Raw genomic sequence first — 88232 nt, 5'->3', positions numbered from 1 at the left:
CGACTTGCATGTATTAGGCACGCCGCCAGCGTTCGTCCTGAGCCAGGATCAAACTCTCCAATAAAGTTGAGTTGAATCATTAGCTTCAAGAAAAAGAATTGCTAGGCTCGTTCAACGCTTTCGCTGTTCAGTTTTCAAGGAGCATTTCAGATTGGTCAGCCGCCCGGAGGCGACTTTTTTAATTTACCACATCGTTTACTCGAAAATCAAGTGGTATTTTTTTCAGCGTCGCCGTTTTGCTTGGTTCAGCAGCGACGATTGTTAATATAGCACAAACAAAACAAACAAGTCAATAGCATTTAAAAAAATTTACTTCAATGAAAGATAGCCGATTTCACTGCCCAAACCGTCCTTGCTGCCGCAAGGGACTTCCAGCACGAGCGAACGCTGGACCAGCTTCTCCAGCAGGATCTCCAGCTCCATCCCGCTGTTGGCGATCAGCGGATGTTCCAGCAGCTCCGCCAACGTCCACGCCCCCTGCTTGCTCCCCATGATCTCCAGGAGAAAGCGAACCGATTCCCTCAATTTCGAGGAAAGGAAAAACTCGATCGGCAAGAGCAGCAGCTCCATGCGCTTGTCCAGCGCTTCATCATTGACCACCAGCTCTTCGTACAGCTTGCAGACAGCGGGGTCCAACCGTTTGACCTGCGTCCAGAGCTCCGGAGCCGGCTGTTCGCCCTCCGCGAACGCAATCCATCTCGCCCAGGCGTGCAGCGTCTTGATCAACGCCAGATAGGCGTCCAGCGGCATGCCCAACTGGAGAAAGTCTTTGGTTTCCTGAAAATGGCGGAGCATGCGCGAGTATTCCCTGCACAGCATCCGCTTTTGCAGCGAGTCGGACAACCGCCTCAACCGCTGAATCAACTGTTTCGTACGGTCGTCCTTGGCCCAGACCAATTCCGCCCGCTCCATCCAGGCGGCCATCTGCTCACCCAGACCGTGAACCGCGCTCTTTTCCAGCTCCCAGGCGCTGATGTGCCGCTCAACCACCATCCGGTCAGACAGCCGGTACTGTTTGACGCTCCCGTTTCCTGCAGCCTGCGTGATCACGAGGAGGTACAGGGGCTCCGCCTGAAACGGGGGGATTTTCAAATGGTCCGGCATCACCAGCACCGCTTGAACGTCCCGCCGCCGTTGCAGCAGTTTCAGATGAGCCTGGCAGTCTTCAGCCGGCGACCTCTCATTCACTTTTTTCCCCTCCTCTCCCGCAGTTTGAACTTATGGATTCTACAAGGCTTGTCCGTTTCCTGCTTGTCAACAGACAAAACCTTTCTATGCTATACTGGGAACAGGAGGAATGATAATGAAGAAAACTGACCGCCTGAGCAAGATCAAGCGCATGCGTACCTGGGGCAACTGGAGCATGGGGATCGGCATCCTGCTGATGTATTCCGGGTATGCGTTTTTTGCCGGTTACCTGGACTTTATTCCGTTCCTTGGCACATGGTTGAAGGGTTCCTACGCCTTTATGACGCTCCTGTTGACCATCGGCTTTTTGCTGACGATGGGCAGCACCGTCCTGTTCATGATTTCCGGCATGGTGTCCATGTCCGCTCCTCAAGTGGAATGCCCCTCGTGCAAAAAAGTGACGAAAATGCTGGGAAAAGAAGACGCCTGTATGTTTTGCGGGCAGCCTCTCCGGCTGGAGGACGAACAGCCGCAGCAAAACCAGACCTGACGGGAAACGACAAAAAATCCACCTGCGGCCGATTGGCGCAAGGTGGATTTTTTTCTCCGGTCAAACGTCGTCGCGGCCGGAAAGTCGCGGCCGGAAAAAACGGCGTTTACTTTCGATTCAGCCCGTCATCGATCGCCTTCCAGATCTCGGGCTGTTCGAAGCCGCGCCGCCATGAGGCTACGCCGGCCAGATTGTACTTGTGCACGAGTGCGACCCGCTTTTGCATGGACGTGACGTCTTCCAGCCACATCTTGTAGACGGCTCCGTCGGCAGGGTCCTCATAGCGGACAAACAATTGTCCCGCGTCTTCGTCAAGCGCGGGAGTCAGCTTGCGCTCCCGCATCCATTCCGCGGCCCCGGCCATCGACAGCGCTTTGGATGTGACCTTGACGCTGCCGTCCGGCTGCTTCACTTCTTTCCACAACCGGGTGTAAAACGGCACACCCAGCAGCAGCTTCTCGGCCGGCACCTCTTCCAGAACGCCCTGCAGCCCTCTCTCCGTCCACGGCAGGGAAGCGACGGAGCCCGCTTTCGGACTGGACGCCCAGTGCTCGTCATAAGTCATCACCGCGATGTAGTCCACGACCTCGGCCAGTGCCGCCCGGTCGTAAAAACGGGACCATCTGTCGCTGTCCGATTTGATCGTGACGTCCATGGACACGGTCAGTCCCAGCTCGTGCAGGTACGGAGTCATCTCGCGGACGAATTGGACGAGCCGCTCCTTGTCCTCCACATAGACGTTTTCGAAATCGATGTTGATGCCGTCCAGATCGTACAGATGAGCGTAGTGCACGATCTGCGCAATCAGGTTTTCCCGGTTGTCGTAGCTGCCCAACACGGCCTGGGTCCAGTCGGGGTTGAACCCGTTCGTCACCACTCCCCAGACCTGGTATCCGCGCTTGTGGGCCCACTGCACGTAACCGGGATCCGCCTTGTTGAGCAGCGTGCCTTTGCCGTCCTTCAGCTCAAACCAGGTGGGGGAGACGACGTTCACGCCCGGCATGGGGCCAATTTTCGCGACGTCGGGATTGCGGTTGACCACGTGTTCCCAGGTCATGCTGATCTTTTTCCCCAACGGCTTCCACACGGTCGGCTGCTCCCGGACCGGCTGGTCGAGACTGACCTTGCGCACCTCGGTCAGCGATACCGCCTCTCTCGGCAGGTAGCCGGCGATCCCCTTGGAGGACAGAACGCGGTACCACTTATCCGTTTCGCCCAAAATATCGACGGCCTCGCCATTGGGCAGCTCGGCCACATAGGGGGAACGGTGCGTCGCCTCCAGGCGCAGGCGCACCGGATCGTCCCCGCTGACGACGCTCCCCTGCTGCACGGCGTATCCTTCCTTTTCCACCCGCAGCACCCCGGTGTCGGGATTGCGGCTGAACGAGTAGCGGTACAGTTTTTCCAGAGGCTCGAGCGGAATGTAGCGGGTGCCGTTCACTTCCTTGACGGGCACCTGCAGGGAAACCGGCCGTTTGTTCAGGTGCGCGACCAGTTCCCCGCTCTGCATGCGCAGCACCTTGTCCCTGGTGGTCACGATCACTGATCGGGTCGGCTCGTCCCAATAGATCGTGGGATCAAGATGTTCCTTGAGAAATTCAAACGGCAGCAGCACCTGCTCCGCTTCCAGCAGATACGGCTTGTCGTACAGGCTGCCCTGCCAAACGATCGCCTGCCGGCTGCCTCCGTACGGCTCGACGTGTTCATTGGACGGTTTGACCATCAAATACCAGTACGCCGCGGCGGCGATTGCCACCAGCAGCAGAAGCATCGGGGTCACGCGCTTTCGCTGGCGCTTGAATCGAGGGCGAGGGGCCATTCCCACTTCCAGACTCACAGATTCGCTCTCCTTGCACACGGTCCGCCGGCCCAAAAGAGACCGGCAACCCGGTAGTTTCCACTTTTTTGATCATATGGCATTGTCGGTCGATTCACAACCTTTCGTCTGCAGGAACATGTTGGGAAACCGTTCCCTTCCAGAAAGACGAAGCAGACGAAAAAAGGTTACACCGGCAGAAAAAAACACCTTCTCTCCAACAGGAACAGCCGGTTGAAGCAGAAGGTGTTGATCCGGGGCGCACGCCGCTCAATGGGTTTTCTTTTGGCACTCTTCGCAAACGCCGTAGATCTCCATGCGGTGCCCGGTCACGCGGAACCCGACCGACTCGGCCGCCGATTCCTCCACGTCCCGCAGGTACGGGAAGTGGAAATCGCGGATGGCTCCGCACTCCGTACAGATGGCGTGGTAATGGTCTTCCTCCACGTTGGCGTCAAAGCGGCTGGACGCGTCCCCGTAGGTCAGCTCGCGAACCAGGCCCGCCTCCTTGAACACGCGCAGATTGTTGTAAACCGTCGCCACGCTCATGTTGGGAAACTTGCCCTCCAGAGCCTTGTATATCTCGTCAGCCGTCGGATGCGTCATACTGTCCAACAGATAGGAGAGGATGGCATGACGCTGAGGTGTCATACGTACCCCGGTATTTTTCAGGATTTCAACAGCTTTTTCCACTCGCTGTGACATTGTGTTACACCCCACAGTCTTTCGCAAGACAAACGAACAAGCGTTTCTTGTTTGTGATTGATTAGAATTACTTTAAATAAGTGTACGTCTAGTCGGCGAAAGCTGTCAATATCCATTCCGCTGAAAAAGGGAATGTGAGGGGCCTCCGTCCATCATTTGGCCGCGGTCCGCTTTTCCGTTTTCTTTTTCGCTGCCGTGGATGTTGACCGCGATTTCTTCGCCTCTGTCTGGGCATACCTGCACATCTCCCGCAGCGGACAGGAGCCGCACTGAGGATTGCGCGCGGCGCACACCCGACGTCCGTGCCAGATCAGCCAGTGATGGGCGTCGGACCACTTCTCCCGCGGAATCCGCTTCATCAACTGCCGCTCCACTTCGTCCACGTTGTCGCTTTTCGCCAGACCCAGCCGGTTGGCCACGCGGAAGACGTGCGTATCGACTGCGATGGCCGGCACGCCAAACGCGTTGGAGAGGACGACGTTGGCCGTCTTGCGCCCGACGCCCGGCAGCGCCTCCAGCTCCGCATGGGTTTGCGGCACTTCGCCGTTGTACTTCTCGTAGAGGATGCGGCAGGTCTCCAGGATGTTTTTGCTCTTATTTTTATACAAACCCAGCCCTTTTATATGCTCTTCCAGCTCTTCCTGCGTCAAATGGATGAAATGCTCCGGCTTGTTGAACTTTTGGAACAGGGGGCCGGTGATTTCGTTTACCCGTTTGTCCGTGCACTGCGCCGAGAGAATCGTGGCGATCAAGAGTTCGAACGGCGTTGTGTAGTTCAGCTCGCAGTGAGCGTCCGGGTACATCTGATAGAGGGTATCGAGAATTTGGTCGACAGGTACTTTTCGTTGCGCCATTGGTATGTCCCCCTTTCCTCTTCATTATACGTCCGCCGTCAACCCGTCATCCTGTCCTTAGAAAAACGCGGCAGTCGATGGCAGGGCCGGACCAACCCGGTGTAGAATACCATTGGAAGAATGTTACACGGGGAAGGTGATGCGGGTGAAGGTATTTCTCACGGGTGCCACCGGTTTTGTGGGAAAAGGCGTGCTGTCCAGGCTGACGGCAGCCGGCCACGAGGTCACCTGTCAGGTCCGTCCCGGTTCGGAGGCGAAGCTCGCGCGGGCCGAGTTGCACACAGCGCAGGTCACTCCGGCGCCGGGAGACTTGTTCGACCTGGATTCGCTTCGGCGGGCGATGGAAGGCTCTGAAGCGGTGATCCATCTGGTCGGCATTATCCGGGAACAGCCGCAAAAGGGCGTGACGTTTTCCCGCATCCACGTCGAGGGTACGCGAAATGTGCTGCAGGCGGCCGCACAGGCCGGCGTCCGCCGCTTCGTCCAGATGAGTGCGCTGGGAGCGCGAGCCGGTGCCGCCAGCGCCTATCACCGGACCAAGCACGAAGCCGAAGAACTGGTCAAAGCGAGCGGCATCCCGTACGTGATCTTTCGCCCGTCGGTCATCTTCGGGCCGGGAGACGAGTTTGTGAACATGCTGGCCCATTTGGTCAGGCTTCCCGTCACCCCCGTCATCGGCGACGGTTCCTACCCGCTGCAGCCCGTCGCCCGCGAGACGGTATCCGACGTCTTTGAACAGGCGCTGACGCGGGAGAGCGTCACTGGCCAAACGTTTGAAGTGGGAGGTCCCGCGCCTCTCAGCTACGGCGAGATTTTGGACGCCATCGGAGAGGTGATCGGCAAGCGGCACGTCCGCAAGCTGCACATCCCGGTGGGGCTGATGAAGCCGGTTGTCACGCTGATGGAAGGCTTCTCCTTTTTCCCGATTACCCATACGCAGCTCACCATGCTTCTCGAGGGCAACGCCTGCTCCGACACGGAAGCCCTGTACAGCGCGTTTGACACGCCCAAGATCCCGTTTCGCCAAGGAATTGCCCAGTATGTCCGATGACCAGAACAACCCCCGATCACGCATCAGGGGTTGTTCTGTTTTTCAGCGAATCTCCCGGATGCCTTTGCCGCCGCGGTACGCGTGCAGGGTCCGAACCTCGCCAACGGCAGCGAAGCCGTACCGGCGGTAAACGCGCTCCACGCGCTCATTGATCGGGAAGACCAAAAGCCGGGCACCGCCCGTCTCCAAAAACCGTTCCTGGGCATGGCGCAGCAGATGGCCGATCAAGCCGCGGCCGCGGAATGCAGGCAGGGTAGCCACGTTTTCCACCCGCATGTACTCCCCGGCGCGAAGCAGGCACAGCGAGCTGGCCGGTTCGCCGTCGACACGCAGCAGGTAATGCGCAAAATCGGGATGGGCAAACTCCATGGCAAACGCCTTCTCCCTGACGTCGCGGCCGCCCAGCTCCGGAATCGACTCGACTATGAGGCAGTCGTCGTAATTGGCCGCCGTCACCGGTTCGATCGCAATCCCTTCCATCGGCCGCACGTCAGCCAAGACCCCCTGCCACAACTGCATGGGCGCAGGCAGCGATTCCGTCTGAAAGCCGTGCCGCTCCAACACCGAAATCAGCGGCTGCTTGTCCTCCGGCGCGTACACGTACAAGCGGGGAACGATGCCGCGCTGCGAAAAAAACGCGGTGGTCTCGTGGACAATCGCTTCCGCTTCGGCTTCCCCGGCGACCGGTCGGGACACATGGGCGTGATTGGCATCGTAGTGCATGGGATTTTCTTCGTTGACAAACAGCAGCCCCCAGGAACGGGCCTCCATTCGGGAGAACGCCCGCTTGTACGCGATGTCCGTGTGTTCCGCAATCGACAGGATTTCAGCCTGAGAGAGGACAGCCACTCTGGGTCACCTTCCTTCTTTCATGATGGGAAAACGGCGGACACGGCGCAGTAGATGGCCGATTGGCTGCGACGCGCTCCGTCTCCAGGTTGTGCTCAGCGTAAGCAGCGAGACTACCGTCAAGGGTTCGGTCGTCTAAACGTCCGCCGGTTCGACGGCATATTCCTCGCGAGTAGATAAAAATTTTAAAAAATTAAGATTTTTTTGCTCGGCAAGTTGGAACCTCGTGATCCTGCCTTTGCCCGGATTGCTCCCTATCTGTTCAGGGGCATGGCCGGACCGGCCGCTCCTGTTCAACCAGCGGCCGGCGACCGGGCCTTGGCACTCACGGCAAACAAGCTGCTCGGGTGCTGACTGGCCTCCTGCCTCCTACCTTCTGCTGATGCCCTTGCTACGCGGTCAGTCCGTTCCCTGTTCGTGCAGATGCTGCTCCGCCCGGCCCGTTTCCCGGTTGACCCAGCGGGCGACGACAAACAGGTAATCGGAGAGACGGTTCAAATACTTGACCACCGCGCCGTTCACCTGCTCCTGACGGCTGACCAGCACCGCCTTGCGCTCCGCTCTCCTCACCACCGTCCGCGCCACGTGAAAAGCGGCCGCAGCGGGGTGGCCGCCGGGCAGGATAAAGTTGGAGAGCGGCGGCAGGGTCGCGTCCAGTTTGTCGATCTCTTCTTCCAAAAACTGAACATCCTCGTCGCGGATCGGCCAGCCCACCGGTTTTCCTTCCGGCGTCGCCAGCTCCGCTCCGATGTGAAAGAGCTTGGTCTGCACGACGTGAAAAACGCCCCGCAATTCGTTCCAGGCTTCCCCGTCAGGCAGCAGCGACAGAGCCAGCCCGATGGCGGAGTTGGCCTCGTCGCACGTGCCGTACGCCTCCACCCGGTCGGCGTGCTTGGGAACGCGCACGCCGGATACCAGGGACGTTTCCCCTTTGTCGCCCGATTTGGTATAGATTTTCACAAACAGCCCCCCCATTCCCGTTATTTCCCTGGAAATCGACAACACGCTGCTTCTCGACGCGCCGCCGGTTTACATGGCTTCGGCCACCACAATCAGCTCGGTGCTGGCGGCGTCAAACGGCGCCTTGGCAAACGAGCCGAACCGCTGCGTCACTTTCAACCCGTTGAGCCGCAGCAGGTGGTGCAGCTCCGCCGGAAAGATGTAGCGCAGCGTAAAGCGGCCCGTCACCCGCTCCGTCACCACTCCTTCCGGGGAGATCCGCTCGTAGGTCCGGGTCACCTCGGCCAACTGCTGAAAGTGGTCGTAGCGGGTGTAATCCCACATCGCGATCTCTTCGCCCGAATCCAGCCGGTAGGTTCCGCGCAGGGACATTTTTTCGCTCTCCTCGTAGAGATGGGCGATTTTCGGGACGAACACGTTCATCACGAACTTCCCGCCCGGCGCCAGGTGACGGCGGATGCAGGAGAGGGCCTTCATCTGCTCGTGGATGTGCAGCAGGTGCAAAAACGAGCGAAATGGAATCATCACCAGCGAAAAGGTTTTGCCCAGATCAAACGCCCGCATGTCTCCCTGCACAAACGAAAGCTGTCCCGACACTCCGCGCTCGTCCGCCTTTTTCCGGGCCCGCTCCAGCATCTCGGCCGACAGGTCCAGCCCGGTGACGCTCACCCCCGCCTCTGCCAGCGGAATGGCGATGCGTCCGGTACCGCAGGCGAGATCCAGTACCTCACCTCCGGCAGCGCGGGCCATCTCCAGGTAAAATTCGACGTCTCCCGGCAGGCCGCGCTGCGTCACATCGTAATACTCCGCCCAACGATACATGTCGCTCATGATCTCTTCACCTACGCCTGCATGACTTCCGAATGGAGGTAGGCCAGCACCAGCTTGGCCGTGTTTTCCAGGGCCTCCTTGTGCGTCCGCTCGTGGGAGTGGGACGCGTCCACGCCGGGCCCGATCAATCCGTGCACGATGTCGTATCCGGCCCGGAGCGCGGCGCTGGCGTCGGAGCCGTAGTACGGGTAAATGTCCACCTGGTAGTTCAACCCATGCTCCTCGGCCAGCTTCACCAGGTGTTTGCGCAGTCCGTAGTGGTACGGGCCGGACGAGTCTTTGGCGCAGATGGAGACGCAGTATTCGTCCGTGGTCTGGCCGTCGCCGATCGCACCCATGTCCACCGCCAGATACTCCACCACCCGTTCCGGCACGCTGGCGTTGCCGCCGTAGCCGATCTCCTCGTTGTTGCTGATGAGGAAATGGGTCGTGTACGGCAGCGTGGCTCCGCTCTCCCGCAGGTGTTTCAGCACGCCGAACAGAATGGCCACGCTGGCCTTGTCGTCGATGTGGCGGGATTTGATAAACCCGCTCTCGGTAACGGTCACCCGCGGGTCAAACGAAACGAAGTCGCCGACGCGAATGCCCAGCGCCAGCACGTCTTCCCTGCTGTTTACCTTTTCGTCCAGCCGCACTTCCATGTTATGCTCGGTGCGCTCCATTTTGCCCGCTTCCCGGCCGTAGACATGGACCGACGCCTTTGTCGAGAGGATCGTGCCGGTAATGATCCGGCCGCTGTCCGTCTCGACCATGCAGTGCTCGCCCTCCACCGCGTTCCACTCGAAACCGCCGATCAGGGCCAGTTTCAGCCGGCCGTTCTCCTTGATCTCCTTCACCATCGCGCCCAGCGTGTCCACGTGGGCCGTCAGCAGCCGCTGCTTGTCGTCGTTGCTGCCGGGCAGGGTAGCCAGCACCGCTCCCTTGTTGGTGCGCACATAGCCGATGCCCAATCGGGTCAGTTCTTCTTCGACCAGGGCCATCACTTTGGCGGTATTGCCGGAAGGACTGGGCGTGTTGGCCAGACGGCAAAACATCTCCACCATGTAGTCGGTCGATACGGTCATTGTGTTTCCCCCAATCGCTTGCGTCATTTGCTGCAGCATCCTCGTAAAAGAACCTTCCTCGCCGAGTGAGCCCGACAGAAGGCTGTTCCTATTGCTGCTGCAGTTCCCTGATCGTTTGCAGCACTTCCTCGACGTGCCCCTTCACCTTTACCTTGGGCCACGCCTTGACGATCGTGCCTTCCGGGTCGATGAGAAACGTGGAGCGTTCAATGCCCATGTATTCCCGTCCGTACATCTTTTTCAGCACCCAGACGCCGTACGCCTCCGCCACCTGATGATCCGGGTCGGCCAGCAGCGGAAACGGCAGCTCGTGCTTGGCGGCAAACTTGTCATGCGATTTGACATCGTCGGGGCTGATGCCGAGCACGACCGTGTTCAGCTTGGCAAACTCCGGGTGATAGTCGCGAAAATCGCACGCTTCCGTCGTGCAGCCTGGGGTCATGTCCTTGGGATAAAAGTACAGCACCACGTATTGGCCGCGAAAATCCTGGAGAGAAATCGTCCGGTTGCTGTTCGCCTGCAGGGTAAAATCAGGCGCCGCTTGTCCCACTGCTACCATCGTTGGATCCCTACTTTCCGCTTCGATTTTCTGCTTGACGTACCTGTCTCATTTTACCACAAAGCGGCAGACCACTTCATCCGCTTACACGTTGCGCTTTTGGAGAGAAAACGATAGAATGAATGGATAGTAAATTCGTAAAGAATAAAGAATTATAAAAAATTTGGCGTAGTTGCTGGATGGTGAATCGATCATGAAAGAGTTTTTTCAGGTAACCGAACCGGAAGCCCTTAAATCTCTTGCCATACCGGAGCGTGTAAAAATTTTGGAACTGTTTGAAGACCTGGAGCCGCGCACGGCGAAGCAGATCGCGACCGAGCTGGGCGAAAACGCCGCCCGCCTGCATTACCACGTGAAGGAGCTGGTCCGCGTCGGTCTCTTGGAACAGGTGGACACCCGGGTCAAAGGCTCGATTGTGGAGAAGTACTATCAGCCGGTGGCCAAGGTGATCCAGGTCAAGCTGCAGTTGATGATCGAAGAAAACGCGCAGCAGTTGAGCGACATCATGTTTACGCCGTTCCGCACCACGGAGCGGGATTTGATGCGGACGCTCAACCGGTTTGTGGCGAGCGATGTGGACGTGCGCAAAGAGTACAAGGACACGTTCGCATTTAATTTAACTGAATTTTATTTAAATCAAGAAGAACGGAATCAACTGGTGGACGAGATCAGCGAACTGCTGCAAAAGTACAAGGGGCTGAAAAACGAAAACGGCCGCCGCAAGTTCAAGTTCTTTGACGTGCTGTTTCCGCTGACGCCCCCCGATCCGGCCGAAGACGAGGGCGACGCGTTTGAGGACAGCGACGAATAACGGCTCCGCCTGACGCATAGGAATGACTGACACACGAAAACCATCCCGCGCGATGGTTTTCGCCATGTTTCGTGCAAGGGAGGCTTGCGATGCGCACCATCCTGTTTGATTTTGACGGCACCGTCGCGGATACGCTGCCGCTGATTTTCACAGCGTTTCGCTCGACGTTTCAGCAGTTTCTCCACCGCCGCTACGCGGACGAGGAGATCGTCGCCATGTTCGGACCGACGGAGACCGGCATCCTGCAGGCGATGATCCCGCCAGACCAGGTGGAACAGGCTCTCGACCACTTTTTTCGGGTCTACGCGGAAGGGCACCGGCACGTGCACAATCCGGCGGAGATCGCGCTGATGCTGGACCGACTGCGCGAGGCCGGCATCGTCATGGGCATTGTCACCGGAAAAGGGCGGCGCAGCGCCGACATTTCCCTTCAGGCGTGGGGGCTGGCCCGCTACTTTGACGTGGTGATCACCGGAGACGACGTGTCCAGGCCAAAACCCGACCCCGAAGGCATTCTGGCCGCGATGGAACGGCTGGGAGCACGCGCCGAACAGACGCTGTACGTGGGGGACAGCGACGCTGACGTTCTTGCGGGTCGGGCCGCCGCCCTGGTCACGGTCGGCGTCGACTGGCTGCCTGTCACACAAAAAGCGGGCCGTTTCCAGCCCGAACCGGATTACTTGTTTACCGACCCCGGGGCCTTTGCCGATTGGGTCCTGGGGTAGCGAAAGCCGCAGTAACGAAAAGCGGGCACCCGATATGCGCGGGTGCCCCTTTTGTTTTCGCCCCGCCAGCCGAAGCGCGGTTTAATAGGCGCGGGCGAACCAGACGGTATGCTTGGCTTCCCCGCCGCAGGCGATGCAGGTATGCTTGACTGTCGGCGGCTCAAACGGAATGTTGCGGGAGGTGAACTTGGTCTCCTCCTTCACTTTCGCTTCGCAGGCGTCGTCGCCGCACCAGCCGGCCAGCACCCAGCCGGCGATGCTTTTTTCGCTTTCCGCCTTGGCGATGTGCGCCTTCAGCGCATCGAGGGTGTCGATGTCCAGATGGGAGTGGGCGGTTCGGAACGCCAGCGCCTTTTCAAACATGTTCCGCTGAATCTCTTCCAGCAGGTCGGCGACCGCTTCCACCGCCCGGTCCAGGGAGACCGTCACCTTCTCGCCGGTATCGCGACGGGCCAGGACCACCTGTCCGTTGTCCACATCGCGCGGACCGATCTCCAGGCGAATCGGCACGCCGCGCATTTCCCACTCGTTGAACTTCCAGCCCGGCGTCTCTTCGCGCAGGTCCGCCTTCACCCTCACGCCCGCCGCTTTCAGGGCGTCGAACAGCGGATCGAACTTCTCCATCACCTTTTCCCGCAGCTTGACCGGACCGACCGGGATCATCACGACCTGGGTCGGAGCCACGCGCGGCGGCAGCGCCAGCCCGCGGTCGTCGCCGTGGACCATGATCATCGAACCGATCAGGCGGGTGGACGTCCCCCACGAGGTGGTATGAACGTACTTGAACTGATTGTCCCTGTCGAGAAACTTGATGTCAAAGCCTCTGGCAAAGTTCTCGCCCAGGTAGTGCGAGGTGCCGGCCTGAACGGCTTTGCCGTCCTTCATCATCGCTTCGATGGAATACGTGTCGACCGCGCCGGCAAAGCGTTCGGTCGGCGTCTTCTGCCCTTTCCAGACGGGAATGGCCAGCTCCTGTTCGACCACCTCGCTGTAGATGTCCAGCATCTGCATCGTTTCCTGCCGCGCTTCCTCCTCGGTGGCGTGGGCGGTATGCCCCTCCTGCCAGAGAAATTCGGACGTGCGCAGGAACGGCATTGTCCGCTTTTCCCAGCGGAAGACGTTGGCCCACTGGTTGATCAGCACCGGCAGGTCGCGATAGCTCTGAATCCACTGGCTGTACATGTGGCCGATGATCGTCTCGGACGTCGGCCGCAGCGCGAGCCGCTCTTCCAGCTTTTCGCCGCCCGCTTCGGTCACCCAGGGCAGCTCCGGATTAAAGCCTTCCACGTGCTCCTTCTCTTTTTGGAAAAACGACTCGGGAATCAGCATCGGAAAATAGGCGTTGCGGTGGCCGGTCTCCTTGAACCGCTTGTCCATCGCCGCCTGGATCCGCTCCCACAGTTCGAAGCCGTCCGGCTTGAACACGATGCAGCCGCGGACCGGGGTGTAATCCATCAGATCCGCCTTGGTAATCGTGTCGATGTACCAGCGCGAAAAGTCCTCCGACTGCGGGGTAATCTCCTTTACAAACGCTTTTTCGTCTGCCATGTGACACACTCCTCGTAAAAAAATAAACCCCCATCCCAATAGGGACGGGGGAATTACCCGCGGTACCACCCTGATTGACCGCAACGGCGTGCTGCGGCCCACTCAACGCCCGATAACGGCAGGGCATCCGGCATGGCTCATCGCCAGCGGCTCCAGGATGGGGAGCAGATACGCCTGTGCATCGGCCTTCCAGACAAGGGCCGACTCTCTGGAACACGGCCAGTACCTGCGGGTCCTTTCATTGCCTTTGGTTAGGCACTATCATAGCAAGCCAAGAAATCATTGTCAATTTGCCGCGCGGAGGTTGAGCCGGCCGGACAGCTTGACGTACAGCGGATACGCTGCCAGCGAGAGCACAACCCCTTTGAGTATGTTAAACGGCACGATGCTGTACAGGACAAACGACCAGACGCTGTCCGCCTGGAACTGGGCCAGGAGCTGCTCCAGCGGCACCTGGTAGAGAGCCGCGTAGGCCGGCAGCAGGAAATAGGCGTTGGCGACCGCCATGACCGCCGTCATCAGCACCGTTCCCAGCACAAGGCCGGCGGCAAAGCCCTTTTTCCCCATGCCCCGGCGCTGCAAATAGATGGCCGCCAGGATAAAGCTGGCGCCCGCGACCACGTTGGCCACCTCGCCGATCAGCAGGCCGTCCGTATTTTTCAACAGCATGTGCAGCGCGTTTTTCAGCACTTCCACCAGCACCCCGGCGACCGGTCCGTAGAGCAGGCCCCCGATCAACGCGGGCAGCGTGCTGAAATCCAGCTTCAGGAACGGCGGCAGCATCGGTACCGGAAACTCGAGATACTGCAGAACAAACGCGACCGCCGCCAGCATGGGAATCGCCACCAGCCGCTGGGTCGCTTGCGATGAGCGCATCGCTGTTACTTTCATCTGTACCATCTCCTCACGTGTTTCTTCCTTCTGATGAGGAATGGCAACGAGTACGTCCCCACCTGCCCGGCCGTCCATCCGAACCAATCGTAAAACAAAAGCCCTGAGGATTCGTTTCTCCTCAGGGCTTGCGTACGCGGACAGCGACCCATGACTGCGCCAAACAGGTATGCGAAATCGAAGGGGGCCCGATCGGGCATGCACCCCCCGCATCCCGCACCCGCGCACAGGCAAACAAGCACGTGCGGTGTACGTACTGTCGTCATCCTTCTCCCATCCAGACTGTACTGTCGGCTCCGGATTCGCACCGGATCCTGCACTCCCAAGCGTTTCCGCCAGGGAGGCTCGCGGGCTTACGCGCCTTGCGCGATCACCGCCGGTCGGGAATTTCACCCTGCCCCGAAGGAATTGTGGTATTGGTTGTCACCAGCTTATTATACGGCGTCGCCGATTCATTTGACAATGCCAGAAGTGTCTCTGTGCATTTGCCGGACGAACGACCGGGGGCTCCGCTGTTCCCTGCCTGAAGCCAAACGTTACCACATTGATACAGGCGCGTGACGAGTGACGAGCGCAATCCGCCCCCAGCCACCAAAAAACTGCCGTCCCCTATTTTGAGGCTGGCAGTTCATCCGTTCATTTTAACAATTGAGCAAATCATACCAATTATCTGGAAATCCGATTAATAGCGATTTCGTTTTGGTCTTCGTTTTTCATATTTCCAAACAGTTTGGATAGGGTTCCGAATGACATATTCAACGGCAGCCCAGATAGGAAATTGACCATCGTATTTTTTTCGGTGGTGTTGGGCGAAAATCTCCTTTGATCGATCTATTTCTCGATCTAGCTCTTCTAAAAACTTCGAGTGAAATACTTCATTTACGAAGTAATTTTTTTCTCTATAGCTTAGAGGGTCTCCATACTTATTGGCGAGCAAATAAGCAACATGTGTTCTGAAAGCTATCTCAATTCGTTCAAGTACCGGTGAAAGTATACTTCTAAAGTTGGCATCAAAATCGTACAAACGGATAATTTGCTCAAAAGTGGTACCAGGTAAAAATACGTCATCTTTTTTCAAGTGGAGAGTGTATGCACTAATTCTGTAGTAATTATTCGTCTTTAACTTTTCAATCGCAAACGTCCCCAATAATCAGATTTCTGCTTTTCATTTTTTCTACTTGTTGTTCGTATGTAAGTGGTGGTTTTAATTCTCGCCTATACGCCGATTCGTTCACGAAAATCTCCCCTGAGAAACAAAAAGACTCACCCTGGTCCGCTTTGTGTAAACACAAGTCGCGTGGTGAGTACTGTTACAATAAATTGTAAACGACAAAAGATTGCCTGTCAAGGGAAGAGCGGGTCACGACCCCGCTCCTCTGTATTTGCGCACGCCCCAGTTCCAGACGGCGAGCCCGATGCCGAAAAAGATCACGCCCATGACCGGCGTGAACGCCGCGTAGGTGTACCACGTCTCCTTGCGCAAAAAGTAGGCGGCCGGGTAGACGCCGACGAAGGCGAACGGCAGGATGTACGTCAGCACGAAGCGAATCACCTTGTTGTACACGTCCACGGGATAGCGGCCGTACTGCTGGATGTTCCAGATCATCGGCGCGATGCCCGTGCGCGAGTCGGAGAAAAAGCTGATGGCGGCAATCGCCGTGTACACCCCGGCGTAGATCAGCGCCCCGCCGATCACCAGCACGACAAACACCAGCGGATCGTACCAGTGGAAGGACAGATCCAGCTTGAAAGCGGCGTAGCCCATGATGATCAGCCCGGAGATGACGCCGAAGATGCGGTCCGGCGCCATCGATTCCAGGCACACCTGGGCCAGGTTGTGCAGCGGCCGGGTCAGGATGCGGTCCATCTCGCCGCGGATGATGTAGCGCTCGTTGAAGTCCCAGAAGCTGAAAAACATCGAAAACAGCGCGTACGGAATCAGGAAGAAACCGTAGATAAAGATGATTTCGTCCCGCGTCCAGTCTTTCAGCAGCGGCACGTGCTGAAAGACGACGATGATGAAGACGAGATTGATCAGCTCGTAGATCAGATTGGAGACCAGGTCGCCGAAAAAGTCGGCCCGGTACGCCAGCCTGGTCTTGAAATACTGTCCGAGGTAATCGGCAAAGACGCCGATGATGTGTCGCGCGTTTTGCATCGGCTACCCTCCCTGCACGACCAGTTTGTGACGGGCCCGCCGCCACAGGATCAGGATCGGCATGAAAATCACCGCGATCCAGGCGGCCTGCAGCCCGATCAGCTCCCACGCCCGCTCCGGCGAAATCGCGCCGGTGAAGATCAGGCTGGGATAGTAGTTGATCGCCTGAAACGGCAGCCAGCCCATCAGCGTCTGGGCCCAGCCGGGGAAAAAGCTGATCGGCAGCACCAGGCCGGACATCAGATCGACGATCACCCGCTTGGCCCGCATCATCCCGTCGTTGCGGAACAGGAAAAAGGTAAACAGGCCGGTCAGCAGGTTCAGCTCCGTGTTGATGACAAACGCGAGCATGAGGCTGACCAGGTACAGGCCCCAGGCTTCCGGCGTTCCGGGGAAGCGGAACGGGATCAACAGGCTGACCAGAAAGATGCCGGGCGCCGCGAAAAAGAGCAGGCGAAAGACGCCCTCGCCGAACGCCTGCGCCGTTTTCACGGACAGGTAATTGTAGGGCCGGATCATCTCGATGGCCACCTTGCCTTCCCGCACGTCCTGAGCGATCTCCATGTCGATGTTGTTGAAGTAGAACGCCCGGGACATCCAGGCGATGGCGACGTATGCGGTCATCTGCTCCACGGTGAGGCCGCCGAGCTGTTGCTGGCCGCCGTAGATCGCTCCCCAGAGGAAGTAATAGGCGCCGATGTTGATCGCGTAGATGATGATGCCGCTGTAGTAGTTCACCCGGTAGGCGAGCATGGTCAGAAACCGGATGCGGATCAGTTCCAGATAGAGTTTACCCATGGCTGACGACCTCGCCGTCGGCCGAGTAGATGTTGCGCACGATGTCTTCCGTGCTGGCCTCCTTGATCTTCACGTCGCTCACCTCAAACGAGCCCATCACCACGGACAGGACGAACGGCAGCATGTCCTGGCTGCGCACCACCTTTACCCGCAGCGAGAACTCGTTGTCCCGCAGGATTTCACAGGGCAGCTCGCCGAGCGCTGCCCGCAGCTCTTCCGGCGCGGTCCGCTTCTTGAACTGGAATGCCACCTCGGTGCCGTTGCCCCACTTCTCTTTCAGTTCAGCCAATTGGCCGTCAAAGATCAGCCGGCCTTTGTCCATCACCAGCACCCGCTTGCAGAGCGCCTCGATGTCGGACACGTCGTGCGTGGTCAAGAGGATCGTCGTCTGTTCCGTTTCGTTCAGGTTGCGCAGAAATTCCCGGATTTTCTGCTTGACCAGCACGTCCAGCCCGACCGTCGGCTCGTCGAGAAAGAGCAGCTTCGGCTTGTGAATCAAGGCGGCGGCCACTTCGCAGCGCATGCGCTGGCCGAGGCTCAGCTTGCGCACCGGCTGGCTGACGAACGAAGCGATGTCCAGCTCCTCGATCAGGCGCTCCAGCCAGCGCTCTCCCGCTGCGTCGTCCACCTTGTAGACGTTTTTCAGCAGGCGGAACGATTCCAGCGGCGAGAGGTCCCACCAAAGCTGGGAGCGCTGTCCGAAGACGACGCCGATGGAGCGGACGTACTGCTCCCGCTGCCGGTACGGCACGTAGCCGTTGATGACGATCTCGCCGCCGCTCGGGGTGAGAATCCCCGTCAGCATTTTGATCGTGGTTGATTTGCCGGCCCCGTTTTCCCCGATCAGGGCGAACATCTCCCCTTCCTCGACGGTAAAGGAAATGTCGTCAACCGCCTTGACCGTCTTGTACTCCCGGCTGAACAAGTCGCGAAACGCACCCGCCAGGCCGGCACGGGCCTGATGGATGTGAAACTCCTTTTGTAGATGACTGACACGAATCATGACAACCCGTCCTTTGCTTGGCCTCTACGTAATCCATAGCTAAGTTTAGCGAAGGCCACTCATTTCTGCAAAATCAATTGTGCTGGAAAACGCTGTGCGCCTTTTTTTCGCTCTGCGGCTTCGTCTTTCCGAAACAAACCCCCACCTCCCTCGTCATACCGTATAAAGGATCGACTTTCCCCTGAAAGGAGTCAACCCGCATGCGTCACTCCCTGCTTCGTCTTCTGCTGTCCAGCATGATCCTGACAGGCTGTTGGGCAAACGTGCCGCCTTCCGACAAGCCGGAACCCACAACCGCCCCCGCTGCCTCTCCCGACTCTTCCCGCCAGACCTCTCCGGACGAATCGGTGTCCATTGTGATCACGCCCGCTTCGCCCAAAGTTGACGGAACCATCACCCTGCACGAGTTTCCCGAAGCCATTTCGCTCTCCCGGCAGGTCCCGGGTGCAGCGGTCGCGTTTACGGCCCGGCTGGCACGGGATGAAACGGTCACATGGCGGTTGGGAACGGATGAAGACGCCGCGGACGGCTGGTCGGTTTTACGCCCGCATTTTCCCCTCAACGAAGCGTACGTCATTACCGCAGAGGTACTGGGAGACAGCGGTGAGGTGCTGCAAACGGTCACGCTTGATTCGGTGGTGGCGCTGGACAGAAACGCGCCCCATCTCTTCGACGAACGTTCGGCCAAAGCCGGCGACGTGGTTGCCGGAATGACCATCACGTCCTTTTCCATGACACCGTTCCCCGACATGCCTCTCTCGTACGCGGGAATCGTGGAATTCGCCGGCGAAACGACGGTGAAAGCGACGTACCAGCACTTTGGAGCGGAGACGGAATTTTTGGCCAATGCCATTTGCTTTCACGTGGACCCGGAATACGAGACGCGACTCCCGCGCAGCCTGGGAGATGAGCGGGCGACGTTTTTTTGCGCCAAAAACGCGGACGCGATCCGCGCGCATGTCGGTCCCGCAGGAAGCACCGGACACGCCACGGTGATCCTTGACCACTACACCTTTGACTACCGCCCCACGGAGACCTGGAACCGGGCCACCGTCGTCAAGATCGACGCCGAACCGGACCCCAATCTGTTCGACGAGACCGCCGTCAAAACGAGCGATGTGGTCGCGGAGTGGACAGTCACGGCCATCGAGAAGACGGGAAATACCTACCATGACTTTGGCATCATTCGCTTTTCCGGCGAAGCCCGGGGCACCGGTACTTTTTATCAGGAAAATGCCGAAACGGTCTGTTTTGAGCCGGATCGTTCATTTGCAGTAAAAATCCCCCGCAGCCTGCAGGAGCCGCGGGGGACGGGGGTGTGCGCCGCAAACAGCCGGGACGTGCTGGCCAAACTGGGGAACGTGACGAACCGCCGTGGAGAACTCGTGATCAGCGACTACCGGTACGACAAGCGCGACTCGATCGATTCCTTCAACCTGGCGGTGTTTGTGGACTATCGGCTGCTGGACAGGTAGATCACCATCCCGGTTTTATCGTCCGACTTTTTGAAGCGGGGATAGGCGATGCACTCGGGGTCGCCGTTTTCCAGGGCGAGCAGGTCATCGGCATAGGCCTGCAGCCCTTTTTTCACGATCGGCAGAACCGTCGCCTCCCAGCCGGTCCACGCTTCTCCCCGGGCGGTCGGCCACAGCAATCCGTCTGTCACGAGCACGACGGCCTTCACGCCGGTCCGGTTGATCTTCCCGTACTCCAGAAAGTCGCGGCAGGCCGGATCGCCGTTCAGCACGCCGTAGCCGCCGTCCGTATTGGCCTGATACCGGTTGTCGATCAGAATATCGCGGACGTACTCGATCAGTTCCGCCCTCGTCCGCATGCCTGCCTGGATGCCTTCCTCCCATTTGCGAAAGGCTCTCTCCTCCAGATGTTTGACCTGCGGATGGGTCAGGGCCCGCACCGTATCGTCCGCGTACACGGCAAACAGCATGCAATCCCCGGTCTGCGCGTAGCGAATCTCCTTCTCGCCGATCCGCACCGCCGCCACAGCCGCACCCCACAGCGCTTCTTTCCGGGACAGGTCCACCTGTTCGCTTTGCATCCGCTCCCGCAGACATGCATTGGCCGCGAGCAGGGCATCGAGCAGATCGCTGTCCGCAGGCAGACGCTGCAAATGCTCTTTCACTACCCGGGCGGCGATCGCCCCACCCGTCATCCCCGCTTCGTCCGTATACGGGATCAGTGACGACACGCCGTCAATCACGGCGTACACGCACTGGGACTCGTTGACGGCATAGGCGTCCTCGTTGGGTCTGCCGCCGCTTCCGGCAATCGACAGGCATTCGATTCGCATGATGGTTCAACCGCCTCCTTGCGCTCTGGAAACCACCGCAAAATTGTATCATTTTTCCAACCCCCCCGCCAGATGCACCTTTCCCGATTACGCCCCGGAGCCGGCTGTGGTAAGATGATGAAGGACTTTGTGGACAGAAAAGAGGGAGTACATATGAAACGAGATCGATCCGCGCAACTGCACGAAGAGGCGATGGAGGTCATCCTGGGAGGGGTGAACAGCCCGTCCCGCTCGTTCAAGGCGGTCGGCGGCGGCGCCCCCGTCACGATGGAACGGGCGCAGGGCGCCTATTTCTGGGACGTCGACGGCAACCGGTACATCGACTATCTGGCGGCGTACGGCCCGATCATCACCGGCCACGCCCACCCGCACATTACCAAGGCGATCGCTGAAGCGGCGGCCAACGGCACGCTGTACGGCACGCCGACGCCGTGGGAAATCCAGTTTGCCCGCATGATCCGCGAGGCGATTCCGTCGATGGAGCGCATCCGCTTCAACAACTCCGGAACGGAAGCGGTGATGACCTGCATCCGCGTCGCCCGCGCGTACACGGGACGCGTCAAGATCATCAAATTCGCCGGCTGCTACCACGGCCACTCCGACCTGGTGCTGGTGGCGGCGGGGTCGGGGCCGTCCACGCTGGGCATTCCGGACAGCGCCGGCATCCCGCAGAGCATCGCCAACGAAGTGATCACCGTCCCCTACAACGACATTGACGCGTTTGCGGAAGCGATCCGCGTCTGGGGACATGAGACCGCGTGCGTCCTGGTGGAGCCGATCGTCGGCAACTTCGGAATCGTGCCGCCCAAGCCCGGTTTCCTGGAAGCGGTGAACCGGATCGCCCACGAGGCGGGTGCGCTGGTCGTCTACGACGAAGTGATCACCGGCTTCCGCTTCTGCTACGGCGGGGCACAAAACCTGCTGGGCGTGGAGCCGGACCTGACCGCGCTGGGCAAAATCATCGGCGGCGGGCTGCCGATCGGAGCGTACGGCGGCCGGCGCGAGATCATGGAGCAGGTGGCGCCGCTCGGCCCTGCCTACCAGGCGGGCACGATGGCGGGCAATCCGGCGTCGATCCGGGCCGGCATCGCCTGCCTGGAGGTGCTCCGGCAGCCGGGCGTCTACGAGGAGTTTGAACGGTTGGGGGCGCTCCTGGAAGAGGGTATTCGCCGCGCCGCCGATACACACGGAATCACCGTTCAGGTGAACCGCGTCAAAGGAGCGCTGGCCGTCTACTTCACGGACCGGCCGGTCACCGACTACGCCTCCGCCCAGGCGGCGGACGGGGAATTGTTTGCCCGCTTCTTCCGGCTGATGCTGGACGAGGGCATCTGCCTCGCGCCGTCCAAATACGAAGCCTGGTTCATCACCACCGCTCACACGGAAGACGACATTCGCGCCACCGTGGCGGCCGTGGACCGCGCATTTGCCGCGCTCGCGAAGTAACCGGGCAGAAATTGCCTGCGGGAGCCGCCAGCCGTCCCGGGCATACTAGCCTGTGACAGCACACAAACAGGAGGGAACCCCGTGTCCAAAGGCGAACACACTTACCCGCAGGCGCCGGAAAAGACAATGGACCCGAAGATGAGCTCCAAGATGATGGAGGTCGTGGGCTTCCAAAACCCGCGAAAAACCGAACATCACAAAACCCAACAGCACGACCGATAACCGGTGGACGAAAAAGCGCATTCCTCTATTTACCAAAGGGGAATGCGCTTTTTTTAAAGCCCGTGGGACAGCCGTTTTTATCGAACAAAAACATTTTATTTGCATAAAAACGCTTTCAAACGCATAAAAAGCCAGACGATTCCTTGTGTCCCCCTTTTATTCGTGGTATTCTAGACATTACAATTTTGAACTTTCCGAATTGTCTACAGGGGAGGTGGAGGGTCAGGCCATCTGACCGAGACCATGCTACACAACAGACAGAGAAAAACGATTGAGCAGTTTCAAGGCTACCATGCAATCGAACACGACAGCTGCGGCATCATCTGTATCATCGAGAAGTCGGGAACGCCGACGCGGACCAACGTTCAGGAAACGATCCGCTCGCTGATCCAGATGGAACACCGCTCCGGCTTTATCGACGGGGAAGGGGACGGCTGTGGCATTCTGACGGACATCCCCCGTGCGCTCTGGTCCGCCTATCTGCACCAGGCCGGGCTGGACGGCGACGTGGCCCGTGATCCGCGCTTTGCCGTCGCCCACATCTTCGTGCCGCGCACGGGCCACGACCCGCAGGCCGTCCAGGAAGCGATTCGCGGGCTGTTCGCCGCGCACGGCGTGGAGATCCTGCTGGAGCGGGAAAACGCCGTCAACCCGGCGGTGCTCGGCAAAAACGGCAGGCGGGACGAACCTGTCTTCTGGCAGTTGGCCGTCTTCGCGCCGGAAGGCTTGAGCCAAGCCGCGTATGCCAGCCGCCTGTTCGAGCTGCACATCGCCATCGAATCGGCCCACAACGTGCACGTCGCTTCGCTCAGCCCGGTTACCAGCGCGTACAAGGTAATGGGCGCCGCCAACATTCTGCCTCAGTACTTTCACGACCTGGCTGACGAACGCTTTGTCTCGTCCGTCACCATCGGTCACAACCGCTATTCCACCAATACCTTGTCCAACTTCTTCCGCGTTCAGCCGTTTTCCCTCTTGGGCCACAACGGCGAGATCAACACGATCAGCAAGCTGGAAGAAGAAGCGCAGATGCTCGGCGTACCTTTGGTCGACGGCGGCAGCGACTCGCAAAACGTCAACCGCACGATCGAGACCTTCATCCACCGGTACGGCCTGAGCCTGTTCGAGGCGATGGAAGTGGTGTTCCCGCCGATCCATCACGAGATGAAAAACCTGCCGTATGACCTGCAGGACTTGTACACGTACCTGCGCCAGGCCTGGGGCCACTTTGCCCAGGGACCGGCCGGGATCGTTTCGCGGTACGGCAGCGAGTGCGTGTTCAGCGTCGACGCCCTGGGGCTGAGACCGCTGTGGATGGTGGAAAGCGCCACGTCCTATTATTTCTCCTCCGAGCAGGGGATCATTCCGGTTCATCAAATGGCAAGCGAACCGAAACCGCTCGCGCCCGGGGAGAAGGTGGGCGTCATCCTGCACGAGGGGCGCGAGGTGGAAGTGATCCCGCACCACAAGCTGCAGGAGATCGTCCGCGACCGCTTCGCGGAAAAGGTGGAGGCGGCCGGTGCCCGTCAGCACCTGCACTTTGCCTATGAGACCAACGCGCTCGTCGCCGAACCGGACACGCCGGCTCCGACCTCTTCCGTCTACAGCGCGTTCGGCTGGGACCGCGAGCAGATTCAGCTCGTGGAGCAGATGTCCGCCAACGGCGCCGAACCGATCCGTTCGCTCGGCCACGACGGGCCGCTGGCGGCACTGTCCAAGGAGCGGCAAAACCTGGCCGACTACATCAAGGAAAGCGTGGCCGTCGTCACCAACCCGGCGATTGACCGCGACCGGGAGATGGAGCATTTCTCCACGCGCGTCGTGATCGGGACCCGCGTACCCCTGTCCGGCAAATCCTCGGACGGCCTGCGCCTGGAGCTGCCCTCGCCGCTGCTCTTCGAAGGGCAGTCGCTCCAGGAAACGGCGCAGCAGCAGGGCACGCTGTCGCTGGAACAGGTGATTCACTACTTCAACAACCATCCGTCCAGCATCGCGATCCTCTCGACCCACTTCGAGCGGGAAAGCGGACTCGCAAGCGGGCTGAAACGGCTGCAGGAATCGGCCGTGCAGGCGGTGCAAAACGGAGCCGTGCTGCTCGTGCTGGACGACACGGAGACGCATCAGAACGGCCGGTACTGGATCGATCCGCTGCTCGCCGTGACCGCTGTCGACCAAGGCTTGAAAGCGGCGTTTGACGCCGACGGCACCAGCCTGCGCCGCCGGGCCGGCATCATCCTCCGCTCCGGCGCCGTCCGTTCGCTGCACGACCTGGCCTTGTCGCTCGGTTCCGGAGCGGACGCGGTCTCGCCGTACCTGATGTTTGCCACCGCCTTTGCCAAAGAGGGAGCGGCATCGGCCGCCAATCTCTACGTCGCGCTGAACAAGGGGCTGGAGAAAGTGATCTCCACCATCGGCATCCACGAACTGCGCGGCTACGGCCGGCTGTTCTCCTCCATCGGGCTGCACAAGGACGTGGCGGAGGCGCTCTCCATCGTCAACTTCTGCGGTTCCGATCGGGCCGGCCTCTCCTTTGCCGATCTGGAGGCGGACAGCGTCAAACGGCACGAGGATTACGCCAGTGCGACGGCGCGGGAAGCCAAGACGTTCCACATTTTCCCCCGCCTGTGGAAGCTGATCGGGCAGGTGGCCGCCGGCGAGATTCCGTACGCCGACTACGCGTTGAAGCTGGAAGAAAACGAACGGGACAACCCGATTGCGATTCGTCACGTGGCCGACTTTGCCTATGACCGGACCGAGCGGCAGGTGGATCCGGCACAGGTGGACATCAGCGTAGGCGAGCACTCGCTGCCGTTTTTGATCTCCTCCATGTCGTTCGGCTCGCAGAACGAAACGGCCTTCCGCGCCTACGCCGAAGCCGCCGACCAGCTCAACATGATCTGCATGAACGGCGAAGGCGGCGAAATCAAAGACATGCTCGGCCGCTACCGCAAAACGCGCGGCATCCAGGTGGCGTCGGGACGCTTCGGCATCAACGTGGAACTGGCCAACGCGGCGAATATCCTGGAAATCAAGATCGGCCAGGGGGCGAAACCGGGCGAAGGGGGACACCTGCCCGGCTCCAAGGTAACGGCGAAAATCGCCGCCGCCCGGAACGCCACGATCGGCTCCGACCTGATCTCGCCGTCCAACAACCACGACATCTACTCCATCGAAGATCTGGCGCAGATGATCACGGAGCTGAAGACGGCCAACCACGAAGCCAAGGTGTGCGTCAAGGTGCCGGTCGTGCCCAACATCGGGACCATCGCCGTCGGCATCGCCAAGGCAGGCGCCGACTTCATCACCCTCTCCGGCTTTGACGGAGGAACGGGGGCGGCCCGCGTCCACGCCCTGCAGCACGTGGGGCTGCCGGCCGAGATCGGCGTCAAAGCCGCCCACAATGCCTTGCTCGAAGCAGGGCTTCGCCACAAGGTGGAACTGTGGGCCGACGGCGGCGTGAAAAGCGCAGCGGACGTCGTCAAGCTGATGCTGCTCGGCGCCAATCGCGTCGGCTTCGGCACCCTGGCCATGATCGCCGTCGGCTGCACCACCTGCCGCGGCTGTCACCTGGACACCTGCCACGTGGGCATCGCCACCCAGATCGACTCGCTGGAAGAGGCCCACGAAAAAGGGCTGCGCCGCTTTGTGCCACGCCAGTTCGACCTGGCCGTCAACGGGCTGAAAACCTTCTTTACCCTGTTTGGCGAGGAAGTGCGCCGCATCACCGCTGCTCTCGGCTTCAGCCGCACGCAGGATCTGGTCGGCCGCTCCGACCTCCTGGTCCAAACCCGCCTGCTGGAGCGAATCGACCTGTCGGCGCTGCTGGCTGTCCATCCGCTGTACACGCCGGAGACAGCCGCCGTACAGGCGAAAGAAGCGGAGGAGCGCGTGCTGGTCACCGCCGGCGCTGCCGCCGCATCGGAGAACCGCTACTTCAGCCCGGATCGTCCCATCCGGGAGACGTTTGCCGGCATTCTGTCCAGTGAACGCGTGCTGGGCAGCCGCTGGTCCGGCGCCCGGGTGAAAGATTACCTGGACGGCAGCTACGCTTCTCTGCCGGAAGTGTCGCTCCACTTCACCGGCGGCAGCGTGCCGGGCAACGGTCTGGCCGCCTACAACGCACAGGGCGTTACCATTCGCGTGGAAGGCGGCGCCCAGGACGGCGTCGGCAAAACCAGCTTTGGCGGCCGTGTCTCCATCCTCAAGCACAAGGGGCTGAACGGCGCGTACATCAACGGCTCCGTCGGCAAGAGCTTCTGCTACGGGGCGCAAAAAGGCTTGTTCATCGTGCAGGGCAACGCCGATTCCCGCGCCTGCATCCGCCTCTCCGGGGCAGACGTCGTGTTCGGCGGCGAAATTACCGAGCCGATTCGTGACGAGCTGGGCGGCATCGGGGCACGGGCCAACCTGAAAGGCTTTGCCTTTGAGTACATGACCAACGGGCGCGCCGTCGTGCTGGGCGATCCCGGTCCGTGGATCTGCGCGGGCATGACCGGCGGTGTCGTCTACGTCCGCCTCCAGCCGGAGATGGGCTTTGACCGGGCAGCCCTGGAGCGCCGGATCGCCAAGGGGGCGAAGGTGTTCCTCTACCATCTGGACGAAAAAGGCGTAAGCGACGTGCGCGAGCTGCTCTCCGCCTACAAGGAAGAACTGCTTGCCACCGAGCAGTACGAGACGGCGGGCCGCATCCAGAAGCTGATCGACGATCCGGCCGCCCACTTCCTGATGATTTCTCCGAAAAAAGAACAGGCCGATCCGTCTGTCTCCACCGAGTGACACCCCCCCGCCGGCGGCTGTACCGCCTGCCGGACGGGACCACCGGCCTGCAACCACTCGCACTCTTCCCTTTCCCGGGAAGAGTGCTTTTTTTGCCACATATAAGCATTCGCTGATATTGTCAATGTTGGTCAAAGACTGTACAATAAATAGTGAAACCGTCACCTGTGATGATCGTACAAATACGTGTAGGGCAAACTAGGTTGTGTTGTTCCAAACAGGCATGATTATAGATGAGGAGTGAGAGCGAATGATTTTGTTTCACCCCATGGATTTTCTGATTTTCATCGCGTTCGGCCTGTCGCTGTGGGCCCAGTTTCGCGTCAAGGGAACGTTTAACCGCTACGCCGATGTTCCCGCGTCTTCCGGCCTGACCGGTGCGGAGGCAGCCCGCCGCATGCTGGACGCCAACGGCCTGACGCACGTTCCGGTTGAACACATCCCCGGTACGCTGACCGACCACTACGATCCGATTTCCCGCACGGTCCGTCTGTCCGATCCGGTCTACTTCGGCAATTCCATCTCGGCTATTTCCGTCGCCTGCCACGAGGTAGGGCACGCCGTGCAGCACAAGGTCTCCTACCCGATGCTGGTGGCCCGCCACCGCATCTTCCCGGTCGTCAACTTCGCGTCGGGGATCGCACCGCTGCTGCTGCTGGCCGGCTTCTTCTTCCATGCGGCCAATCTGCTGTTTTTGGGGATCGTCTTCTTCTCCGCAGCGGTCGCCTTCCAACTGATCACGCTGCCGGTCGAGTTCAACGCAAGCAGCCGCGCCAAAGACATGATGGTCAAAATGGGCTTCATCCGCAACACGGAAGAACGGGGCGTCAACAAGGTGCTGGGTGCCGCCGCGCTCACCTATGTGGCCGCCGCGCTGATCTCCGTGCTCGAACTGGCAAAGTACGTGATGATCTTCAACAGCTCCAACGAAGACTGATGAGAATTGCAGCGCATGCACTGACAGGTACAGCCTCCCGGTTTCGGGAGACTGTACCTTTTTCATTAAATCCGCTACGATAGGAGAGAAGGCATGTATGTACATAGGAATAATCGGGTTGGGCAGCATGGGGCAGATGTTGGTGAAAGGCTTTTGCAAAAGCGGCGTCGTCACCCCCGGCGAGCTCGTCGTCTTCAACCGGACGCGGGAAAAAGCGGAGCGTCTGCGGCGGGAATACCCGTTTGCGATTGCCTCGACCGCTCAAGAGGTGTGCCAACGGGCGGACATCGTGTTCATCTGCACGAAACCGCTTGATGTGCTGCCGCTGCTGCGAACGCTCGACCTCCCTGCTAAGACGCACCTCGTCTCCGTCGCGGCCGGTGTCACCTTGGCCGACCTGGAGGCGGTCCACGCGGGGCCCGTCAGCAAAGTGATTCCAACGGTAACCTCGCAGGAACTGCGCGGCGTCTCCCTGTACGCCTGCGGACGCCGCGTGACGCCTGCGCTGCGGGCGGATCTGCTCCGTTTGCTGACCGCGCTGGGGAATGCGGAGGAGGTCTCAGAGGAGAGCATCGAGACGGCCACCATTCTGACCAGCAGCGCTCCCGGTCTCTTTGCCGGCATCCTCGACGCGTTTGCCCGGGCTGCGGTGCGGCAGTCCCCGGAACTGGAACTGGATACGGCACGCCGGATGCTGGCGGAGACGCTCATGGGCACTGCGCTGCTGCTGGAAAACGAGCGGCTCGATTTTCACCGGTTGATCGAACGGGTCGCCACCAAAGGGGGCATCACCGAAGAAGGGCTGCGCGTGCTGGACCGCACGCTCCCGGCCGCGTTTGACGACCTGTTTGCTGTGACGAAAGCCAAACACGCCCTGCTGAAAGAACGGCTGCAGCAGTTTTCCCGCAACGAGAAAGGAGACAGATGAGATGAAAATCGGATGGATCGGGCTGGGCAACATGGGCATTCCGATGGCCGGCAATCTGTTGGCCGCCGGATATGAGGTGAAGGTGTGGAACCGCACGCCAAACAAGGCGGAGCCGCTGCTCGCGCGGGGAGCCGCCCTGGCCGGCTCGTTGGCCGAACTGGCGGCGGAATGCGATATCGTGTTTACGATGGTAAGCGATGACGAGGCGGTCAAGGCGGTCTACACCGGACCGGAGGGTCTGCTCGCTTCCGGTGCGCGCGGCACACTGGCCGTGGACATGAGCACGGTCTCTCCGGAGACGTCCCGCTTTGTGGCGGAACAGTGCCGGCAGGCGGGCTTCCGCTTCCTGGACGCGCCGGTCTCCGGCAGTGTCGGCCCGGCCAAAGAAGGCAAGCTGGTGATCATGGTCGGCGGCGAACCGAGCGACTTTGCCCAAGTCAAACCGCTGCTGGACAAGCTGGGCAAGCTGGCGCTTCACCTCGGCCCCAACGGCGCCGGCACGTCGGCCAAGCTGGCCATCAACCTGCTGTTGGGCATCACCGTGCAGGGAGCGGCTGAAACCCTGCTGTTCGCCCGCAGCATGGGCATCCCGACCGAGCAGATGCTGACCATCATCGCGGAGAGCGCGGTCGGCACGCCGCTGATCCGCGGCAAGGAAGCGTCCATTCTCGCCGACGACTACCCGGCCGCGTTTGCCCTCAAGCACATGGCCAAAGACCTGCGCCTCGCCCGGGAAGAAGGCGTCTCCACGCCGCTGGCCGAATCGGTGGCCGCCTGCTACCGCGCCGCGCTGGAGGACGGCCTGGGCGATCTGGACGTGATGGCGATTCTGCGTTTTCTGGACCGGAAGTAGAGCCGATCCATTTTTCATGTGGCACAGGCAGAGACAGCCGCGGGTGGAGAACAGAACGTGCTGTTTGCTACAATCATGGTAGGATGGTATCACGAGAAAGGAGGAGTGGGACGCTGTGAGATTCCCTTCAAGAGTAGATCGTTGGCTGGCCGTTGTGATCTGGGGGACCATGCTGCTGGTGATTCTGGAAGGGGTCCAATCCTTGTTTACAGGAACCTTGGGAACAAACGAAAGAATCGCCCTGTTTTTCGTTCACTTCGTTTTGCCTTGTTTCCTCCTCTGGCTGGTTACGTCGGTCTGCTACATCATCGAAAACGATGCCTTGATCATCCAATACGGACCGTTCAAGAAAATCATCCCGCTCGACAGCATCAACAGGGTGAGAAAAACCTCAAACCCGCTTGCCAGTCCGGCCTTGTCGCTGAAAAGGCTTGAAATTGTATACAATCATCAAAAAACGGTGCTGATTTCACCAAAAGACCGGGAAGCGTTTATGCGTTTGCTGCAAACGCGCTGTCCGCATGCGGTCATGGAATGGTAAACAAACGGGACAGGGAAATGAAACCGCCCCTTCCACGCAGCAGCCCCCTTCGGTACACCCGGAGGGGGCTTTTTCTGTGCCTTCCTTACACTCTCCGCAAACGCAATGCCAGCAGCGCGGCGATTCCGGTCAGCGCGGCGGCGAGGAAATAAGCCCAGCGCGGCCCCAGCCATTCGGCTGCCGCTCCCATTGCCAGCACCGAGCAGCCGAAGACCAGCGCATCCATGGTTCCCTTGGCGGACAGCACGACGGGCAGGTCCGCCTCGCCGGCCGCCTGCTGCAGCAAGGTTTGTTTGGCGATCGCCTGGAGCTGAAACACCGGCCCCAGCGCAAACGAGAAAACGAGAGCGGCAACCGGACTGCCGCTTGCACCAAACAGCAGGGTGACGAGACCGCTGGCCGACGTTCCGACCGTCACCCAGCGCGGCAGGTTGTCCTGCAGGCGGGAGGCGAGTGCCAGCATGACGGCGCCGCCCGCAATCGAGCCGAGCATGTAGGCCGCGTTGAGATAGCCCCACCACGCTTCCCCTTTCTTCAGAACTTGGGTCACAAACGGCAGCATGATAGCGGCAACCCAGACCGCTCCCGCCCATCCTTCCAGCACGTCGATCGCCACGAGCAAACGGAGCCGCCTGTTTCGGCCGATGGCCCGCCAGCCGGCCAGCAAGCCCTTGTCATCCTCGCGCCGTTCCGTCCCGGAGACGGGATGGACGAAAATCAGCGCCACAGTGGCCAACAGATACGCGGCCGACGTTCCCCAGAGTACGGCAGCGTGCCCCAGCCAGGCAACCAGCAGGCCCCCCGCCGCCCATCCGGCAAACTGGACGGACTGGTCCGTCGCGGCCAACAAGCCGTTGGCCCGAAGCAGGCGCTCCCGCTCCACCAGTCGGGGCACCAGGGCGTTGCGCGCCGGAGCGGCCCAGCCATCCAGAAACGCGATGGCAAACACCAGGACGAGTACGGACAGGACCGCCTGCGCGTGCGCTCCGCTGCCGGCCACGAGCCATGCGGCCAGGAACAGCAGGAGCGTCTTTGCGCCCTGCGACATGATCAGGACGGCCAGCAGCGGCATGCGCTGAAACACCAGCGGGGCCAGAAAACCGCTCACCGCCTGGGCGGCGACAAACAGCACCGGCACCATCGCGGTGAAGACGGCGGAATCCGTCGCGGCATACACGGCGGAGATCACCGCCACGACATAAAAAACATCCCCCAGATTGGCCAGCGACTGTCCCATCCAGAGGAAGCAAAAACGCTTGTTCAGCATGATACGATCCTCCTGTCGGCTTCAGGGCCAACCGTGTCCCTGAAGATGCGTTATTCGGTTGTACACGTGCAAACCGACAAAAGGATCACAAGGGAGGAACGCTCCTTTCCATGGAAGTGGTTACGAATTTCTTATGTCTCCGTTTCCCGCAAGGGCTTTTTTCGGAAGAAGCTGAAGAACACCCAGCCGGCATTGATGAACAGCAGAGCGCTGGTCATCAGGAACACCCCGTTGATGCTGACGAAACCGGCCAGGAAGCCGCCGATCATCGGCCCCAACATGCTGCCCATGCTGACAAAGCTGTTGTTGTACCCGTACACGCGGCTGATCATGTGACTGGGCGTGAGACGGCGCAGCAGGGCGTTGACAGAGGGGAGCAGGCCGCCGAGCGACAAACCGAGCAAAAACCGAAGCACCGCCAACTGGGTAACATTTGCCGCCAGGGCCTGCGGAACGAACAATGTGGCCGCGAACAGCAGGCTGCCGAACAAGACCCGGTGGGAGCCGTAACGGTCTCCCAACCGTCCCAAGAGCGGCGCCGCCAGCACGTTGGCGATGCCGGTGGACGCCTGGACCACGCCCGCCCAGAAGGCGACGTTTCCCTGCTGATGCAAAAGCTGCGAAATGTAAATCGGCAGCACCGGCACGATGCTGAACAGGGCAAACTGGATCATCACCGTCACGAAGAAGACCGCCGGCAGCTCCCTGGAGGTGAAAATCTTGCGAAAATCATCCGACAGACTGGAGCGTTCCCTGGCCTTCGGGGGCACAAACGCTTCCTTTACGGTAAACGTAATCACCAGCGTCGCCAACAGGACTAGGCTGCCGGTCACGACAAAGATCATGCGGAACCCGATCCGATCGGCCAACACCCCGCCGATCAGCGGTCCCATAATGGAGCCCGCAGTCACGAACGACTGCAGCAGCCCCAATGCCCACCCCGCTTTTTCCCTGGGCGCGTTGGAGGCGACCAGGGCCGTGCTGGCCGGGATGATGCCTCCCACCGTTCCGTTCAAGAGGCGCAGGGCCAAAAGCTGCCACAAGCTCCCGGCAAAACCGGTCGCCGCGATGATGACGGACATGAAGTAACCGGAGCGCAAGATCATGATTTTGCGGCCGTACTTGTCAGCCAGATTGCCCCAGATCGGGGACACCAGACTGGCGGTCAAAAAGTTGGCGCCAAAAATGACTCCTGCCCATGCGGTCACTTCATGCGGGTCTTCCACCCCAAAATCCTGCTGGATATACAGAGGCAAAAACGGCATGACCATGCTCATCGCCATCATGACGACAAACAGCGCCCCGCACAGTACATACAAGTTGCGTCTCCACGTTTCCACGGGAGCCCTCCTCCTTTCCGGTGCGAGGAAACGCGTCGGCCTCGTCGTCTCCTCCACGGCCCCACGCGTATTCGTTGACAGGCTGGGTTCCCTACGACACCGGTTGCTGTTCCGTGGGAGCGCCCAGATCCTGCACGCTCCACAGATTATGATACACACCTTTTTGCGCCAGCAATTCTTCGTGTCTTCCCTGTTCGACAATCCGCCCCTCTTTCATCACCACGATCTTGTCCGCGTGGGTGATGGTGGAGAGACGGTGAGCCACGATGATCGTGGTGCGCCCTTTGGTCAGGCGGGCCAGCGACTCCTGAATCATGTGCTCCGACTCCAGGTCGAGCGCCGACGTGGCCTCGTCCAGAATCAGGATGCCCGGATCGCGCAGGAAGACGCGGGCGATGGCAATCCGCTGTTTTTGCCCGCCGGACAGCTTGACTCCCCGCTCGCCCAGCTCGGTGTCGTATCCATCGGGCAGTTCCATGATGAACTCGTGGGCGTTGGCCGCCTTGGCCGCTTCGATCACGGCCGCTTCATCCGCTTCAGGATTGCCCATCAGGATGTTCACCCGCGCCGATTCGCTGAACAGGATGTTGTCCTGCAGCACCATGCCGATGTGGCTGCGCAGATTCTGCTGCTGCACGTCGCGGATGTCGACCCCGTCGATGGTGATCCGTCCTTCCGTCACATCCCAGAAGCGGGGCAGCAGGCTGATCAGCGAGGTCTTGCCTCCGCCCGACATGCCGACGATGGCGACCGTCTCGCCCGGATTGATCGTCAAATTGACGTGATCCAGCACCAGCGGCCCTTCCTCCCGATAGCGAAACGAGACGTTTTCAAACCGGATTTCGCCGCGAATCCGCCCCGTCTGCGGATCGACCGGCAGCCGGCCGGCGCCGGGCTTGTCGACGATGTCATACGATTCGTCGATAAATTCAAACATCCGATCCATCGAAGCCACGGCCTGCGTCAGCGTGGTGGACGAGTTGACCAGCCGGCGCAGCGGCGTGTAGAGGCGTTCCAGATACGCGTAAAACGCCACCAGCGTACCGGTGGTGAGCGTTCCCCCGATCACCTGGTAACCGGCGTAGGCGATCACCATGAGCGGCGCGATGTCCGTGACCGTGTTGACCACGGCAAAGGTGTTGGCGTTCCAGCGCGTATGGTCCAGCGCCTTTTGCAGAAAGCGGTTGTTTTCCTTGGCGAACGCCCGGGTTTCGTGCTCCTCCAGGGCAAAGCTGCGGATCAGCGACATGCCGTTTACGCGCTCGTGCAGGTGACCCTGCAGGTGGGCCAGGGCGGCCGAGCGCTCCCGCGTAAGCTGCCGCAGCCGCTTGTAGAAGTATTTGACGGACACCGCGTACAGCGGAAAGACCAGAATCGCGACCAGCGTGAGCTTCACGTCCATGTACAGCATCACGCTGAGGGTCAGGCCGATCGTAATCAGGTCCAGCCAGATGTTCATCAGGCCCGTTTCGATAAAGCTCTTGGTCGACTCCACGTCGTTGATGACCCGGGAGACCACTTCCCCCGTCTTGTGGTTGTTGTAGTAGCGCATGGAGAGCCGCTGCAGATGGGCGAACAGTTGGTTGCGGATGTCAAACAAGATGCGGCTGGACACCCACTGGGCGTAGTACTGCCGCAGGTACTCCACGGGCGCCCGCACGACGGTAAAGACCACAAAGGCCACCGCCATCAGCCAGAACAGTTGAGTCAGCTTCTCCTCCCGGGGCATGGGGCTGGGCAGCAGGTCATCAATCACGTACTTGATCATCAGCGGCAGAAGCAGCGGTATCGAAAACTTGATGATGCCGATAAAAATAGTCCCCAGGATCTGTTTCCAATAGGGCATGACGTAGGCCATGTAACGCCGGATGCTGCTCACGGTCATCCCTCCTTTTGCCAGTTCCCGCTTTCCCTCCTACATCTATTCTTCCCGGGGCAGATGATGACCGGCCAAACAAGGAAATCCCTCTCCCGGCCGTTCGGGAAAGGGATCATTCCTCGTCTTCGCGCACCAACAGGTAACGCTCGTACCAGCGTTGGACAAATCCGTTTTGAAAAGGGCCCCGCCGCAAGCGGACCCAATCCAGCACTTCCCGGAGAGCGGTCTGCACGCGTTCGACGACGAACGGAGGGTAGTTCATCTGCTTGCTGTGCAGCAGAAACTCCTCTTCGTCGAGAATGGTGTAAGTCATGTCGGGAAACACTTTGACGTCCAGATCGTAATCGATGTAGCTCAACAGATTTCCTTTCAGGCTAAAAGGCGAACCGATGTTGCAGTAGTAATAAATGCCGTCGTCGCGAATCATCGCGATGGTATTGAACCACTGTCCGCGGCCAAACGTGCAGATGGCAGGCTCTCTCGTCCGCCATTCCCGGCCGTCTGCCTCTGTTACCTTGACCCGGTCGTTGCCCCCAATCACGACCGCATCGCTGGAATGAATCAGCGTCGTCTTGTCCCAGATGCGGTGCAGTGAATGGTCGTGCTTAAAGCTTTCAATGCGGATGATGGAGCCTGGAGCTGGCGACATGACTCTCCCCTTTCTTCTCTTCTCTATATGAATGGGGATAAGCCTCCCTTAAGAAGAGAGCTTTTTGGAAAGTGTAACATATTTTTGCATCTCGTAGCCAAGTGAATAGTAAAAAGGGAGAACCTCCGGGTTGTCCTGATTCACCATGATCAAAACGCGATGGACACCCCGTTGCTGGAAGCGTTTTTCGATCGCCTCCACCAGCTTCCGTCCGATGCCGGTCCCCTGCAGGCGGGGAGTAACGGCCAACCGGTAAAAGTAGGCGCGTGATCCGTCGATCGTGCCGACGACCACCCCCACCACTTCTCCATCCTTTTCCGCAACCATGACCAAATCGCTGTCCCAGGCCAACTGTTTGGCCAGGTCGTTCAATGACTCCGTTTCCGATTCTTCCAAACCGGTTTCTTGCCAGATACGCGTTATCGCCGAATAGTCACCGAGCCGAAACGGACGAATCAGCATACGTTGCCTCCTTCGATGCCTTCTTCTCCTATTGTACACCACTTGGACAACTTTGTCTCCGTATGAACGCGAGAAACAGGTCGCGATCGGGGATACAGCCCGTCCGGCCCGGTCCAGACGGACTTAGGTCAACAGCGACAGGCCGCCGTCCACGATAATGGTCTGGCCGCGGATCATCCAGGCCTGATCGGACAGCAGGAACATGACCGCATTGGCCAGATCGTCCGGCTCCACGATGCGGCCGGCCGGTGTCCGCGCCGCCGAGTGGGCCAGGAGCTCCTCGCGGTTGGGGAAGTGACGGAGCGCGTCGGTGTCCACGGCTCCCCCGGAAACCGCGTTGACGACGATGTTGTACGGCGCCAGTTCGACGGCCAGGTAGCGTGTGAGGGCTTCCAGTGCCGCTTTGGAAACGCCGACAGCGGTGTAGTTGTCCAGCACGCGAATCGAGCCGAGGCTGGAGATGCTGACGATTTTCCCGCCCTCGCCGTTCTTCATCATTAGTTTGGCCGCTTCCTGTCCGCAGAACAACAGGGCCTTGCTGTTAATCTCCATCGTCCAGTCCCAGTGGCTCTCTTCCAGTTCCATCAACGGGCGCAGCACACCGGACGCGGCGTTGTTCACCAGTACGTCCAGGCGGCCGAACTCCCGGTCGATTTCGGCAAACAGCTCCTTGATTTTGGCCACGTCGCCCACGTTTGCCTTCACCAGGTGAACGCGGACTCCCAGGGCTTCCAGCTCCGCCGCCGTTTCGCGGGCGGCCGTGCGGTTGCGCAGGTAGTTGAGCACCAGGTCATATCCCTGTTCCGCCAGCCGGCGCGCGATCGCCTTGCCGATCCCCCGGGTTCCGCCCGTAACGAGCGCCACTTTTCGGTTTGTATGCATGAGGGTTCCTCCTATCACACCAACTATTAATATCAGGTACCAAAAAAGAACATTCTCATTATACACCGGGACTGTCTGATTTGCCACCGGACCACTTGCTCCCGGCGGCGGGACGGCAGGGATGGAAGCGGCGGCGGACAGCCATACTAAACGAAACAACTTGTGCCGGAAGGCGGGGAAGGAGTGTTTTCATGTTCATAGGCCGCGAACTGTCCGAGCTGACGATGACACCGCTCTCCCGTTGGGAATTGAACGAACTGCTCTACTACCATCACGCCATGTCCCAACTGGCTGCCTATCTCAATGCCGAAGGGAGTTCGCTCCACGCCCGCATCGTCCGCGAGCTGGAATCCCGCGGACCGGTCGGAGGAGACGGCGGCGGCTGGGATCACGCGTCCGCGCCGATTTACGATTGAACAAAAGGAGGGAATGCCGATGAAAACCGCAACCCGCCAATGGGGCATCATCATCGGGATCGTGGCGCAGTCTTGCGGCCATGATCGGACTGCTGTACATGTTTTGGTAACCCCGCCAAAAGGCTGTCCGGCTCCCGCGTCCAGGCCGGAGCTGTCCATTGTTGTCAGAAAATACTTTCTTCTTGCAATTGGGCAAAAAATGCTTTACACCAAGAAAAAATTGCCATATTCTAAGAATACGATTCATCACTTGAATGGAAAGGAGGCTGTGCCGCTATGATGATCAAAGGAAATCCCAATGGAACCGATTTGCTCGTGGTTGCTCCAACTTCATACGGCAGTGCCTCCCGGACGGACGAATCGTAGCAGGACTCGTGTCTTTGCCATGCCCCTTTCGTCGCATACCCGACCGCAGGCGCTGTCGCTTGCGGTCTTTCTGTTTCTTTGCTGCTGGAAACAAGACCGCAGGCTTTGGCCCGCGGTTTTTTTGTCACTTTTTCCTTGGAAGGAGGTGAGACGGATGGTATTCCACTTCTTGTTTTTCACGGTGAAGATCGAGCGCAAAAAGCCCAGCGCCAAACAACGCGCCGCCGAGTACCAGCGCGCCCGCTATTTGCAGGAACGCGCCGAGGCCCAGGCGCTCGAAGCCGCCCGGTATCCGGAATTTCTCACTCGCGTGTAACGCGAAACAGAACCCCGTTGAGGAGGGATGTTGTATGAGCAGCAGGCAAAAACGTCAAAGGATGCGGTTCACGGGAGTCAAATCGATAGACGGCGGCTGACTGAACCAGACAGTTTGCACAGGAGGGGTATGGTCATGTACATTCCGATGATTTTCTTTACCATCATCATCGAAAGACGCGTGATCTCCGCGGAAGAGCGCGAAGCCCGCTGCCGGCAGCAGCAGGCGATCGCGGAGTGGGAAGAGCAGCGCATGCGGCAGGCGTCCCAGTTTCCCGAGTACTGTACGCGGCTGTAAGCGCGGAGAGACATCCACCTGCGACAAAAGCGACCGGTCACCGGTCGCTTTTGACTGAGACAAACCTATTGCAGCGGTGGAGAAGCATGTTTCCAGGCGGAGCGACTTGTGAGCCCTACCAAGCGGAGCAGCGATTTGCGGGAAAAAAGGAGCGCCACCTCTGAATGGGCTGCGCAGCGATGCGGCTTTGGCGATCCCCCGCAAATCGGTGCGGAGCGTGCAGCCTGTGCTTCTCTGCTGGGCGAGCACGGAGCGGATGCCGGAAACGTGCTTCTCCCTCCAGCAGTTACTTTGTCTGCACACTGAAGCGACCGGTCACCGGTCGCTTTTGATCGTTTCCAGGATTTTTTGATGAGCCACGGGAAACGCGAGCCCGGCCAGTTCATCCGCTGTCGCAAAACGGACGTTCGGCGGCAGGTCGTCTCCCTCGATCCAGTCGCACCGCCACACTTCCATGTGCCACTGCAGGTGAGAAAACGTATGCGTCAGCTCCATCAGCGGCTCGGTCACCTCCACGTCCATCCCGAACCGCTGCCTCAGCCCCTGCAAAAGCGCCTCCTGCTTCAGGGAACGCGTGTCGGCGTCCGTCTCCACCATGGGAAACTCCCACATGCCGGCCAAAAGCCCCTGCTCCGGCCGCTTGTTGATTAAGACGGCGTCCCCGCGCATGACCACCGCCACCTGCAGCCGGACGACACGAGGCGGTTTGGCCTTGCCTTTGACCGGCAGTTCGTCCTGTACCCCTTCCTTCCGGGCGAGACAGTAGTCAAACACGGGACAGGTGAGACACTGCGGCGTCCGCGGCAGACAGACGAGAGCGCCCAGCTCCATCAGCGCCTGGTTGAAATCGCCCGCCCGGCCATGCGGAATCACCTGCCGCACGAGGTGTTCCACCTTGACCCGGGTCGCCGGCTTGGCGATGTCGTCCGTCAGGTAGAGCAGCCGGGAAAAGACGCGCATCACGTTGCCGTCCACGGCCGGTTCCGGCTTTTCGTAGGCGATGCTCAGAATGGCGCCGGCGGTGTACGGCCCGATGCCTTTCAGCGTGGCGATCTCTTCCGGCGTGTCGGGAATGACGCCGCCGTAGCGTTCCTGCACCTCCCGCGCGGCCGCCTGCAGATTGCGGGCGCGCGAGTAGTAGCCAAGCCCTTCCCACGCCTTCAGCACTTCCTCCTCCGGCGCTTCGGCCAGCGCGGCCACGGTGGGGAACTTGGCCATGAAGTTCTGGTAGTACGGCTTGACCGTTTCCACGCGCGTCTGCTGCAGCATGATCTCCGACACCCAGACGCGGTACGGATCGCGGTTGATCCGCCAGGGCAAATCCCGTTTCTGGGAATCGTACCAGGCCAGCAGATCGCGGGAAAAGCCAAACACGTGAAACTCTTCCGGCAACGTATACGTCAATGCCTTGCGTTTTTTACCTGCCATCGTATTCCTGCTTGCTCCTTTTGTCAGCCAAATCGATCGGGCGAAACGCCCAGATGTTCAGCTTGGCGGCCCCTCCCGCGACGCACTCGCAAAACGCCTGATCGGCGCGCCGCCACTGTTTGATGCGCTCATACTGCTCCACCGTTTCCACGTCAAACGCTTCGACGAACAGGCCCGGCTGGTCCAGGCCTTCCCAAAACCGGTACTGACGGGCTCCCATCGCTTCCATCCTCCCGGCCATGGCAGCCAGCAGCTCCAGGCACCGGTCCCGCTTCGACTCGTCCGTCTTGTATTCGATAAACACGGTAAGCACAGCCTCTTCTCTCCTTTCGATCCCTTTCATCATACCCGTCTGTGCGGCAGGGAACAAGCGCGCAATTTTTTCAGATCCGAAGGGAAATCTCCCGCCCAAGTCGCTATAATAAGGAATAGAAACGGCAGGAACAAAGGAGGGAGAACACGTAATTCATGGACACCGCCACACACTTTGTCATGGGCTTCGGACTGGCCGGCCTGGCCCACCTCGATCCCGTCGTGGCCGCGACGCCGGGGCTGGCGGAGGCGGTGGCGATCGGCACCGTCATCGGCTCCCAGGCTCCCGATCTGGACGGTTTCACCCGCGTCCGGGGGAGCGCCGCCTACATCCGCCATCACCGGGGAATCTCCCACTCCATTCCCGCCCTGTTTGTCTGGACGGCAGCGGTGTTTGCCCTGGTGCAGGCGGTAACGCCGCAGACGCACTGGCTTCACCTGTTGGGCTGGATTTTTGCGGCGGTCTGCCTGCACGTATTTGTCGACCTGTTCAACGCGTACGGAACCAAAGGCCTTTACCCTTTTCGCGACAAGTGGATCGCCTGGAACGCCATCTTCATCTTCGACCCGTTTATTTTTGCCGTCCATGTGGCCGGTCTGATGCTGTGGGGCGCGGGCGCGGAGCCGGGGCCTCTGTTTTTCTGGATCTATCTGCTGATCGCCTGCTATTACGTCTGGCGCTGCCAGGCGCAAAAGCGGACGACGGCGTTGGTCCGGGAAAGCGTCGGCAAGGAAGGCACGTACACCATCATTCCCACGCTCTCCTGGAACCAGTGGACGTTTGTGATCAGGACGGAGCAGCACTGGTACGTCGGGGAAGTGCACGGCGGGGAGGTCACGATCCTGGACGTGTTTGCCATCAAACCGGAAAGCGAACTGGTGGCGGCGGCCAAACAAAGTCCCAAGGTACAGGCGTTTTTGTCGTTTACCCGCTACGCCCACGTGGAGACGAAGGAACAGCCCTTCGGCTACGAAGTCAGGTGGTTTGACCTGCGCTACCGCGCCCGCTATCAGGGCAAGAGCCACTACATGTTTGTCGCCGTCGTCTATCTGGACAAGGAACTGCACATCCGCGACTCGTTTGTCGGCTGGATTCACCGCGGCGAGGAGCAGTTGGCCAAAAAGCTGGACCCCGAAAAAGAGATCCAGCTCAACTAGCGTCCGTTTGATCCGTGAAAAAAGCGCGTGCCCTGTGGGCAGGCGCTTTTTTGCGATGCTCCGGCGCGTCCCGGATTGCGCCCGTTTTTCCGCTTTGGCGGCCGATCCGGAGCGAAGACACCATCTGTCCCGCATCCCGTTTCGAAAACTGCCCCTTTTGCCGTGCACAGTCCCTCTCTATGATGAACGTATCCGCATCAGCAGTCCACCATGAAACGGAGGAGTTCTCATGAATCCCATTCGCTACGCCAAACGAACCTGCACGGACCAGGAGCACATCAACGCCTTCCTGGCCGCCGCCAGAGTCGGACACCTGGGCCTGACCGACGGGTTGGAGCCGTACGTCGTCCCGCTCAACTTCTGCTGGCTGAACGGCAGCGTCTATTTTCACGGCGCGGAAGCCGGGCGCAAGACGGACATCATGCAAAAAAACAACCGCGTCTGTTTTACGGTCTGCGAAGAATACGGCACGATCGCCGATCCGGTACCGGCCCTGACCGATACTGCCTACATGAGCGTCATCCTGTTCGGCAGCATCGAGCGGGTGGAGGACCCCGAAGAGATGAGAGACGCCCTGCAAGCGATGCTGGACAAGTACGTTCCGAGCTATTACGACCGGCCGCTGCCGGTTTCCCATGTGGTCAAATACCGCTCCTCGATGGGGAGCGCCGCCGCCGTCTTCCGGATCAGGCCGGATCGGCTTACGGCAAAGGCAAACCCGCTGTCGGAAGCGAAGCGTTTCTCTCCCGGGCGCACGCACAAGATGGACGTGTGAACGCCGGGAACGGATTGCGATGCCAGGCGAACCGGCCGTCATGAGGACTGGACGGCTGCACCCCGGCCGTTATGCCGCCCGAACCGGGGACCGGACGGCGGTTACACCGGCCGGGCCGCCTCGGCAGCCCTCGCCTCTGCGAGCGGCATACGGGTTATCCGGTCACTCCAGCGAAAACGGGGCGATCTGCCCGGTGGCGATGGCCAGCCGGTTCCAGCCGTTGATCGTGACAATCGCCATCAAGAGAGCCGTCAGCTCCGCTTCGTCAAAATGAGCGCGCGCCTGTTGGTACACCTCGTCCGGGACTCCCCGTTCGGCAATCAGGGTGACGGCCTCCGTCAGCGCCAGGGCAGCCCGCTCGGCATCCGTGTAGACGGCGGACTCCCTCCAGGCGTTCAGCAGGTACAGCCGCTGTTCCGTTTCCCCTTTGCTTCTCGCCTCTTTGGTGTGCATGTCGAGGCAAAACGCGCAGCCGTTCAACTGGGAAGCGCGAATTTTCACCAGTTCCAGCAGCGTCTCGTCCAGCCCCGATTCCCTGACGTACTTCTCCAGTTGAAACATGGCCTGGAATGCCTGCGGGTTGGCCGCGCGGTAGTTCATTCGTGCTTTCATGTACATCGTCCTTTCCTCATCGCATTGGTCTTTCACTCTCTGAGACGACCAAGGCGACGAGGTTGTGACAAAATCAGGCCGGCCCCGCGCCAAATTGCCAGATCGCGTGGCTCAGGCTGCCCAACTGGAAGCTGAGATGCAGCCGTTCGGCACGGCGTTCATCGTCGGCGGCTCCCATGGCGTAGAGGAGCGGGACAAAGTGTTCGCTGCCGTGCCGGGGGACCGCCCATTCCGCATAAGGAGCCAGCTCCCGGTAGCGGTACAAGGCAGGAAGATCCCAGGCGGTCAGTTTTTCCCGGAGCCATTCTTCAAACAGGACCGCCCACTCGTCCGCCCGCCCCGGCTCTGCCCGCATGTTCATTTTGGCAAAGTTGTGCACCGTACCGCCGCTGCCGATGACCAGAATGTCACGCCGGCGCAGCGGGCTCAGCGCCCTGCCGATGGCGTACTGTTCTTCCGGAGCGAGAGCAGGGTTGACGGAAAGGGGCACCACGGGAATGTCGGCATCCGGGTACATCAGCCGCAGCACCACCCAGGCGCCGTGATCCAAGCCACGCGCCGGATGGAAGCGGACCGGGACGCCCGCCGACCGCAGCAGGGCCGCCGTCTCTTCCGCCAGCAGCCGATCGCCGGGAGCGGGATACTGGATCTCATACAGTTCGCGGGGGAAGCCGCCGAAGTCGTGAATGGTGCCGTACACGTCGGCTGAACCGATTTCCTGAACCGGACTCTCCCAGTGAGCGGACAGAATCACGACGGCCCGGGGACGTTTCAATCGGCCGGCCAAATCCTGCAGCGCGTCCGTGTACTCGTTTTTCTCAATCGCCAGCGTGGGCGCTCCGTGGGCGATAAACAGGGAAGGCATCATGTTTTTTCACTCCGATTTATTTTTGTCAGTAGGTTACTTTTTGTAACTATTATAACAGATCCGGACGTTTTTTGCTATCCCCCGTGTTTCTCCCGTTTCTTCCGCGATGAGAACGGTGCCTGCCGCGCCCTGCACCGGGCAGGATTCGGCCGCAGGGGCCGTCATGAGAAACTGCCGCGTGCAACTGCGGTCAAATCCGCCGGCGTGGCGGCCGCCGTCATCCGTCAGACGCACTTCGCTCGCAACGCAAAAAGGCATGCCGCACAAAAAGCGGCATGCCTTTTTCATTCACGGACAGTCGCTGTGATTACTTCGCTGCTTCAAAGCGCTTGCTTACTTCGTCCCAGTTGACGACGTTCCAGAAAGCGTTGATGTAGTCCGGGCGCTTGTTTTGATACTTCAGGTAGTACGCGTGCTCCCACACGTCCAGACCCAGGATCGGCGTTTTGCCTTCCATGATCGGGCTGTCTTGGTTCGGCGTAGACGTGATGGCCAGCTTGCCGCCGTCCACTACCAGCCAAGCCCAACCGGAACCGAAACGGGTGGTTGCCGCTTTGGTGAACTCGGCCTTGAAGTTGTCAAAGCTGCCGAAAGCCGCGTTGATGGCGTCAGCCAGCGCGCCGGACGGAGCGCCGCCGCCGTTCGGGCTCATGATTTGCCAGAACAGGGTATGGTTGGCATGGCCGCCGCCGTTGTTGCGAACCGCAGTACGGATGGACTCCGGCAGCGCGTCCAGATTGCTGATCAGTTCTTCCACGCTCTTGGATTGCAGGTCGGCGTGACCTTCCAGGGCAGCGTTCAGGTTGTTCACATAGGTAGCATGGTGACGTCCGTGGTGGATCTCCATGGTCTGCGCGTCGATGTGAGGCTCCAGCGCGTTGTACGCGTAAGGCAGTTCAGGAAGTTGGTGTGCCATTCTTCATTCCTCCTCGTAATATGTATGGCTCAAGCTACCACTTATTATAATGCAAGCAGGGCACTTTTACAACAAATCGGTATGCTAAGTATCGTAATCTTGCAGCATATATCATTCATTACTATCTTGCAATGCGGAACCGCCATGCTAGACTTGGAGTATTCCCATATTTCCGACAAGCAGGGTGATTATACGTGGACCTGGACGTAACTACCATATTGTTTCTCGCATTCTTCGGATTCGTGGCCGCCTTCATCGACAGTACGGTGGGGGGCGGAGGGCTGATCTCCCTGCCGGCGCTGCTCGGCCTTGGCATTCCCCCGTATCTGGCGCTGGGGACCAACAAGCTGGCGGGAACCATTTCATCGGCGACCAGCTCCGTGACCTTTATCCGGATGGGCAAATACGACAAAAAGCTGATGGCCCTGCTGTTTCCCGTCTCGCTGGTCGGCGCCTACCTGGGGGCCAAAACGGTCCTGTTTGTCCCGCAGGAAGTGCTGAAAGTGCTGGTCATCGTGATGATGGCCGCCATTTTTGTCTACACGCTCATCAACAAGCGGTTTGGCGAAACGTCCAGCTTTAAAGGACTGACCAAATTTTCGCTGGGGTTGGGGATTCCCCTGACGTTTCTGATCGGCTTTTATGACGGCTTCTTTGGGCCGGGGACCGGTTCGTTTTTCGTCTTCCTGATGGTGCTCTTGTTCGGCTACGACTTTGTGATCGCCGCCGGAAACGGACGCATTCTCAACCTGGCCAGCAACATCGCCGCGCTGTTCGTCTTTATCGTCGAAGGCAAGGTGATTTTCCTCACCGGCCTGACGATGGGGATCGCGATGCTCTTGGGAGCTACCCTGGGCGCGCGGCTGGCGATCAAGACGGGCGTCCGCTACGTCCGCCCGCTGTTTTTGCTGGTGTCCATTAGCCTGATTACCAAAATGATTTACGAGCTGATTTTCACGTAAACACGGGAAGCGGCGTGCCGGCAGAAAACTGGGCCGGGCCCATACAAAAAGCTTGGCGATTCCGCCAAGCTTCTTTCATTTTTGATTCCCTTTTCGCTGCTTCAGGCGCACGATGATGCCGTCGATCAACAGGCCGATCCCCGCGCCGTAAAAAGGGGAAGCGAAGCGAACCCCTTCGCTTACCGGCAGTGCTTTCACATAGACGATGATCACGCCGAGAATAAAACCGATCATCGTGTAGCGCAGACGGGTCGGACCCATTCGCATCCCCACCGCCTTACTTGCCGAATTTGTTGGGCATCTTCATGTTTTTCATGGTGCGGCTCATTTGCTTCAACTGCTTTTGATTCAGATTGACGCCCATCGAGCGGGCCATCGCCTGCAGCTGCTTTTCATCCATCTGCATGTTCTGCAATTGCTTCTTCAGGTAATAAGTGCCGCCGGCGAATCCGCCCACAAGGCCGATAATCAGCGTAACGATCGGGATTACCCAGTTGTACCAAGCCATCTATTCATTACCATCCTCTTTTGGAATTACAGTCGTTCCTATTGTACCACAACTGCCGCCTCTGTACATCGCGGACACGAGGAATTTAGGGAGGTCGCCCTCGGCATGCCGGCGCCGCCCGGCATACGATGATTGCAGGAGGTGACGATCACATGACTCCCATCCTGATCCTGGACCCGGGCCACGGCGGTGTCGATCCCGGCGGCGGCACCAACAAACTGTTTGTCGAGAAGGAGATGACGCTTGCCATCTCCCTGTATCAATACCGCCGGTTCCAGGAGCTGCAGATACCGGTCGCCATCACCCGCACGGACAACGATACCACCCTGTCGAGCGAAGCGCGGACGGCGCTGGTCCGCAACAGCGGCGCCCGCTGCTGCATCTCCAACCACATCAACGCGGGCGGCGGAAGAGGGTCGGAGGTCATATACTCCATCCACGCTTCGGCCTCCCTGCCGCGCCTGATCAAGGACGAACTGGAGGCGGCCGGCATGCCCAACCGGCGAATCTTTACCCGGACGCTGCCCAATAACCCGAACCTCGATTACTACTACATGCACCGGGAGACCGGCAGCGTCGAAACCGTCATCGTGGAGTACGGCTTTGCCGACAATCCGCTGGACGCGGAGAAAATCCAGCTCGACTGGCGCAAGCTGGCGGAAGCGGTCGTCCGTGCCTTTTGCGAATACGCCCAATTGGCGTACCGACCGCCGGCGCCGTCCGCCCCCGGCAGCGGCGAAAACGGCGACATGCCCGAATGGAAGCGGGACGCGATCGACTGGATGTACGAGCAGGGACTGCTTACCACCGAGGACTGGCGGCGTCAGCCGGACCAGCCGCTTCCGCTGTGGGCCGAAGCGGTCGTGCTCAAACGTCTGTACGAAAAATTGCGAACCCCCGGTTGAGGCGGCTTTCCTTGACGGGAAGCGGTCACGAACGGAGGGGATAACGGCCGGTTTTGCCGCCGTGGACATGCGCGTCACCGCGAAGAACGCCATGCAGAAGCGGACCGGTTCCCGCCGGCGCGGACGGCAGGCGCACCGGCTTCACTCCGAAGCGTAACGCGTCAGAGGGGTGTCGCTCAGACCCGAATAATTCTCTCTGGCCGGCACGCTCATCAGGTCGTCTTCGGGAAAGCGGTAGGCGGTCAGCATCCCGCCGAACACGCATCCCTGGTCGATGTTGAGCGTGCCGTTTTTTTGTTCCGGTTGGGGACGGGGGTCGTGCCCCCAGACGATCAGCGGATGGGTCGCTTTTCGTTCCGCCGCCCAATCCCGGCGGATCGGCCGGCCGTCCGCTCCCATGCCGGCCACGTCTCCGTACCGGCAAAAGGTCTGCACGGATGGAGACTCCATCCCGATGTAATCGTCGCGGATGCCGGCGTGAACCGCCACCGCCGCCAGTTTTCCGCCGTATTTGATCATCATGTGCGACGGGGAGGAAAACAGCAGCCGTCTGCTCTGCTCTTTCAGGAGCAGTGTTTGTTTCGCTCCGTGCTCCTGCTCAAAGCGGCGGAACTCCTCCTCCACTTTTTCATCGCCATGCGCCAGCGTAACCAATCGTCCATCCAGCCAGCGGGCAATCTTCCACCCGTGGTTGCTGTCCACCATCTCCGCCACCCCGACTTCGACGTGGCGGATGAAAAACTGCAGCATCTTGATCGAATCCGGCCCGCGACTGGTAATGTCTCCGAGGGAAAGGAGCGTGCGGCCGCGGGGATGGCGGTACGTCCCGTCGTGACTGCGCTCATAGCCGAGCCGCCGCAGCAGCTCCATAAATTCGTCGTAACAGCCGTGCACGTCGCCGATGATGTCGACGCCCCTGTCCGCCGCCAGCATTTTGGAGCGCGCCCGCGGTTTGTGCTTCATGCCCATCCCCTCCTTTCCAAATATCTATTACTTTCTATTGTTTACCATAAAAAAGAAAAAAACTCACCCCTTTTTCCAGGGTGAGCACTGCACGGTCACACGAGGTTGTGTTTATGCACGTAGATGGCGGCTTGCGTCCGGTCCTCCACATCCAGCTTGGCCAAAATGTTGCTGACGTGCGTTTTGACGGTCTTGATGCCGATGATCAGTTCATCGGCGATCTCCTGGTTGGATTTTCCCTGGCCGATCAGCTTCAGCACTTCCAGCTCGCGCGGGGTGAGCTGCTCATGGGGCAGCGGCTCCTGACCGTGGCGAAAGCGGGCCATGATCTTGCCGGCCACGCGGGATTCCAGCACCGGTTCTCCGGCCACGGCGGCACGGATGGCGCGGGCGATTTCGGCGGCGCGCGAGGTCTTCAGCAGGTAGCTGAACGCTCCCGCTTCAATCACCGGGTACACCTTTTCGTCGTCGATAAAGCTGGTCAGCACGATCACCTTGCAGGAGGGGCAATGCTCCCGGATGCGGCGGGTGGCTTCCACGCCGCCGATGCCATCCATGACCAGATCCATCAGGACGACTTCCGGTTTCAGCTCCACCGCCAGCCGTACGCCTTCCTCTCCGCTCGCCGCTTCGGCCACCACCTCAATGTCTTCTTCCGTGGACAGATAGGCGGCCAGGCCCATCCGCACCATCTCGTGATCATCCACCAACAATACGCGAATCACGGATGCTCTCTCCCTTCCCGTTCCGTTTGCGGCATCACCGGGATGCGCACCTCGATTTGCGTCCCTTTTCCCACCGCAGAATAAATGTCAAGCGATCCGCCCAGTTCCGCCACGCGCTCGCGCATGCTCCGAAGACCGTAGGAGGTCAGTTTTTCGCCTTCCGGATCAAACCCGACCCCGTCGTCCGTCACCCGCAGCCGGACCTGTCCCTGCAGCGTAAACAGCTTCACCGCAATCTGGCTGGCGCGGGCGTGGCGCAGCGTGTTGGAAAGGGACTCCTGCAGGATGCGGAACAGGTGATCCTCAATGCCGCTGGGCAGGCCCTCCACGTCTTCGATTTCCCAGGAGATCGCGAGCGCGTTTTTCCGCGCCAGTTCTTCCAGCAGATCGACAATCGCTTCCTTCAGCGTCTTGTTCTGCAGCGTGGCCGGACGGAGATGCAGCAGGAGTGCCCTCATCTCCGCCTGGGCCGCCGCCGCCATCTCCTCCACCAGTTCGATCTGCTGGGCGGCGCGCTGCGGATTTTTCTCCACCAGCCGCTTCAAGGCGGCTGTGGTCATCGCGATGGCAAACAACTGCTGGCTGACGGCATCGTGCAGTTCGCGGGCGAGCCGCTGCCGCTCTTCCGTGACGGCCGCCTGTTTCAACTGCTCCGCCAGCGCGGCGTTGTGATTGGACAGCCGCTGCAGCGACGCCACCTGATCTTCCCACTGCGACGCCAGGCGGTTGAACTGCCAGCCCAGCTCGCCGATCTCGTCCGCGCCCAGATCGGGAACGCGGTAGGACAAGAGGCCGCGGCTCAGATTCATGGTCGCTTCGCCCAGCACGTACAGCCGCTTTTTCAACAGGTTGCCGAAAATGTAGCCGCCGATCACGCCCATGACCGTCCCCACCGCAAGCGAAACGGCGAAGGCGGCCAGCATGATCATCCAATCCGGCTCGGCCGGCAGTTGAATCTGCAGATTGGTGTCAAGCCACCGGCTCAGTTCCGGGTCATCCGCCAGCGTCGAGTAGAGGCGGCGGATCTCCGGATCGTTGGCCCAGGCGATGTGCAGCAAAAGGAAACAGAGGAACGTGGCGGTTACCGTGCCGATGGCCAGCATCAGGCCGAACCGCACGTACTGCCATTGTACGCTCGCTAATCGCTGTCGACGCATCGGTCAGTACCCCCTAGATGTACTTGACTTTTATATCGCCGACAAGCAGCGAGATTTGCAAATGCACTTTTTGAGCGGCCTGCTCGTACTGCTCGGAGCGGACCATCACGCTGCGGCTGATGCCGCCTTGCCGGTGTCCAAACACTTCCAGGTCGCCAATGCTCACCTCGGCGGTAACGGCAACCGGCATGTCGACCGGCACGTATATGGTGACGTCCCCCACCCAGCCGTCGACAGTCAGGAACGCTTCCTCCTGCATCACCATCGCCCGCGACAGGTCGATCACCACATCCCCGATGCCGTGCCAAATGTGCAGTTGATCCAGTTCAAACCTTCCGGACGTGAGATGAAAATCGCCGATCAGCGAACTGCGGGTATCCTTGGGCCGCAGAATGCAGCCGGGGTGAAACGGCGTCTCCACCCGGTCCTCGAAGACAGGCCCGTATCCTTTTTGCTTGGCCCAGCGAGCCGCCTTTTGGTAAAACGGCGCATCGTCCGGCGTGTCCCACTCCGGGGAGAAACCGCCCGAGTCACCGACCGTGTCCGCTCGTCCGTCGCGCGACCGCGAGCGCCCCCGGATCAGGCGGAAGCCAAAATAGATCAACGCCAGAGGGACGACGAAATGGAACAGGTCATGGAATCCCACGCCAAACCACATGTCCAGCGCGATGAGGACGCCAAACCCGGCCAAAAGGCCGCCTCTGATGCGTTTTTGCTTCTCCCACATGCGCACGCCGACGTACACCAACACCATCGGCCACAGGCTGAACAAACTGAACGAAATGATATGCAAGGTGTCGAGCAACAGGCCAATGCCCGTCAAAATGATCAGAACACCAGCCGTCATTTTGTGCAAGCGGGACAGTTTCACAGGAGTCTCCTCTCTTACGCCCCATGCCGCTCATTTTCCTTCCAACCGTTACGGCATGTATAGATAAACGCAGGCGGAATGTTCAACGGCGTGAAACCCGTCTCCACCCGTTGAAACCGCGCCTGCAGCTCCGATTGCAGTTGCAGCGAGTATTGAAACGTGATGAACAGCCCGCCGGGGGCCAGCACGGATTGAATTTGGTCCAGAATGCCGGTGCGCAGCGTTTCCGGAAAGATGGCAAAAGGAAGGCCCGAGATGATTACGTCGGCTTTGCCCAACCTCATTTCCTCCATATACTGGCCAAGCTTCATGGCCTCTTCCCGAATCGGCACCTCGGGAAACCGGTCGCGCAGCACGGCCCGAAACTGGGGATCACGCTCAACCAGAAGATAACGGGCGTCCGGCCGCTTTTTCTGGAGAATGGCCTGGGTAAACACACCCGTGCCCGGCCCCAGTTCAACGATGACGCCAGCGTTTGCCCAATCCACGCGGCTCAGCATGCGCGCGCAGAGAAACCGGGAGCTGGGGATGATGCTGCCGACACGTCCGGGTTCGGCGATAAACCGTCGCAAAAACACCAAGAAGTCTGCCAAAAAAAGAACCTCCTCTAGGGGAAAAGCAGCCTGTTTCCCAGGCTGCCTTTGGTTCTATTCTACATCAAACGCCGCCGTTCCTCTCGCTTACGCCTGTTCCGTTTGCTGCGGCGTTTCCTTCTGTTCAAGCAGGGAGGCTTTGATCTTCGCCAGTTCGGCGTCCAGGTCGTCCTTCTCCCATTTGCTCAGGGAGTGGTCCAAGCCTGCGCTGGTATTGCGCCACTGGCCGCTTAAATCCGCTTCCGCCTCCATGCGCATCACTTTTTCTTCCATCCGGGCAAATCCGCGGCTCGCCGTTTCGCTGCCCATCCCGACGATGGCCTGATTCACCTGCTTCTGCGTCTTGGCTACTTGGGCGCGGGCCATCAGGGTGTATTTTTTCGCCCGCATCTTGTAAAACTCTTCTTTCAGCTCAGCCAGCTTTTCGCGCATCTTTTGCGCCGCTTCCGAAGCGGACTGGTAGAGCGCCTCGTACTCCTGGGCACGCGCTTCGTACTGCTTCTTGTCGGCAAGCGCGCGGCGCGCCAGTTCGTCTTCGCCTTCGGTTAGCGCCAGTTTTACCTGGCGATCCCGTTTTTCCACGAGGGCGAGCGCCTCTTCCCACTGCTGGCGGAATTTCTTCTCCAGCGCCACCTGACGGGCGACGGCCACTTCCACCTGGCCGATCTCCACTTCCATGTCACGCATGTACTGGTTCAGCATTACCACCGGATCTTCCATCGAATCCAGCACGTCGTTCACCGAAGCCACCGTCAAATCACGCAAGCGTTTCAAGATACCCATTGTCACTTGTCCTCCTCATCATATCACATGATCATGGTTGTTTTAACATCCTTGTCCTGCGACCCGGCCATGCCGGCGCGGGGATTACGGCTGCTGCCGCTTGGTTACGCTTTGCTCCCATCGATCCAATGCGTCATTTTCTCGCAGCACGCGCTGTGCCCACTGCCGCTCCCAGACGGTCGGAACCGGGTGATCCGGCACATCCCGTTGGCGAAGCAAGCGGAAGCCCAGGTAAATGACCCCGATGGCCAGCACGGCGTGAAACAGCAGATGCAGCTTGCCGATCAGCATCAGGAACCCGAACAGAAAGATCAGTACGCCGCTAAAACGCGAACCTGAACTTCCCATCACTTTGCGGGCGCCGTACAGCATGATCAGCCCGGGAATCAGCACACCGAGCAGATCGCCGCCGTCAATGCCGATCTGATCCAGCAAGACCAACCCGCCTATGAGCAGCAGGACCAGTCCGAGAAGCACTTTTCCAGACCGCTCGCTCATCAACTGCTACCCTCCCATCGACTTTGTTTGGGTGTCACCCTCATGGCTTTATTGTAGACGGCTGACAGGGCTCGCCATAACGGGCGGGCGGTTGGTTTTTCCCTCCGTCCCGGGGCGGAGACGCCTTCCTTCCGCAATCGGACAAGCATGCACCCGCGCTTTGGCGAATCGTGCGCCGGCATGGTCGACACGAATCGTTTCCGATTTATGACAACATTTTGTGTCAAAATTGTGAACAACCAAGCAAAAAGACAGGAAAAATCGGACACGTGTTGAATTGTGCTGGAGTGCGTGTAAAAAAACATCGAAATTAGCCGAATTCCGCTATGCGGAAACGGGGGACCCACGTTTTTCGGGGTGAATGGCCGCCGCTTGCCGGCCGCCTAGGGCAATCCTTTCGACCGAACCCATCAGCTAACCTCGTAGGCTCAGGAAAGGAGCAGTTTCTCTTGCGCAAAACGGTGGTTACTCTCTTCATCGCCGGGATGCTTGCAATGGGAGCCGGCGCTGCACACGCCCAGGAGGAATCTTCCTTGATGGGTGTCGTCAACGACCTGTACGGCGCTCCTTACAAGTCGTCCGGCACGACCAAAAACGGATTTGACTGCTCCGGTTTTACGCGCTATGTGTTTGACGCGCTGGGTGTAGATCTGCCTCATTCGTCGTCCGCCCAATTCAAGTTGGGAGTACCGGTGTCCCGCAGCGATCTCCAGCCGGGTGACCTGGTCTTTTTCAACACCAACGGGCGCAGCATTTCACACGTGGGCATCTACATCGGAAACGGCATGTTTGTACACGCGGAGAGCGGCAAAGGAGTCGTCAACACGAGGCTGAACGATCCGTATTACTGGGGCAAGCGCTTTGTGGGCGCCAAACGGATTGCCCTGCCTGTGCTTGAGGCCATTGCCGAGGCTCCACAGAAAAAGAAACCGGTACAAGCAGCATCGCTGCCCGATGCGAAGCAGCAGCCGCAGCGGCAGCAAGAACAATCGAAACAACAGCCCCAGACTCCACAACAGCAGCAAACTCAACAGCAGCAGCAATCACAACCGCGGCAGCAGCAGTAATCGACGCACAGCGTACAAGCCAGGGACGACAGGTCTCTGGCTTTTTCTGGATTTGTTTAGCACCTGGTGTCAAGAGGTAGTAACATCCGTTTTTCGACGCTGCCTGGACTGTCCGGCCGGGAAGGACGGGATTATGTCCCCGCGTGCGGGCAAACCGTGATATGATAAAAGGAATAGGACCAGAACACATGTGGTGACTGGGGGAGAGTACCGGTGAAAGACCATGTTTTGATTGTGGACGACAACGAGGAAATACTCGAGCTGCTGGAAGATATTTTGGGAAGCGAAGGATACGACGTTTCCACGGCGCAGAGCAGCGAGCAGGCGCTGGAACTGCTGAAGTCGGGCACCAAGCCCAACCTGATTCTGCTCGACATCATGATGCCCGGCATGAGCGGCTACGAGCTCTGCTCGCAGATTCGCCGCGAGTGGGAGCTGCCCATCCTCTTTCTCAGCGCCAAGGGCAAAGCGGTCGACAAGGTGGTCGGCTTTGAGATCGGCGCCGACGACTACATCACCAAGCCGTTTGACACGGAAGAACTGCTTGCCCGCATCCGCGCCCACCTGCGCCGCTACGAACGCATTCGCCGTCACAGCGAGGAGGCGGCGGAGAAAGAGACCTCGGCATCCTCCATTACCGTCCTGAAGTTCAAGGGGCTGGAAATTCACAAGGAAACGTACTCCGTTTACGTCAACGACCAAAAGATCGATCTGTCCACCAAGGAGTTTCAACTGCTTACCTTTTTGGCCGAAAACGCGGGCATCGTCTTCACGCGGGAGCAGATCTACGACCGCGTCTGGGGATACGGCTACGGCTCGCTCAACACGGTCACCGTGCACATCAAGAACCTGCGCGAAAAATTGGAGACGGATCGCCAGTTCATCAAAACGCAATGGGGGACGGGGTACGTATTCATCGGGGAGAAAGTGTAGATGAGCATCCGGAACAAGCTGTTCCTCTCGTTTATCGCCTTGATCGTACTCAACCTGCTCCTGTTCAAGTTCGTCTTCGAAGACATCATCGTGGAACAGTTGAAGACGGACCGGCACAACCAGTACCGGTACGAGAAGGAAACGGCGGAGAAGGTGCGGGTCAACCAGTTGTTGAACTCCAGCGTGTTCAAGGATCCGACCGAGCGGCGGGAGCTGGAGGCACAGCTTCCGGAAGACCTGATGTACAAAATGGTGGTCACGGACGCTGACGGCAACCCCATTTACATCAAGACGTCACAGGCCTACAACCTGAAAAACCCGCTGAAAACGAGTCCGGCCGATCCGGAGAAAAGCGATCTGAAGGTGGTCGCGGAATACCACTTTCAGCACGAACCCCCGCGGCAGGGGCATACGATCATCTACTTCTACACGGATGAATCGGACATTCTCGCCACCAAAGGCGTCTCGATGATGCTGTGGTTCATCTACGGCAGCATCGCGCTGGTCGGCCTCATCCTGCTCACCTTTTTTGTCCGCTGGATCCTGCGGCCGGTCAGCGAACTGTCCCGCGTGACGCAGGAAATCCGGGAAGGCAAGCGGTACGTCTCGTTTACCTACCGCTCGCACGACGAGTTTGGCCAGTTGTTCGGCTACTTTTCCGACATGGTGGACGAACTCCGGCTTGCCGAGGACCGGCAGTCCGAACTGATCTCGGCCATCGCCCACGACTTCCGCACGCCGCTGACGACCATCAAAGGCTACGCCTCCTACATCGGATCGGGACGCGTCACCGATCTCAAGCGGATCCAGAAGCAGATGCGCAAGATCGAGGAAAAGACGGCCGATCTGGAAAAGCTGCTGGACGAGCTGCAGGATTTCACCCAGCAAAGCACGGAAATCAAGCTGAACATCAGCCGCATCCACGTGAAAAGCTTTGTCAAGGGCGTCATCGAGGACTACCTGGTGCGCATCAAGGAGGCGGGGCTGTCGTTTCAATGGAAGCTGCGCGTCTCCAACGAGCTGCACATCGAGGCGGACGAGGCCAAGCTGCGCCGCGTGCTGGAAAACCTGCTGAACAACGCCATCTACTACAACAAGCCAAACGGGTCCATCCTGCTTACCTGCGATCAGCGGGACGGACACGTGCTCTTTTCCGTGATCGACAAGGGGGAGGGCATCGCGGCGGAGGACCTGCCCAAGGTGTTCACCAAGTTTTACCGCGCAGACAAATCGCGCAACCGGAACAACGGCGGCACCGGCCTCGGCCTGACCATCTGCCAGAGCATCGTCCAGCGCCACGGCGGCGTGATCAACGTAAGCAGCGAGCTGGGCGTGGGAAGCTGCTTCTCCTTTACGATCCCGTTTTTTCAACCATAATTTATTTCAATTTATTGATGGTTAATATTCGCTTTATTTTTTTCTGTTACAGTACTATTTGTAAGCAAGCGTGTTGCTTTCCGTGATAAATAACCCCCAGTTCGGTATCTGACACCAAGCGGCCATGCTTTTGGTGGAAAGATGCCTCTTTTTTTATATCCGCGCCTCCAGCCGCATCATCAACCCGTTTTTCGGACGCAGCGTAACCAGCGGCTCCGGCTCCACCCGCTGTCCCGGTTCGGCCAGCCGCAGGCGGAAGCGCTGGGCGATCGTGGCCAGCAGCAGCGCCGCCTCCATCAGCGCAAAGTTGTTGCCGATGCAGATGCGCGGCCCGCCGCCAAAGGGGAAGTAGGCGAACGCGGGAATCCGCTTCAGCAAATCGCCGCTGAACCGTTCCGGGATGAATTGGTCCGGGTTGTCGAAATAGCGGCGGCTGCGGTGCATCACGTACTGGCTCATCATCAGCGTCTCGCCCGGCTGGTACACGTGCCCCCCGATCTCCACCTCGTCCACCACTTCCCGGTTGATCACCCAGGCCGCGGGATAGAGCCGCAGGGTTTCGCTGATGATCTGATTGGTATATACAAGCCGCGGGACATCCTCTGCCGTCGGCGGCCGTCCGCCCAGCACCTCGTCCAGTTCCGCCCACAGCTTTCGTTCCGCTTCGGGATGGGTGGCCAGCAGGTACCAGATCCACGACATGGTGTTGGCGGTCGTCTCATGGCCGGCGACAAAGATGGTCATCACCTCGTCGCGCACCTGCTCGTCCGTCATACCCCGCCCGTCCTCCTCGTCACGGGCGGCGAGCAGCATGGCCAACAGGTCGTCCCGTCCTTCCTCCCCACTCCTCCGCCGTTCCTCGATGATCGCGTATATGGTTTTGTCCAGCGTCTCCGCCGCCTCCTGAAACTTCCGGTTTTGCGGCGTCGGCACGCCGAGCGGGATGTCGATCATCGCCGAAGCCTTGTTCGACACGTACTGCAGCCCGATTTCGATGGCGCGGCCGATCTTGTCGACGCCCTCCGTCAATCCTTTGCCGAACATCGTCTCGGTGATGATCGCCAGCGTCACTTTCATCATGTCTTCGTGCACGTCACGGATGTCGCCGTCTTTCCACCCGGCCATCATGGCGGTCCCCTGGCGGACCATCGTGTCGGCGTAAGCGGCGATCCGCTCCCGGTGAAAAGCGGGCTGCATCAGCCGGCGCTGCCGCATGTGCTTTTGCCCCTCGCTGGTGAGGATGCCGTCTCCCACCACCGCCCGCGCCACCTGCAGTCCTTTGGCCTTGCGGAAGTGGGCCTGTTTGGTGACCAGCACTTCCTTGATGTGATCGGGATTGGTCAAAAGATACAGGTGCCGTCTGGGGCCGAAGCGAAAATGGACGACATCGCCGTGCTGTTCCGCAGCCCTCTGCAAAAAGCCGAGCGGGTCGCGGCGAAAGGCGAGCAAATGGCCGGATATGGGCAGCCCTCGGGGGGCGGGAATGGTCAGGTTCATCGCGGTCATCCTTTCGTAGGTCTGGTGTCAGTGCGTCGTCTCTAGTATCCATCCGGTCCGGCTCCTTATACCACGCGCTCCATTGGGGCAGCGGCAAAAAAACAAACCGCCTGAATCATCAGGCGGTCTCTCTTCTGTTACGAAAGGGTCGGCTTGTTCACCTGCACCAGCCCGGTGGATACCAGCCGTTCGCGCACCTTGATGCCGATCCAGGCGGCCAGCACGGCCTTGACGACTCCCACCAGCAAAAAGGAAACGCCTCCGCTCATGACTGCGGCGTTCCACGGAATATCCAGCACGTACTTGAGCTGGATCACGCCGCAAACCAGCGTCACGACCATGCCGACGTGATTGGCCACCAGCGCCCAGCCAAAGGAAAAGCGGGTTTTCTCCAGGATCAGGCCGGTAATGTAGGCGGTCAGAATGAAGCCGAAAATGTACCCGCCGGATTTGCCGACCAGCACCTGGAGCCCTCCGTTCGCTCCCGCAAAAACCGGCAGGCCGACTGCGCCCAGAAGCACGTAAATGATCATCGCCAGCGTGCCGTACCGGCTTCCCAGAATGGTGGCGGCCAACCCAACCGCCAGCGTCTGTCCGGTAATCGGAATCAGCGGCAGGGGAATCGTGATTTGCGAAAAGACGGCCGTCACGGCGGCAAAAACAGCGGATAAGAGCAGCCACTTCAATCGTTCGTTTCTCATGTTGACCTCCCGTTTTTGTCAACCAAATGATAAAATACGTTAACACATTAATCATAATGCCTGGCAGAACAAATGTAAATTGCAAAAACGGGAGGCGCGCAGGCACGTCTGCCAAGCGGCACGCCTGCGTCGTCAGGCAGGCGGGTGAAGTCCCGCGCCGGAACACCGGATTGTTCCGGCTATGCGCGGCTGTCGCAGTACGCCTGGAGGTGAACCAGCGAATCGACGGTGTGATCGATCAGGCGCCGCAAGTCCTCAATATTGCCCTCGTCGATCTTGCGGTGAAAATCGAGCGTGATCTGATTGGCAAAGCGCTGCGGCGGCCACTCCGGCCGATGCTCGTCCAAGCGCGCCTTGACCGTCTGCGTGATGTGCGGCCGGTGTCCCCACATCTCGTTGAGAATCGCGGTGATTGCATCCGTCTCCCGCGGCACGTCGCTGATCTCCAGGAAAAAATGGATGCAGATCGTGCAGCCTACATGCTCTATCAGCGGCTTCTCCAGTTGTTCCGCCGCGATGTCGGCCAGCGAAGTGCGCAGTTGGATCTGCGCCGTCACCGCCGTGTCGCTGTCCGCTTTTTCCGCCGGGCGGAATTCGATCTGAAACAGCCGCTCAAACGTAGCCAGGTCCATCACGTCAGAGCGGCCCGTGATGGTGATGGCCCCTTCGAAATCGCGGTCGTACACTGCTCCTTCCAGCACGACCCGGATATTGTCGAACACCAGCGGATGAAACACCTCCGCTCCCCCTTTCCGTCCGAATGGCACACGCTACTAGGATGCCCGTATTTTTTCCGTTTGGCAAGAACCGCTTTGGCTCAAGAAACCACACGCCAGCCATAATTTGGTATATAATTATTGGCAACATCCTGCATTCGGACTGCCTGTCTGCCAAACGATCGCGACATATCCAAACGAGGAGGTTTTCCATGACCGCTGCTGACCACATGCTTGACCGCTACGCCGCCTTGGCTGTGAAAATCGGCGTCAATGTCCAGCCGGGGCAAACCCTGGTCGTCAACGCCCCCCTCTCCACGGCCGAACTGGTCCGCAAAATTGCCAAAACGGCTTACCAGGCCGGAGCCAAACACGTACATACCGACTGGACCGACGATGAACTGACCCGGATCCGATACGATCTCGCCCCGGATGAAGCATTCACGGAATTCCCGATGTGGAAAGCGAAGGCGTACGAGGAGATGGCCGAGAACGGGGCCGCGTTTCTTTTCATAACGGCGACCAACCCCGATCTGCTCAAAGGGGTGAACCCGGAGCGGATCGCCGCCGCCAACAAAGCGGCGGGAACAGCCATGTACACGTTTCGCAGCTACACGATGAACAATCGCGTTAGCTGGTCGGTGATCGCCGCTCCCTCTCCCGCATGGGCAGCCAAGGTCTTCCCGGACCTGCCCGAGAGTGAGCAGTTGAACGCCCTGTGGGACGCCATCTTCCGCGCCACCCGGATCGACGCGGACGACCCGGTGACGGCCTGGCGGAACCATCAAGCCGCACTGAACGAAAAGGTGGCCTACCTGAACGGCAAGCAGTACCGCTGCCTGCACTTCAAAGCGCCCGGCACCGACCTGTCCGTTCAACTGCCGCCCGGCCACCGATGGCTGGGAGGGGGCAGCGTGAACGCAAACGGCACGCCGTTCATGGCCAACATCCCGACGGAAGAAGTCTTCACGGCTCCGCTGAAAGAAGGGGTGAACGGCGTCGTCCGCAGCACGAAGCCGTTGAACCACAACGGCAATCTGATCGAGAACTTTACGCTCCGCTTCGAGCGGGGGCGCATCGTGGAGGTGACGGCGGAGACGGGCTTCGAGGTATTGCAAAAGGTGATCGAAACGGACGAGGGCTCCCGCTACCTGGGGGAAGTGGCCTTGGTTCCGCACCGGTCGCCCATCTCCCAGTCCAACCTGATTTTCTACAACACGCTGTTTGACGAAAATGCCTCCAACCATTTGGCGATCGGGAACGCCTATCCCGTCTGCCTGGAGGACGGGGCGAACCTCTCCCGCGAGGAGTTGGAGCAGCGCGGTCTCAACACCAGCCTCATGCACGTCGATTTCATGATCGGCTCGGCGGAGATGGACATCGACGGAGAGCTGGCCGACGGCACGCGAGAACCCGTCTTCCGCGGCGGAAACTGGGCGTTCTGAGATGCTTCCTGCGGCCTGGCCGACGCCGGGCCGGGAGCAGGCACAAAAAAAGGCCACCCGGCTGCGGCTGTCTCCCCTGCGGTTCTCCGCTTGCGCGGAACCGAAACGGGAGCGGCGGCCGCGGGTGGCCCTCCTCTCCAAACGCATGGATGCTGCTTACCGCTTGCTGTAATAGTACAGGTAGGCATCCTTCGATGCTTTTTCCTGGCAGTCGAAGCACTCTGTCATGTAGGATTCGGCCTGCTCCGTCATCGCTTGGCCGCACGCGGCGCAGCATTTGGCTTCCAGGTTGCGGAAAAAGGTGGCGACTGGCGTCATGATCATAACCTCCCGACGTGTTCGTTGAGGTTATTGTATTATAACAGGAGTTGTTTTATAAAACGTTGTTATAAAACATTGTGGCGCATTTTCGCTCGCTGGCTTCTGTTTTCTGTCCGTTTCTCCCGTTTTCTCTGTATTAATACTTTTTCGATTTTTCCGCTCTGTTTTACAACACCGCAGTGTCCCCGGCGCGGGTTGATCAGATCAGCAGGTGGAACAGCGTCGGGTCCTTGGTCACCTCCACGTAGCGGATGCCGTGCTTCTTCATCCGGTCCACCAGCGGCTGATAGTCCTCCCTGCTCTTCAGCTCGATCCCGACGAGCGCCGGCCCGTTGTCCTTGTTGTTCTTTTTCGTGTACTCGAAACGGGCGATGTCGTCGTGCGGCCCCAGCACTTTGTCGATAAACTCGCGCAGCGCTCCGGCCCGCTGCGGAAAATTGATGATGAAGTAATGCTTCAAGCCTTCATACAGCAGGGAACGCTCCTTGATTTCCTGCATCCGGTCGATGTCGTTGTTGCCCCCGCTGATGATGCAGACGACGTTTTTCCCCGCAATCTGCTCGCGGCAGGCGTCAAGCGCGGCAATCGGCAGGGCCCCGGCCGGTTCGACGACGATGGCGTTCTCGTTGTACAGCTCCAAAATCGTGGTGCACACCTTTCCTTCCGGCACCAGTACGATGTCGTCCACGACCTCTTTGCAGATTTCGCGGGTGAGCTGCCCCACCTGTTTGACCGCCGCCCCGTCCACGAACTTGTCGATCTCCTCCAGCGTCACGACGTCCCCCCGAGCCAGCGCCTCTGTCATCGAGGGAGCGCCGGCCGGTTCCACCCCGATGATGCGGGTGGACGGGCTGACTCCTTTCACGTACGTGCCGACGCCCGCAGCCAGGCCCCCGCCGCCGATGCTCACAAACAGGTAATCGACCGGCTCCTCCACGTCGTTCATGATTTCCGCGCCGACCGTGCCCTGTCCGGCAATCACGAGCGGATCGTCAAACGGATGGACGAACGTCATGTTTTTCTCCAGGCAGTAGGCCATCGCCTCCGCAAACGAGTCGTCAAACGTGTCGCCGACCAGCACCACGTCGACGTATTCGCCTCCGAACAGCTTGACCTGCGACACTTTCTGCCGCGGCGTCGTGGCGGGCATGAAAATCCGGCCGCGGATCTGCAGCAGCCGGCAGGAGTAGGCCACGCCCTGCGCGTGGTTCCCGGCGCTGGCGCAGACCACCCCTCTTTGCCGCTCCTCGGCGGAGAGGTGGCGGATCAGGTTGTAGGCGCCGCGGATTTTGAACGAGCGCACCACCTGCAAATCTTCCCGTTTCAAGTAGACGTTGCAGCCATACCGCTCGGACAGGAGCTTGTTTCGCTGCAGCGGCGTCTTTTCGATCACGTCTTTGAGCACGTGGTTGGCGACGATGATGTCTTCCATGTTGACAGCAGGCATGTCTTCTGCTCCTCCCCTGATGATGATGTCGAATGCGCGGAAAAATGCAAAAAGCCCCCGCCTCCGGCCTTCGGCGCATCGCGCGCACGGCTGGCTGAGGCGAGGGCATCGCGGTACCACTCAGCTTCTCTGCTTTCCTCGCGAAAAACAGACTCGGCGAGTTCCCCCGAGGAGAACTCCCGCCCGGTAACGGGGGCGTGACCGTTGCCCTGTACTCAAATCGGCGGACCCGCTCTTTCCAAGGCACAGCTCCAAGGTGATCTTCAAAACAGGCCAGCGGCTGTCCTTTCAGCACGAGGGACAGCTCTCTGTGCGCCGCTTCTGTTTTTACTCGTCCTTTTCCACGCTGTTCAACCAATAAGAACTATTTAAATTAGTAAGAAATTATAGTGATTTTGGCATGCCTTGTCAATGCTCGGGGCGGTTTGTTCCCCCGCGTGAAATATGAAAAAAGCGGGGATCGCCGTCCCCGCTTGGTTCTTCTGTAAAGTTACACCGCTTCGTAGATCGCTTCGTAGCGCTTGCCGATCTCCTCGTCGCTCAGACCGGCGTCGCGCAGGCGCTTGATCAGCGCCGTTGCCCAGATTTCCGAACGCTGCGCCATCTTGGCGTACTTTTTCGCCTCTTTTTCCTTGCGCTTGGCGCGATCCTCGCCGTTGGACTTGAGGTTGTCGAGGATGAACAGCATGTGCAGGGTCTCGTCCTCGTTCAAACCGGTCCAGTTGTCGTTCAGAAACGCGATCACTTTTTTATAGTACCCGTCAAATTCTTCAAAGGAAATCTCCGTATCCATGTTCAGATATTCCTTCATTTTGTCAAACAGCTCTTGCATCTTCCGTCACAGCTCCCTCGTTTTTCTCTGCCCTATTATAGCAAAAACGGGACAAGGGAGAAAGCCGGCATCATTGTCAGGCTGGTGCTGTCTCATTCGTTCCGCGTGGAAAAAACAGGGCGGAAGAATCCTGCCGGAAAAGCTGGTTTGGAGCGGATTCGTTTTGGCACAGGTCCAAGAAGCGGTATAATAAGAGACAACCACGTTCGAAGGAGATCGGCACGCATGAACAAATCGTATCAGCAGCAGGAAGCCGCCGTTCGCGTCGGCCAGCAGATGACCCTGACGATCAAAAGTCTCGGCATCAACGGCGAAGGCATCGGCTATTACAAGCGGAAAATCGTCTTTGTGGAAAAGGCCTTGCCCGGGGAAGTGGTGCACGCGGAAGTGACAGACGTCAAGGAAACCTACGCCGTCGCCCGGCTGGTGCGCGTGGTGGAGCGTTCCCCCGCGCGGGTCGAGCCCCCCTGTCCGGTCTATGAGGAATGCGGCGGCTGCAGCCTGCAGCACATGGACTACCAGGCCCAATTGGCCAGCAAGCGGGAGCTGGTGATCGAATCGCTGCGCAAGTACGCCCGGCTGGAAAATCCGCCGGTGGCGGAGACGATCGGCATGGAGAACCCCTGGGGCTACCGCAACAAGGCGCAGTTTCAGGTGGGAAGACAGAACGGCCGGCTGGTGGCCGGCCTGTACCAGACGGGCAGCCACCGCCTCGTCGACCTGGAGTCCTGCCGCGTGCAGCACGAGGCGACCAACGAGATCGTCCGCACGGCGCGACAGGTCATGGAGGAGCTGGGCATTCCCGCGTACGACGAGCGAAAACGGACCGGCGTCATCCGCACCATCGTGGCCCGCGCGGCCTTCGCCACGGGCGAGACGCAGCTCACGCTGGTGACGGCCACCGAGGAGATTCCGCGCGTCAAGGAACTGATCCTGGAGCTGCGCACCCGCCTGCCCGGCCTGGTCAGCATCGTGCAAAACGTCAATCGGAAAAAAACGTCGCTGGTCTTCGGCGACACCACCCGTCAGCTCTGGGGAAGACCGTCCATCGCGGAGCAGTTGGGGGAGCTGTCGTTCGACCTGTCGGCCCGCGCCTTTTTCCAACTGAACCCGGAGCAGACGCGCAAGCTGTACGAGGAAGTCAAAAAAGCCGCCGGGCTGACCGGCAGCGAACTGGTGCTGGACCTCTACTGCGGCACGGGGACGATCGCCCTCTGGCTGGCACCCTACGCCCGGGAGGTACGGGGCATCGAGCTGATTCCCGAAGCGGTCGAGGATGCCCGCCGCAACGCCGAGAAAAACGGGGCCGCCAACGCCACCTTCCACGTCGACCGCGCCGAGGTGCTGATGCCGAAGTGGGCCAAGCAGGGCGTAAAACCGGACGTCGTCGTGGTGGACCCGCCCCGCACCGGCCTGGACGACGCCCTGATCCGCTCCCTCTTGGAGGTACAGCCGCAGCGGATCGTCTACGTCTCCTGCAATCCGTCCACCCTGGGCAAAGACGTGGCGAAGCTGCTGGCCCGCTACGAGATTGTCAGCGCCCAGCCGGTGGATATGTTTCCGCATACGAGTCATGTGGAGTGCGTGGCTCTGCTTAAATTGTGGGGGCAGGCATAAGTTCTATGCCTACGTATGTATGGGTTTTTCTGAATGAAACCAGATTGTTAACAGAGCACCAACGTCGTAAATATCAGGAGGCAACAACATGTTGAAAATCATTATTACGAGTATATTTGTTGAAGATCAGGAGAAGGCTTTGAAGTTTTATACAGAAACGCTGGGCTTTGTAAAAAAGCAAGACGTTCCCATGGGGAAATTTAGGTGGATCACGCTTGTATCTCCCGATGAGCAAGACGGTACCGAGCTTTTACTCGAACCGAATGACAATCCTGCCGCCAAAGCGTATCAACAGAAGATATTTGCCGATGGCATCCCGGCAACCATGTTTGGTGTTGCAGATATTCAGAAAGAGTACAAACGATTGTTGGAAAAGGGCGTGAAGTTTACGAAGGAGCCGACAAAAATAGGCGAAGTCACAATAGCTGTCTTCGACGATACATGCGGCAACCTTATTCAACTGATACAGAAGTAACTGTGTTAAACGAACGGGCCACTCCATCGCTGGAGTGGCTTTCACTAGACCCTGTGATTTCTCAAATCAGAAGAGGAAGTTTGGACAGTGTCAAGTATGGACGAAGGGAGAGTGGTCACTTGAAGATCACCGTGAATGAGCAGAACGGTTCCAAAATCGCCGTCATCGAAAGTGAATCCATCCTGATTGAGAACGCACAGGATGCACTGGACCTGCTTGCCAACGTGTGGTACAACAGCGGATGTGACAAGATGGTGCTGCGAAAAGAACATTTCACGGAAGCGTTCTTTGATCTGAAAACCGGACTGGCCGGTGAGATCCTGCAGAAGTTTACCAACTACCGGATGAAAGTCGCGATCGTCGGTGATTTCAGCAGCTACCAAAGCAACAGCCTGAACGCCTTCATGTACGAATCCAATCAGGGAAACATGGTCTTATTCAAGGAGACCGAATCCGACGCCCTGGAGGCACTTCACCAGATATCAGCGTGAATTCCAAGCGAAGGCAGCATTTTAGCTCTTCTTGAACCCAACTGGATAGCGTGACGCTGCTGACACTGAAATAGCGTTGAAACCCCTTGTCTATCAAGGGTTTTCTTCTTTTACGAACGGGCAGAATAGCAATAGAAGCTCCCTGTACCTTTCCACGCCAGATCTGCTTGACAGTCAACGGATGGACAAATTGAAGAGGGGTGTTCCTTGATGACAATTCGTCGGATGAATCCTAAGGTTGATGAATTTATAAGCAAAGCCAAAAAGTGGAAGGAAGAATATGAGAAGTTGAGAAGTATCGTTCTTGACTGTGAACTGACCGAAGAATTTAAGTGGATGCATCCTTGTTACACGTTTGAGAAAAAAAACATCGTTTTAATACATGGATTTAAAGAATATTGTGCGCTTCTGTTTCACAAGGGTGCCTTGTTACAGGATCCCCATGAGATTCTCATCCAACAAACGGAGAATGTACAGGCAGCGCGCCAGATTCGGTTCACCAATGTTCAAGAAATAGTCGAGTTGGAACCCATCTTGAAAGCCTATATTTTTGAAGCCATTGAAGTGGAAAAAGCCGGTTTGAAAGTGAATGTTAAACAGAATGCAGAACTCATCATTCCTGAAGAACTTCAAAAAAAATTTGATGAACTCCCTGCCTTGAAAGCTGCGTTTGAAGCGTTGACGCCGGGACGGCAAAGAGCGTACATTCTTTATTTTTCGAAACCCAAACAATCCAAAACTCGGGAGTCAAGGATTGAAAAATATATGCAGCAAATTCTCAATGGAAAGGGATTAAATGATTAGAAGATTCTCCTTGCACTAACGGGAGCATGTGTAACACAGGCTCCCATTTTTTCGTGTAAAGCAGGGGGTTCCCGCATGGCCAAACGCAAAAAAGGGGCCTACAGCCCCTTTTGTTTGCGTCTCATAATTCGCCGGCCATGTCAGCGCAGCGCGGCCGGGTCCACCTCCGGCACAAGCCCTTCCGCCGCTGCCCGCGTGAGCAGGGCGGTGACCGCCGCGTACCCTTCTTCGCCCAAATCGGCGGTGAACTCGTTCACGTACAGGTTGATGTGCGCTTTCGCTACTTCGGGGTCCATCTCTTGCGCGTGGTGCAGCACGTACTCACGCGACGCCTCCGGGTGGGCCCATGCGTATTCGACCGACGCGCGGGTCCAGCCGGCGATGGCCTTCAGATCGAGCGAACGGCGGGCGATGATCGCCCCCAGCGGAATCGGCAGGCCGGTGTCTTCTTCCCACCAGCTTCCCATGTCGGCCAGCAGGGTAAGTCCGTACGAGGGGTACGTGAAGCGCGCCTCGTGGATGACCAGTCCGGCGTCGATCGAGCCGTCGCGGACCGCCGGCATGATTTCGTGAAAGGGCATCACCACGATGTCGCCAACGCCTCCCGGCACGTTCCGGGCGGCCCACAGGCGGAACAGGAGGTAGGCGGTTGAGCGTTCGCTGGGGACCGCCACCCGACGACCAGTCAAAACCGCCGGATCGTTGCTGCCGGTCTTGGTCAGCACCAGCGGTCCGCAGCCTCTGCCCAACGCCCCTCCGCACGGCAGCAGCGCGTACTCGGAGAGCACCCACGGCAGGGCCGCATACGAGATTTTGAGCACGTCCGGCCCGTTGGGTGCGGCTGCCAGGCCATTGGTAATGTCGATGTCGGCGTACGTGACATCCAGCTTTGGCGCGCCGGGGATCAGGCCGTGTACCCAGGCGTGAAATACAAACGTGTCGTTGGGGCAAGGAGAAAAGGCAATTCTCATCGTAGCACCTCCAGGAATACTGAGCTTGCTGCTTCCAATGCGTTCAGCGCCTCCGCGATGCGCCAGGACGCACGGTCACGCGGTCCGACCGGGTTGGAAACGGCACGGACCTCCAGGACGGGGAGGCCGCATTGACGGGCGGCGACAGCCACGCCATAGCCCTCCATCGCTTCGGCGGCCGCCCCCGGCACCCGCGCGCCCAATTCACGGGCGGTCTCGGCGGTGCCCGTCACAGTCGTTACCGTCAGGACGGGGCCGGTGCTGACGGGCAGCCCGGCATCGCGCAGCGCCTCGGTCACACGGGCCGCCCAACCAGGGTCGACCTGGATGCGGGTGGAACCGAACCCCAGCTCGTCCACGCTCAAGAAACCGTCCGGGGTCTCCGCCCCCAGGTCGGCGGCGATGATCTCGTTCGCCACCACCAGGGAGCCCACTTCCGCCTGCCCCGTAAAACCGCCGCCGATGCCGGCAGACACGACCAGGTCGTACTCGGCAGCGGCCAAGGCCCGCGCCGTACTGGCTGCCGCCGCCGCCACGCCGACGCCCCCCGCCAGCACGTCAAACCGGCTGTCGCCGCGCAGTCCACGCAAGACCGCGTCTCTCTCTGCCGGAACAGCGGTCATCACGAGCACGCGCATGACCGCTTTCCGCCGTTCGGGGCTGATGCCGTCGGGCGATCCCGTTTGCGGATCCATCTTCATCTCTCTGATCTCTCCTCATTCATTGTCCGTATGGCCTTCCAACCGGCTGCACGTTCACACTCTTCCTCAACGTTATCGCTATCTGGTCTTCCTGTAAAGTTGTTTGCGGAAAAACGATGTGCTCGACCAGCGGAACCGTCACCCCCAACAAGCGCTTCCAGGGATCATTTGCCGAACAAGGAAAGTGGCGGCATGGGTCACATGACCCATCTTTTCCGTTTTTCCCAGACCGCAAGCAACGAATCTTTCTCTCAAACGTCTACTAGATTGGTAGACTGCTTGCCATCTACGTAGTATCGTGAGTATTGGGACATTTTTCACTCAATAAGGAGGATTGCGAATTGAAACGATACCGCTTGCTGATGAGTCTGCTCCTCTTGCTGTTTGGGCTGCAGCCGGTCGCATCGGCAGCTCAGCCGCAGACAAGCACGGGGGCGGCCGCCAACGCTTCCGTCGGCCAATCGATTCCCCCGACAGCCCCGCCGGACATCGTCAATGGAACGGCTCCGCTTCCTGCCGTCAATCCGAACGCCGGTGCCGAGGGGAGCACCGCCCCTGTGAGCCAGCCCCAGCAGGAAATGCGTGCCGCATGGGTGAGCACGGTGTACAACATCGACTGGCCGTCGAAGCCTGGCCTGAGCATCGACGCGCAAAAACAAGAATACATACGCATGCTGGACGAGCTGAAATCGACCGGGATGAACGCCATCATCGTCCAGGTGAGATCGGAATCGGACGCGATCTATCCGTCCGCCCTCGTTCCCTGGTCCAGATGGCTGACCGGCACGCAGGGAAAACATCCGGGCTACGATCCGCTCGCCTTCATGATCGAAGAAGCGCATAAGCGCGGCATGGCGTTTCACGCGTGGTTCAACCCGTTCCGGGCCAGCACGAGCAAGGATCCAGGTAAACTGGCGGCGCAGCACCCCGCCCGGCAGCATCCGAATTGGGTCGTGCCCCACAACAACCAACTGATCTTCAACCCGGGCATTCCGGAAGTGAGACAGCACGTGATCGCCACCATTCTGGAAGTGGTGAACAAGTACGATGTCGACGGCGTTCACCTGGACGATTATTTTTATCCGTACGGGAAGGAAGCGTTTACGGACGATGCGACGTTTGCCGCCTACAATCAGGGGAGATTTGCGAACAAAGGCGATTGGCGCCGCGACAACATCAACACCTTCGTCCGGGACCTGTACCAGTCGATCAAAAGCGTAAAACCGCAGGTGGAGTTCGGAATCAGCCCGTTCGGCATCTGGCGCAATGCGAAGGACGACCCCACCGGGTCGGACACGAACGGCCAAAGCTCCTACGACAACCTGTACGCGGACGTCCGCACTTGGATCCGCAGCGGCTGGCTCGATTACGTGGCGCCTCAGCTCTACTGGAGCATCGGGTACAAGCCGGCCGCCTACGACAAGCTCGTCCACTGGTGGGCGGCGGAAACAAACGGCACCCCCGTCAAACTCTACATCGGCCACGCCGCGTACCGGGTGGGCAGCAACACGACCGACTGGGCGACCAGCGATGCGCTGATCAAGCAGCTCCAATTCAACAAGGGGTATCCCCAGGTAAAAGGCAGCATCTTTTTCAGCGCCAAAACCTTGCTGAACAATACGGCAGGGGTACGTTCCAGCCTGAAACAGTACTATGCGGCGCACACCCAGTAACAGCGAGCCGGCAGCCGAACGAGCGGCGGGTTTTCACGTCATCGGCAGCCGGCCGCTCTGCTGACACGCAAACGTACGCCTGTAGAAAACCTGCAGAAAATCAACAAGGATCGCTGCGGACGTCCCGCAACGATCCTTGTTTCTGTGATGGAAACGATTTCGCTGACCGCCCCCTAATGATAGCCCCGTTCGCCAAACGGCTGAAGCTGTTCCAGCCATTTTTCCTCCAGCTTTTTCAGCGCGTCCTTGGCCTCCGCGTATTTGTCCTCTTTCACTTCCAGGCGCTCCACCACCTCAATGTCAAAGGCGTCTTCTCCGTATGCGTTCCACTCCTGCTGCAGCTTGCTGTTTTTGTGGCTGCCGAATTTCAACTGGAACCGCGTGCCGTTTACGGTCTTCAGGTTCATGGTGCTGCCGATGAACACCTTCCCGTTTTGTCGGTTGGTAATCCGGTAGACGCCCGCTTCGGTCTTCATTTCCTTGTACAGTTGTTTCAGTTCCGCTCGTCGATCCATCGGTTTTTCTTCCTTTCCCTCAAAATCACGCTTTGAGCCAGTACTGGCTGCCGTCGTCCTTTCGATCCAGAAACCCGTATTCGATCAAATACCGTCTGACGGTGACGTAATCGTCATACACCGCCTGCAAGATCTGATTGACTTCCTTTTCCGTGTAGATGCGCTCAGGCTGAAACCGCTTGGCGATTTCCCGCAGCACCACCAGCCTGTGCTTTTCCTTCAACGCGAAGGTCTTCAGCGGCCCGTCCGTGCCTGCCGGGAAGTACTTCTTCAGAATCTTGTCGTACTCGTCCAGCGTCACATTGTAACGATCGTCCACCATTCTGGCGGTTTGATGAACGTCCAGGAAGGCCGGCGCGTGCTTATCCCGTTCCTTCAACAGCTCCATCATCGTCAAAAACACCTTGGCCTGACGCTCCTTCTCCTTCAAGGCAAAGCGGTGATTCCGGATCGTGGAGGCGCTGCCGATGCCCAGCTCCTTCTGCACGTCCGCGTCGCTTTTCCCCTGGTAAAACAGGCGCAGCAAACGGTTTTGATGGTCCGTCAGGCCGGTGAGCTTTTTGTCCAGCCGGATCAGGTAGTCAAACACCGACTGATGCGCCTGTTCGATGTGAACGCGCATATACCGCTCCGCTTCATAAAAAACGCCGTCAGCGGGATAGACGACGCCTTTCTCCAGTCGCTTGCCGCAGAGCAGGCATACGACATGATCGTCCTGTTGAATGTACCCGCGCTTCAATTCCTCCAACGAGGCGTTCCAAAACAGTTCCGATACGCCAATCACACAAACACACCCTTAATTTGTTTATATTTTTGTAGACATTTTATTCATTCGTCTATAAATTGTCAAGGTACACCTGTAGCCATCCGAGGGCTGACGGAAAAAGGGAGCGCAGCGCTTTCCTGCCCCACCAGAAACTTGGGGGTGACCGGAAGGGATTGGGCCGGGTGCGATGAAATGAACAAGAAGCAGGCACAAAAGGGGGACTGCCGATGGCACTGGAAGGAAAACAGATACTCATCACCAGCGGGGGAACGGTCGAAAGGTGGGACCAGGTCCGGGGACATACCAATTTGGCAAAAGGGACCATCGGGTGTTATCTGGCTGAGCAGGCATTGGCGCGGGGAGCGGACGTCACGTATCTGCACGGCTATTTTGCCCGGGTGCCGGAGCGTCATCACCGGCTGCGCGTACAGCCGTTTGAGGGAGTCGCCGACCTGCGCGAAAAGATCAGACGCTTGCTGGAAACGGAACCTGTCCGTGCCGTCATCATGGCAACGGCGGTATCCGATTGGGTAGTGGAGAAGATCGTCGATCAGGAAGGCCGGATCGTTCCTACATTGTCTCCCGATCGGGCGACGTGCGGACATATACCGATAAACGCGAGACTGCCAAAGGGCTGCTCGAGATGCTGGAGCGGCTGCTGTGATGCGGCGCGAGAAAGGATGAGATGCGATGAAATCGCCGGATGGGAACCCGTCGCGCTGGAGACGAGGGCCTGGCTGATGGCGAGAGGGCGTTTTGAGCTGGAGCGCGAGTGTTTCATGCTGCCGGTCACCGCTTCCTTTTAATCGCCGCAGCCTGTTTCTCCAACGGGCAGCGAAGCCTTCCGTGTCCCCTCCGTTTGTTTTTGCAATTCTGAACATACCTGAAAATACACAAGACAATGGACAGTCAATGATATAATAAAAAATAAGATAAAAAACTGGGAGGGGAATGAATGGAAGAAACGTTGAAACAACAGGCCACTCACAAAAAATTGACCCTCGGCAAACTGCTCAAGAGGGCGCTGTTCATCCTGATCGGATCGGGCCTCGTCTCCGTCGGGCTGGAAATCTTTTTGGTCCCAAATCGGATTATTGACGGAGGAATTGTGGGGATATCCATCATCTTGTCCCACTTGACGGGCTTGGCGCTCGGGTTGTTCCTGTTCCTGCTCAATCTGCCGTTTCTGATCGTCGGCTACAAACAGATCGGAAAAACGTTCGCGCTTTCCACGCTGTTGGGCGTTTCCGCCATGTCGGTGGGGACAACGATGCTGCACGACGTTCGTCCGTTGACGGAAGACCCGCTCCTGGCAGCCGTATTCGGCGGCATCATTCTGGGCATTGGTGTGGGGCTGGTCATCCGCTACGGAGGATCGTTGGATGGCACGGAGATCGTGGCGATTTTGTTTAACAAAAAGACGCCGTTTTCCGTCGGCGAGATCGTCATGTTCTTCAACGTGTTTATTCTCGGAAGCGCCGGCTTCGTGTTCGGCTGGGATCGCGCCATGTATTCGCTGATGGCCTACTACATCGCCTTTAAGATGATCGATCTGACCATCGAAGGGTTCGAAGGCTCCAAATCGGTCTGGATCATCAGCGACAACTACAAGGAGATCGGGGACGCCATCGTCGCCCGGCTGGGACGCGGCGTGACGTACCTGAGCGGAGAAGGCGGGTATACCGGCGACGATAAAAAAGTGGTGTTCTGCATCATCACCCGCCTGGAGGAAGCCAAGCTGAAGCTGATCGTCGAGGAAGTGGACCCCGGCGCATTTCTCGCCGTCGGCAACATTCACGACGTCCGCGGCGGGCAGTTTAAAAAGAGGGATATTCACTAACCATTCGACTGGAAAAACGTGCCGCCTCGTGCAGAGGAAGCACGTTTTTCGCTTTTTGCCGTCTTGTATTCTATTTGCCGCCCGTCTCCCGCGGCAGCCTCGCCACCACCCGGCTCGCCTGTTCCAATGCCTGCGGAGACAGCTTCAGCGTCCAGAGCGGATCGCCCGCTCCGCCGTAGACAAACGGGTAGGAAAACAGCTCGTCGTCCAGGACAACCGGCAGGTCGTGTCCCACCAGGGGAACGCTCCCCGGTTCGTATCCGGTGATCCGTTTGACCTCTGTGGCGCCGGCCATCTTCAACTGCCGGAAGCCCAGCAGCGGGGCCATCTGCGCGAAGTCCAGCCGGCCGCGCTTGCCGGAAACGATCAGCGCGACATGGCCCTTGTCCGTTTCAAGTATTAGCGCGGGCGCCGTCTGTCCGATCTCGATGCCCAACAGGGATGCTCCCTCCCGTGCCGAGCGGATGGGTTGATCGTGCGGGATCAATTCATAGGGCAGACCTTGTTCATCCAACAACCTTTTCACGCGTTCCATCGACATTCTCCTCTCTCGGTTGGTTCCTGCAAAAGGAGCGCAGCCCACGCACGCTCCTATTTCGCCTCGTCCCGTTCCTTCGGATCATCGGCGGGCGGAAACAGCATCGCCACCGTCGTCCCCCTGCCCGGTTCGCTGTCGACGCGGATCTCTCCACCGTGCGCCAGCACCAACTGCTTGGCAATCGCCATGCCCAAGCCGGACCCGCTGGCGTCTTCCTGCGTATGACCGCCCCGGTAGTACCGTTCAAACAGGTTTTCCCTCGTCTCTTCGTCCATCCCCGGGCCGTCGTCCGCCACCTTCACGACAAATCCGCCGCCGCTGTGCGGCCCGACCGACACCAGCACGTTGGTTCCGGGCGGCGTATGCTTCACCGCGTTGGCCAGGACGTTGGCGACGATCCGCCGGAACCATTTGCCGTCCACCTGCCCCAAAAGCGACGCCACCTCCGGTTGAAAGCGGATGACGTGCCGCTCCGCCCCGGGGTCGTTGACCGTATCGACGACGATGCGCCGCACCTGTTCCACGATCTCCGCCGTTTCCTTCACCATCGGCAGGGCGTTGTTCTTCAGCCGGTACGTCAGGTTCAAATCCTCGATCAACCCGGTCATGTAGTCGGCCTTTTCCCGAATGATCCGGCCGAACCGGCGAATCTCGCCGGGTCCCCATTCGTACTGGTCCGATTCCAGGATGGCCGCGTAGCCATAGATGGAACTGAGCGGCGTCTTCAAATCGTGGGACAGGCCGGTGATCCACTCTTCCCGGGTCCGTTCCATGTCCCTCCGCCGCCGTTCGCTGTCGCTCAGGACGGCCGTCAAATGCTGCAGGGCGTCAAAGATGTCCTGAAACACGGCGAACGACTTCTTCCGCCTGCCCCTGTGTGTGGTGCCCACCCGCCTGCCGGTTCGGCCCGTCGGTTCTTGATAGCGTCCGTTTGCCAACTGTTCCAGCCAGTTCATCATGTGCAAGAGCGGCTGTCCCACCCTGCGCCCGTACCACAGGGCGGCCGCGAGCACAACCAGCACCAGGATCAGCACGATTTTCAACAGAGACTCCAGCACCAGGCGATCGCTGTTCTCGGCGGCGGATGTGCCGGGCCGGTAGAGCGGATTGGGGACGCCGACGACAAACGTGCGGCCGGTGGCCTCATCATAGCGGCTGAAGATGCTGACCGGCCGGTTTCGACGCTCCTGTTCCGCCTGCAGCATGGCAGCCGCCTCCAGCCGTTTTGCCGCCTGCGGATTGTTCCACTGCTCCACAAGGCTCCCCTGTCTGTCGTACACGGCCAGCCAGGCGTTGTGTTGGCGAAACGCCTCCTGCGCTTCGGCCGCTGGCGCCGGACGGCGGGCAGCATTTTCGCCGGCCCCCCGCGGCAGCACCAGATGCAGCAGACGAACCTCCGGCGCAGGGGTGCCGTACAGCACCAGATAGCTCTCCTCCCTCAACTGGATCGTCCAGATGCGGGTGTGATACGGAAAGCCGCTTTCGGGCTGAGCAAGCCCCACCAGTTCGCCCGCCGCGTACCGGCGCGGCACATCGGGCGGACAGTTGTAGGCGTAGACCGCTTCGCCGTTTTTGTCGATGACCTGCAGCCAGCCGTTTTGGCTCTTTACGCTGTGCTCCACGTCCTCGTCGACGCGGACGCCGTTTTCCTCCAGATGAATGAACAGGGCCAGGTCGCTGGCGCTGAGGAGGCTGAAATCGGCCGCCATCTCCCCTTTTGTCATCCGGTAGCCGAGCACCACAAGCGAGATCATCAGCACGACGATCAGCACCACAAAAAACAAGAGAAGCTGGCGGAAGTGATGGACGATCAGTTTGCGGCGCAGCCTCATGGCTTCCTCCCGTCAGCCACCAGCTTGTAGCCCAAGCCTCTTACCGTGACCAGGTATTTCGGCTGGCTCGGATTTTCCTCAATTTTCTGCCGCAGCTTGTGAATGTGGACCATGACCGTGTTCTCGTCAAAAAAGCCGTACTCGTTCCAGACGTGCTCGTAAATCTGTTCCTTGGTGAAGACGCGGTTGGGATGCTCGCAGAAAAAGAGCAGCAGGCGAAACACCTGGGCGGAGCATTCCACCGGCTCGCCGTCGACGATCAGTTCGGCCGCCGCGACGTTTACCTGAAACCGGCCGAAATCGTATACGCGGCCGCAATCGCCTGGCTGCTCCCTGGGCAGGGACAGCGTCCGGCGCAGGTGGGCCTTCATCCGCGCCACCACTTCCAGCGGATGAAACGGCTTGGTGATGTAATCGTCCGCTCCGTACGCAAAGCCGCTCAGCTTGTCAAAATCGGAGTCGCGGGCGGTCAGGAAAAAAATCGGAGCCTGCGTTCGCTGCCGAATCGCGGTGCACAGCTCAAACCCGCTCCTGTCCGGCAGCATCACGTCCAGAATCAGCAGGTCGTACGCATTTTTCTCGATGAGCCGGATGGCCTCTTCCGCACGCGTGCAGGTGTCCACGCTGCGGAACCCCTCTTTTTCCAGCACGGTTTTGAGCATCTGCAAAATCGCTTCTTCGTCATCGACCAGCAATATGTGGGCTTGGTGTTCCACAGACGTTCCCTCCTTGTCTTTCCATCATACCACGTGATGCCGCGCGGGCGGGTGACGACCGACATGTTTAAGAAAACGGTAAGGAAGCGATTGGGGAGGGATAAGGCTCTCCTTCTACAATGGAGCGTGAAAGGAGAGGAACCAACATGTGGGCCGTTTGCTTTCAGGAATGTACCCGTCTGTTTCGGAGCGTGAAGTCGCTCGTTACCGTCGCTATGATCGTCGGGTTCTCCTATTTGGGTCTCCGATCTGGTCAACCAGGTGGCGGACATGTTCCCGCAAAAGGAGCTGGCGCACGGTCATGCGCTGGGCGTGTTCGCGCTGGTGATGGTTTTCGGGCCGCTGTTTGTGTTTGGCCTGTCCCATGACGTCATGAACCGGGAACTGTCCAGCCGGACGATCCGGTTTTTGATTACCCGTACCTCGCGGGCGAGCATCGTGCTCGGCAAATGGTTCGGTGTCCTGCTGTTCTGGGCGAGCTGCATGCTGGTCACGTTCGGAGTCCTGTTCGCCGCCGTCCGCACGTTTGACGCCTACACGCTGTGGCAGTGCATGACACTGTTGGTGTACAGCACGTCCCTCGCGCTGTTCATGTCCATCGCGGTGCCGCGCCCCAGCTACACGATGTTTGCGGGGATCGTCCTGGGGCTGGGACTGCCCTTTCTCGGCCTCTGGACGCTCGTCTCCTCCCATCCCGCGGCGAAGTGGATCGGCTGTTTGACCCCCTACGCCTACATCGAAAAAGGGGGCGCGTTCATCGGCTTCATCTGGCTGTACGCGCTGCTCTTTCTCAGTGCGTCCGTCTACCTGTTTCAACGGAGGGATTGCTAGTGGCACTCGTGGAAACCAAACAGTTGACCAAGCGTTTTGGCGATCGAACGGTCGTCGACGGCGTCACCCTGTCCGTGTACGCCGGCGAAATCTTCGGGTTTTTGGGGAAAAACGGGGCTGGCAAGTCGACGTTTATCAACATGCTGACGGGCATTATCCGCCCCACCTCTGGTACGATCCGCATGTTTGACGGCGCCGGCCGGCCGGACGACTGGAAGCGGCGGATCGGCATCCTGCCCGACTACTCCACCTTTTACGACTCGCTGACGGCTCTGGACCACCTGCGCTATCTGGCACGGGTCAAAGGCATCCGTCTCAGCAAAAGGGAGTGCGAGCGCATCCTGGAGGACGTCGGTCTGGCGGAACACGCCGGGCGAAAGGCAAAGACGTTTTCCTTCGGGATGAAAAAGAAGCTGGGCATCGCCCAGGCGCTGGCGGGCGATCCGGAGCTGCTGTTTCTCGACGAGCCGACCTCCGGCGTGGACGTGGAGTCGGCGCTGCAGATCCAGCAGCTGCTGCTCAGGCTGCACAAGCAGGGGAAAACCATATTCATGACCTCGCACAACCTGCATGAGGTGGAAAAAATCTGTACGCGGATCGCGATTATGAAGGCGGGGAAGATTGCCTCCCTGGGCAGTCTGGCCGACCTGCAGGCGGCGCATCGCTCCTGGCGCACCGTCCGCGTCCGCCACTCCCAATTTGCCGCGGAACAGCAGCCCGAGCTGGTCGCCTTCGCCGAACGCATCGGCCGCCATCTCCAGTGGGAAGAGGGGCGGTTCTCCCTGCAGGTGGACGACGACCAGAACGTGGCTGCGCTCGTGCGGGCGCTGGTGCAGGCCCGCGTGGACATTTACGGCGTCCACGTGGAGGAGCCGTCCCTGGAGCGCATTTTTCTCGAGGAATGACGAAGGAGAGGGACTATCCCTCTCCTATCGCTTGCTTTATAAAGACCGGCAGGTGAAAACACTGATGGATGATTCCTTCGTCGACATACTTGGTATCCTTTCCGGACACGCGCCCGGCCACCGGCTGATCGTACTTCTTCGAACCGAGGGTAAAGCTCCACAAGCCTCCCGGGTACGTGGGCACGACTGCCGTGTACATGCGGGTGACCGGAAACAGCCGACCGATGTTGCGGTACGTCTGCCCCATCACATCGGCGTGAAAGATGGGGGACTGGCTCTGGCAGACCATCAGGCCGTCCGGTTTCAGCGCCCGATGCACATGCTGGTAAAACGAAAAGGAGAACAACTGCTCCGCCGGGCCGACGGGATCGGACGAATCGACGATGATCACGTCGTACGTCTCTTCCAGGTCGCGGACAAACTCCACCCCGTCCCGGTACAGGAAACGGACGCGGGGATCCGACAGGCCGCCCGACACTTCGGGCAGATGCTGTTTGCACACCTGCACGACGCGTTCGTCAATCTCCACCAGATCAATCTGTTCCACTTCCGGGTATTTGCACACTTCGCGGGCCGCCCCGCAATCTCCCCCGCCAATCACCAGAACGCGGCGCGGCCGGGGATGAAACGCCAGCGGCACATGGGCAATCATCTCATTGTAAATAAATCCGTCCATTGATGTCGTTTGCACAACTCCGTCCAATACAAGCATCCGGCCAAAATCGTAGGAGTCCAGAATCATCACATGCTGAAACGCCGATTGTTCCTCGTGAATCACCTCGCGAATCCGGTAACGGATCATCAGGTTCTCCCGTTCGTTCTCGGTCAGCCAGCACGCTCCGGCGCTGTTTTGAACAAACTTGGGCAATACGTTCATTTCTCACCCTCCTGAAAACAATAGAATCATTATCACCCTATCGAAAAATCCGTCTGTTTTCAAGAATGTGGGAGATGCGGCAGTCAGGCGACGATTTCCCAGAGCTCTTCCAGCCGTTTGATCACGGCGAGGGGCTTGTGATCCGTAGCAGGCGGCACTCCGGCGGGATTCAGCCAAACCGCCGAGAGGCCCGCATCCATCGCCCCGGCGATGTCGGCCGTCCAGTTGTCCCCGACAAACAGCGCCTCCGCCGGGGAAGCCCCCAAGCGCTCAAGCACGGCCGCAAAAATGCGCGGGTCCGGCTTGTGCCAGCCAATCTGCTCGGAGACGAACACCCTCTCCGCGGGAAAGAGAGGTGCGAGCCCCAGGCGCTCGATTTTTTCAACGGCCATGTCCGCGGGTCCGTTGGTGACAATCGCCAGGGTATACCGTTCCTTGAGCCGCATCAGCAGCGACTGAACGGCGCGGTCGGGAACGACGGTGTCCATGCAGGCGGCCGCATACCGCTCCTGAAAGTCGTCCAGCCGATCCGCCTCCGCACGACGCCCAAATTCGGCGAGGGTGCGCGACAGCCGCAGGCGGCGCAGTTGGTCAAAGTTGATCCGCTTCTCCCGGATGTCCGCCCACAAGGCGTCGCTGTGCCGCCGCAGCGCCTCGTACACGGCGTCCGGGTCAAGCCCGGCCGTCAGCGGGTGGGATGCGATCGTCTGCCGCATGCCCTTTTCCCAGCAAGCCGAGAAATCAAACAACGTGTCGTCCAAATCAAACAAGATCAGGTGAAAGCCCGGCATGGCCCCTCCTCCTTTGCACCAGTTTCGTCGACGCGCCGGTTTCGCGCAAAAAAACGGCCCCCATCTTACCCATTGTAGAAGAAAAACGGGTAAAATGGAGAGGCCATTGTTGGCAGTCTGACCATGTTGTTCGTTACCCGCTGGCCTGCCCGCTCGGCAGCGCGTCAGCCAGCGCGCGGGCCAGATCGTCCGGCAGCGGGACGGAGCGGCGCTGCACAGCGTCGATCATCACCATCGTCACGTCGGCGTCGGCCGCCCGTTCGTCCCGCTGATTGTACAGCTCGTGGCGGACGACAAAGCTCTTCTCCCCGATCTTCACCACGGAAGTGCGCACCTGCACCTGCTCCAGCATCCGCAGCTCTTTGCGGTAGTTGATCTGGATGCTGACCACGACCGGCATGATCTGCCGCCGCTTCAGCTCCTCCAGCGTAAACCCCTGCCGGCACATCCAGTCAAACCGGGCCCACTCCATGTACTCCAGGTATTTGGCGTTATTGACGTGCCCGATCACGTCGATGTCGGTCGAACGAACGACCAGATCAAACAGATGCTGCATCCCCATCGCCCCTCTCTCCCTTCGCCTGTCTTGTTTCCAGTATAGCGAATCGCCGCCGCTGAGTGAATATTCATTCGGAATATTCGGAAGGATTCGGCTGTTTTTTCTTCTCGCATTCCTTATAATAGGACGTACAGACACGTGCGGAGCCGCACGCTGAAAGGGATGGTGTCCATGTTCGAACAGACGCTGCTTCCCGCCCTCCAAACCGCCCGTTCGCGCTATCTGGATGCGCTGGCCAACCTGGAAGCGGAACAGCTTGCCTGGAGGCTCGCCCCCGGTTCCAACTCGGTAGGATTTTTGATCCGCCACATTGCCGAGGTGGAGTACCGCTTCTGTGCGATGTTTTTCGGCCGCCCTCTGCCGGACGGGGTGACGCTCTTCACCATTGGTCCGGTCCAAGACAAGGGGCAGTTTACCGACCTTGACGCCCTGCTGTCGTTTCGGGACTCGTCCTACGCCCATCTGCTGGAATCACTCCACGAGTTCCCCGTGGATGCGTGGGACGCTGCCGTGCAGGCGCCGATCGGGACGCTTACCCCGCGGCAGGCGTTGGGACGGCTGGTCTACCACACCGGTTACCACGCCGGCCAGATCGGTCTGATTCGCAAGTACGGAGGCAGCCGGTAAGTTTTCCCCATTCGTTCGGGAGGTGAAACACGATGGCGCGTACGCTGTTTGAATGCGATGTACCCGGCGTTCTCCTCACCTAGCCGGCGAGGGAACGATCCTCGGATGTCCCCCCGGCACGCCACACGCATCACATCATTTTCCCGGGAGGGGCTTATATGATGAATCCGCAGTGGAAGCAGCAGTTGTTTGGAGGCTTGTGCCTCACTCTGGCCGCCGCCATCTGGGGCGGCGTGTACGTCGTCAGCAAAGTGGTTCTGGATGTGATCCCGCCGTTTACGCTCCTGATCATCCGCTTCGCCATCGCGCTGGTGGTGCTGGGCGCCTTTGTCGCGGCACGGCGGGAGTTTATCGCCAGGCGGGACTTCCCGCTCATCATGGCCGTCGCGTTTGTCGGCGTCACGATCTCGATTGCCGCCCAGTTTGTCGGCACCAAGCTCTCCACCGCCCACATGGGAGCGCTGATTACCTCGGCGTCGCCCGCCTTCATCGCCCTCTTTGCCGTCTGGCTGTTGAAGGAACGGATCAACGGGCGGCAGTTGACCGGCATCCTGCTGGCCACCGTGGGCGTGCTGATCGTCATCGGCGTCCCGGACGAGGCGGATGCCCAATCGTCCCTGATCGGCAACCTGATTCTGCTGCTGGCGGCGGTCAGTTGGGGATTGTACACGGTGTTGAGCAAAAAGGCGACGCTCCGCTACTCGTCCCTGTCGGTGACGACCTACGTCGCCCTGTTTGGCATGATCTTTACCAGTCCGTTGATGGTTTGGGAACTGTCGGTGACGCCCGTCTCCTGGGGGTTCGGCTGGGAGATCTGGGCCGGCGTGCTCTACATCGGCATCATCTCCACGGCGGGGGCGTTTTACCTGTGGAACAAAGGATTCGAGCTGATGCAGGCAGGAAGCGGGGCAGGGTTTTTCTTCATCCAGCCGGTCGTGGGCGCGCTGCTCGGCTGGCTTCTTTTAAACGAGCATCTGGGCCTCGGCTTTCTTGCGGGAGCCGCGTTCATCTTTGGCGGCGTCGCCCTGTCCAACCTGCAGCAAGCGGAATCGTACGACAAAAACGAAGGCACACCCCGTTAGGGTGTGCCGCTTGTTGTTTCCTGGTACTTCGCGCTGCCCGGCTGGCGGACGACTCCCACGAGGAAGCCGATCGCAGCTCCGCATACTGCGGGGAGCAGCCAGCCGATTCCTTCGTGGTAAAGCGGAAGGTGTGCGTATAACGACGTGATCCCGTCAAGCGAAAGACCGAACTGCTTGGCCCCGTCGACGATGCTGATGACCGCCGTAGCGATGGTCGCTCCGCCGTACACTTCCGCGTATCCGCGGAACAGCCGATGCAGGAAGGAGAGCAGCATCAGCACGATCGCAATCGGATAGATCATCAGGAGCACGGGAACGGAGATCACAATCAGTTGGGTCAAGCCGACGTTGGCCACAGCCGCGCTGAACAGGCTCAGGATCATCGCCATGGTTTTGTACGACACGCCCGGCAGTCGTTCCGAAAAGAAATGGCTGCAGGCGGTCACCAGTCCCACCGACGTCGTCAGGCAGGCGAGTATGACACCGGCCGCCAGCAGCAGCAGCCCCTTTGAGCCAAACAGGTGCTGAACCACCGACGTCAGGATTTGCCCGCCGTTTTCAGACTGCCCCAGCGAGTAGCTGGTCACCCCCAGGTACGCGAGCGCGAGATAGACCAGCGCCAATCCGGTGGCGGCGATCATCCCCGCCTTGACGGTTGCCCACCCGAGCTTTTTGCGCCCGGTGATGCCGCGGCCTTCGATCGTGGACGTGACGACGATGCCGAACACCAGGGCGGCCAGGGCGTCAAGTGTGAGATACCCTTCCACGAAGCCCTTGAAGAACGGCGCCGATTGATACGCTTCGGCAGGCTCGCCCGCCTCTCCGATGGGATGCACGAGCGACTGGACGAACATCACGCCAATGATCAGCAGCAGGGCCGGCGTCAGCACCTTGCCGATGCGGTCCATCAGTTTGGATGGATGCAAACACAGCCAGAAGGTGACGGCAAAATAGACCAGGGTGCTGATGAACAGCGGCACCCAACTCTCCTTCGCGCCTTCCGGGAGAAACGGCAGCACGCCCATCTCGAAGGCAACCGTTCCGGTTCGGGGAATCGCCAGAAACGGCCCGATGGCCAAATAGACGACAACGGTAAAAACAGCGCCGAATACAGGGTGAACCCGGCCGGCCAGCGTCTGCAAATTTCCGCCGCTCATCCCGGTGGCGATGACGCCTAGGAGCGGCAGCCCCACGCCGGTGAGGATAAACCCGGCCATGGCCTCCCACGCATGCGTACCCGCGGCTTGCCCCAAGGCCGGCGGGAAGATCATGTTGCCCGCCCCGAAGAACAGGGCAAACAGCATCATCCCGATGGTCAGGGTCTCTCTATGGGTTAACTCTCTCATGGTTTTCCTCTCCAACTCTCAGTTAAATTTAAATTTTTTGAAAGTTTTTATAGTCTATATGAATTTTTCCGGTATTACACGAATGTTTACTATATACCTAACCTTCATTTTTTTCAAGTCCAAAAAAATGACGCCCCGGGGCGTCATGCCAGACTGAAGACAAACCGATTGCATCGAAGGAGAAGCATGTTTCCAGGCAGAGCGACTTGAGAGCCCTACCGAGCGGAGCAACGATTTGCGGGAAAAAGGAGCGCCACCTTGAATGGGCTGCGCAGCGATACGACTTTGGCGCTCCCCCGCAAATCGGTGCGGAGCGTGCAGCCTGTGCTTCCCTGCTGGGCGTTGACTGGGCCCCGCCGAACGCGAGCGTTAGCTTGTGTTCGGTGGGTAAAGCACGGAGCGGATGCCGGAAACGTGCTTCTCCTCCCAACAGTCACTTTGTCTGCACACTGAAATGACGCCCCGAGGCGTCATGCGTTCCGCTCTTCCTTTCGTTTGACCGCGCCGACCGCTTCCCACACATAGAGCGACACGTAGCTGCGCCAGGGCGCCCAGCTCTCGCCAATCCGGCGGATCTCCCGTTCGTCCGGCTTGTCCGGCAGGCCGTACACCAACTGGATGCCGTTGCGCAGTCCAATGTCGGCCGCGGGCAGCAGATCCGGCCGGCCCATGCCAAACATCATCAGGCACTCCACCGTCCATCTGCCGATACCGCGAAGCGGGGTGAGACAAGCGAAAATCTCCTCGTCCTCCATCCCCCAAAGACTGTCCAGATCGACACGGCCATCCGCCACGGCGCGGGCAAAGTCGATGATGTATTCCGCCTTGCGCTGACTGAACTGCAGCGGCCGCAGGGCATCCGGCTCCAAGCGGGCGACGGCCTCGGCCGTGGGAAAGGCGAGATAGGTCCGGCCCTGTTCGTCCTGCAGCTTCTCCCCGGCCAACTCCAGCAGCCGGCGGGTCAAGGCCGCGGCAAACGGCAGATTCACCTGCTGACCGATGATCGTCCGGACCATTGACTGAAACAAGTCGGCGTCCAGCAGAAAACGCAGCCCGCGAAAGCGCTCCGTCAGCGGGCGCAGGACATCATCCTGCCGCATGTGCCGGTACAGCGGCTCCAAGTCGACGTCGACACTGAACATGTGCCGGATCGTCCCTTCGAGCGCCTCCTTCTCGCTGGCGGTCAGGGCCGCATCTGTCCGCCATTCGATCGCCGGCTGCTCCACATCCCCGGTAAAATGCAGGGCAGCCACCACCGGCCGCTGTCCGACGCGAAACACGCGGCGGATCACCCGCGCCTCCGCCTCCACCTGCATTTGCGGGTCCGGGTGCGTTTCCAGCCTCTTCAGCAGCCGTTCAAACGAATACGGCGGTTTCACGTCAATGATGGAACCGTCCATCGACACACATCGCTCCTCTCTGCGCGGACATCCAGCCCGTCTGTGCTGTTTCCAGCCTACAACAAGAAACGCCATTTGTCACACGAGGGGGGATGAAACGGCAAGAAATCGGAAAAGGAAAGGTTTGAAGGGCACGGCGTGGGGCAAACGGCAAAAGAGCGCACCCGCCCCACCACCGAAGCAGGCGAATGCGCTTTGTCGTCTCCAATCCTGGCCAACCGCCTGCGGGAAAAGGGCATCCTCCGCCCGCCCAACGCGGGGGCAGGCGAGGAAAGTGCGGCGGCTTCCTACTTGCTGAACAGCCCTTTGATCACAAACGCCACGTTGGCCGGACGCTCGGCCAGACGGCGCATGAAGTATCCGTACCAGTCGTTGCCGTACGGCACGTAGACGCGCATCTTGTACCCCTCGCGCGCCAGCTCCACCTGCGACTGCGGACGGATGCCGTACAGCATCTGGAACTCAAACTGCGTACGCGGAATGTTGTACTCTTTTTCCAATTGCTTGACGTAGGCAATGATGTTGTCGTCGTGCGTTGCGATCGCGGCGTAGCAGCCGTTCAGCAGGTGCTGCTTGATGATCTTCTTGTAGTTCTCGTCCACGTCCGCCTTGTTCGGGAAGGCCACTTCCGGGGACTCCTTGTACGCCCCTTTGACCAGCCGCAGGTTGACCTTCTTCTCTTTCAGCTTTTCGATGTCATCGGCAGACTTGTACAGGTAGGCCTGGATGACGGTGCCCACGTTGTCGTAGTCCTGCAGGAGTTCGTCCAGGATCTCCAGCGTCACTTCGTTGTGGGCGTAGTCCTCCATGTCAATCCGCACGAAAATGTTGCCGTTTTTCTTGGCCGCGTCCAGAATCCGCCGCATGTTGTTCATGCACAGCTCGCGGCTGATGTCCAGGCCGAGCTGGGTCATTTTCAGCGACAGGTTGCAGTCCACGCCGGATTGGTGAATCGCTTCCAGCGTTTTGATGCAGTAGTCTGCCGACTCGTTGGCCTCTTCCACGCTGTAGACGAATTCGCCCAGGTGGTCCAGCGTGCAGACGAGCCCCTTTTGGTTCAACTGGCGAACGGTGCTGATCGCTTCGGCAATCGTTTCACCGGCGACGACGCGGCTCGCTCCGAACCGCAGGCCCCACTTTTTCGCCGCAGCGTTCAGCGTCTTGTTTTTGGACAGGAACAGGAAAAAGTCTTTCATGAGTTGTTCCATGGGAAATCGGTCTCCTCCTCAACATGCATCTGTGTCCATCTTCCTAGCAGAAATCGTGCCAAACAGGACGAACAGGGCAGAAGCCGGCCATTCTGCTGGCTGCCGAACAGGAAATTACACACATATGTACAGATTGTGTCCATTCTTGTACACTTTTGATTACACGGTACACACCACCCATCCGGTGTTTGGTCTGTACCATGCGTGTACTTCTAGTTTGGTTAGGAAGTGGTTTTTTGAAACCGTTATTTTCTCTCGATTGTCCATTGGCTTCCCTGGCCGTGCCGATCGGCTCCGCTGCTGTCAGTATACGTGCCGGCGAAACGGAAGGTGTGCTTCGCGTCGACGGTCGCGACGCTGCCGTTCTCGCCGTCCCGGAGACGGAGACGCTGCGGGAGGCGGGTGAACGGCTGCTTGCCTGGGGGCGCCCCTCTGTGCCCGATCTGGTGACGCTCAACGAGGCGGGCACGCCCTCCGGCCTGGTGACCGCCCATCGGCTGTTCGGCGCTTTCGTCACGCTGGCGCAAAACCAGTCCGCCCTGCTGCACACGCTGCTGGACACGATGAGCGAGGCCATCACGATCGTCGATACGCACAACGTGGTCCAGTACTGGAACAAGGCGGCCGAGAACATTTACGAAATCGACCGGGCGCAGGTGGTCGGCACGCCGCTGGACGCCCATTTCGACAGCGAGTCGATCCGCCTCCTGGACGCGCTCAAGCAGGGCACCTCGGTGCAGCGGGTCTACCACATCCCCCGGCCGGACCGGCACGTGCTGATCAATGCCGCCCCGATCCGGCAGGAAGGGGACATTATCGGGGCCATTTCCATCGAACAGGATATTACCGAACTGGTGCGGCTCAACGAAGAACTGGCCCACACCACCGCCCACCTGCACAACCTGCAGCAGGAGATGAGCCGGTTTCAGGCGGCCGACGACCCGTTTTTCACGATCAAGGGACATTCCGCCGCCATTCAGTCGGCCATCCAATCGGCGCGCAAGGTGGCTCAGACGGATGCCACCGTCCTCATCTATGGCGAGAGCGGCGTGGGCAAGGAACTGTTCGCCCAGGCCATCCACCAGGCCAGCCGGCGGCGGGAGAAGCCGTTTATCGCCATCAACTGCGGGGCCATCCCGGCCGCGCTGTTTGAGAGCGAGCTGTTCGGCTACCAGGGCGGGGCGTTTACCGGAGCGGAGAAAAAGGGAAAGCCCGGCAAGCTGGAACTGGCCCACGGCGGAACGCTGTTTTTGGACGAAATCGGCGAACTCCCGCTGGAACTGCAGGTCAAGCTGCTGCGCGCCCTGCAGGAGCGGCAGTTTTACCGCGTGGGCGGCACCGAGCCGATCACCGTCAACACCCGGATCGTTGCCGCCACCAATCGCCAGTTGGAACACATGGTGGCGGAGGGCCGGTTTCGCGAAGACCTCTACTACCGGCTGAACGTCTTTACGCTGGAGATTCCGCCGCTGCGGGAGCGGCGCGAGGACATTCCCGAGTTGGTGCAGATGTTCCTGCACGAGTACGCCATCGCCAACGAGCAGCCCGTCCCGCGCATCGCTCCGGAAGTGATGCACGCCCTGATTGACTACGCCTGGCCGGGCAACATCCGGCAGCTTCGCAACGTGATCGAGCGCCTGTCCATCCTGCAGGAAGGGGGCGTCATTCTGCCGGAGCACCTGCCTTCCGCCATCCGCACCCGGACGATGGCGCCGCCGCCCGCCGTGCTGCCGCTGACACCCCCGTACGCGCCCGTTCCCCACGCTTCACCGGCGGGCTACGCGTTCGCCCCGGACCCGGCCCTGTCGGAGCGGGAGCGCATCCTGTCCGCGCTGGACCGCACCTACGGAAACAAAAAGGCGGCGGCCGACCTGCTCGGCATCTCGCGCGGCACGCTGTACAACAAAATGAGAAAGTACGGGATCAGCCATGAGCGGTGAGCGGACGCTTCTGCAATTCCAACCGGACGCGTGCACGGTTTCCCGCGGCGGCGAAACCATCCGCCTGCTGGAACTGTACCACGGCATGGGAATGGGGGCGGCGCTGCAGACGCTCTCCGCTCACCGGGACGTGCTCGGCATCGAGCTGGACCCGTTTTACGCCGTCTACATCCGCTTTGTCTGGGGCGATTTTGCCTGGTTTGTGGAGACATCGTCCATCCCGTTTGAGGAAAAGCTGTTCTACCTGCTGCACATCTTTTCCATGGTGCAGAAGAACCCACGGGAGTCGCTGCAGCTGTTCGAGCGGGTGCGGTCTGAGCCGGACCGCCTTCCCCCGCGGTGGCGGGACGAGCTGGAGATCAACGTGATCGGTCTGTACCTGGAAACGGGCCAGTGGGACAAAGCGGAGCGGCAGATGGCCAAAGCCGAAGGGATCGTCGCCCGGCTTGATTCGGACAGCTTTACGCTGATTCTCCGGTACAAACAGATCCTCTACGCGCTGCTGCGGGACCGATTGGCGGAGGCGGAACAGCTCATCCGCCGGTCGGAAGAGCAGCTCAGCCGCATCCCGATGCAGCGGGAGCTGGGCTCGCTCACCCTGCTCAAAGGGATGTGCATGTACCGCCGCGCCGAACAACAACAGGCCAGGCAGTTGGTGGAGGAGGGCATGGAGGTCCTGCGCGCCTCCAGGTTTGTCCCGCATTTCATCTACGGGGTTCGCCTCGTGCTCTTTTTTCTGGACACCTTCGGCTGGGACGCGGAATGGCAGCACAAATACAGCACGCTCTGGGAGGAGCTGGCGGCCGAGTACCGCTTTGACTACCTGGCCCGCTCCATTCCCGCGCTGGTCCAACGGCCTTTCTGATACACCTCTGACAATTCCCCCTTACCCTGGAAGGGAACGAAAGGGGGAATTGTTGTTGCTTTGGAACAACCGCGTGTTTATCCGGATGTTCGCCGCGTACAGCCTGTCGACCCTGGGCGACTGGTTTGATTTTATCGCCGTCACGATGCTGCTCGGGTACGTCTGCCAGGCCGATCCGATGCTGATGGCACTGCTGCCGCTGGTGTACGCCGGTCCGGGGCTTGTCCTGGGACAGGTGGCGGGCTTTTTGCCGACCGGCGGAACAAGCTGCGCCTGATGATCGCCACGGACCTCTGCCGGGCGCTG

Annotated in this window: 95 protein-coding genes, 1 rRNA gene, 2 riboswitches and 1 other annotated feature (1 of these 99 only partly in view); of the genes, 40 read left to right on the top strand and 56 right to left on the bottom strand. The window is 59.5% G+C overall.

Annotation, left to right across the window (positions count from 1 at the left end; all coding sequences use genetic code 11):
- Both FOI68_RS13655 and FOI68_RS13650 read right to left on the bottom strand, forming a co-directional pair.
- Positions 1-64, bottom strand: a 16S ribosomal RNA gene (locus FOI68_RS13655); the annotation flags it as partial.
- A gap of 245 nt (positions 65-309) precedes the next feature.
- Positions 310-1188, bottom strand: a complete 879-nt coding sequence (locus FOI68_RS13650; RefSeq protein WP_143863488.1) for a hypothetical protein — start codon at positions 1186-1188, stop codon at positions 310-312.
- 115 nt (positions 1189-1303) lie between these two features.
- On the opposite strand from FOI68_RS13650, the gene FOI68_RS13645 reads away from it, so the two are divergent.
- Positions 1304-1678 (top strand): DUF2614 family zinc ribbon-containing protein, encoded by a 375-nt coding sequence (locus tag FOI68_RS13645; RefSeq protein ID WP_035298486.1) that lies wholly within the window; start codon positions 1304-1306, stop codon positions 1676-1678.
- A gap of 106 nt (positions 1679-1784) precedes the next feature.
- Here FOI68_RS13645 and FOI68_RS13640 read toward each other — a convergent pair whose 3' ends face one another.
- The 3 genes from FOI68_RS13640 to nth form a co-directional block, all read right to left on the bottom strand.
- Positions 1785-3515 carry a glycosyl hydrolase family 18 protein gene (locus FOI68_RS13640; RefSeq protein ID WP_370512127.1) on the bottom strand — a complete coding sequence of 577 codons (1731 nt, stop codon included), beginning with the start codon at positions 3513-3515 and terminating at the stop codon, positions 1785-1787.
- A gap of 249 nt (positions 3516-3764) precedes the next feature.
- Entirely contained in the window at positions 3765-4199 is a 435-nt protein-coding gene (gene perR, locus FOI68_RS13635; protein WP_029100587.1) for a peroxide-responsive transcriptional repressor PerR, read from the bottom strand.
- A 152-nt stretch (positions 4200-4351) separates the two neighbouring features.
- Complete coding sequence (gene nth, locus FOI68_RS13630; RefSeq protein ID WP_035298489.1) at positions 4352-5053, bottom strand: endonuclease III; 702 nt, start codon at positions 5051-5053, stop codon at positions 4352-4354.
- A gap of 145 nt (positions 5054-5198) precedes the next feature.
- Here nth and FOI68_RS13625 point away from each other — a divergent pair, with 145 nt between their 5' ends.
- Complete coding sequence (locus FOI68_RS13625) at positions 5199-6104, top strand: complex I NDUFA9 subunit family protein (protein WP_143863487.1); 906 nt, start codon at positions 5199-5201, stop codon at positions 6102-6104.
- 42 nt (positions 6105-6146) lie between these two features.
- Here the strand turns inward: FOI68_RS13625 and FOI68_RS13620 are convergent, their stop codons facing one another.
- The 5 genes from FOI68_RS13620 to bcp form a co-directional block, all read right to left on the bottom strand.
- Positions 6147-6953 carry a GNAT family N-acetyltransferase gene (locus FOI68_RS13620; protein ID WP_143863486.1) on the bottom strand — a complete coding sequence of 269 codons (807 nt, stop codon included), beginning with the start codon at positions 6951-6953 and terminating at the stop codon, positions 6147-6149.
- A gap of 399 nt (positions 6954-7352) precedes the next feature.
- Positions 7353-7913 (bottom strand): cob(I)yrinic acid a,c-diamide adenosyltransferase, encoded by a 561-nt coding sequence (locus FOI68_RS13615; RefSeq protein ID WP_029100591.1) that lies wholly within the window; start codon positions 7911-7913, stop codon positions 7353-7355.
- A gap of 69 nt (positions 7914-7982) precedes the next feature.
- Complete coding sequence (locus FOI68_RS13610) at positions 7983-8744, bottom strand: class I SAM-dependent methyltransferase (RefSeq protein ID WP_065067805.1); 762 nt, start codon at positions 8742-8744, stop codon at positions 7983-7985.
- A gap of 11 nt (positions 8745-8755) precedes the next feature.
- Entirely contained in the window at positions 8756-9808 is a 1053-nt protein-coding gene (locus tag FOI68_RS13605) for a M42 family metallopeptidase (protein WP_035298571.1), read from the bottom strand.
- An 88-nt stretch (positions 9809-9896) separates the two neighbouring features.
- Complete coding sequence (gene bcp, locus FOI68_RS13600; protein WP_029100594.1) at positions 9897-10367, bottom strand: thioredoxin-dependent thiol peroxidase; 471 nt, start codon at positions 10365-10367, stop codon at positions 9897-9899.
- 193 nt (positions 10368-10560) lie between these two features.
- Between bcp and FOI68_RS13595 the strand changes: the two genes are divergently transcribed.
- Both FOI68_RS13595 and FOI68_RS13590 read left to right on the top strand, forming a co-directional pair.
- Positions 10561-11178, top strand: coding sequence for a winged helix-turn-helix domain-containing protein (locus tag FOI68_RS13595; protein WP_029100595.1), 618 nt, complete (start codon positions 10561-10563; stop codon positions 11176-11178).
- Positions 11179-11267: 89 nt separating this feature from the next.
- Positions 11268-11903, top strand: a complete 636-nt coding sequence (locus FOI68_RS13590; RefSeq protein WP_143863485.1) for an HAD family hydrolase — start codon at positions 11268-11270, stop codon at positions 11901-11903.
- An 81-nt stretch (positions 11904-11984) separates the two neighbouring features.
- Here FOI68_RS13590 and proS read toward each other — a convergent pair whose 3' ends face one another.
- The 6 genes from proS to FOI68_RS13560 form a co-directional block, all read right to left on the bottom strand.
- On the bottom strand, positions 11985-13451 hold the full coding sequence (gene proS / locus FOI68_RS13585) for a proline--tRNA ligase (protein ID WP_029100597.1): 1467 nt from the start codon (positions 13449-13451) through the stop codon (positions 11985-11987).
- A gap of 285 nt (positions 13452-13736) precedes the next feature.
- Complete coding sequence (locus tag FOI68_RS13580) at positions 13737-14342, bottom strand: ECF transporter S component (protein WP_029100598.1); 606 nt, start codon at positions 14340-14342, stop codon at positions 13737-13739.
- A 261-nt stretch (positions 14343-14603) separates the two neighbouring features.
- Positions 14604-14753, bottom strand: a riboswitch (FMN riboswitch).
- A 271-nt stretch (positions 14754-15024) separates the two neighbouring features.
- Positions 15025-15489, bottom strand: a complete 465-nt coding sequence (locus FOI68_RS13575) for an Abi family protein (protein WP_143863484.1) — start codon at positions 15487-15489, stop codon at positions 15025-15027.
- 213 nt (positions 15490-15702) lie between these two features.
- A complete protein-coding gene (locus FOI68_RS13570; protein WP_029100599.1) occupies positions 15703-16500 on the bottom strand; it encodes an ABC transporter permease in 798 nt (265 codons plus the stop codon).
- 3 nt (positions 16501-16503) lie between these two features.
- Positions 16504-17298 carry an ABC transporter permease gene (locus tag FOI68_RS13565; RefSeq protein ID WP_029100600.1) on the bottom strand — a complete coding sequence of 265 codons (795 nt, stop codon included), beginning with the start codon at positions 17296-17298 and terminating at the stop codon, positions 16504-16506.
- Positions 17291-18301, bottom strand: a complete 1011-nt coding sequence (locus FOI68_RS13560) for an ABC transporter ATP-binding protein (protein WP_029100601.1) — start codon at positions 18299-18301, stop codon at positions 17291-17293. Before FOI68_RS13560 ends, FOI68_RS13565 begins: the two co-directional genes overlap by 8 nt.
- 200 nt (positions 18302-18501) lie before the next feature.
- Here FOI68_RS13560 and FOI68_RS13555 point away from each other — a divergent pair, with 200 nt between their 5' ends.
- Entirely contained in the window at positions 18502-19776 is a 1275-nt protein-coding gene (locus tag FOI68_RS13555) for a hypothetical protein (protein WP_143863483.1), read from the top strand.
- Here the strand turns inward: FOI68_RS13555 and FOI68_RS13550 are convergent.
- Positions 19755-20609, bottom strand: a complete 855-nt coding sequence (locus FOI68_RS13550; RefSeq protein WP_143863482.1) for a protein phosphatase 2C domain-containing protein — start codon at positions 20607-20609, stop codon at positions 19755-19757. The genes FOI68_RS13555 and FOI68_RS13550 overlap by 22 nt on opposite strands.
- 153 nt (positions 20610-20762) lie before the next feature.
- Between FOI68_RS13550 and FOI68_RS13545 the strand changes: the two genes are divergently transcribed.
- The 7 genes from FOI68_RS13545 (at position 20763) to FOI68_RS13520 (ending at position 30312) form a co-directional block, all read left to right on the top strand.
- Positions 20763-22055 (top strand): glutamate-1-semialdehyde 2,1-aminomutase, encoded by a 1293-nt coding sequence (locus FOI68_RS13545; RefSeq protein ID WP_143863481.1) that lies wholly within the window; start codon positions 20763-20765, stop codon positions 22053-22055.
- A gap of 81 nt (positions 22056-22136) precedes the next feature.
- The gene (locus tag FOI68_RS23495) at positions 22137-22277 is read left to right on the top strand and encodes a hypothetical protein (protein ID WP_162836754.1); all 141 of its coding nucleotides are present in this window, start codon (positions 22137-22139) and stop codon (positions 22275-22277) included.
- A gap of 243 nt (positions 22278-22520) precedes the next feature.
- Complete coding sequence (locus tag FOI68_RS13540) at positions 22521-27053, top strand: glutamate synthase-related protein (RefSeq protein WP_143863480.1); 4533 nt, start codon at positions 22521-22523, stop codon at positions 27051-27053.
- Between the two features lie 253 nt (positions 27054-27306).
- A complete protein-coding gene (locus tag FOI68_RS13535) occupies positions 27307-27990 on the top strand; it encodes a zinc metallopeptidase (RefSeq protein ID WP_029100606.1) in 684 nt (227 codons plus the stop codon).
- 97 nt (positions 27991-28087) lie between these two features.
- Positions 28088-28918, top strand: a complete 831-nt coding sequence (locus tag FOI68_RS13530) for an NAD(P)-binding domain-containing protein (RefSeq protein ID WP_143863479.1) — start codon at positions 28088-28090, stop codon at positions 28916-28918.
- Position 28919: 1 nt separating this feature from the next.
- Positions 28920-29771, top strand: coding sequence for an NAD(P)-dependent oxidoreductase (locus FOI68_RS13525; RefSeq protein WP_044900375.1), 852 nt, complete (start codon positions 28920-28922; stop codon positions 29769-29771).
- 115 nt (positions 29772-29886) lie between these two features.
- The gene (locus FOI68_RS13520; RefSeq protein ID WP_143863478.1) at positions 29887-30312 is read left to right on the top strand and encodes a PH domain-containing protein; all 426 of its coding nucleotides are present in this window, start codon (positions 29887-29889) and stop codon (positions 30310-30312) included.
- An 85-nt stretch (positions 30313-30397) separates the two neighbouring features.
- On the opposite strand, the gene FOI68_RS13515 is transcribed toward FOI68_RS13520, so the two are convergent.
- The 6 genes from FOI68_RS13515 to fabL all read right to left on the bottom strand — a co-directional run bounded on the left by FOI68_RS13515 (position 30398) and on the right by fabL (position 36791).
- The gene (locus FOI68_RS13515; RefSeq protein WP_143863477.1) at positions 30398-31579 is read right to left on the bottom strand and encodes an MFS transporter; all 1182 of its coding nucleotides are present in this window, start codon (positions 31577-31579) and stop codon (positions 30398-30400) included.
- Positions 31580-31710: 131 nt separating this feature from the next.
- Positions 31711-32919 (bottom strand): MFS transporter, encoded by a 1209-nt coding sequence (locus tag FOI68_RS13510; RefSeq protein ID WP_035298521.1) that lies wholly within the window; start codon positions 32917-32919, stop codon positions 31711-31713.
- Positions 32920-33010: 91 nt separating this feature from the next.
- Positions 33011-34777, bottom strand: coding sequence for an ABC transporter ATP-binding protein (locus FOI68_RS13505; RefSeq protein ID WP_238551023.1), 1767 nt, complete (start codon positions 34775-34777; stop codon positions 33011-33013).
- Positions 34778-34910: 133 nt separating this feature from the next.
- Positions 34911-35447 (bottom strand): DUF402 domain-containing protein, encoded by a 537-nt coding sequence (locus FOI68_RS13500; protein ID WP_029100611.1) that lies wholly within the window; start codon positions 35445-35447, stop codon positions 34911-34913.
- A gap of 48 nt (positions 35448-35495) precedes the next feature.
- Positions 35496-35909: a GNAT family N-acetyltransferase gene (locus tag FOI68_RS13495; protein WP_029100612.1), complete on the bottom strand. Its 414-nt coding sequence runs from the start codon at positions 35907-35909 to the stop codon at positions 35496-35498.
- 123 nt (positions 35910-36032) lie between these two features.
- The gene (fabL, locus tag FOI68_RS13490) at positions 36033-36791 is read right to left on the bottom strand and encodes an enoyl-[acyl-carrier-protein] reductase FabL (RefSeq protein ID WP_029100613.1); all 759 of its coding nucleotides are present in this window, start codon (positions 36789-36791) and stop codon (positions 36033-36035) included.
- 191 nt (positions 36792-36982) lie between these two features.
- Between fabL and FOI68_RS13485 the strand changes: the two genes are divergently transcribed.
- From FOI68_RS13485 to FOI68_RS13475, 4 genes are all read left to right on the top strand, one after another.
- Positions 36983-37207 (top strand): hypothetical protein, encoded by a 225-nt coding sequence (locus FOI68_RS13485; RefSeq protein ID WP_029100614.1) that lies wholly within the window; start codon positions 36983-36985, stop codon positions 37205-37207.
- A gap of 19 nt (positions 37208-37226) precedes the next feature.
- Complete coding sequence (locus FOI68_RS13480; RefSeq protein ID WP_143863476.1) at positions 37227-37487, top strand: hypothetical protein; 261 nt, start codon at positions 37227-37229, stop codon at positions 37485-37487.
- Between the two features lie 240 nt (positions 37488-37727).
- Positions 37728-37889: a hypothetical protein gene (locus FOI68_RS23490; protein ID WP_176703334.1), complete on the top strand. Its 162-nt coding sequence runs from the start codon at positions 37728-37730 to the stop codon at positions 37887-37889.
- 135 nt (positions 37890-38024) lie between these two features.
- Complete coding sequence (locus FOI68_RS13475; RefSeq protein ID WP_141669745.1) at positions 38025-38186, top strand: YrzI family protein; 162 nt, start codon at positions 38025-38027, stop codon at positions 38184-38186.
- 315 nt (positions 38187-38501) lie between these two features.
- On the opposite strand, the gene mutY is transcribed toward FOI68_RS13475, so the two are convergent.
- On the bottom strand, positions 38502-39614 hold the full coding sequence (mutY, locus tag FOI68_RS13470; protein ID WP_044900380.1) for an A/G-specific adenine glycosylase: 1113 nt from the start codon (positions 39612-39614) through the stop codon (positions 38502-38504).
- Positions 39604-39927, bottom strand: coding sequence for an MFS transporter (locus tag FOI68_RS13465; protein ID WP_044900381.1), 324 nt, complete (start codon positions 39925-39927; stop codon positions 39604-39606). The genes mutY and FOI68_RS13465 overlap by 11 nt, the downstream gene beginning before the upstream one ends.
- Positions 39928-40082: 155 nt before the next feature.
- Between FOI68_RS13465 and FOI68_RS13460 the strand changes: the two genes are divergently transcribed.
- Both FOI68_RS13460 and FOI68_RS13455 read left to right on the top strand, forming a co-directional pair.
- Positions 40083-41084, top strand: coding sequence for a metal-dependent hydrolase (locus FOI68_RS13460; protein ID WP_035298529.1), 1002 nt, complete (start codon positions 40083-40085; stop codon positions 41082-41084).
- 229 nt (positions 41085-41313) lie between these two features.
- A complete protein-coding gene (locus tag FOI68_RS13455; RefSeq protein ID WP_143863475.1) occupies positions 41314-41859 on the top strand; it encodes a pyridoxamine 5'-phosphate oxidase family protein in 546 nt (181 codons plus the stop codon).
- A gap of 162 nt (positions 41860-42021) precedes the next feature.
- Here FOI68_RS13455 and FOI68_RS13450 read toward each other — a convergent pair whose 3' ends face one another.
- The 3 genes from FOI68_RS13450 to FOI68_RS13440 form a co-directional block, all read right to left on the bottom strand.
- Positions 42022-42471, bottom strand: a complete 450-nt coding sequence (locus FOI68_RS13450; protein ID WP_176703333.1) for a carboxymuconolactone decarboxylase family protein — start codon at positions 42469-42471, stop codon at positions 42022-42024.
- A gap of 73 nt (positions 42472-42544) precedes the next feature.
- On the bottom strand, positions 42545-43339 hold the full coding sequence (locus FOI68_RS13445) for a dioxygenase family protein (protein ID WP_143863474.1): 795 nt from the start codon (positions 43337-43339) through the stop codon (positions 42545-42547).
- A 307-nt stretch (positions 43340-43646) separates the two neighbouring features.
- Entirely contained in the window at positions 43647-44255 is a 609-nt protein-coding gene (locus FOI68_RS13440) for a superoxide dismutase (protein ID WP_029100620.1), read from the bottom strand.
- 194 nt (positions 44256-44449) lie between these two features.
- Between FOI68_RS13440 and FOI68_RS13435 the strand changes: the two genes are divergently transcribed.
- Positions 44450-45217: a TSUP family transporter gene (locus FOI68_RS13435; protein ID WP_143863473.1), complete on the top strand. Its 768-nt coding sequence runs from the start codon at positions 44450-44452 to the stop codon at positions 45215-45217.
- A gap of 75 nt (positions 45218-45292) precedes the next feature.
- Here FOI68_RS13435 and FOI68_RS13430 read toward each other — a convergent pair whose 3' ends face one another.
- Complete coding sequence (locus FOI68_RS13430; RefSeq protein ID WP_065067789.1) at positions 45293-45478, bottom strand: hypothetical protein; 186 nt, start codon at positions 45476-45478, stop codon at positions 45293-45295.
- A gap of 16 nt (positions 45479-45494) precedes the next feature.
- The gene (locus FOI68_RS13425) at positions 45495-45725 is read right to left on the bottom strand and encodes a YneF family protein (protein ID WP_029100623.1); all 231 of its coding nucleotides are present in this window, start codon (positions 45723-45725) and stop codon (positions 45495-45497) included.
- Between the two features lie 152 nt (positions 45726-45877).
- Here FOI68_RS13425 and FOI68_RS13420 point away from each other — a divergent pair, with 152 nt between their 5' ends.
- Positions 45878-46630 carry an N-acetylmuramoyl-L-alanine amidase gene (locus FOI68_RS13420; protein WP_143863472.1) on the top strand — a complete coding sequence of 251 codons (753 nt, stop codon included), beginning with the start codon at positions 45878-45880 and terminating at the stop codon, positions 46628-46630.
- A gap of 141 nt (positions 46631-46771) precedes the next feature.
- Here the strand turns inward: FOI68_RS13420 and prpE are convergent, their stop codons facing one another.
- The 7 genes from prpE to FOI68_RS13385 all read right to left on the bottom strand — a co-directional run bounded on the left by prpE (position 46772) and on the right by FOI68_RS13385 (position 52220).
- Entirely contained in the window at positions 46772-47593 is an 822-nt protein-coding gene (gene prpE / locus FOI68_RS13415; RefSeq protein ID WP_044900386.1) for a bis(5'-nucleosyl)-tetraphosphatase PrpE, read from the bottom strand.
- A 95-nt stretch (positions 47594-47688) separates the two neighbouring features.
- Entirely contained in the window at positions 47689-48318 is a 630-nt protein-coding gene (locus FOI68_RS13410) for a response regulator (RefSeq protein WP_143863471.1), read from the bottom strand.
- The gene (locus FOI68_RS13405; protein ID WP_044900387.1) at positions 48315-49475 is read right to left on the bottom strand and encodes a sensor histidine kinase; all 1161 of its coding nucleotides are present in this window, start codon (positions 49473-49475) and stop codon (positions 48315-48317) included. The genes FOI68_RS13410 and FOI68_RS13405 overlap by 4 nt, the downstream gene beginning before the upstream one ends.
- Before the next feature lie 13 nt (positions 49476-49488).
- Complete coding sequence (gene liaF / locus FOI68_RS13400) at positions 49489-50346, bottom strand: cell wall-active antibiotics response protein LiaF (RefSeq protein WP_143863470.1); 858 nt, start codon at positions 50344-50346, stop codon at positions 49489-49491.
- A 14-nt stretch (positions 50347-50360) separates the two neighbouring features.
- A complete protein-coding gene (locus FOI68_RS13395; RefSeq protein WP_035298541.1) occupies positions 50361-50939 on the bottom strand; it encodes a class I SAM-dependent methyltransferase in 579 nt (192 codons plus the stop codon).
- An 87-nt stretch (positions 50940-51026) separates the two neighbouring features.
- Positions 51027-51722, bottom strand: a complete 696-nt coding sequence (locus FOI68_RS13390) for a PspA/IM30 family protein (protein WP_044900390.1) — start codon at positions 51720-51722, stop codon at positions 51027-51029.
- Positions 51723-51806: 84 nt separating this feature from the next.
- Positions 51807-52220 (bottom strand): LiaF transmembrane domain-containing protein, encoded by a 414-nt coding sequence (locus FOI68_RS13385; RefSeq protein ID WP_143863469.1) that lies wholly within the window; start codon positions 52218-52220, stop codon positions 51807-51809.
- Positions 52221-52522: 302 nt separating this feature from the next.
- Positions 52523-52664: riboswitch (cyclic di-AMP (ydaO/yuaA leader) on the top strand.
- Positions 52665-52669: 5 nt separating this feature from the next.
- Here FOI68_RS13385 and FOI68_RS13380 point away from each other — a divergent pair.
- The 3 genes from FOI68_RS13380 to FOI68_RS13370 all read left to right on the top strand — a co-directional run bounded on the left by FOI68_RS13380 (position 52670) and on the right by FOI68_RS13370 (position 55597).
- Positions 52670-53287: a C40 family peptidase gene (locus FOI68_RS13380; protein ID WP_143863468.1), complete on the top strand. Its 618-nt coding sequence runs from the start codon at positions 52670-52672 to the stop codon at positions 53285-53287.
- Positions 53288-53500: 213 nt separating this feature from the next.
- Entirely contained in the window at positions 53501-54220 is a 720-nt protein-coding gene (locus FOI68_RS13375; protein WP_029100632.1) for a response regulator transcription factor, read from the top strand.
- On the top strand, positions 54221-55597 hold the full coding sequence (locus tag FOI68_RS13370; protein ID WP_035298547.1) for a sensor histidine kinase: 1377 nt from the start codon (positions 54221-54223) through the stop codon (positions 55595-55597).
- A gap of 153 nt (positions 55598-55750) precedes the next feature.
- On the opposite strand, the gene FOI68_RS13365 is transcribed toward FOI68_RS13370, so the two are convergent.
- The 3 genes from FOI68_RS13365 to FOI68_RS13355 all read right to left on the bottom strand — a co-directional run bounded on the left by FOI68_RS13365 (position 55751) and on the right by FOI68_RS13355 (position 58532).
- The gene (locus FOI68_RS13365; RefSeq protein WP_143863467.1) at positions 55751-57094 is read right to left on the bottom strand and encodes a cytochrome P450; all 1344 of its coding nucleotides are present in this window, start codon (positions 57092-57094) and stop codon (positions 55751-55753) included.
- Positions 57095-57231: 137 nt separating this feature from the next.
- Positions 57232-57795, bottom strand: a complete 564-nt coding sequence (locus tag FOI68_RS13360) for a biotin transporter BioY (protein ID WP_143863466.1) — start codon at positions 57793-57795, stop codon at positions 57232-57234.
- A gap of 179 nt (positions 57796-57974) precedes the next feature.
- The gene (locus FOI68_RS13355; protein ID WP_143863465.1) at positions 57975-58532 is read right to left on the bottom strand and encodes a hypothetical protein; all 558 of its coding nucleotides are present in this window, start codon (positions 58530-58532) and stop codon (positions 57975-57977) included.
- A gap of 191 nt (positions 58533-58723) precedes the next feature.
- On the opposite strand from FOI68_RS13355, the gene FOI68_RS13350 reads away from it, so the two are divergent.
- Both FOI68_RS13350 and FOI68_RS23485 read left to right on the top strand, forming a co-directional pair.
- Complete coding sequence (locus FOI68_RS13350; RefSeq protein WP_143863464.1) at positions 58724-59956, top strand: aminopeptidase; 1233 nt, start codon at positions 58724-58726, stop codon at positions 59954-59956.
- Between the two features lies 1 nt (position 59957).
- Entirely contained in the window at positions 59958-60128 is a 171-nt protein-coding gene (locus tag FOI68_RS23485; protein ID WP_185973945.1) for a hypothetical protein, read from the top strand.
- On the opposite strand, the gene yhfH is transcribed toward FOI68_RS23485, so the two are convergent.
- From yhfH to FOI68_RS13335, 3 genes are all read right to left on the bottom strand, one after another.
- Complete coding sequence (yhfH, locus tag FOI68_RS13345; protein WP_081656617.1) at positions 60113-60274, bottom strand: protein YhfH; 162 nt, start codon at positions 60272-60274, stop codon at positions 60113-60115. The genes FOI68_RS23485 and yhfH overlap by 16 nt on opposite strands.
- A gap of 202 nt (positions 60275-60476) precedes the next feature.
- Positions 60477-61724: a threonine ammonia-lyase IlvA gene (gene ilvA, locus FOI68_RS13340; RefSeq protein WP_143863463.1), complete on the bottom strand. Its 1248-nt coding sequence runs from the start codon at positions 61722-61724 to the stop codon at positions 60477-60479.
- Between the two features lie 92 nt (positions 61725-61816).
- Positions 61817-62077: a binding site (T-box leader), on the bottom strand.
- A gap of 137 nt (positions 62078-62214) precedes the next feature.
- A complete protein-coding gene (locus tag FOI68_RS13335; RefSeq protein WP_029100641.1) occupies positions 62215-62556 on the bottom strand; it encodes a hypothetical protein in 342 nt (113 codons plus the stop codon).
- 225 nt (positions 62557-62781) lie between these two features.
- On the opposite strand from FOI68_RS13335, the gene rlmD reads away from it, so the two are divergent.
- The 4 genes from rlmD (at position 62782) to FOI68_RS13315 (ending at position 65943) form a co-directional block, all read left to right on the top strand.
- Positions 62782-64173 (top strand): 23S rRNA (uracil(1939)-C(5))-methyltransferase RlmD, encoded by a 1392-nt coding sequence (rlmD, locus tag FOI68_RS13330; RefSeq protein WP_143863462.1) that lies wholly within the window; start codon positions 62782-62784, stop codon positions 64171-64173.
- Between the two features lie 91 nt (positions 64174-64264).
- Positions 64265-64648 carry a VOC family protein gene (locus FOI68_RS13325; protein ID WP_029100643.1) on the top strand — a complete coding sequence of 128 codons (384 nt, stop codon included), beginning with the start codon at positions 64265-64267 and terminating at the stop codon, positions 64646-64648.
- 119 nt (positions 64649-64767) lie between these two features.
- Positions 64768-65139, top strand: coding sequence for a DUF4180 domain-containing protein (locus FOI68_RS13320; protein WP_044900332.1), 372 nt, complete (start codon positions 64768-64770; stop codon positions 65137-65139).
- Positions 65140-65349: 210 nt separating this feature from the next.
- A complete protein-coding gene (locus FOI68_RS13315; protein ID WP_143863461.1) occupies positions 65350-65943 on the top strand; it encodes a YdeI/OmpD-associated family protein in 594 nt (197 codons plus the stop codon).
- A 140-nt stretch (positions 65944-66083) separates the two neighbouring features.
- Here the strand turns inward: FOI68_RS13315 and FOI68_RS13310 are convergent, their stop codons facing one another.
- Entirely contained in the window at positions 66084-66914 is an 831-nt protein-coding gene (locus FOI68_RS13310; RefSeq protein ID WP_035299106.1) for a 1,4-dihydroxy-6-naphtoate synthase, read from the bottom strand.
- Positions 66911-67609, bottom strand: coding sequence for a futalosine hydrolase (locus tag FOI68_RS13305; RefSeq protein WP_221935121.1), 699 nt, complete (start codon positions 67607-67609; stop codon positions 66911-66913). The genes FOI68_RS13310 and FOI68_RS13305 overlap by 4 nt, the downstream gene beginning before the upstream one ends.
- A 347-nt stretch (positions 67610-67956) precedes the next feature.
- Between FOI68_RS13305 and FOI68_RS13300 the strand changes: the two genes are divergently transcribed.
- On the top strand, positions 67957-69288 hold the full coding sequence (locus FOI68_RS13300) for a glycoside hydrolase family 10-like protein (protein ID WP_255433469.1): 1332 nt from the start codon (positions 67957-67959) through the stop codon (positions 69286-69288).
- Positions 69289-69461: 173 nt separating this feature from the next.
- On the opposite strand, the gene FOI68_RS13295 is transcribed toward FOI68_RS13300, so the two are convergent.
- Entirely contained in the window at positions 69462-69803 is a 342-nt protein-coding gene (locus FOI68_RS13295) for a GIY-YIG nuclease family protein (RefSeq protein WP_035299102.1), read from the bottom strand.
- A 25-nt stretch (positions 69804-69828) separates the two neighbouring features.
- Positions 69829-70584 (bottom strand): DUF2087 domain-containing protein, encoded by a 756-nt coding sequence (locus FOI68_RS13290; RefSeq protein WP_143863493.1) that lies wholly within the window; start codon positions 70582-70584, stop codon positions 69829-69831.
- Between the two features lie 212 nt (positions 70585-70796).
- Here FOI68_RS13290 and FOI68_RS13285 point away from each other — a divergent pair, with 212 nt between their 5' ends.
- Complete coding sequence (locus FOI68_RS13285) at positions 70797-71375, top strand: phosphopantothenoylcysteine decarboxylase domain-containing protein (RefSeq protein ID WP_143863460.1); 579 nt, start codon at positions 70797-70799, stop codon at positions 71373-71375.
- A gap of 149 nt (positions 71376-71524) precedes the next feature.
- Positions 71525-72409 (top strand): YitT family protein, encoded by an 885-nt coding sequence (locus FOI68_RS13280; protein WP_143863459.1) that lies wholly within the window; start codon positions 71525-71527, stop codon positions 72407-72409.
- A 70-nt stretch (positions 72410-72479) separates the two neighbouring features.
- Here FOI68_RS13280 and FOI68_RS13275 read toward each other — a convergent pair whose 3' ends face one another.
- The 3 genes from FOI68_RS13275 to FOI68_RS13265 are packed head-to-tail and all read right to left on the bottom strand — an operon-like array spanning position 72480 to position 75495.
- Entirely contained in the window at positions 72480-72944 is a 465-nt protein-coding gene (locus FOI68_RS13275) for an aminoacyl-tRNA deacylase (RefSeq protein WP_029100655.1), read from the bottom strand.
- 56 nt (positions 72945-73000) lie between these two features.
- Positions 73001-74779 (bottom strand): sensor histidine kinase, encoded by a 1779-nt coding sequence (locus FOI68_RS13270; protein WP_143863458.1) that lies wholly within the window; start codon positions 74777-74779, stop codon positions 73001-73003.
- Positions 74776-75495: a response regulator transcription factor gene (locus tag FOI68_RS13265; RefSeq protein WP_082059717.1), complete on the bottom strand. Its 720-nt coding sequence runs from the start codon at positions 75493-75495 to the stop codon at positions 74776-74778. The genes FOI68_RS13270 and FOI68_RS13265 overlap by 4 nt, the downstream gene beginning before the upstream one ends.
- Before the next feature lie 270 nt (positions 75496-75765).
- On the opposite strand from FOI68_RS13265, the gene FOI68_RS13260 reads away from it, so the two are divergent.
- Both FOI68_RS13260 and FOI68_RS13255 read left to right on the top strand, forming a co-directional pair.
- Positions 75766-76326: an ABC transporter permease gene (locus FOI68_RS13260; protein WP_255433468.1), complete on the top strand. Its 561-nt coding sequence runs from the start codon at positions 75766-75768 to the stop codon at positions 76324-76326.
- Positions 76326-77231 (top strand): ABC transporter ATP-binding protein, encoded by a 906-nt coding sequence (locus tag FOI68_RS13255; protein ID WP_143863457.1) that lies wholly within the window; start codon positions 76326-76328, stop codon positions 77229-77231. The genes FOI68_RS13260 and FOI68_RS13255 overlap by 1 nt, the downstream gene beginning before the upstream one ends.
- 13 nt (positions 77232-77244) lie before the next feature.
- On the opposite strand, the gene speE is transcribed toward FOI68_RS13255, so the two are convergent.
- The 3 genes from speE to FOI68_RS13240 all read right to left on the bottom strand — a co-directional run bounded on the left by speE (position 77245) and on the right by FOI68_RS13240 (position 79455).
- Positions 77245-78108, bottom strand: coding sequence for a polyamine aminopropyltransferase (gene speE / locus FOI68_RS13250; protein ID WP_044900343.1), 864 nt, complete (start codon positions 78106-78108; stop codon positions 77245-77247).
- A gap of 83 nt (positions 78109-78191) precedes the next feature.
- Positions 78192-78899, bottom strand: a complete 708-nt coding sequence (locus FOI68_RS13245) for an HAD family hydrolase (protein WP_143863456.1) — start codon at positions 78897-78899, stop codon at positions 78192-78194.
- A 133-nt stretch (positions 78900-79032) separates the two neighbouring features.
- Positions 79033-79455, bottom strand: a complete 423-nt coding sequence (locus FOI68_RS13240) for an acyl-CoA thioesterase (RefSeq protein WP_035299145.1) — start codon at positions 79453-79455, stop codon at positions 79033-79035.
- A 174-nt stretch (positions 79456-79629) separates the two neighbouring features.
- Here FOI68_RS13240 and FOI68_RS13235 point away from each other — a divergent pair, with 174 nt between their 5' ends.
- Both FOI68_RS13235 and FOI68_RS13230 read left to right on the top strand, forming a co-directional pair.
- The gene (locus tag FOI68_RS13235; RefSeq protein WP_143863454.1) at positions 79630-80085 is read left to right on the top strand and encodes a DinB family protein; all 456 of its coding nucleotides are present in this window, start codon (positions 79630-79632) and stop codon (positions 80083-80085) included.
- Between the two features lie 158 nt (positions 80086-80243).
- Positions 80244-81167 carry a DMT family transporter gene (locus FOI68_RS13230; RefSeq protein WP_035299089.1) on the top strand — a complete coding sequence of 308 codons (924 nt, stop codon included), beginning with the start codon at positions 80244-80246 and terminating at the stop codon, positions 81165-81167.
- On the opposite strand, the gene brnQ is transcribed toward FOI68_RS13230, so the two are convergent.
- The 3 genes from brnQ to FOI68_RS13215 all read right to left on the bottom strand — a co-directional run bounded on the left by brnQ (position 81164) and on the right by FOI68_RS13215 (position 85121).
- On the bottom strand, positions 81164-82513 hold the full coding sequence (gene brnQ, locus FOI68_RS13225; protein WP_143863453.1) for a branched-chain amino acid transport system II carrier protein: 1350 nt from the start codon (positions 82511-82513) through the stop codon (positions 81164-81166). The genes FOI68_RS13230 and brnQ overlap by 4 nt on opposite strands.
- Positions 82514-82983: 470 nt before the next feature.
- The gene (locus FOI68_RS13220) at positions 82984-83913 is read right to left on the bottom strand and encodes a DNA-3-methyladenine glycosylase 2 (protein WP_143863452.1); all 930 of its coding nucleotides are present in this window, start codon (positions 83911-83913) and stop codon (positions 82984-82986) included.
- Between the two features lie 287 nt (positions 83914-84200).
- Positions 84201-85121 (bottom strand): proline dehydrogenase family protein, encoded by a 921-nt coding sequence (locus FOI68_RS13215; RefSeq protein ID WP_029100663.1) that lies wholly within the window; start codon positions 85119-85121, stop codon positions 84201-84203.
- A gap of 236 nt (positions 85122-85357) precedes the next feature.
- Between FOI68_RS13215 and FOI68_RS13210 the strand changes: the two genes are divergently transcribed.
- The 4 genes in view from FOI68_RS13210 to FOI68_RS13200 are tightly spaced (at most 55 nt apart) and all read left to right on the top strand, a layout consistent with a single transcriptional unit that may run on beyond the window.
- Positions 85358-87061 (top strand): sigma-54 interaction domain-containing protein, encoded by a 1704-nt coding sequence (locus FOI68_RS13210; RefSeq protein ID WP_029100664.1) that lies wholly within the window; start codon positions 85358-85360, stop codon positions 87059-87061.
- Positions 87051-87926, top strand: coding sequence for a winged helix family transcriptional regulator (locus FOI68_RS13205; protein WP_143863451.1), 876 nt, complete (start codon positions 87051-87053; stop codon positions 87924-87926). Before FOI68_RS13210 ends, FOI68_RS13205 begins: the two co-directional genes overlap by 11 nt.
- 55 nt (positions 87927-87981) lie before the next feature.
- Complete coding sequence (locus tag FOI68_RS23980) at positions 87982-88203, top strand: hypothetical protein (protein ID WP_255433465.1); 222 nt, start codon at positions 87982-87984, stop codon at positions 88201-88203.
- On the top strand, positions 88203-88232 hold the 5' portion of the coding sequence (locus tag FOI68_RS13200) for an MFS transporter (RefSeq protein ID WP_255433464.1). 990 nt of this gene lie beyond the right edge of the window; 30 of the gene's 1020 nt are visible here — the first part of the coding sequence; the start codon lies at positions 88203-88205; its stop codon lies off the right edge, out of view. Before FOI68_RS23980 ends, FOI68_RS13200 begins: the two co-directional genes overlap by 1 nt.

It is taken from the genome of Brevibacillus sp. LEMMJ03, assembly GCF_007197875.1.
Classification (GTDB): domain Bacteria; phylum Bacillota; class Bacilli; order Brevibacillales; family Brevibacillaceae; genus Brevibacillus; species Brevibacillus thermoruber.
The sequence above is the reverse complement of the archived record's forward strand: the minus strand, read 5'-3'. Positions and strand labels throughout refer to the sequence as shown.

Excerpts from the sequence above, each read along its gene's own strand:
- ilvA (WP_143863463.1), bottom strand. The coding sequence starts at position 61,724 with ATGCCTGCTGTCAACATGGAAGACATCATCGTCGCCAACCACGTGCTC.
- FOI68_RS13310 (WP_035299106.1), bottom strand. The coding sequence starts at position 66,914 with ATGAGAATTGCCTTTTCTCCTTGCCCCAACGACACGTTTGTATTTCAC.
- FOI68_RS13485 (WP_029100614.1), top strand. The coding sequence starts at position 36,983 with ATGTTCATAGGCCGCGAACTGTCCGAGCTGACGATGACACCGCTCTCC.
- FOI68_RS13405 (WP_044900387.1), bottom strand. The coding sequence starts at position 49,475 with ATGCGTCGACAGCGATTAGCGAGCGTACAATGGCAGTACGTGCGGTTC.
- FOI68_RS23490 (WP_176703334.1), top strand. The coding sequence starts at position 37,728 with ATGGTATTCCACTTCTTGTTTTTCACGGTGAAGATCGAGCGCAAAAAG.
- prpE (WP_044900386.1), bottom strand. The coding sequence starts at position 47,593 with ATGAAGCACAAACCGCGGGCGCGCTCCAAAATGCTGGCGGCGGACAGG.
- FOI68_RS13295 (WP_035299102.1), bottom strand. The coding sequence starts at position 69,803 with ATGGATCGACGAGCGGAACTGAAACAACTGTACAAGGAAATGAAGACC.
- perR (WP_029100587.1), bottom strand. The coding sequence starts at position 4,199 with ATGTCACAGCGAGTGGAAAAAGCTGTTGAAATCCTGAAAAATACCGGG.
- FOI68_RS13370 (WP_035298547.1), top strand. The coding sequence starts at position 54,221 with ATGAGCATCCGGAACAAGCTGTTCCTCTCGTTTATCGCCTTGATCGTA.
- FOI68_RS13245 (WP_143863456.1), bottom strand. The coding sequence starts at position 78,899 with ATGCCGGGCTTTCACCTGATCTTGTTTGATTTGGACGACACGTTGTTT.
- FOI68_RS13460 (WP_035298529.1), top strand. The coding sequence starts at position 40,083 with ATGGACACCGCCACACACTTTGTCATGGGCTTCGGACTGGCCGGCCTG.
- fabL (WP_029100613.1), bottom strand. The coding sequence starts at position 36,791 with ATGCATACAAACCGAAAAGTGGCGCTCGTTACGGGCGGAACCCGGGGG.
- FOI68_RS23485 (WP_185973945.1), top strand. The coding sequence starts at position 59,958 with ATGCTTCCTGCGGCCTGGCCGACGCCGGGCCGGGAGCAGGCACAAAAA.
- FOI68_RS13440 (WP_029100620.1), bottom strand. The coding sequence starts at position 44,255 with ATGGCACACCAACTTCCTGAACTGCCTTACGCGTACAACGCGCTGGAG.
- FOI68_RS13560 (WP_029100601.1), bottom strand. The coding sequence starts at position 18,301 with ATGATTCGTGTCAGTCATCTACAAAAGGAGTTTCACATCCATCAGGCC.
- FOI68_RS13610 (WP_065067805.1), bottom strand. The coding sequence starts at position 8,744 with ATGAGCGACATGTATCGTTGGGCGGAGTATTACGATGTGACGCAGCGC.
- proS (WP_029100597.1), bottom strand. The coding sequence starts at position 13,451 with ATGGCAGACGAAAAAGCGTTTGTAAAGGAGATTACCCCGCAGTCGGAG.
- FOI68_RS13360 (WP_143863466.1), bottom strand. The coding sequence starts at position 57,795 with ATGAGAAACGAACGATTGAAGTGGCTGCTCTTATCCGCTGTTTTTGCC.
- FOI68_RS13455 (WP_143863475.1), top strand. The coding sequence starts at position 41,314 with ATGAATCCCATTCGCTACGCCAAACGAACCTGCACGGACCAGGAGCAC.
- bcp (WP_029100594.1), bottom strand. The coding sequence starts at position 10,367 with ATGGTAGCAGTGGGACAAGCGGCGCCTGATTTTACCCTGCAGGCGAAC.
- nth (WP_035298489.1), bottom strand. The coding sequence starts at position 5,053 with ATGGCGCAACGAAAAGTACCTGTCGACCAAATTCTCGATACCCTCTAT.
- FOI68_RS13450 (WP_176703333.1), bottom strand. The coding sequence starts at position 42,471 with ATGAAAGCACGAATGAACTACCGCGCGGCCAACCCGCAGGCATTCCAG.
- FOI68_RS13590 (WP_143863485.1), top strand. The coding sequence starts at position 11,268 with ATGCGCACCATCCTGTTTGATTTTGACGGCACCGTCGCGGATACGCTG.
- FOI68_RS13445 (WP_143863474.1), bottom strand. The coding sequence starts at position 43,339 with ATGATGCCTTCCCTGTTTATCGCCCACGGAGCGCCCACGCTGGCGATT.
- speE (WP_044900343.1), bottom strand. The coding sequence starts at position 78,108 with ATGAACGTATTGCCCAAGTTTGTTCAAAACAGCGCCGGAGCGTGCTGG.
- rlmD (WP_143863462.1), top strand. The coding sequence starts at position 62,782 with ATGAACAAATCGTATCAGCAGCAGGAAGCCGCCGTTCGCGTCGGCCAG.
- FOI68_RS13305 (WP_221935121.1), bottom strand. The coding sequence starts at position 67,609 with ATGGATCCGCAAACGGGATCGCCCGACGGCATCAGCCCCGAACGGCGG.
- FOI68_RS13315 (WP_143863461.1), top strand. The coding sequence starts at position 65,350 with ATGACAATTCGTCGGATGAATCCTAAGGTTGATGAATTTATAAGCAAA.
- FOI68_RS13515 (WP_143863477.1), bottom strand. The coding sequence starts at position 31,579 with ATGCTGAACAAGCGTTTTTGCTTCCTCTGGATGGGACAGTCGCTGGCC.
- FOI68_RS13335 (WP_029100641.1), bottom strand. The coding sequence starts at position 62,556 with ATGCAAGAGCTGTTTGACAAAATGAAGGAATATCTGAACATGGATACG.
- mutY (WP_044900380.1), bottom strand. The coding sequence starts at position 39,614 with ATGGCAGGTAAAAAACGCAAGGCATTGACGTATACGTTGCCGGAAGAG.
- FOI68_RS13495 (WP_029100612.1), bottom strand. The coding sequence starts at position 35,909 with ATGCTGATTCGTCCGTTTCGGCTCGGTGACTATTCGGCGATAACGCGT.
- FOI68_RS13555 (WP_143863483.1), top strand. The coding sequence starts at position 18,502 with ATGCGTCACTCCCTGCTTCGTCTTCTGCTGTCCAGCATGATCCTGACA.
- FOI68_RS13270 (WP_143863458.1), bottom strand. The coding sequence starts at position 74,779 with ATGAGGCTGCGCCGCAAACTGATCGTCCATCACTTCCGCCAGCTTCTC.
- FOI68_RS13425 (WP_029100623.1), bottom strand. The coding sequence starts at position 45,725 with ATGGCTTGGTACAACTGGGTAATCCCGATCGTTACGCTGATTATCGGC.
- FOI68_RS13540 (WP_143863480.1), top strand. The coding sequence starts at position 22,521 with ATGCTACACAACAGACAGAGAAAAACGATTGAGCAGTTTCAAGGCTAC.
- FOI68_RS13420 (WP_143863472.1), top strand. The coding sequence starts at position 45,878 with ATGACTCCCATCCTGATCCTGGACCCGGGCCACGGCGGTGTCGATCCC.
- FOI68_RS13500 (WP_029100611.1), bottom strand. The coding sequence starts at position 35,447 with ATGTCGCCAGCTCCAGGCTCCATCATCCGCATTGAAAGCTTTAAGCAC.
- FOI68_RS13550 (WP_143863482.1), bottom strand. The coding sequence starts at position 20,609 with ATGCGAATCGAATGCCTGTCGATTGCCGGAAGCGGCGGCAGACCCAAC.
- FOI68_RS13645 (WP_035298486.1), top strand. The coding sequence starts at position 1,304 with ATGAAGAAAACTGACCGCCTGAGCAAGATCAAGCGCATGCGTACCTGG.
- FOI68_RS13260 (WP_255433468.1), top strand. The coding sequence starts at position 75,766 with ATGTTCCCGCAAAAGGAGCTGGCGCACGGTCATGCGCTGGGCGTGTTC.
- FOI68_RS13580 (WP_029100598.1), bottom strand. The coding sequence starts at position 14,342 with ATGAAAGTAACAGCGATGCGCTCATCGCAAGCGACCCAGCGGCTGGTG.
- brnQ (WP_143863453.1), bottom strand. The coding sequence starts at position 82,513 with ATGAGAGAGTTAACCCATAGAGAGACCCTGACCATCGGGATGATGCTG.
- FOI68_RS13565 (WP_029100600.1), bottom strand. The coding sequence starts at position 17,298 with ATGGGTAAACTCTATCTGGAACTGATCCGCATCCGGTTTCTGACCATG.
- FOI68_RS13545 (WP_143863481.1), top strand. The coding sequence starts at position 20,763 with ATGAAACGAGATCGATCCGCGCAACTGCACGAAGAGGCGATGGAGGTC.
- FOI68_RS13215 (WP_029100663.1), bottom strand. The coding sequence starts at position 85,121 with ATGGAACAACTCATGAAAGACTTTTTCCTGTTCCTGTCCAAAAACAAG.
- FOI68_RS13605 (WP_035298571.1), bottom strand. The coding sequence starts at position 9,808 with ATGACCGTATCGACCGACTACATGGTGGAGATGTTTTGCCGTCTGGCC.
- FOI68_RS13475 (WP_141669745.1), top strand. The coding sequence starts at position 38,025 with ATGTACATTCCGATGATTTTCTTTACCATCATCATCGAAAGACGCGTG.
- FOI68_RS13285 (WP_143863460.1), top strand. The coding sequence starts at position 70,797 with ATGGCACTGGAAGGAAAACAGATACTCATCACCAGCGGGGGAACGGTC.
- FOI68_RS13570 (WP_029100599.1), bottom strand. The coding sequence starts at position 16,500 with ATGCAAAACGCGCGACACATCATCGGCGTCTTTGCCGATTACCTCGGA.
- FOI68_RS13595 (WP_029100595.1), top strand. The coding sequence starts at position 10,561 with ATGAAAGAGTTTTTTCAGGTAACCGAACCGGAAGCCCTTAAATCTCTT.
- FOI68_RS13350 (WP_143863464.1), top strand. The coding sequence starts at position 58,724 with ATGACCGCTGCTGACCACATGCTTGACCGCTACGCCGCCTTGGCTGTG.
- yhfH (WP_081656617.1), bottom strand. The coding sequence starts at position 60,274 with ATGACGCCAGTCGCCACCTTTTTCCGCAACCTGGAAGCCAAATGCTGC.
- FOI68_RS13240 (WP_035299145.1), bottom strand. The coding sequence starts at position 79,455 with ATGCAGCATCTGTTTGATCTGGTCGTTCGTTCGACCGACATCGACGTG.
- FOI68_RS13275 (WP_029100655.1), bottom strand. The coding sequence starts at position 72,944 with ATGGAACGCGTGAAAAGGTTGTTGGATGAACAAGGTCTGCCCTATGAA.
- FOI68_RS13220 (WP_143863452.1), bottom strand. The coding sequence starts at position 83,913 with ATGGACGGTTCCATCATTGACGTGAAACCGCCGTATTCGTTTGAACGG.
- FOI68_RS13525 (WP_044900375.1), top strand. The coding sequence starts at position 28,920 with ATGAAAATCGGATGGATCGGGCTGGGCAACATGGGCATTCCGATGGCC.
- FOI68_RS13280 (WP_143863459.1), top strand. The coding sequence starts at position 71,525 with ATGGAAGAAACGTTGAAACAACAGGCCACTCACAAAAAATTGACCCTC.
- FOI68_RS13230 (WP_035299089.1), top strand. The coding sequence starts at position 80,244 with ATGATGAATCCGCAGTGGAAGCAGCAGTTGTTTGGAGGCTTGTGCCTC.
- FOI68_RS13365 (WP_143863467.1), bottom strand. The coding sequence starts at position 57,094 with ATGAACCTGACCATTCCCGCCCCCCGAGGGCTGCCCATATCCGGCCAT.
- FOI68_RS13385 (WP_143863469.1), bottom strand. The coding sequence starts at position 52,220 with ATGAGCGAGCGGTCTGGAAAAGTGCTTCTCGGACTGGTCCTGCTGCTC.
- FOI68_RS13530 (WP_143863479.1), top strand. The coding sequence starts at position 28,088 with ATGTACATAGGAATAATCGGGTTGGGCAGCATGGGGCAGATGTTGGTG.
- FOI68_RS13235 (WP_143863454.1), top strand. The coding sequence starts at position 79,630 with ATGTTCGAACAGACGCTGCTTCCCGCCCTCCAAACCGCCCGTTCGCGC.
- FOI68_RS13480 (WP_143863476.1), top strand. The coding sequence starts at position 37,227 with ATGAAAACCGCAACCCGCCAATGGGGCATCATCATCGGGATCGTGGCG.
- FOI68_RS13205 (WP_143863451.1), top strand. The coding sequence starts at position 87,051 with ATGAGCGGTGAGCGGACGCTTCTGCAATTCCAACCGGACGCGTGCACG.
- FOI68_RS13390 (WP_044900390.1), bottom strand. The coding sequence starts at position 51,722 with ATGGGTATCTTGAAACGCTTGCGTGATTTGACGGTGGCTTCGGTGAAC.
- FOI68_RS13505 (WP_238551023.1), bottom strand. The coding sequence starts at position 34,777 with ATGGCCTACGTCATGCCCTATTGGAAACAGATCCTGGGGACTATTTTT.
- FOI68_RS13430 (WP_065067789.1), bottom strand. The coding sequence starts at position 45,478 with ATGGGTCCGACCCGTCTGCGCTACACGATGATCGGTTTTATTCTCGGC.